The organism is Comamonas sp. 26 (assembly GCF_002754475.1).
Classification (GTDB): domain Bacteria; phylum Pseudomonadota; class Gammaproteobacteria; order Burkholderiales; family Burkholderiaceae_C; genus Comamonas.
This window is the reverse complement of the sequence record NZ_PEFL01000001.1, coordinates 1198297-1313639: the sequence shown is the minus strand read 5'-3', so window position 1 is coordinate 1313639 and position 115343 is coordinate 1198297. Positions and strand designations below refer to the sequence as shown.

The 115343-nt window shown below is 56.4% G+C and carries 94 protein-coding genes, 5 tRNA genes, 2 pseudogenes and 1 riboswitch (2 of these 102 only partly in view); of the genes and pseudogenes, 42 read left to right on the top strand and 59 right to left on the bottom strand.

From position 1 onward, the window contains the following. Positions 1-141 carry the start of an RlmE family RNA methyltransferase gene (locus CLU84_RS05995; protein WP_099736404.1) on the bottom strand. It extends 522 nt beyond the left edge of the window, so the window shows 141 of its 663 coding nt (coding positions 1-141); it begins with the start codon at positions 139-141; its stop codon lies off the left edge, out of view. A 32-nt stretch (positions 142-173) separates the two neighbouring features. Between CLU84_RS05995 and CLU84_RS05990 the strand changes: the two genes are divergently transcribed. Together CLU84_RS05990 and CLU84_RS05985 are read left to right on the top strand one after the other, a co-directional pair. After that, the gene (locus tag CLU84_RS05990; protein WP_099736403.1) at positions 174-638 is read left to right on the top strand and encodes a YhbY family RNA-binding protein; all 465 of its coding nucleotides are present in this window, start codon (positions 174-176) and stop codon (positions 636-638) included. A 65-nt stretch (positions 639-703) separates the two neighbouring features. Next, on the top strand, positions 704-1462 hold the full coding sequence (locus CLU84_RS05985; RefSeq protein ID WP_199173694.1) for a glycosyltransferase: 759 nt from the start codon (positions 704-706) through the stop codon (positions 1460-1462). 109 nt (positions 1463-1571) lie between these two features. Here CLU84_RS05985 and CLU84_RS05980 read toward each other — a convergent pair whose 3' ends face one another. The 21 genes from CLU84_RS05980 to rpsB form a co-directional block, all read right to left on the bottom strand. Next, positions 1572-2459 carry a Kdo hydroxylase family protein gene (locus CLU84_RS05980; protein ID WP_099736402.1) on the bottom strand — a complete coding sequence of 296 codons (888 nt, stop codon included), beginning with the start codon at positions 2457-2459 and terminating at the stop codon, positions 1572-1574. A gap of 46 nt (positions 2460-2505) precedes the next feature. Next, positions 2506-2925 (bottom strand): DUF4149 domain-containing protein, encoded by a 420-nt coding sequence (locus CLU84_RS05975; protein WP_099737890.1) that lies wholly within the window; start codon positions 2923-2925, stop codon positions 2506-2508. A gap of 125 nt (positions 2926-3050) precedes the next feature. After that, entirely contained in the window at positions 3051-3527 is a 477-nt protein-coding gene (gene greA, locus CLU84_RS05970) for a transcription elongation factor GreA (protein WP_099736401.1), read from the bottom strand. A gap of 219 nt (positions 3528-3746) precedes the next feature. Beyond that, positions 3747-6998 carry a carbamoyl-phosphate synthase large subunit gene (carB, locus tag CLU84_RS05965; RefSeq protein ID WP_099736400.1) on the bottom strand — a complete coding sequence of 1084 codons (3252 nt, stop codon included), beginning with the start codon at positions 6996-6998 and terminating at the stop codon, positions 3747-3749. Beyond that, a complete protein-coding gene (gene carA / locus CLU84_RS05960; protein WP_099736399.1) occupies positions 6998-8161 on the bottom strand; it encodes a glutamine-hydrolyzing carbamoyl-phosphate synthase small subunit in 1164 nt (387 codons plus the stop codon). The genes carB and carA overlap by 1 nt, the downstream gene beginning before the upstream one ends. Positions 8162-8332: 171 nt before the next feature. Next, on the bottom strand, positions 8333-9124 hold the full coding sequence (locus CLU84_RS05955; RefSeq protein WP_099736398.1) for an RNA methyltransferase: 792 nt from the start codon (positions 9122-9124) through the stop codon (positions 8333-8335). Between the two features lie 108 nt (positions 9125-9232). Further along, a complete protein-coding gene (rnhB, locus tag CLU84_RS05950) occupies positions 9233-9964 on the bottom strand; it encodes a ribonuclease HII (protein ID WP_099736397.1) in 732 nt (243 codons plus the stop codon). Further along, positions 9927-11069 (bottom strand): lipid-A-disaccharide synthase, encoded by a 1143-nt coding sequence (gene lpxB, locus CLU84_RS05945; protein WP_099737889.1) that lies wholly within the window; start codon positions 11067-11069, stop codon positions 9927-9929. Before lpxB ends, rnhB begins: the two co-directional genes overlap by 38 nt. A gap of 130 nt (positions 11070-11199) precedes the next feature. After that, complete coding sequence (lpxA, locus tag CLU84_RS05940) at positions 11200-11997, bottom strand: acyl-ACP--UDP-N-acetylglucosamine O-acyltransferase (protein WP_099736396.1); 798 nt, start codon at positions 11995-11997, stop codon at positions 11200-11202. A gap of 6 nt (positions 11998-12003) precedes the next feature. Further along, complete coding sequence (fabZ, locus tag CLU84_RS05935; RefSeq protein ID WP_099736395.1) at positions 12004-12444, bottom strand: 3-hydroxyacyl-ACP dehydratase FabZ; 441 nt, start codon at positions 12442-12444, stop codon at positions 12004-12006. Next, the gene (lpxD, locus tag CLU84_RS05930; RefSeq protein ID WP_099736394.1) at positions 12444-13445 is read right to left on the bottom strand and encodes a UDP-3-O-(3-hydroxymyristoyl)glucosamine N-acyltransferase; all 1002 of its coding nucleotides are present in this window, start codon (positions 13443-13445) and stop codon (positions 12444-12446) included. Before lpxD ends, fabZ begins: the two co-directional genes overlap by 1 nt. Before the next feature lie 16 nt (positions 13446-13461). Beyond that, on the bottom strand, positions 13462-13968 hold the full coding sequence (locus tag CLU84_RS05925; RefSeq protein WP_099736393.1) for an OmpH family outer membrane protein: 507 nt from the start codon (positions 13966-13968) through the stop codon (positions 13462-13464). Next, complete coding sequence (gene bamA, locus CLU84_RS05920; protein WP_099736392.1) at positions 13968-16283, bottom strand: outer membrane protein assembly factor BamA; 2316 nt, start codon at positions 16281-16283, stop codon at positions 13968-13970. Before bamA ends, CLU84_RS05925 begins: the two co-directional genes overlap by 1 nt. Positions 16284-16326: 43 nt before the next feature. Continuing rightward, positions 16327-17697: an RIP metalloprotease RseP gene (rseP, locus tag CLU84_RS05915; protein ID WP_099736391.1), complete on the bottom strand. Its 1371-nt coding sequence runs from the start codon at positions 17695-17697 to the stop codon at positions 16327-16329. 102 nt (positions 17698-17799) lie between these two features. Beyond that, positions 17800-18978, bottom strand: a complete 1179-nt coding sequence (gene ispC, locus CLU84_RS05910) for a 1-deoxy-D-xylulose-5-phosphate reductoisomerase (protein ID WP_099736390.1) — start codon at positions 18976-18978, stop codon at positions 17800-17802. Continuing rightward, positions 18975-19832 carry a phosphatidate cytidylyltransferase gene (locus CLU84_RS05905; RefSeq protein WP_099736389.1) on the bottom strand — a complete coding sequence of 286 codons (858 nt, stop codon included), beginning with the start codon at positions 19830-19832 and terminating at the stop codon, positions 18975-18977. Before CLU84_RS05905 ends, ispC begins: the two co-directional genes overlap by 4 nt. Positions 19833-19846: 14 nt before the next feature. After that, a complete protein-coding gene (gene uppS, locus CLU84_RS05900) occupies positions 19847-20584 on the bottom strand; it encodes a polyprenyl diphosphate synthase (protein ID WP_099736388.1) in 738 nt (245 codons plus the stop codon). A 24-nt stretch (positions 20585-20608) separates the two neighbouring features. Next, positions 20609-21169 carry a ribosome recycling factor gene (gene frr / locus CLU84_RS05895; protein ID WP_099736387.1) on the bottom strand — a complete coding sequence of 187 codons (561 nt, stop codon included), beginning with the start codon at positions 21167-21169 and terminating at the stop codon, positions 20609-20611. Between the two features lie 36 nt (positions 21170-21205). Next, positions 21206-21928 carry a UMP kinase gene (pyrH, locus tag CLU84_RS05890; RefSeq protein WP_099736386.1) on the bottom strand — a complete coding sequence of 241 codons (723 nt, stop codon included), beginning with the start codon at positions 21926-21928 and terminating at the stop codon, positions 21206-21208. Positions 21929-22021: 93 nt separating this feature from the next. Next, positions 22022-22912, bottom strand: a complete 891-nt coding sequence (gene tsf / locus CLU84_RS05885) for a translation elongation factor Ts (protein WP_099736385.1) — start codon at positions 22910-22912, stop codon at positions 22022-22024. Positions 22913-23020: 108 nt separating this feature from the next. Beyond that, complete coding sequence (gene rpsB / locus CLU84_RS05880) at positions 23021-23773, bottom strand: 30S ribosomal protein S2 (protein ID WP_099736384.1); 753 nt, start codon at positions 23771-23773, stop codon at positions 23021-23023. 227 nt (positions 23774-24000) lie between these two features. Between rpsB and CLU84_RS05875 the strand changes: the two genes are divergently transcribed. Then, positions 24001-25389, top strand: coding sequence for an amidase (locus CLU84_RS05875; RefSeq protein ID WP_099736383.1), 1389 nt, complete (start codon positions 24001-24003; stop codon positions 25387-25389). Between the two features lie 98 nt (positions 25390-25487). Further along, the gene (locus tag CLU84_RS05870) at positions 25488-27062 is read left to right on the top strand and encodes an NAD(P)H-hydrate dehydratase (protein WP_099736382.1); all 1575 of its coding nucleotides are present in this window, start codon (positions 25488-25490) and stop codon (positions 27060-27062) included. Positions 27063-27242: 180 nt separating this feature from the next. Here CLU84_RS05870 and rnr read toward each other — a convergent pair whose 3' ends face one another. Continuing rightward, complete coding sequence (rnr, locus tag CLU84_RS05865) at positions 27243-30128, bottom strand: ribonuclease R (RefSeq protein WP_369826809.1); 2886 nt, start codon at positions 30126-30128, stop codon at positions 27243-27245. Positions 30129-30189: 61 nt separating this feature from the next. Here rnr and CLU84_RS05860 point away from each other — a divergent pair. The 5 genes from CLU84_RS05860 to CLU84_RS05840 all read left to right on the top strand — a co-directional run bounded on the left by CLU84_RS05860 (position 30190) and on the right by CLU84_RS05840 (position 31183). Further along, positions 30190-30274: transfer RNA gene (locus tag CLU84_RS05860), tRNA-Leu, on the top strand. Between the two features lie 145 nt (positions 30275-30419). Beyond that, a tRNA-Leu gene (locus CLU84_RS05855) sits at positions 30420-30504 on the top strand. Between the two features lie 142 nt (positions 30505-30646). Then, a tRNA-Leu gene (locus CLU84_RS05850) sits at positions 30647-30731 on the top strand. Positions 30732-30871: 140 nt separating this feature from the next. Beyond that, a tRNA-Leu gene (locus tag CLU84_RS05845) sits at positions 30872-30956 on the top strand. Positions 30957-31098: 142 nt separating this feature from the next. Next, positions 31099-31183: transfer RNA gene (locus CLU84_RS05840), tRNA-Leu, on the top strand. A 166-nt stretch (positions 31184-31349) separates the two neighbouring features. On the opposite strand, the gene CLU84_RS05835 is transcribed toward CLU84_RS05840, so the two are convergent. Both CLU84_RS05835 and CLU84_RS05830 read right to left on the bottom strand, forming a co-directional pair. Continuing rightward, positions 31350-34010: a DUF349 domain-containing protein gene (locus CLU84_RS05835; protein ID WP_099736380.1), complete on the bottom strand. Its 2661-nt coding sequence runs from the start codon at positions 34008-34010 to the stop codon at positions 31350-31352. A 215-nt stretch (positions 34011-34225) separates the two neighbouring features. Beyond that, positions 34226-38107 carry a DUF748 domain-containing protein gene (locus CLU84_RS05830; protein ID WP_099736379.1) on the bottom strand — a complete coding sequence of 1294 codons (3882 nt, stop codon included), beginning with the start codon at positions 38105-38107 and terminating at the stop codon, positions 34226-34228. 880 nt (positions 38108-38987) lie between these two features. On the opposite strand from CLU84_RS05830, the gene CLU84_RS05825 reads away from it, so the two are divergent. From CLU84_RS05825 to nrdR, 3 genes are all read left to right on the top strand, one after another. Beyond that, entirely contained in the window at positions 38988-39848 is an 861-nt protein-coding gene (locus tag CLU84_RS05825; RefSeq protein ID WP_099736378.1) for a lytic transglycosylase domain-containing protein, read from the top strand. A 126-nt stretch (positions 39849-39974) separates the two neighbouring features. Beyond that, a riboswitch (ZMP/ZTP riboswitch) is annotated at positions 39975-40130 on the top strand. Positions 40131-40164: 34 nt separating this feature from the next. Next, complete coding sequence (gene glyA / locus CLU84_RS05820) at positions 40165-41412, top strand: serine hydroxymethyltransferase (protein WP_099736377.1); 1248 nt, start codon at positions 40165-40167, stop codon at positions 41410-41412. Between the two features lie 21 nt (positions 41413-41433). Beyond that, positions 41434-41919 (top strand): transcriptional regulator NrdR, encoded by a 486-nt coding sequence (gene nrdR, locus CLU84_RS05815; protein WP_099736376.1) that lies wholly within the window; start codon positions 41434-41436, stop codon positions 41917-41919. 134 nt (positions 41920-42053) lie between these two features. Here nrdR and CLU84_RS05810 read toward each other — a convergent pair whose 3' ends face one another. From CLU84_RS05810 to CLU84_RS05800, 3 genes are all read right to left on the bottom strand, one after another. Beyond that, the gene (locus CLU84_RS05810; protein WP_099736375.1) at positions 42054-43889 is read right to left on the bottom strand and encodes a bifunctional UDP-sugar hydrolase/5'-nucleotidase; all 1836 of its coding nucleotides are present in this window, start codon (positions 43887-43889) and stop codon (positions 42054-42056) included. A gap of 51 nt (positions 43890-43940) precedes the next feature. After that, entirely contained in the window at positions 43941-45038 is a 1098-nt protein-coding gene (gene aroC / locus CLU84_RS05805; protein ID WP_099736374.1) for a chorismate synthase, read from the bottom strand. Between the two features lie 143 nt (positions 45039-45181). Next, entirely contained in the window at positions 45182-45634 is a 453-nt protein-coding gene (locus tag CLU84_RS05800; RefSeq protein WP_099736373.1) for a CBS domain-containing protein, read from the bottom strand. A gap of 249 nt (positions 45635-45883) precedes the next feature. Here CLU84_RS05800 and CLU84_RS05795 point away from each other — a divergent pair, with 249 nt between their 5' ends. The 4 genes from CLU84_RS05795 to CLU84_RS05780 are packed head-to-tail and all read left to right on the top strand — an operon-like array spanning position 45884 to position 49329. Further along, complete coding sequence (locus CLU84_RS05795; protein WP_099736372.1) at positions 45884-47182, top strand: O-acetylhomoserine aminocarboxypropyltransferase; 1299 nt, start codon at positions 45884-45886, stop codon at positions 47180-47182. After that, positions 47182-47604, top strand: coding sequence for a GNAT family acetyltransferase (locus tag CLU84_RS05790; RefSeq protein ID WP_099736371.1), 423 nt, complete (start codon positions 47182-47184; stop codon positions 47602-47604). Before CLU84_RS05795 ends, CLU84_RS05790 begins: the two co-directional genes overlap by 1 nt. 16 nt (positions 47605-47620) lie before the next feature. Continuing rightward, positions 47621-48430 carry an alpha/beta fold hydrolase gene (locus CLU84_RS05785; protein WP_099736370.1) on the top strand — a complete coding sequence of 270 codons (810 nt, stop codon included), beginning with the start codon at positions 47621-47623 and terminating at the stop codon, positions 48428-48430. A 17-nt stretch (positions 48431-48447) separates the two neighbouring features. Then, complete coding sequence (locus CLU84_RS05780; protein ID WP_099736369.1) at positions 48448-49329, top strand: PoNe immunity protein domain-containing protein; 882 nt, start codon at positions 48448-48450, stop codon at positions 49327-49329. A 7-nt stretch (positions 49330-49336) separates the two neighbouring features. Here the strand turns inward: CLU84_RS05780 and CLU84_RS05775 are convergent, their stop codons facing one another. After that, positions 49337-50161: an alpha/beta fold hydrolase gene (locus tag CLU84_RS05775; RefSeq protein ID WP_099736368.1), complete on the bottom strand. Its 825-nt coding sequence runs from the start codon at positions 50159-50161 to the stop codon at positions 49337-49339. Between the two features lie 218 nt (positions 50162-50379). Here CLU84_RS05775 and CLU84_RS05770 point away from each other — a divergent pair, with 218 nt between their 5' ends. After that, a complete protein-coding gene (locus tag CLU84_RS05770; protein WP_099736367.1) occupies positions 50380-50748 on the top strand; it encodes a DUF962 domain-containing protein in 369 nt (122 codons plus the stop codon). A 59-nt stretch (positions 50749-50807) separates the two neighbouring features. On the opposite strand, the gene CLU84_RS22630 is transcribed toward CLU84_RS05770, so the two are convergent. The 3 genes from CLU84_RS22630 to CLU84_RS05760 all read right to left on the bottom strand — a co-directional run bounded on the left by CLU84_RS22630 (position 50808) and on the right by CLU84_RS05760 (position 54617). Further along, entirely contained in the window at positions 50808-51422 is a 615-nt protein-coding gene (locus CLU84_RS22630; RefSeq protein WP_369826807.1) for a hypothetical protein, read from the bottom strand. Then, a complete protein-coding gene (locus tag CLU84_RS05765; protein ID WP_369826806.1) occupies positions 51400-52662 on the bottom strand; it encodes an AMP-binding protein in 1263 nt (420 codons plus the stop codon). The genes CLU84_RS22630 and CLU84_RS05765 overlap by 23 nt, the downstream gene beginning before the upstream one ends. Positions 52663-52883: 221 nt before the next feature. Beyond that, positions 52884-54617, bottom strand: coding sequence for a YihY family inner membrane protein (locus tag CLU84_RS05760; RefSeq protein WP_199173693.1), 1734 nt, complete (start codon positions 54615-54617; stop codon positions 52884-52886). Positions 54618-54736: 119 nt separating this feature from the next. On the opposite strand from CLU84_RS05760, the gene CLU84_RS05755 reads away from it, so the two are divergent. Further along, entirely contained in the window at positions 54737-55192 is a 456-nt protein-coding gene (locus CLU84_RS05755; protein WP_099736366.1) for a DUF2069 domain-containing protein, read from the top strand. Here CLU84_RS05755 and CLU84_RS05750 read toward each other — a convergent pair. After that, positions 55168-56112, bottom strand: coding sequence for a LysR family transcriptional regulator (locus CLU84_RS05750; RefSeq protein ID WP_099736365.1), 945 nt, complete (start codon positions 56110-56112; stop codon positions 55168-55170). The genes CLU84_RS05755 and CLU84_RS05750 overlap by 25 nt on opposite strands. 143 nt (positions 56113-56255) lie before the next feature. On the opposite strand from CLU84_RS05750, the gene CLU84_RS05745 reads away from it, so the two are divergent. Next, positions 56256-57686, top strand: a complete 1431-nt coding sequence (locus CLU84_RS05745) for an FAD-binding oxidoreductase (RefSeq protein WP_099736364.1) — start codon at positions 56256-56258, stop codon at positions 57684-57686. A 61-nt stretch (positions 57687-57747) separates the two neighbouring features. Here CLU84_RS05745 and CLU84_RS05740 read toward each other — a convergent pair whose 3' ends face one another. After that, complete coding sequence (locus CLU84_RS05740; RefSeq protein WP_099736363.1) at positions 57748-58371, bottom strand: hypothetical protein; 624 nt, start codon at positions 58369-58371, stop codon at positions 57748-57750. A gap of 236 nt (positions 58372-58607) precedes the next feature. Here CLU84_RS05740 and CLU84_RS05735 point away from each other — a divergent pair, with 236 nt between their 5' ends. From CLU84_RS05735 to CLU84_RS05725, 3 genes are all read left to right on the top strand, one after another. Then, positions 58608-59423: a thymidylate synthase gene (locus CLU84_RS05735; RefSeq protein ID WP_199173760.1), complete on the top strand. Its 816-nt coding sequence runs from the start codon at positions 58608-58610 to the stop codon at positions 59421-59423. A gap of 121 nt (positions 59424-59544) precedes the next feature. Then, a complete protein-coding gene (locus CLU84_RS05730) occupies positions 59545-60042 on the top strand; it encodes a dihydrofolate reductase (RefSeq protein ID WP_099736361.1) in 498 nt (165 codons plus the stop codon). Between the two features lie 168 nt (positions 60043-60210). Then, positions 60211-61293: a metallophosphoesterase gene (locus CLU84_RS05725; protein ID WP_099736360.1), complete on the top strand. Its 1083-nt coding sequence runs from the start codon at positions 60211-60213 to the stop codon at positions 61291-61293. Positions 61294-61347: 54 nt separating this feature from the next. Here CLU84_RS05725 and CLU84_RS05720 read toward each other — a convergent pair whose 3' ends face one another. Beyond that, positions 61348-61896, bottom strand: coding sequence for a lipocalin family protein (locus CLU84_RS05720; RefSeq protein WP_099737887.1), 549 nt, complete (start codon positions 61894-61896; stop codon positions 61348-61350). Between the two features lie 476 nt (positions 61897-62372). On the opposite strand from CLU84_RS05720, the gene CLU84_RS05715 reads away from it, so the two are divergent. The 4 genes from CLU84_RS05715 to CLU84_RS05700 all read left to right on the top strand — a co-directional run bounded on the left by CLU84_RS05715 (position 62373) and on the right by CLU84_RS05700 (position 67399). Beyond that, the gene (locus CLU84_RS05715) at positions 62373-63638 is read left to right on the top strand and encodes a site-specific integrase (RefSeq protein WP_099736359.1); all 1266 of its coding nucleotides are present in this window, start codon (positions 62373-62375) and stop codon (positions 63636-63638) included. Between the two features lie 394 nt (positions 63639-64032). After that, the gene (locus CLU84_RS05710; RefSeq protein ID WP_369826804.1) at positions 64033-64329 is read left to right on the top strand and encodes a helix-turn-helix transcriptional regulator; all 297 of its coding nucleotides are present in this window, start codon (positions 64033-64035) and stop codon (positions 64327-64329) included. 147 nt (positions 64330-64476) lie between these two features. After that, complete coding sequence (locus CLU84_RS05705; RefSeq protein ID WP_099736358.1) at positions 64477-66174, top strand: DUF927 domain-containing protein; 1698 nt, start codon at positions 64477-64479, stop codon at positions 66172-66174. Between the two features lie 235 nt (positions 66175-66409). Next, complete coding sequence (locus CLU84_RS05700) at positions 66410-67399, top strand: phage/plasmid replication protein, II/X family (RefSeq protein ID WP_099736357.1); 990 nt, start codon at positions 66410-66412, stop codon at positions 67397-67399. 52 nt (positions 67400-67451) lie between these two features. On the opposite strand, the gene CLU84_RS05695 is transcribed toward CLU84_RS05700, so the two are convergent. Then, the gene (locus CLU84_RS05695; RefSeq protein WP_144445412.1) at positions 67452-68243 is read right to left on the bottom strand and encodes a transcriptional regulator domain-containing protein; all 792 of its coding nucleotides are present in this window, start codon (positions 68241-68243) and stop codon (positions 67452-67454) included. Positions 68244-68800: 557 nt separating this feature from the next. On the opposite strand from CLU84_RS05695, the gene CLU84_RS05690 reads away from it, so the two are divergent. The 6 genes from CLU84_RS05690 to CLU84_RS05665 all read left to right on the top strand — a co-directional run bounded on the left by CLU84_RS05690 (position 68801) and on the right by CLU84_RS05665 (position 81275). Beyond that, positions 68801-72043 carry a helicase-related protein gene (locus CLU84_RS05690; RefSeq protein WP_099736355.1) on the top strand — a complete coding sequence of 1081 codons (3243 nt, stop codon included), beginning with the start codon at positions 68801-68803 and terminating at the stop codon, positions 72041-72043. Further along, positions 72040-72861: a DUF4391 domain-containing protein gene (locus CLU84_RS05685; protein ID WP_099736354.1), complete on the top strand. Its 822-nt coding sequence runs from the start codon at positions 72040-72042 to the stop codon at positions 72859-72861. The genes CLU84_RS05690 and CLU84_RS05685 overlap by 4 nt, the downstream gene beginning before the upstream one ends. A gap of 7 nt (positions 72862-72868) precedes the next feature. Continuing rightward, positions 72869-75007 (top strand): DUF262 and DUF1524 domain-containing protein, encoded by a 2139-nt coding sequence (locus CLU84_RS05680; protein WP_099736353.1) that lies wholly within the window; start codon positions 72869-72871, stop codon positions 75005-75007. 207 nt (positions 75008-75214) lie between these two features. Then, entirely contained in the window at positions 75215-77140 is a 1926-nt protein-coding gene (locus tag CLU84_RS05675; protein ID WP_199173692.1) for a site-specific DNA-methyltransferase, read from the top strand. Beyond that, entirely contained in the window at positions 77140-78183 is a 1044-nt protein-coding gene (locus CLU84_RS05670) for a virulence RhuM family protein (RefSeq protein ID WP_099736352.1), read from the top strand. The genes CLU84_RS05675 and CLU84_RS05670 overlap by 1 nt, the downstream gene beginning before the upstream one ends. Further along, positions 78180-81275 (top strand): type III restriction-modification system endonuclease, encoded by a 3096-nt coding sequence (locus CLU84_RS05665; RefSeq protein WP_099736351.1) that lies wholly within the window; start codon positions 78180-78182, stop codon positions 81273-81275. The genes CLU84_RS05670 and CLU84_RS05665 overlap by 4 nt, the downstream gene beginning before the upstream one ends. On the opposite strand, the gene CLU84_RS05660 is transcribed toward CLU84_RS05665, so the two are convergent. Continuing rightward, the gene (locus tag CLU84_RS05660; RefSeq protein ID WP_099736350.1) at positions 81272-81598 is read right to left on the bottom strand and encodes a helix-turn-helix domain-containing protein; all 327 of its coding nucleotides are present in this window, start codon (positions 81596-81598) and stop codon (positions 81272-81274) included. The genes CLU84_RS05665 and CLU84_RS05660 overlap by 4 nt on opposite strands. A 535-nt stretch (positions 81599-82133) precedes the next feature. Between CLU84_RS05660 and CLU84_RS05655 the strand changes: the two genes are divergently transcribed. Beyond that, entirely contained in the window at positions 82134-83336 is a 1203-nt protein-coding gene (locus CLU84_RS05655) for a hypothetical protein (RefSeq protein WP_144445411.1), read from the top strand. Positions 83337-83429: 93 nt separating this feature from the next. On the opposite strand, the gene CLU84_RS05650 is transcribed toward CLU84_RS05655, so the two are convergent. The 3 genes from CLU84_RS05650 to CLU84_RS05640 are packed head-to-tail and all read right to left on the bottom strand — an operon-like array spanning position 83430 to position 86781. Further along, positions 83430-84311 (bottom strand): plasmid partitioning protein RepB C-terminal domain-containing protein, encoded by an 882-nt coding sequence (locus CLU84_RS05650; RefSeq protein WP_099736348.1) that lies wholly within the window; start codon positions 84309-84311, stop codon positions 83430-83432. Then, positions 84308-85225 carry a ParB/RepB/Spo0J family partition protein gene (locus CLU84_RS05645; protein ID WP_099736347.1) on the bottom strand — a complete coding sequence of 306 codons (918 nt, stop codon included), beginning with the start codon at positions 85223-85225 and terminating at the stop codon, positions 84308-84310. The genes CLU84_RS05650 and CLU84_RS05645 overlap by 4 nt, the downstream gene beginning before the upstream one ends. After that, the gene (locus CLU84_RS05640; protein WP_099736346.1) at positions 85222-86781 is read right to left on the bottom strand and encodes a recombinase family protein; all 1560 of its coding nucleotides are present in this window, start codon (positions 86779-86781) and stop codon (positions 85222-85224) included. The genes CLU84_RS05645 and CLU84_RS05640 overlap by 4 nt, the downstream gene beginning before the upstream one ends. Positions 86782-87426: 645 nt before the next feature. On the opposite strand from CLU84_RS05640, the pseudogene CLU84_RS22320 reads away from it, so the two are divergent. Further along, positions 87427-87597, top strand: a pseudogene (locus tag CLU84_RS22320) (IS3 family transposase); the annotation flags it as partial. A 333-nt stretch (positions 87598-87930) separates the two neighbouring features. Here CLU84_RS22320 and CLU84_RS05630 read toward each other — a convergent pair. The 4 genes from CLU84_RS05630 to CLU84_RS05615 all read right to left on the bottom strand — a co-directional run bounded on the left by CLU84_RS05630 (position 87931) and on the right by CLU84_RS05615 (position 91440). Continuing rightward, positions 87931-88677, bottom strand: coding sequence for a hypothetical protein (locus tag CLU84_RS05630; RefSeq protein WP_158235171.1), 747 nt, complete (start codon positions 88675-88677; stop codon positions 87931-87933). Positions 88678-88824: 147 nt separating this feature from the next. Then, complete coding sequence (locus CLU84_RS05625; protein WP_099736343.1) at positions 88825-89679, bottom strand: hypothetical protein; 855 nt, start codon at positions 89677-89679, stop codon at positions 88825-88827. 61 nt (positions 89680-89740) lie between these two features. Further along, positions 89741-90517: a hypothetical protein gene (locus tag CLU84_RS05620; protein WP_099736342.1), complete on the bottom strand. Its 777-nt coding sequence runs from the start codon at positions 90515-90517 to the stop codon at positions 89741-89743. Positions 90518-90525: 8 nt separating this feature from the next. Then, a complete protein-coding gene (locus CLU84_RS05615) occupies positions 90526-91440 on the bottom strand; it encodes a WYL domain-containing protein (protein ID WP_099736341.1) in 915 nt (304 codons plus the stop codon). A 100-nt stretch (positions 91441-91540) separates the two neighbouring features. Here CLU84_RS05615 and CLU84_RS05610 point away from each other — a divergent pair, with 100 nt between their 5' ends. The 8 genes from CLU84_RS05610 to xth all read left to right on the top strand — a co-directional run bounded on the left by CLU84_RS05610 (position 91541) and on the right by xth (position 99909). Then, complete coding sequence (locus CLU84_RS05610; RefSeq protein ID WP_099736340.1) at positions 91541-92734, top strand: metallohydrolase; 1194 nt, start codon at positions 91541-91543, stop codon at positions 92732-92734. Further along, on the top strand, positions 92725-94971 hold the full coding sequence (locus CLU84_RS05605) for a ThiF family adenylyltransferase (RefSeq protein WP_099736339.1): 2247 nt from the start codon (positions 92725-92727) through the stop codon (positions 94969-94971). The genes CLU84_RS05610 and CLU84_RS05605 overlap by 10 nt, the downstream gene beginning before the upstream one ends. Positions 94972-95320: 349 nt before the next feature. Further along, positions 95321-95668, top strand: coding sequence for a type I restriction endonuclease subunit M (locus CLU84_RS05600; protein ID WP_233209935.1), 348 nt, complete (start codon positions 95321-95323; stop codon positions 95666-95668). Next, entirely contained in the window at positions 95668-96291 is a 624-nt protein-coding gene (locus CLU84_RS05595; protein WP_099736338.1) for a hypothetical protein, read from the top strand. The genes CLU84_RS05600 and CLU84_RS05595 overlap by 1 nt, the downstream gene beginning before the upstream one ends. Before the next feature lie 118 nt (positions 96292-96409). Next, a complete protein-coding gene (locus tag CLU84_RS05590) occupies positions 96410-97693 on the top strand; it encodes a hypothetical protein (RefSeq protein ID WP_233209934.1) in 1284 nt (427 codons plus the stop codon). Positions 97694-97765: 72 nt separating this feature from the next. Continuing rightward, positions 97766-98011, top strand: a complete 246-nt coding sequence (locus tag CLU84_RS05585) for a hypothetical protein (RefSeq protein ID WP_233209933.1) — start codon at positions 97766-97768, stop codon at positions 98009-98011. After that, on the top strand, positions 98008-98742 hold the full coding sequence (locus CLU84_RS05580) for a zeta toxin family protein (protein WP_099736336.1): 735 nt from the start codon (positions 98008-98010) through the stop codon (positions 98740-98742). The genes CLU84_RS05585 and CLU84_RS05580 overlap by 4 nt, the downstream gene beginning before the upstream one ends. A 390-nt stretch (positions 98743-99132) precedes the next feature. Then, positions 99133-99909, top strand: a complete 777-nt coding sequence (xth, locus tag CLU84_RS05575; RefSeq protein ID WP_099736335.1) for an exodeoxyribonuclease III — start codon at positions 99133-99135, stop codon at positions 99907-99909. Positions 99910-100053: 144 nt separating this feature from the next. Here xth and ntrC read toward each other — a convergent pair whose 3' ends face one another. From ntrC to hflX, 15 genes and pseudogenes are all read right to left on the bottom strand, one after another. Continuing rightward, positions 100054-101571 (bottom strand): nitrogen regulation protein NR(I), encoded by a 1518-nt coding sequence (gene ntrC / locus CLU84_RS05570; protein ID WP_099736334.1) that lies wholly within the window; start codon positions 101569-101571, stop codon positions 100054-100056. A gap of 46 nt (positions 101572-101617) precedes the next feature. After that, positions 101618-102727 (bottom strand): nitrogen regulation protein NR(II), encoded by a 1110-nt coding sequence (gene glnL, locus CLU84_RS05565; protein ID WP_199173691.1) that lies wholly within the window; start codon positions 102725-102727, stop codon positions 101618-101620. A 36-nt stretch (positions 102728-102763) separates the two neighbouring features. Continuing rightward, a complete protein-coding gene (locus CLU84_RS05560) occupies positions 102764-103282 on the bottom strand; it encodes a hypothetical protein (protein WP_099736333.1) in 519 nt (172 codons plus the stop codon). Positions 103283-103460: 178 nt separating this feature from the next. Beyond that, a complete protein-coding gene (gene glnA, locus CLU84_RS05555; RefSeq protein WP_099736332.1) occupies positions 103461-104876 on the bottom strand; it encodes a type I glutamate--ammonia ligase in 1416 nt (471 codons plus the stop codon). A gap of 284 nt (positions 104877-105160) precedes the next feature. Then, a complete protein-coding gene (locus CLU84_RS05550) occupies positions 105161-106039 on the bottom strand; it encodes an EI24 domain-containing protein (protein WP_099736331.1) in 879 nt (292 codons plus the stop codon). 14 nt (positions 106040-106053) lie between these two features. Beyond that, entirely contained in the window at positions 106054-107034 is a 981-nt protein-coding gene (locus CLU84_RS05545) for a sterol desaturase family protein (protein ID WP_099736330.1), read from the bottom strand. Positions 107035-107055: 21 nt separating this feature from the next. Further along, positions 107056-107880, bottom strand: coding sequence for a polysaccharide deacetylase family protein (locus CLU84_RS05540; RefSeq protein ID WP_099736329.1), 825 nt, complete (start codon positions 107878-107880; stop codon positions 107056-107058). An 84-nt stretch (positions 107881-107964) separates the two neighbouring features. Continuing rightward, a complete protein-coding gene (locus CLU84_RS05535) occupies positions 107965-108909 on the bottom strand; it encodes a YncE family protein (protein ID WP_233210093.1) in 945 nt (314 codons plus the stop codon). 510 nt (positions 108910-109419) lie between these two features. Further along, positions 109420-109944 (bottom strand): phosphoribosyltransferase, encoded by a 525-nt coding sequence (locus tag CLU84_RS05530; protein WP_099736328.1) that lies wholly within the window; start codon positions 109942-109944, stop codon positions 109420-109422. Positions 109945-109985: 41 nt separating this feature from the next. Further along, positions 109986-111362, bottom strand: a complete 1377-nt coding sequence (locus CLU84_RS05525; protein ID WP_099736327.1) for an adenylosuccinate synthase — start codon at positions 111360-111362, stop codon at positions 109986-109988. Between the two features lie 37 nt (positions 111363-111399). After that, a complete protein-coding gene (locus CLU84_RS05520) occupies positions 111400-112548 on the bottom strand; it encodes an ATP phosphoribosyltransferase regulatory subunit (protein WP_099736326.1) in 1149 nt (382 codons plus the stop codon). A gap of 94 nt (positions 112549-112642) precedes the next feature. Then, the gene (locus tag CLU84_RS05515) at positions 112643-112831 is read right to left on the bottom strand and encodes a DUF2065 family protein (RefSeq protein WP_099736325.1); all 189 of its coding nucleotides are present in this window, start codon (positions 112829-112831) and stop codon (positions 112643-112645) included. Positions 112832-112892: 61 nt separating this feature from the next. Then, the gene (gene hflC / locus CLU84_RS05510) at positions 112893-113783 is read right to left on the bottom strand and encodes a protease modulator HflC (RefSeq protein ID WP_099736324.1); all 891 of its coding nucleotides are present in this window, start codon (positions 113781-113783) and stop codon (positions 112893-112895) included. A gap of 11 nt (positions 113784-113794) precedes the next feature. Continuing rightward, positions 113795-115182 (bottom strand): annotated as a pseudogene (hflK, locus tag CLU84_RS05505) (FtsH protease activity modulator HflK). A gap of 71 nt (positions 115183-115253) precedes the next feature. Continuing rightward, positions 115254-115343 carry the end of a GTPase HflX gene (gene hflX, locus CLU84_RS05500; RefSeq protein WP_099736323.1) on the bottom strand. Its footprint extends 1074 nt past the window's final position, so 90 of the gene's 1164 nt are visible here — the last part of the coding sequence; its start codon lies beyond the right edge, outside the window — the gene reads right to left on this strand; it ends in the stop codon at positions 115254-115256.

The following is a 115343-nucleotide window of genomic DNA, read 5'->3' as shown; positions in this document are numbered from 1 at the left end:
GAGCGACTCGTCAATTTCCTTGAGCTTGTAGGCCGCGCGGGCACGATAACCATCCTTCTGAGCCGCTTTTACATACGGATCATTGATGTGATCGTGCAGCCAATTCTTATTGACCTTCTTACTTTTGGTTTTCGTTTTCATGCCTGAATTCTCGCAGCCTTGATAATACGGGTATGCCCCAAATTGAATTAACTCCCGCACAGCGCCGGGAACACCGCGCTGAAGCCCACCATCTGGACCCCGTTGTCCTCATCGGTGGCGATGGTCTAACCCCCGCCGTACAGAAGGAAGTGGACGCTGCACTCAATGCCCATGGTCTGATCAAGGTCCGCGTTTTCGGTGATGACCGCGCCAGCCGCGAGCAAATTTACATGCAACTTTGCGACGAACTCGGCGCAGCTCCTATCCAGCACATCGGCAAATTGCTCGTGCTGTGGCGCCCCATTCCTGAGAAGGAACGTCAGCACGACGAAGACCGCATGCCCGGCCCTCGCGACATCAAGGTGCTCAAGTTCGGCCGCGCCGGCTCCAAGCCTGAAGTCAAGCAACTGCGCGTACTGGGCAACCAGCGCCTGACAGCTGGCGGCACGATCAAGCGCGCCAAGCCCAAGCAAAAGTCGGTCAAAAAAGGCCATTGATTCGGATCTTCAAGATCCGCCGCACATCGCTCGTTTGCCATTTTCTTCGCTGAGACCGCTTATCCATGGTTCAGACCACACAGCAGCAACGCCACATTCTTTGCATGAAATGGGGTACCAAGTACGGCCCGGAGTACGTCAATCGACTCTATGCCATGGTGCGCCGCCATCTCAGCGGGGATTTTCGCTTTGTCTGCCTGACCGACAGTATTGAAGGGATTCGTTCCGAAGTGGAATGCCTACCCATTCCCGACCTGAACATTCACCTGGCCCCTGGCCAGCGTGACGGAGCCTGGAAAAAACTCACGACCTTTGAGCGAGACCTGCATGGTCTCAAAGGCCAGGCTTTATTCCTTGATCTGGATGTAGTCATTGTGGGCAGCCTGGATGAGTTCTTTGCGCTGCCCGGCGACTTTCGCATCATTCACGACTACCCGCGCTTCTGGCGTTTTGGTAAGCGGATTGTCGGCAACTCCTCGGTCTACCGTTTTGAGTTGGGTGCGCATGCCGATGTTCTTGAGAACTTCCGCGCCAACACCGAAGAAATGCGTGCCAAGTACCGCAATGAGCAGGAGTATCTGTCTCACTTTCTGCACAAGCAAGGGAAGCTGGATTACTGGCCTGCCGCCTGGTGCCCCAGCTTCAAGTACTACTGCATTCCGACCTGGCCCACCAATTACTGGAAAGAGCCGGTGCCGCCTGCGGATGCTCGCATCGTGATTTTCCACGGCGAAGTGAACCCACCCGATGCGCTGGAAGGCCGCCGCAACAAACGCTTCCGTCATATCGAACCTGCAAAATGGATCGAAAAGGCTTGGGGCTGATCTCTCACCCCTGATGGCTGCATTGCTTGCAGCCAAAACAAAAGGCGTTGACCACAGGGTTCAACGCCTTTTTTGCTGCACGCCTCGAGCTCAAAATAGATAGCACAGCCTACTTGCGATGCTTCGCATCGACCAGCGAGTAGCCCTTCATGCGCGACAGAATGGACAGTGGGCTGGCTGCAGGGTTGTATTCGCTGCCCGGCGGCAGAAACAAAGTCTGCTCCAGCATGTACTGGCCCGACATCACCGCGTGCACAGCCTGATCGGAAAAGCACACCCAAGTTGAGCCCGCAGCAAACGGCACAGTCTCCTGTGGCGCATTTTGCTGGTAGTCCATATCGCCCTTCATGCCGTCGTGCAATTGCAGCATCAGGTGGTCATATTCGCTGCGATAAGACTTGGTCACATGCAGCAGCTCCAGCGCCTTGGCCTGCCAGGCGCTATAGGGCTTGGCACGTGGCACAAAGCGCTTGGCAACATCGGTGAAAGGCTCACCCACACGCCACACACGCGGCTGGCCTGCGGGGTTCACATTGGTGAACACGCGCAAGATACGCTCGCCGTAATTGGGCCGTGATGGAAAAGCATCCACATGCATGCGCTTGTCGTCCGCACGCCATGACTGGGCGCGCGTTTCAACCTGCGAGGGGCGATAGCTGGTGGGCGCCATGCGCACCACAGGCATGTAATCGGGGAACAAGCTGGCAATCAGCCCCGTGGCCTGATCGCGAAAGCGGCCCACCATGGCGGCAACCTGCTTTTGCGTGGCTTCATCGCCGGCAACGCCTTTGATCGAGCCATCTACATTGAGGCTAATATTGCGCGCTTTGGGGTCGCGCACGTCGGGGCGCAGCAGCGCTTTTTCCTGATCGGTCAGCTGAAAGGTCAGTTGCGGAAAGTACAGCAACTTGCCCGCCTCGACGGCAGCAATCCATTCATCGCGACGCTGGACATTGCTCCAGTCGGTCGCGTCGATTTTTACGATTTGAGATTCCATGGCCTTGGCAGTTTACTCCCAGCCGCTTTGCCGGACTTGGGCTGGATCAAGCCTGCTTGCGAACGCCTGCAACGCGCCACAGCACGATGGCGGCACACAGCCACTGCAAGGCATACATACCCGTGCCAACGCTGTGCCAGAGCTTTAGATTCTCACGCGCAACGATCTTGGGTGATACGCCGTACTGCACGACCAGGGCCAGCAGCATGCCTGCGATCACAAAACCGATAGCTGCTTGCGCCCAAGCCTCAATCTTTTCAGCATGTTTTCGCTTTGAAAAGACCAGCAGTAGACCGCAGCATGCTATCGAAATCCATGTCTGCGCTGCAAACAGCTTGGCCGCCATAAAGCCCGCCATCGCTGGCGCGGGCAAATTGACGAACAGCATGGGCACAGCCACAAAGCCAATAGAGCACAAACTGCCCCACCACAAAGCGGCCAGAAAAACAGGCAGACGCTCGTACATAGTCACTGATCCTTGAAAGCGGCGCAGCGCCCAGGCCAGAAACATCAAGCAAGGGCAGCCTCGCAGCGAAGATGTTGCCCCTTCCGCGAAGCAGAGAGGGAGAAGGCGCGCAGCGCCTCAGGAGGTTAGATGTACTTAACGCCCACGATTTCGTAACGACGCTCGCCACCGGGTGCCTGCACCACAGCGGTATCGCCCTCTTCCTTACCAATCAGGGCGCGGGCGATGGGGCTGGAGACGTTGATGAGGCCGTGTTTCAGATCGGCCTCGTCTTCGCCCACGATCTGATAAGTCACAGCAGTGCCGCTGTCTTCGTCTTCCAGATCAACCGTGGCGCCAAACACCACGCGGCCGCCAGCATCCAGACCTGTGGGGTCGATAATTTGCGCGGCGGACAGCTTGCCTTCCACTTCGATGATGCGACCTTCGATGAAGCCCTGCTGCTCCTTCGCGGATTCGTATTCGGCGTTTTCGCTCAAATCACCCTGAGCGCGTGCTTCGGCAATGGCTTGAATGACGGCGGGACGCTCCACAGTCTTCAGGCGCTGCAGTTCAGTCTTGAGCTTTTCTGCTCCGCGCTTGGTGATTGGGATGGTGGCCATGATCGAGTCTCCAAATTCAGCAGACGCCGCGCACTGCGCGGCACTTTTCGCACAGATCTGCCTGACAACGTCAAACAGGGGCCTGTGCCCCAAAAGCAAACCGCCGCACGTTGCCGCGCGGCGGTTCAAATACATTACCGATGATTATGCCCCGTTTGACAGGGCAGAAATCCGGTAAAAACCCGGCAGACCTTACGGGCTGAGCCGGGTTCAGGCTTCTCAGGCCTTGGTCAGCATAGCGTGCAGTTCCTGCACGGAATGCACATCCAGATTGCCACGCATGGCCTTCATGCCTTCCACAGCTGCTTCAGCGCCGAAGATGGTGGTGAAGGTCGTCACGCGAGCCAGCAAGGCGCTGGTACGGATCTGACGCGAATCAGCGATGGCATTGCGGCGTTCTTCCACGGTGTTGATGACCATGGCGATGTCGCCATTCTTGATCATGTCAACCACATGAGGACGACCCTCCGTCACCTTGTTCACGGCCTGCACCGACATGCCAGCAGCTTCCAATGCAGCCGCTGTTCCGCGGGTTGCGCTCAGGCTGTAGCCCATGGCAACCAATTCCTTGGCCACAGCCACGGCACGGGCCTTGTCGTTGTTCTTCACGGACAGGAAAACCTTGCCTTCGGCCGGCAGGTGCACACCGGCACCCAGCTGACTCTTTACAAAGGCTTCGCCGAAAGTCTTGCCCACACCCATGACTTCACCGGTGGACTTCATCTCGGGGCCGAGAATGGTGTCCACACCGGGGAACTTCACGAACGGGAACACGGCTTCCTTCACGCTGAAGTAAGGTGGTGTGACTTCCTTGGTCACGCCCTGCTCGGCCAGAGTCTGGCCAGCCATGCAACGTGCGGCAACCTTGGCCAGCTGCACGCCAGTCGCCTTGGAGACGAAAGGCACGGTACGCGAAGCGCGGGGGTTCACTTCCAGCACGTAGATCACGTCCTGGCCGTCCACTTCCTTGATGGCGAACTGCACGTTCATCAGACCCACCACGCTCAGGCCTTCGGCCATGGCAGCAGTCTGGCGCTTGATTTCAGCAACCGTATCAGCCTTCAGGTAGTAAGGAGGCAGCGAGCAAGCGGAGTCACCGGAGTGCACACCAGCCTGTTCGATGTGTTCCATCACGCCGCCGATATACACAGCACCGGTCTTGTCACGCACGCAGTCCACATCGCACTCGATGGCGTTGGAGAGGAAGTGGTCCAGCAGCACGGGAGAGTCGTTGGAGACCTTCACGGCTTCGCGCATGTAGCGCTCCAGATCACGCTGCTCGTGCACGATTTCCATCGCACGGCCGCCGAGCACGTAGGAGGGGCGCACCACCAGGGGGTAGCCCAGGCCAGCGGCCTTTTCCAGCGCTTCGGTTTCGGTACGTGCAGTCGCGTTCGGGGGCTGACGCAGTCCCAGTTCGTTGAGCAGCTTCTGGAAGCGCTCGCGGTCTTCGGCCGCGTCAATCATGTCGGGCGTAGTGCCGATGATCTTCACGCCTTCGGCTTCTAGGCCCAGCGCCAGCTTCAGAGGCGTTTGACCGCCGTACTGCACGATCACGCCTTCGGGCTGCTCGACGTCCACGATTTCCAGCACGTCTTCCAGCGTCAGCGGCTCGAAGTACAGGCGGTCGGACGTGTCGTAGTCGGTGGACACGGTTTCGGGATTGCAGTTGACCATGATGGTTTCGTAACCATCTTCGCGCATGGCCATTGCTGCGTGCACGCAGCAATAGTCAAACTCGATACCCTGGCCGATACGGTTGGGGCCACCGCCCAGCACCATGATCTTCTTCTTGTCCGTGGGAGCTGCTTCGCACTCTTCGTCATACGTGGAGTACATGTATGCGGTGTTGGAAGCGAACTCGGCAGCGCAGGTGTCCACGCGCTTGAACACAGGACGCACCTTCAGCGCCTTGCGCGCTTCGCGCACGGCCTTGTCGCTGGTGTGCAGCAGCTTGGCCAGGCGGCGGTCCGAGAAGCCCTTTTGCTTGAGGCTGCGCAGGGTCTGCGCATCCAGAGCCGCCAGAGCGCCTTCGCCCTTGGCTTCGTAGAGCTCGTCCAGCTCGAGTTCGATCTTGACGATCTCTTCGATTTGCACCAGGAACCACTTGTCGATCTTGGTGATGTTGTGGACTTCGTCCAGCGACCAGCCAGCCGCGAAAGCGTCACCCACATACCAGATGCGGTCGGGACCGGGTACGCCCAGTTCCTTTTCCAGAATCTCGCGGTCCTGGGTCTTTTCGTTCATGCCGTCCACGCCCACTTCCAGACCGCGCAAGGCCTTCTGGAAGGACTCCTGGAAGGTACGGCCAATGGCCATCACTTCGCCCACAGACTTCATCTGCGTGGTCAGGCGGTCGTCGGCAGCAGGGAACTTTTCGAACGCAAAACGTGGGATCTTGGTGACCACGTAGTCGATCGAAGGCTCGAACGACGCGGGGGTTGCACCACCGGTGATTTCGTTCTTGAGTTCATCCAGCGTGAAGCCCACAGCCAGCTTGGCCGCGATCTTGGCAATGGGGAAGCCCGTTGCCTTGGACGCCAGTGCCGACGAACGCGAGACGCGGGGGTTCATCTCAATGACGATCATGCGACCGTCCTTGGGGTTCACCGAGAACTGCACGTTGGAGCCGCCCGTGTCCACACCGATTTCGCGCAGAACCGCCAGAGATGCGTTACGCATGATCTGGTATTCCTTGTCGGTCAGTGTCTGGGCCGGCGCCACGGTGATGGAGTCACCGGTGTGCACGCCCATGGGGTCCAGGTTTTCGATGGAGCAAACGATGATGCAGTTGTCAGCGGTGTCGCGCACCACTTCCATCTCGTACTCTTTCCAGCCCAGCAGAGATTCTTCAATCAGCAGCTCGTTGGTAGGCGAAGCCTCCAGACCGCGCTTGCAGATGGTTTCGAATTCTTCAGGGTTGTAGGCAATGCCGCCGCCCGTGCCGCCCAGCGTGAAGCTGGGGCGAATCACGGTGGGGAAGCCCATTTCCTTTTGCACAGCCCAGGCTTCGTCCATCGAGTGGGCGATGCCGGAACGTGCGGAGCCCAGACCAATCTTGGTCATGGCGTCCTTGAACTTGGAGCGGTCTTCAGCCTTGTCGATGGCCTCAGGCTTGGCGCCAATCAGTTCGACCTTGTACTTGTCCAGCACGCCGTGCTTCCACAGGTCCAGCGCGCAGTTCAGCGCAGTCTGGCCACCCATGGTGGGCAAGATAGCATCGGGACGTTCCTTGGCGATGATCTTTTCGACCGTCTGCCAGGTGATGGGCTCGATGTAGGTGACGTCCGCAGTCGCGGGGTCGGTCATGATCGTGGCGGGGTTGCTGTTGATCAGAATGACCTTGTAACCCTCTTCGCGCAGGGCCTTGCAAGCCTGCACGCCAGAGTAGTCAAACTCGCAGGCCTGACCGATCACGATGGGACCGGCGCCAATGATCAAAATGCTTTTGAGGTCGTTGCGCTTAGGCATTAGTTCTTCTCCATCAGCGCGGTGAAGCGGTCAAACAGATAGCCGATATCGTTCGGGCCGGGCGATGCTTCGGGGTGACCCTGGAAGCAGAAGGCGGGCACATCGGTGCGCTCCAGACCTTGCAGCGTGCCGTCAAACAGGCTGATGTGCGTGGCGCGGGTGTTGACTGGCAACGACTCGACGTCCACCGCAAAGCCGTGGTTCTGGCTGGTGATGCTGACGCGACCGGAGTCCAGATCCTTCACAGGATGGTTGGCACCGTGGTGGCTGTTTTGCATCTTGAAGGTCTTGGCACCGGAGGCCAGGGCCATGATCTGGTGACCCAGGCAGATACCAAACAAAGGCATCTTGGCAGCCATGATCTCTTGTACAGCAGCAATAGCGTAGTCACAAGGTGCGGGATCGCCAGGGCCGTTGGAGAGGAACACGCCATCGGGGTTCATCGCCAGCACATCTTTGGCAGGGGTCTGGGCGGACACGACGGTCACGTCGCAACCACGCTCGGCCAGCATGCGCAGAATGTTCTTCTTCACGCCAAAGTCATAGGCCACGACCTTGAACTTGGGGGCTTCGAGCTTGCCGTAGCCTTGGCCCAGCTTCCACTCGGTTTCAGTCCAGGCGTAGGACTTATCGGTGGTCACGACCTTGGCCAGGTCCAGACCCTTCATGCTGGGGGCGGCCTTGGCAGCGGCAACAGCTTCGTCGATCTTGGCCTGCGTCACGGCTTCGCCGGCAGCCAGACCCACGATCGCACCGTTCTGTGCGCCTTGGTCTCGCAGCAGACGTGTGAGCTTGCGGGTATCGATGTTGGCAATAGCCACAGTGTTGCCAGCAATCAGGTATTCCGACAGCGTTTGCTCGCTGCGGAAGTTGCTGGCCAGCAATGGCAGGTTCTTGATGATCAGACCTGCGGCATGGATCTTGTCAGCCTCGACGTCCTCGGAGTTGACGCCATAGTTGCCGATATGCGGATACGTGAGTGTCACGATCTGCTGGCAGTAGCTGGGGTCAGTGAGGATTTCTTGATAGCCAGTCAGCGAAGTGTTGAAAACGACTTCACCAACGGTGGTGCCTTGCGCACCAATCGAGTTGCCAATAAAGACCGTGCCGTCTGCGAGCGCCAGAATGGCGGATGGGAAATTTCCCTTGAGAGACAAAAGCACAGGGTTCTCCGGTTTTTTAATTACGGTTACGCCCAACGAAGCCCCGGCATGTGTGCTGGGACATTTTGTCTGCAGGGAATGGCGAGGAAGCGTCGCTAGGCGTATGAAGGAATGCTTGAAAGCCGCCCATTATAGGGGTGGTCGGCTACAGCCCCTTGAAAGGCCTCGGGATTACCCTCTTCGCAGAAGCATGCTTACGCTGCTTGCATGCAGGCAAATTGCAGCTGCCGCCCCTACATTGAGTGACTCCTCACCTCCTGGCTGAGCAATGCTGATGCGGTGCTCCGCCATCTCCATCAAGGCATTGCCAACGCCCTGCCCTTCATGACCCATGGCCCATGCGCAAGGCCATGGAAGATTGGCTTCATGAATCAATGTCCCCTGATGAGAGCTGGTCACTATCAGCGGCAGGCCCAGCGACTGGACATCTTCAATCGAAGCTGCTTCCACCAGATGCAGACCAAAGTGAGCACCCATGCCTGCACGCAGCACCTTCTGGCTCCACAGCGCAGCCGTGCCCTTGAGCGCCACGATCTGCGTGAACCCAAAGGCCGCAGCACTGCGCAAGATGGATCCCACGTTGCCAGCATCCTGCACACGATCGAGCAGCACGGTGGCCACGCCGGGCTGCACCTGCACGCCTGCATCCCAGTCCATCACATAGCCCATGCGCGCGGGGGACTCCAGACTGCTGATTTCATCGAACAGCGCATCGGCCATCACTATGACTTTACTAGCTGCTTGCGTCCATTCCTCGGGAGCTTGAGGCCAAAAAGACTGTGCAAAGACGGCGGTTTTAGGCTTCAAACCACGCGCCAGCGCAGCGCGGCAAAGGTGGTCGCCTTCGAGCCAGACTTGGCCCTGCTTGCGATAAGCCGTGCTGTCCTGCGAGAGGCGGCGCAGCTCTTTGACGAAAGTGTTGTCGCGCGAATGAATTTCCGTGACTTGAGGGCGTGCAGCCATATCAACCTCTGGATAAAAAAAGAAAACCCGGCCTGCTCATGCCTGCCGAGCTTGAATGATCTGAAGATAAAGCGCTTGAGTCGGCCCTGTGCCGCACTCAGGTTTACGTTAGGCGTACAGCGACACCTGCGACATCTGTAATGTAGAAGTCACGCCGGAAAGGCCGGTCTCGCACAACACAGGCAACGCCATGACGCCTTCGCACACCTGACCGGCCAACAGCACCTGCGCCACCGGCGAGAAAGACTGGCGATGCTCTGCCGTAGCGCCATGGGCGCGCAGCGCCGCGAGGTGAGCCGCCGTGCCATAGCCCTTGTGGCCTGCAAAGCCGTATTGCGGATATTGGGCATCCAACCGCTCGCACCAGCGGTCACGCGTGACCTTGGCCAGAATGGAAGCTGCAGAAATCGCCTGCACCAGCGAGTCGCCCTTGACGATGGCCTCGGCCTGCACATCAATCTGCGGCAGCTGATTGCCATCGACCAGCACCAGCACGGGCTTGAGGCGTAAGCCCATCACCGCGCGGCGCATGGCCAGCAATGTGGCCTGAAGAATATTGATTTCGTCAATTTCCTGCACCGATGCCTGAGCTATACAAAAGCACAGCGCCTTGGCGCGGATTTCGTCATACAGCACCTCACGGCGGTTGGCCGTGAGCTTTTTGGAGTCGTTCAGGCCCACAATGGGCTTCATGTCATCCAAAATGACGGCCGCAGCCACCACCGGACCAGCCAGCGGGCCGCGCCCAGCTTCATCCACCCCTGCAACCAGCCCGGGCGGATGCCAGGGCAGGTTATCTTGCTCAAGCAGCAGGGGAGGCAATGATTTTTTCGATCGCATGGGCAGCCAGTTCGGCAGTATCTCGGCGCAGTTCGTGATGTAGCGCGGTGAAGCGCTCAACCAGCGCTTCAATGGTGACAGGAGAATCCTGGCTGGCTCGGAGCCAGCCCAGTGCAGCCTTCGCCAGCGCCTCGGGGGTTGCGGCGTCTTGCAGCAACTCGGGCACGACAAAATCGCCGCACAGAATATTGGGCAGCCCCACCCAGGGCTGGAGCTGCTTGCGCTTCATCAGGTGCCAGCTCCAGGGGTGCATGCTGTAGCTGATGACCATGGGGCGCTTGTAGAGCGCGGCCTCCAGCGTGGCGGTGCCGCTGGCAATCAGCGTACAGTCGCAAGCGGCCAGCACATCATGGGACTGGCCCTTGACGATGAGCACCTTGTCCGCCATGCCAGCCTCAGCAGCAATACGCTTGACTTCCTCAAACAAGGAAGGCACCGCAGGCACTACGATTTTCGTAGCTGGCAGCGCTTTCTGCACCAGCGCCGCAGCCTTGAAAAAGCCGGAAGCGATATAGCGCACTTCAGAGCGGCGGCTACCGGGCAGCAAAGCCAGGACCAGACCCTCTTCAGGCAAACCCAGTCGGGCGCGCGCCGCAGCGCGATCAGGGTGCAGCGGAATGACCTGAGCCAGCGGGTGGCCTACATAGGTCGCCTCAATGCCGTGCTGGGCCAGCAACTCTGGCTCGAACGGAAAAATGCACAGCACATGGTCGGCCGCGCGGCGGATCTTTTCGATGCGATCGGCACGCCAGGCCCAGATGGAGGGGCACACGAAGTGCACGGTTTTAACGCCGGCCTCGCGCAGCTTGGTTTCAAGACCCAGATTGAAGTCCGGCGCATCCACCCCCACAAAGACCGAGGGCGGGTGCGCAATCAGGCGCTGGCGCAGCTTTTTGCGAATGCCCAGCAGCTCAGCCACGCGGGCCAGTACTTCCCAGCTGTAACCGTGCACGGCCAGCCGCTCGGACTGCCACCACGCATCAAAGCCGAGTTCCTGCATCTTCTCGCCGCCAATGCCCATCGACGTTACATCAGGCCAGCGCTGACGCAGACCACCAAGCAGCAGGGAGGCGAGCAAATCGCCCGAAGCCTCACCCGCCACCATGGCAATGCTGGGCGCTACGGAGTCTGCAGCAGCTTGCGCTATCTGGTTAGTGGTTTCAGAGCTATTCACGTCTCAATCTTTGATGGAAGCAGCGCTAGCCGCTATCAGTTTTGCAGTGCGTGAGGTGCACTCAGCGCGCAATGCCGCGTGTCGACGCAGCCAGAAAGGCCTGCATGCGCTCTATATCTTGCACGGCCTCGGGCACATCAGCCTTCATGGCTTCAATCGCCTGCTTGGCCGCCTCCAGCGTCAAGCCCTGGCGGTACAGCAATTTGTGCATTTGCTTGACGGCGGCCAGTCGCTCCGGCGTAAAACCACGGCGACGCAGGCCTTCGGCATTGAAGCCGCGCACCGCCAGCGGGTTCCCGTCCACCATCATGAAGGGCGGCACATCTTGAGAGATATGGCTGGCAAAGCCGGCCATCACATGCGCACCAATGTGGGTGAACTGGTGCACGCCCGTCAGGCCGCCCAGGATGGCCCAGTCGTCCACATGTACATGGCCCGCCAGCGTGGCGTTGTTGGCCAAAATAGTGTTGTTGCCCACAATGCAATCGTGCGCAATATGCACATAGGCCATGATCCAGTTGTCGTCACCGATCGTGGTCTCGCCACGGTCCTGCGCCGTACCCAGATTGAAGGTACAGAACTCGCGCACCGTGTTGCGATCACCGATTACCAGTCGTGTGGGCTCGCCCGCGTACTTTTTGTCCTGGGGCTGAGCACCCAGCGACGCAAACTGGAAAATCTGGTTGTCGCAACCAATGGTGGTCGCGCCTTCAATGACGCAATGCGCCCCCACCGTGGTGTTGGCACCAATACGCACATCTGGCCCGATGACGGCATAAGGCCCCACCGATACCGAGGTATCAAGCAGTGCCGCAGGGTCGATAACTGCGGTGGGGTGAATCAAACTCGCTGACGCCATCAATACTTATCCCACGTGGCGCATGGTGCACATCAGTTGTGCTTCAGCCGCCACTTCGCCATCCACGCTGGCAACAGCGTTGAACTTCCAGATGCCGCCGCGCACGCGGTCGATGGTGATTTCCAGAGCCAGTTGATCTCCTGGCACCACGGGGCGCTTGAAGCGTGCGGAATCAATACCCACGAAGTAGTAGATATTGTTTTCATCGGGCACCTGACCCATGGCATCAAAGGCCAGCAGGCCTGCAGCCTGTGCCAGCGCTTCAAGAATCAGCACGCCAGGCATGACGGGACGACCAGGGAAGTGACCTGTGAAGAACGGCTCGTTGAACGTGACGTTCTTGATCGCCTTGATGCGAGTGTTGCTCTCAAGCTCCAGCACCCGGTCCACCAGGAGGAAAGGATAGCGGTGAGGCAGTTGCTTGAGAATTTCTTGAATATCCATCATCAATTTCCGTTGTTGCTTCGCTGACCCTCAGCCAGCGTTTGTTCAAGCTTTTTGATGCGCTCACGGAGCGTATACAGCTGCCTGAATGTTGCAGCGTTCTTTTCCCATTGCTCGTTTTCTTGCAACGGAAAGATGCCTGTGTAAAAACCTGCCTTGGGCAAGGAACGAGTGACCATGGAGGTCGGCGAGATCACCGTTCCATCCGCAATCGTCAGGTGCCCCAGAATATTTGCTGCGCCGCCAATCTGGCAACGCTTGCCAATGCGCGCACTGCCCGCAATACCGGTATTGCCAGCAATCACCGTATGCGCACCAATGTGCACGTTATGGGCAATTTGCACGAGATTATCGATCTTGACGCCATCTTCAATGATGGTGTCATCCAGTGCCCCGCGATCTATGCAGGTGTTGGCACCGATTTCGACATCATTGCCAATGCGAACGCAGCCCAGCTGCTCGATCTTTTCCCACTGACCGGCCGAGGGTGCAAAGCCAAAGCCGTCCGCACCAATCACCACGCCAGCATGCACAATGCAGCGCTCGCCCACTACACAGCCACTGCTGATGGTGACACGCGACTTGAGCACCGTATCTGCGCCAATCACAGCGCCTACTTCCACCACACACAGCGGCCCGACATAGGCCGTTGCATGCACTTGCGCAGACGCATCGACCACGGCGGTGGGATGAATGCCTTGCAGCTTTCCACCTTGCTGGTGCGCCTTCCACCACTGGGTGGCCCGTGCGAAATAAGCATAGGGATCAGCCGTGACGATGCAAGCACCGCGCTGCGCCGCTTCATCACGCAGAGCAGGAGCCACAATGACACAAGCCGCCTGAGAGGCGGCCAGTTGCTGGCGATAGCGGGGATTGCTTAAAAAGCTCAGATCACCATGGTCTGCGGAGTCCAGCGGGGCGATGCGAGAAATAGTCATCTCGCGATCGCCTCCCACCAGTTCTCCGCCGAGCGCATCGAGAATTTGTCCCAATAAAACGCTCACAAAAGTATCCTTGAGATTACTTTGCGCCGTTCAAAGTCTTGATCACCTTGTCTGTGATATCAAACTTGGGGTTGATATACACAGCTTCTTGCAGGATCACGTCGTACTTTTCAGCTTCGGCAACTTGCTTGACCACCTTGTTCGCACGATCCAGAACTGTTGCCAGTTCTTCGTTCTTGCGGGCGTTCAGATCTTCCTGGAATTCACGGCGCTTACGCTGGAATTCACGATCCTGATCCACCAGCTGACGCTGGCGCGAAGCGCGCTGGCTTTCAGCCATCGTCGGAGCTTCGCGCTCGAACTTGTCCGAAGCAGTCTTCAAGGTATTGCCTTGATCGACCAGTTCTTTTTCGCGCTTGGAAAACTCCTGCTCAAGCTTGGCTTGTGCAGCCTTGGCTGCAGATGCTTCACGGAAGATACGATCCGTATTCACAAAACCTGCCTTGAATTCCTGTGCATGCGCAGAGACGGCCATGGCGCCCAGCAGCACAGCCAGAGAAAGATGGCTAGAGAGAGATTTCATTAGAAAGATGTTCCGATTTGGAATTGCAGTTTCTGGATTCTATCGCCGGTTTCCTTGCGAATAGGCTGAGCATAAGCCAAACGCAGGGGCCCCAATGGCGAAATCCAGCTAATACCGATACCTGTGGAGGCACGCAGGGAGTTCAACTCCATGCTTTCACCTTCCGCCCATACATTACCCACGTCTACAAATGTAAACAAACGCAGGGTTCTGTCATTGCCAGCGCCGGGGAACGGCACCATGAATTCACCATTCAGAGTCAGCTTGCGTGTACCGCCAAGCGCCAGATTCGTATTCACGCTATCACGGCGACCCAGAGAGCCTTGCTCAAAGCCACGCACCGAACCCAGACCACCCGAATAGAAGTTCTTGAAAATAGGATAGGGGTTGCCGCCAATACCCTTGCCCCAGCCCAGCTCACCATTCAGCGCAATGGTGTACTTCTTGTTCAGGGGAATGTATTGCTGGACCTGGTAATTAGCCTTCATGTAGCGCATATCGCTCATGAATGAAGCTTCCAGATTCAGACGCTGATAACGACCGGCATTAGGTGCCAGCGCGCTATCTCGATTATCACGAGACCAGCCCAAAGTCAGAGGAATGCCCGTCTTGGAGCAACCCGTATTGGATACAGACGTGCCACCGCAATACTCGCTGTAGATACCCGGCATATACGTGCCAGGCCTGATTTCATTGCCTTCGACACCAGCGCCAAAGAAGATGGTGTCCACCTCACTGAACGGCACACCAAAGCGCACGCTTGCACCCTTGGTGATGATCTTGTAAGCAGCATCATCATAGTAAGGGCGCGTTGTACGGTAGTACAGATCGTAAGTGCGCGAGATGCCCGTATCCGTGAAATACGGATTGGTGGTCGAAACCACCATGGTGCGGTTGTACTTGCTGGTATTGACGTCCAGCCCCAGGTAATTACCGGATCCAAAAACGTTTTCCTGCTTGATACCAAAAGACAGCGAAACCTTTTCAGCGCTGGAGAAACCTGCACCCAGCTGAATCGATCCTGTGGGCTTTTCAACCACATTGATCATCAGATCAACCTGATCGGGAGAGCCCGGCACTTCCTGCGTTTCAATCTCCACTTGCGTGAAGAAGCCCAAACGGTCAACGCGGTCGCGCGACAGCTTGATTTTCTGGCCGTCATACCAGGACGCTTCGAACTGGCGGAATTCACGGCGAATCACTTCATCGCGAGTCTTGTTATTGCCGCTGACGCTGATACGGCGAATATAGGCGCGGCGCGAAGGCTGGGCCTGCAGGACGATGTTCACGCGATTATTAGCGCGATCAATTTCAGGCACCGCTTCAACCTTGGCAAAGGCAAAGCCAAAGTTGCTGTAATAGTCGGTAAAAGCCTTGATGGTTTCAGCAACCTGGTCAGCGTTATAGGGCTCACCGGGCTTGATCTTGACCAGAGACTTGAACTCATCGTCACGATCCAGGAAGTTGCCGTCCAGCTTCACGCCAGAGACCACGTATTGATCTCCTTCATGCACATTGACGGTCAAGCCAATGCTCTGCTTATCTGGCGAGATAGCAACCTGTGTGGATTCCACACGGAACTCCAGATAGCCGCGCTGCAGATAGTAGGAGCGCAAGGACTCCAGGTCGGCATTGAGCTTGTTGCGGGCGTAACGATCCGACTTGGTATACCAGCTCATCCAGTTGCCGGTGTCCTGATCAAACAGATCCTTAAGCGTGGATTCCTTGAATGCCTTGTTACCAACGATATGAATTTCGTTGATCTTGGCAGGATCACCTTCGGAGACTGTGAAAGTCAGGTTCACACGGTTACGCTCAATAGGCGTCACCGTGGTCACCACTTCCGCGCCGTACAGGCTTCGGTTGATGTATTGACGCTTGAGCTCTTGCTCCGCGCGGTCTGCCAGTGCCTTGTCGAATGGGCGGCCATCAGCCAGACCCACATCGCGCATGGCCTTGGTCAAGGTGTCCTTGTCGAACTCCTTGGTGCCGGCAAAGTTCACTTCGGCAATGGTGGGGCGCTCTTCAACGACCACAACCAGCACATTGCCATTGGCTTCCAGACGAATGTCTTTGAACAGACCCAGAGCAAACAACGAGCGAATAGCGGCTGCGCCTTTTTCGTCGTTGTAGTCATCTCCCACACGCAAGGGCATGGATGCGAAGACCGTACCGGCCTCTACACGCTGCAAGCCCTCGACGCGGATATCTTGAACCTTGAAGGGCTCCAGCGCCCATGCTGCCTGCGCAGCTAAAACCATAGCAGCCAAGGCAGTTGCAGAGCGCATGCCCAAGCGATTGAAATGTTTTTTCATGAGTGGAAATCGCCGCGAGTGCGGCCTACCGTAGCGGTAAAAGTTAGCCCCAGAGCCGATTGATATCGTTGAAAAAGGCGATTGACATCATCAACAGGATTACTGCCACGCCTGCGCGTTGCAGCCTTTCGGCCCAGACATCGGAGACGCTCCGCCCCGTCACGCCTTCCCAAAGATAATACATCAGGTGCCCACCGTCGAGAACGGGTAATGGTAGCAGGTTGAGAACGCCCAAACTGATGCTGATGAGCGCGAGAAACGACAAGTACTGAACCAGACCCATGCTGGCAGACTTTCCAGCGTAATCGGCAATCGTCAAAGGGCCGCTGATATTCTTGAGCGAGGCTTGACCAATCACCATGCGGCCCATCATGCGAAGTGTCATGGAAGACAGCTCCCAGGTCTTCTGCACGCCAGCACCCAAGCCATCCCAGAAGCCGCGGCGCACCTGAACCATCTCGGGCTGGCTGCCGATAAACGCATTCACACGCGCGCTTGCAGGCTGGCCTTCCTTACCAGCCACAATTTCTGGCTGAACTTGCAAAGTGATGCGCTGCCCAGCACGCTCAATCACCCAGGTCTGCACATCCACATGACCTGCCGTGCCAGAAGCACGAATGGCAGCACGCACTTGCGCACCATCCAGAGCTGGCTGGCCATTGATGCTGGTAATGACATCGCCTTTTTTCAGACCCGCCTTGTCGGCCGGGCCACCAGCAACCGCATCTTCAATCACCGGGCTGCTCCAGGCACCCTGCAAACCGACTTTTTCAAAGAAGGCGGCATCAGGCTCTTTTTGCTGCAAAGCGGCAAGATTCAACGGCACCACGCGTGCAGCGCCATTGGGTTGCTGCACGACTTCCAGCTGCAGCGACTCGCCTTCAATCGCCGCCGTAGTCACCAGCCAACGCAAATCACCCATGGCACGCACAGGCTGCCATTCCTGGCCACCGACAGACACTCTTTGCACCCATTCACCGCTCTGCACGCCCGCCGTTTGCAGCAACGACCCAGCAGGTGGAGCCGCCAGTCGTGCAGCGGGCTCGCTCATGCCCAGCCAGTTCACTGCTGCCAGCAAAACAATAGCCAAGAGTAGATTGGCAGCAGGCCCCGCAGCCACGATGAGAGCACGGGAGCGCAGGGGTTGGTTATTGAAAGCGAGGTGTTTTTCTTCGGGCTTAACGTCGCCTTCGCGCTCGTCGAGCATGCGCACATAACCACCTAGCGGCAGTGCAGCCAGCACATATTCGGTGCCAGATTTTTTACTGGTCCAGCTCAGCAAAGGCTTGCCGAAACCCACGGAGTAGCGCAATACCTTGACGCCACAGGCGACGGCCACGCGGTAGTGCCCCCACTCGTGCACCGCGATCAGAATTCCAAGAGCCACAACAAAAGCGACAACAGTCAGCAGCACCTGAACTCCTTTATTTGAATCTCTGCTTGGAGTGCGCAGTAGGCGGCAAGTTCAATCGCCGCCCACGTAATACCTTGCACTTACCCAGTACTTTGCAGTAGATCAGCAAGCCCACTGCTGGGCAATAACACCAGCGCGCTCTCGCGCACGTGCATCCAAATCCATCAAGTCTTCCAGAGTGGAGACTGCGCCAGGTTGCACAGACTCAAGCGTCTGCAGATTCACCGCATGAATGCGGTCAAACGACAAGCGGCGATCCAGGAATGCGGCCACAGCAACTTCATTGGCCGCATTCAGCACCGTGGTTGTACCTTCAGGTGCACGCAGCGCCTGCCAGGACAGATGCAGGCCAGGGAAACGCTGGGCATCAGCCTCTTCAAAGGTCAGCGCAGCCAGCTTGGCAAAGTCAAGCACGGGCGTGCCGCTGGCAATGCGCTCTGGCCAGGCCAGACCACAGGCAATGGGCACGCGCATATCGGGCGTACCCAGTTGCGCCAGCACGGAGGAATCCTTGAACTGCACCATGGAGTGCACGATCTGCTGCGGGTGGATGACGACCTTGATTTTCTCGGGTGTCATGTCGAACAGCCAGCGCGCCTCGATGACTTCCAGCGCCTTGTTCATCATGGTGGCAGAGTCCACCGAGATCTTGCGACCCATGGAGAAATTGGGATGAGCACAGGCCTGCTCGGGCGTAATCTGAGACAGGGTTGAGGGGTCACGCTGGCGGAATGGACCACCCGATGCAGTCAGCAACAAGGAATCAACGCGATCAGCCCAGGTGCTACTGTCTTCAGGCAAGCACTGGAAGATGGCCGAATGCTCGCTGTCAATCGGCAGCAATGTCGCGCCATGGCGCTTGACGGTGTCCATGAACAAAGCGCCGCCAACGACCAGAGCTTCCTTATTAGCCAGCATCAGGCGCTTGCCAGCCTTGGCCGCCGCCAAGCAGGGTGCCAGACCTGCAGCACCCACAATCGCGGCCATCACGGCATCGACATCGGGATGAGATGCTATTACTTCAAGAGCATCTTGCGCCTGCAGTACTTGCGTTACAAGCTCGTTTTGCTTGATTTTCTCAGCCAGCTGCTGCGCATGAGGTGCGCTAGCCATCACCGCAAAGCGCGGCTTGAACTGGGCACATTGCTTGAGCATCAGATCCACTTGCGTGGAAGCGCTCAAAGCAAAAATTTCGTATTGATCAGGGTGGCGCGCCACCACATCCAGGGTATTGGTTCCGATAGAACCGGTAGAGCCCAGAACCGTGATTTTCTGTTTCATGGATGCACAAAGGATGAGAGCATCATCGCCAACGGCAGCGTGGGCAGGAGCGCATCAATGCGATCCAGGACACCACCATGGCCGGGCAGCAAGCCGCTGCTGTCCTTGACACCAACGCTGCGCTTAATGAGGGATTCGACTAGGTCGCCCACCACACTCATCGCAGCCATAAACACTGCGGCCAGCAGCAGGAACCAAAGCCCGCGCGACTGCAGCACCGAATAGAAACTGGGAACGCTGGCACCATAGTGGCGATCAGCCCAGCTCCAGACCAAAGCCAGAACAATCACACCCAGCATGCCGCCCCACACACCTTCCCAGCTTTTACCAGGACTGATGGAGGGCGCCAATTTGTTCTTGGTGAATTTGAGTCCGAAGGTGCGGCCCGCGAAATAGGCGAACACGTCGGCCACCCAGACCAGCACCAGCACCGACATCAAGTAATTGATACCAATATTGCGCGCCTGCACTACCGCCATCCACGACAGCCACAGAGCCAGCACACCGCCCACCAGTCGCACTGCCGAGGGGATATGCGGCCAGCCGGCCACGCCTGCACGAAGCATCAGCACGCCACCGAGGACCCACAATGCACCAGCAGTCAGCCAGACCGTCGTCAAGGACTGGTCAAGCCAGCCCGCCCACCAGGAGCCTGCGCACATCGCGGTGCAGATGGCACCCAGCGCCAGAGAACCTGCCTGTCCAAAACCGTTGAGGCGCCCCCACTCCCAGGCACCAGCCGCCATGAACACCAGCATCAGCACGGCAAATGGCACGCTGCTGCCCGAATAAAACAATGCGGGCAACAGGATGGCCAGCAAAATCAAGGCGGTAATGACGCGCTGCTTGAGCATGGCACCTCTTGTAGTTAAGCCGTCTGAGTGACGGCGGACGATGGTTGAATTTGTTCTGAAGTCTGGCCAAAACGCCGCTCACGACCACTGAACACAGCAATAGCCTCATCCAGCGCAGCCTCGTCAAATTCGGGCCACAGGGCATTGCTGAAGAACAGCTCGGTGTAGGCAGCCTGCCAGAGCAGAAAGTTGCTGATGCGAGTTTCACCGCCGGTGCGAATCATCAGATCCGGGTCCGGCACATGTGCCAGAGCCATGGCTCGGTCCAGATTCTCGGGCGTCAGCTCCATCCCTTGCGCCACCAATTTTTGCGCGGCCTGGGCAATATCCCAGCGACCGCCATAGTTGAAGCACACATTGAGAATCAGGCGCGTGTTGTGCGCCGTGGTGCGCTCTGCCTCTTGCAGACCTGCGCGCACCTTGTCGCTCAAGCCCTGACGGTCGCCCACGAAGTACAGACGCACGCCATCACGACTGAGTTGCGCGACTTCCTTGGCCAGAGCCGATGCCAGCAGGCTCATGAGACCAGAGACCTCTTCCTGCGGACGATTCCAGTTCTCGGAAGAAAACGCAAACACCGTGAGAACCTGCACGCCGCGCTCCACGCAAGCGCGAGCACAGCGGCGCAGGGACTCCACACCTTGCTTGTGACCCGCAAGGCGCGGGAGCAGTCGGCGCTTAGCCCACCGCCCATTACCATCCATGATGACGGCGATATGGCGCGGAACCGCGCCGTTTTTTGAGGATGTCAAAAGTGCAAGTCCTGTGGCCAAGCCTCAGACCGCCATGATGTCCTGCTCTTTGGCAGTCACCAGCGCGTCGATCTCGGCAATATGCTTGTCGGTGATCTTCTGGATATCAGCCTCAGAACGCTTCTGATCATCTTCAGAGGCTTCCTTGTCCTTGACCAGCTTCTTCACGCTTTCGTTGGCATCACGACGCAGATTGCGAATCGCAATCTTGGAGTTTTCGCCCTCATTGCGAGCCAGCTTGGTCATTTCCTTGCGGCGCTCTTCGCTCATGGGTGGCATGGGCACGCGGATCAGATCGCCCAGCGATGCAGGGTTCAGACCCAGATCGCTTTCGCGAATGGCCTTTTCAACCTTGGCACCCATGGGCTTTTCCCAGACCTGCACGCTGATGGTGCGCGAATCCAGCAGGGACACATTAGCCACCTGAGACAGGGGCACCATGGAGCCGTAGTACTCCACGTGAATTGTGTCCAGCAGTGCGGGATTGGCACGACCTGTACGCACGCGCGAGAGGTTGTTCTTCAGAGCCTCGATGGATTGACCCATCTTGGTTTCAGTGTTCTTTTTGATTTCAGCAATCGTCATGTTCTTGTTCCTTTGCGGGCGGTAGGCGGCAAACGCTCAAGCGTACACCAGAGTGCCTTCGTCTTCACCCATGACCACGCGCAGGAGTGCGCCGGGCTTGATGATGGAGAACACGCGGATTGGCAGCTTCTGGTCACGGCACAGCGCAAAAGCGGTAGCGTCCATGATGCCCAGATTGCGGGAGATGGCTTCATCAAAAGCCAGTTTGTCGTAGCGAGTCGCTGTGGAATCCTTCATGGGATCGGCCGTGTACACGCCATCCACCTTGGTGGCCTTCAGAACCACTTCAGCGCCGATTTCGGCACCGCGCAGCGCAGCGGCTGTATCGGTGGTGAAGAAGGGGTTGCCTGTACCAGCGGCAAACACCACAACCTTGCCCTCTTCGAGGTACTGCAGCGCCTTGGGGCGCACGTAGGGCTCAACCACTTGCTCAATCGCAATCGCAGACATCACACGGGCTGTCATGCCCTGCTTGTCCATGGCATCAGCCAGAGCCAGCGCGTTCATCACGGTTGCCAGCATGCCCATATAGTCGGCCGTTGCGCGATCCATGCCGACCGAGCCACCTGCCACACCGCGGAAGATGTTGCCGCCACCGATCACTACGGCGACTTGCACACCCACCTTGGTCACTTCCCCGATTTCAGACACCATGCGCTCGATCGTGGCACGGTTGATGCCGAACTGGTCATCTCCCATTAACGCCTCCCCCGACAGCTTGAGCAAAATTCGCTTATGAGCTGGTTTGGCGTTGGACATGGTGTTTCTCCGATGGAAATTAAATAAGTATGAAAACGGGAGGGGAATAAATCAATCGCGGCTCAAGGCCGCGATTGTTGCTAAGGCTTAGATTTAAGCGCCAGCCTTGGCTGCAGCCACTTGGGCAGCCACTTCAGCAGCGAAGTCGTCAGTCTTCTTCTCAATGCCTTCGCCCACCACAAACATGGTGAATGCCTTCACGGTTGTGTTGGCAGCCTTGAGCATCTGAGCCACGGTTTGCTTGCCGTCAGCCGCCTTCACGAAGACCTGGTCAGCCAGGGAAACTTCCTTCAGGAACTTCTGCACGGAACCGTCAACCATCTTGGCGACGATGTCAGCAGGCTTGCCGGATTCAGCGGCCTTGGCTTCAGCCACAGCGCGTTCCTTGGCGATCAGATCGGCAGGCACGTCAGCGGAAGTCAGAGCCACGGGCTTCATGGCAGCCACGTGCATTGCCACGTCCTTGGCAGCAGCAGCGTCGCCTTCGAACTCGACAACCACGCCAATGCGTGTGCCGTGCACGTAAGCGGCCACAGTGCCGTTAAAGGCCTTGAAGCGGCGGAAAGACATGTTTTCGCCGATCTTGCCGATCAGGCCCTTGCGCACGTCTTCCAAAGTGGGGCCGAAACCGTCTTGCTCGTAGGCCATAGCGCCCAGAGCTTCCAGATCTGCGGGGTTGTTTTCAGCGACCAGCTTGGCAGCGGCGTTAGCCATGGCCAGGAAGCTGTCATTCTTCGACACGAAGTCGGTTTCGCTGTTCACTTCGATCAGGCCGCCCTTGCCGCCGTCGATGAAAGCAGTCACAACGCCTTCAGCGGTCACGCGGGAAGCAGCCTTACCAGCCTTGGTACCCAGCTTGACGCGCAGCAGCTCTTCAGCCTTGGCCATATCGCCATCAGCTTCGGTCAGAGCCTTCTTGCATTCCATCATAGGGGCGTCGGTCTTGGCGCGCAGTTCAGCGACCATGCTTGCAGTAATTGCCATCGTATTTCTCCAGTATCAGTTCGATTCGTTACAGGATTTCGGCTAAAAAAACGGGGCTACTTAGAGCCCCGCTTTTTTTCGCGATGCGGTCGCGCAGCCGGACTTCGCTTAGGCGGCGGACGCTTCCACTTCCACGAATTCGTCGCCGTTGTCACCAGCAGCAGCCTTCACCACGTCGTTCAGACGGGCTTCACGGCCCTCCAGGATAGCGTCAGCGATACCGCGGGCGTACAGCTCGACAGCCTTGGCGGAGTCGTCGTTACCGGGGATCACGTAGTCGATACCTTCGGGGTTGTGGTTGGTGTCAACCACGCCGACCAGAGGAATGCCCAGCTTCTTGGCTTCAGCGATAGCGATCTTGTGGAAGCCCACGTCAATCACGAAGATGGCGTCGGGCAGACCGTTCATGTCTTGAATGCCGCCGATGTCCTTCTCCAGCTTTTCCAGTTCGCGAACGAACATCAGCTGTTCCTTCTTGGACATAGCTTCCAGGCCAGTTTCTTGCTGAGCCTTCATGTCCTTCAGACGCTTGATAGAGGTCTTCACGGTCTTGAAGTTGGTCAGCATGCCGCCCAACCAGCGCTGGTCGACGAAAGGCACGCCAGCGCGCTTAGCCTCTTCAGCCACTGTTTCGCGGGCTTGACGCTTTGTACCGACCATCAGAACGGTGCCGCCGTTAGCTGTCAATTGCTTGACGAACTTTTGGGCGTCCTGGAACATCGGCAGCGACTTTTCCAGGTTGATGATGTGAATCTTGTTGCGGGCACCGAAGATGAACGGAGCCATCTTGGGATTCCAGAAACGAGTTTGGTGACCAAAGTGGACGCCGGCTTCCAGCATCTCGCGCATTGTTACTGCCATGTTAATTACCTCAAAGGTTGGGTCTAAAATCCGGCCCAACGATTGCAGCGCCCCATGAACGGGAAGCCGCAACACCTTGAATAGGCCGGTTTGCTATTTGCCTTGCTGACCTGAATGCGAGAGCTGTCGCAGGCAAAAGCGCCGCTGCATCAACCACCCTCAGAGCTTTTCAAGTTACCCCTCACGGACTAACCCTTAGCAAAGCCGCAAAATTTTAGCACACTGCCATGCAATTCGACCTCAGTCACGCAGCTCTTGAGATTCGCGAAGGCCGCAACAGCGCCTCAAACCTCATGCAAATGAGCATCGCAGCCGCGCAAAGCCCTCTGTGCGCCCATGTTTTCAGCCAGACTTTTTTTAACCAAGCGCGCTGGGCCGCCGCAGAAACACCAACAACAGCCCCTCTGGCGGGCTTGGCTATTTCCATCAAAGACTTGTTTGACACGCAAGACTCAACCAGCGCAGCCAGCTCACGCGTGCTGCAGGATGCCCCCGCTGCCCAGGCCGATGCCGCCGCCGTTGCCAGCCTGATTGCCGCAGGTGCCGCAATCATCGGCCGCACACACATGGTGGAATTCGCCTTCTCAGGTGTGGGCGTCAACCCGCACTTTGGCACACCCGCCGCACTCGATGCCCGCCACCCCGCCAACCCACAACTGGCACCCTCGCGCCCGGCGCGCATTCCCGGCGGCTCTTCGTCTGGCGCAGCAGTCTCCGTCGCCAGCGGGGCTGCATGGGCTGCCCTCGGCTCAGACACTGGTGGCTCCATTCGCATTCCTGCCGCGCTCAATGGCCTGGTAGGCTTCAAAAGCACGGCGCGCTTGGTGCCTACCGATGGTGCCGTGCCTCTGTCTCCCACGCTGGACACCGCCTGCGCCCTGACCCGTAGCGTGCGCGATGCCGTGCTGATTCATGAAATTCTGGCCGACCGTAAGGTCGCCAAAGATGATCGCAACCTGAGCCAATGGCACCTGGCCGTGCCCCGTGCCGTGTTTTTTGATGACATCGATCCCGCTGTTCGCACCGCCTTTGATCGCAGCATTGCGCAGTTGCAAGCCGCTGGCGCGCAAATTGAGTGGATTGATCTGCCAGAGTTGCATGAGCTGGACCGCGTCAACGTCATCGGCGGCTTCTCGCCCACCGAAAGCTATGCCTGGCACCGCCACTTTCTGCAAGACCCCGAAAAAGCGGCGCTGTACGACCCACGCGTGCGCTCCCGCATAGAGCGCGGTGCTCGCATGAGCGCGGCCGACTACCTAGATTTGCTGGCTGCCCGCAAACACTGGATCACCCAGATGCAAAGCGCCATCGCACCGTACGACGCCCTGCTCTCACCCACCACCCCCATCGTGGCACCCACCATTGCCTCGGTAGCTCCCGCCGATGGCAAAGATGCCGCCGCCGATGCCCAGCGTGATGAGGCGTTTGTGCGCGTCAACGGTCTGCTGCTGCGCAACACCAGCGTGGTCAACATGCTGGATGGATGCGCCCTGTCACTGCCCTGCCACAACGCCGACGAACTGCCCATGGGCCTGATGATCTGGCACGCAGCCCTGCACGACGATGACGTGTTGAACATCAGCGCAGCCATTGAAGCTGTTTTGAACCCCAATTAACTACTGTTTTGATAGCTTCAAGCGCTTATCAATCAAGCGCTAGCGGTATAAAACATATCAAATTTTAGAAATATGCAGCCTGGCGCTATGCTCAATTCATGCTGCGCATTTCCTCCCTCGACACTCCTTCTGCCTCCATCTCTGGCGATCAAGGCTGGCCGCTTTTCAGCACCGCAGCCACCCGCCAAATAGAGCGAGCCTGCGCAAGCCGCCTGCCACCCCACACCTTGATGGAGCGCGCAGGTCTTGCCATTGCACGACTGGCCATGGCCATCGCCCCATATGCCCAGCGCATCTGGATTGCCTGCGGCCCTGGCAACAACGGAGGCGATGGGTTTGAGGCTGCCGCTCAACTCCAAGCGCGGCTACCACACACCCGCATCATGGTCAGCGAGGTGCGTGAGCCAAGCCAACTGCCTGCCGATGCACAAATCTCATGGGACAAGGCCCAGCAAGCGGGCGTGCGATGGGTCAACAACTGCCCCTGTGACCTGGGCCCGCAAGACCTATGCATAGATGCACTACTGGGCATAGGCCTTACCCCTCGCACTGACCGCAAACCCTCAGACGCAAACCAGCGCCTGCAGAAATTACTCGAGCAAGTCACCCAATGCGCTTGCCCGGTGCTGTGCATCGACATTGCTTCAGGCCTTGATGCAGATACCGGCCAATATCTGCAGGAGTTTGCACCCCACACCATTGCCGACCCAAGTCCGCGCCACACGCTGGCTCTGCTGACATTGCAGCCCGGTCTGTTCACAGCACAAGGCCGAGATGCCTGCGGGCAAATCTGGTGGGATGACCTGGGTTGCGGCATTGCCGGCCATCAGGCGGACGCATCCGCCCCTCAACCCGTTGCGCATCTCAGCACCATTGCCAATTTGCAGACCCAACCCCGTCAGCACACCAGTCACAAAGGCAGTTTTGGCGATGTCGCCGTGCTAGGCGGCGAAGGCCTGAGCCAGCGCGGCCTTTCCATGGCTGGCGCTGCCTGGCTGGCGGCACTTGCAGCCCTGCACAGTGGCGCTGGTCGCGTCATGCTGGCTCTGCTGGATGAGTCACCCGCGCAAGGCATTGCGCCTTGGCCAGAAATCATGCTGCGCCAACCATCTGCACAAGACTGGAGTCAGCCTACGGTGGTTTGCGGCTGCGGAGGTGGCGAAGCCGTGCAAGCATCGCTGCCGCACATATTGGAGCAAGCCCCGCAACTGGTACTGGATGCCGACGCACTCAACGCCATTGCCGCCAGCCCGGCACTGGCCCAGCAATTGACTGCGCGCGCAGCGCGCCAGCAACCCACGATATTGACGCCTCACCCGCTTGAAGCCGCGCGCCTGCTACAAACCAGTACAGCAGCCATTCAGGCCAACCGCCTGCAAGCCTGTCTGCAGCTGGCGCAAAAATTTCAGTGCACAGCCTTGCTAAAGGGCTCGGGCACGGTGATTGCCAATGCACAACGGCAAATATGGATCAATTCCAGCGGCAACGCCCGCTTGGCCACGGGCGGCACAGGTGATGTGCTTGCCGGCCTGATCGGCGCACTATGGGCGCAAGGCTGTAATGCCGACGACGCTGCCATTCAGGGCGCCTTCAAACACGGCCACACTGCAGATCAATGGCCTGCAGATCGACCTTTCAGCGCCAGTGCACTGGCCATGCACCTCAAGCCGTAAGAGTGGCCAACACAACCCCGCAAACCCCAGGTTTGCAGTTGCAACAAGGCGCGAAGCCGCAGGCAGTACAAAAGGACGGCAAGGCAAAGCAGCGCTATAGCAAGAGTTGTGTTTGCAGCGCTCAATAAAAAAGCCTTGCCATTATCTGGCAAGGCCTTTTAGCTATCAATACAGGACTAATTAAGACTCAGTCTTGCGCTTGCTAGTCTTGGCTGCAGGCTTGGCCTTGGCCGATGCCGCTTTGACGGGAGCCGCCTTGGTTGAAGCTGCCTTAGTTGAAGCCGCCTTAGCCGCAGGCTTTGCAGGCGTTCTAGCAGGCGCTTTTTCAGCGGCTTTTTTAGTCTCGCTCGCAGAAGTCTTCGTCGCAGTTTTAGCGGTTGCCTTGGCTGTAGCCTTCACAGGTTTAGCAGCCTTGGCAGTTTCCGCAGATACAGCGGATGCCACAGGAGCAGAAGGCGCCAGCAAAGCTGCAACCTTCTTTTTAGGCGCAGTCTTGCCTGTTGCCTTAGCTTCTGCCTTAACTACCGTCTTATCTTCCTCTTTAGCTGTAACCTTCTCTGCCGCCTTCGCCGCAGTTTTGCGCGGCTTGCTGGCAGCTGGGGCGGGCACCGCTGCCGGAGCTGGAGGCTGCACCACCACAGGAGCAGTCTTCGCCGCCCGACGCTCGCGGTCATACTCAGCCTCCAGCGCTGCCAGATTCACGCTTTCATGCAAAGGCTTCTGGGCCTCTTTGCGATCTTTCCAGCTCTTGTTCTGCTCGGGTGCTCGCGCCGGGGCGGGCGACTGGGCTGCATTGCGCTGCGCACGATTGGACTTGGCATCCCGGCGACTCCATTTATCACCACTACCACGCTCATCGCGCGGCGCACGTGCCTCACGGCTATCCCGACCATCACGTCCGCCACGGTTTTCGCGGCGACCACGGCCATCATCCTTGGCTTGAGTACGAGCACCGCCACCATGACCAACGCTGCCGTTGCTCTTAGCAACCCCAGCTCCAGTATTACTGCGGGGCGATTGCACCGGTGCATCTTCCCCGTCACGCAACAGACGGAAGTCAATGCGGCGGCCATCCAGATCTACACGACTGACCTGCACGCGCACTCGCGCGCCAATGCCGTAACGCACTCCCGTGCGCTCGCCGCGCAGCTCCTGGCGCGCCTCGTCAAAGCGGAAGTAGTCGCCACCCAGCTCGGTGATGTGCACCAGCCCTTCCACATACATGGCGTCCAGCGTCACAAAGATGCCGAAAGTGGTGACCGAAGAAACCACGCCCGAGAATTCTTCACCCAGATGCTCGCGCATGTATTTGCACTTGAGCCAGGCTTCCACATCACGACTGGCTTCGTCAGCCCGGCGCTCATTGGCACTGCAGTGCAGACCCGCAGCTTCCCAAGCCTGAAAATCCTTGGCTGCAGAGCGCTTCTTGCGCGGTTTTTGATCGGGAGCAACCACACGTGACGCGAGGCGCTTTGCCATCTTGGCCTCAGCCTCACCCGGCGCTGGCAAGTTAGGTAATTTGTAGTGCGTGCCGTTCAGCTCAGCCTTGATGACACGGTGCACCAGCAAGTCGGGGTAACGACGAATCGGGCTGGTGAAGTGGGTATAGGCCTCAAACGCCAAGCCAAAGTGACCCGATCCCTCAGGCGTATAGAAGGCCTGCATCATGGAGCGCAGCAGCATGGTGTGAATCTGCTGCGAGTCAGGGCGATCCTTGGTCGCCGCAGCAATCTGCTGGAACTCCTTTGTAGTCGGGTTCTCGCTGATGCTCATGCTCACACCCATGGCTTTGAGATAGTTGCGCAGGATTTCCTGCTTCTCCATCGAAGGCTTGTCGTGCACACGAAACAGACCCAGCTGACCGCTCTGATCGATAAAGTCAGCACTGCAGACGTTGGCCGCTAGCATGGCTTCTTCAATCAGCTTGTGCGCATCATTGCGGGTGCGCGGAATAATTTTTTCGATGCGGCCATTGTCGTCGCAGACGATTTGCGTCTCTGTAGTTTCAAAGTCTACCGCGCCGCGCACTTCGCGTGCCTTGAGCAGCGACTGGAAGACGCCATACAGATTCAGCAGATCTTGCACGCGGTCTTTGCGCTTGGCAGCTTCCTGACCACGGGTATTGGCCAAAATAGCCGCCACCTCGGTATAGGTAAAGCGCGCATGACTGTGCATGACCGCCGGATAGAACTGATAGGCGTGAATTTCGCCCTGCGACGTGATCAACATGTCGCAGACCATGCACAGACGATCCACATCAGGGTTGAGCGAGCACAGCCCGTTGCTGAGCTTTTCCGGCAGCATAGGAATCACGCGGCGCGGGAAATAGACGCTGGTCGCGCGGTCGTAGGCATCTATATCAATGGCGCTGCCCGTGGTCACATAGTGACTCACATCCGCAATCGCCACGAGCAGACGCCAGCCCTTGCTGCTACCCACCTTGGCAGGTTCGCAATACACGGCATCGTCAAAGTCGCGCGCGTCTTCGCCGTCAATCGTGACCAGAGGAATATCGGTCAGGTAAATGCGCCCTGCGTGATCAGCGGGCAGCACCTTCTCGGGCAAGGCCTTGGCCTGCTCCAGACAAGCTTCTGAAAAGATATGCGGCACGCCGTATTTGCGCACCGCAATTTCAATTTCCATGCCGGGGTCATCAACCTCGCCCAGCACTTCAACAATGCGGCCCACGGGCTGACCAAACAGCGCAGGCGGTTCTGTCAGCTTCACGACCACGATCTGCCCGACCTTGGCCGAGCCTGTGGCCTTGGCAGGAATCAGAATGTCCTGACCGTAGCGCTTGTCTTCAGGGGCTACCAGCCACACACCGCTTTCCTGCAAAAAGCGACCAATGATGGGCTGATCGGGGCGCTCCACAATCTCCAGCACACGCCCTTCGGGACGGCCGCGGTGATCTTGACGCGCTATGCGCACCTGAACTTTGTCCTTGTGCAGCACCGCACGCATCTCGCTGGATGGAAGGTAAATGTCACGCTCGCCATCGTCACGCACGACAAAGCCATGGCCGTCGCGGTGGCCCTGCACAGTGCCCAAAACTTCTTCATTCATACCGGCAACTTTTTCGCGAGGGTTCATTTTCTTGATATACAATCTATGTCTTTCCTGAGATGCCCAGGTGGCGGAATTGGTAGACGCACTAGTTTCAGGTACTAGCGGGTAACTCCGTGGAGGTTCGAGTCCTCTCCTGGGCACCAAGTTTAACGACAACCTGCAAGGGTTGACACAAACTTGGAAACATTCCCTTCCGGCAGTGTTTAAAGCCTAACGGCATCTTAGAAAAAATAGAAGATTCGGTTTTAAGGCAAGAAATTGCTTGTACAATACGAAGCTTCCCTGAAAGCCCAGGTGGCGGAATTGGTAGACGCACTAGTTTCAGGTACTAGCGAGTAACATCGTGGAGGTTCGAGTCCTCTTCTGGGCACCAAATACAAAAAGCCGTTGCATGCAAATGCAACGGCTTTTTCGTTTCTTGCACCCTCTTCCTCACATCCTCATATTTCTTGAAAAAATCGCGCCGACCGGCCTGAGCACTGGTTTTCCCGCTATATAATTCGATTACTCTGAAAGCCCAGGTGGCGGAATTGGTAGACGCACTAGTTTCAGGTACTAGCGAGTAACATCGTGGAGGTTCGAGTCCTCTTCTGGGCACCAAATACAAAAAGCCGTTGCATGCAAATGCAACGGCTTTTTCGTTTGCAGCCCCCTCCTTCACCTACCGCACATTTTTGAAAAAAGTGCAGCAACTCACTTGAGCGCTGATTTTCCCGCTATATAATTCAATCACTCTGAAAGCCCAGGTGGCGGAATTGGTAGACGCACTAGTTTCAGGTACTAGCGAGTAACATCGTGGAGGTTCGAGTCCTCTTCTGGGCACCAAATACAAAAAGCCGTTGCATGCAAATGCAACGGCTTTTTCGTTTCTTGCACCCTCTTCCTTACATCCTCATATTTCTTGAAAAAATCGCGCCGACCGGCCTGAGTTCTGGTTTTCCAGCTATATAATTCGATCACTCTGAAAGCCCAGGTGGCGGAATTGGTAGACGCACTAGTTTCAGGTACTAGCGAGTAACATCGTGGAGGTTCGAGTCCTCTTCTGGGCACCAAATACAAAAAGCCGTTGCATGCAAATGCAACGGCTTTTTCGTTTACCCCAATCAACGCCTGAGCTTCAGCCTCCGCAATAAGCTGGGCCATAAAAAAAGGGAGCCCGATGGCTCCCTTTTACATTTGGCGTTTGCTGCCGCCACTGCGGGCAGCAGCAGCCATCGCTTACTTGCGCAGCAGCTGCTTCAGCGCAGTCTGCAAGCGGCGGGCAGAAGCCTCGTCGCTGGTGCTAGCCAGCACAGTTGCCACATCCTGACCCCATGTCTGCTGGGGCGACGCCTCATTGCGGCGCGTCAGCATCTGCAATTGCAGCGCACGACGTGCGTTCAGTTGATCGGCAGGGGTGTGCACATCGGCAGCCATTTCAAGGCGCAGCAGCGCTTCAGCAGCATTGCCCTTGGGAGCAGCAACCACAGCAGCAGACCATGAAGTGCGCACAGGAGCTGTCACCTTGCCACCCAGTTGCTGGGCCGAAGGCAGCTGCTCTGCATCACGCGCCTGCCAGGCACTCAGCAGCTGCGTCAGCGCTTCGCCATGGGCTTGAGCTGCCAGCTTGCGCAGGGCTTCCTGAGCATGTTCCACCGCATCGCGCTGGGCACGGAAGGCTGGATCAGCCAGACGTGGACCACGATCTTCACGGATGAATTCACGCGAACCACGACCCATGTCACGGCTATCACGACCGCCGCGATCACCACCACGGGCACCGTCACGACCACGACCGCCATCACGGCGATCTCCTGGGCGACCACCAACAGCAGGAGCCGCTTCCTTCTTCATGCCAGGGCGGTCATCACCGCGCACAGCCACCACAGGGCGGGCAGGCTTGGCAGCCACAGGAGCTTCAGCAACTGCTTCTGTTTCAGTAGCTTCAGGCGCTTGATCTGCCTTGGCTTGCGCCTGATTTTCTTCAGACTTGGCAGCAGCAGGCTGAGCCTTGATGGCAGCTTCCAGCTCGGCCAGAGCCGAGCGGATCTTCTGCGCATCACCGCTGGCGTTGGCAGCTTCCACAGACTTGGAAGCTTCCATCACGCGGCGGTCATGCTCAGACAATTCCACAGCGGGCGCACGCGAACCACGCTCCACGCTCTTGCGGTTGAACGCATCATCCAGAGGCTTGCGGAATGCATCCCACAGCTTTTGCTCGTGCTTGCGATCCAGCGGCACCACCTGTGCTTCGGCTTGCCAGCGTTGCTGCAGCGCCTTGACAGCATCAATGCGCAGGCTGGCAGCTTCACCCAGAGTCGTTGCCTCGCCAATCATGGCGTGGCGGCGATCCAGACTGGCCTTTTGTGCAGCTTGCAAAGGCGCTTCGGCAGCAGCCATCGCTTGCTTGAACAAGGGCTGCAGTTCAGCAAACAGCTTTTCGCCGATATGGCCGCTTTCGCGCCAGCGCTCACCAAACTGGCGCAGTGCGCGCAGCATGTTCTTCCAGTCCTGGCTGGCAGCGTTTTCAGCAGCCCATGCCTTGATTTCTTCCACCAGAGCCAGACGTTGAGTCTTGGCTTCGGTGCTGTCCTGACGAATCTTGTCGTGCCAGGACTCGACCACCTTGTAGGCAGCGTTGCAGGCCTCGTCAAACTTCTTCCACAGCGCATGGTTAGCCATGGCACCTTGGTCAGCCAGCTTCCATTGCTCACGCAGGTTACGCAGGGTTTCCTGAATCTTGCGGCCACCCAGCACCTGACCGTCTGGACGGTTGAGCATGGCTTCAGCCTTGGCCACCAGTTCTTCACGCAGCTTGTCTGCGTTCTGGCGCAGCCAGCCAGCAGCTTCACCGGCAGCGATCAGGGCTTCATGCACTTCGCTCACCAGAGCCTCGTCCACAAAGCGGCCATGGGCCTTAATGGCAGCGCGCATGGCTTGCACGGCTTCAGAGCCTGCCTTGCTGTTGCCAGCAGCCGTTTCAGCCTTCAGCGCTTGCAGCGCCTGGTTCAGGCCGACCTTGGCAGCTTCGACCTGCTCAGGCGCAGGCTTGCCACGACCACCAGCCGCAGGACGGGCTGCAGCGGGCTTGGCAGCTTCAGCAGCAGCCGCTTCAGGCGGCAGGCCACGGGCCACGCGGATTTCATCGGCCCAGACGGGCACGGAAGGCAAAGGTGCGGCTTCGTCAGCGGCAGAAGCCTCGGTTTGTGCCAGTGCAGACTGAAAAGCATCCCAAACCAGCGCCAGCTGTGCGGATGCTGCTTCCAATTGAGGGGGGAAACGGCTGTCCACGCTGGTCCAGCTGGCGTCGCCAGTCAGTTCCTTGGCCTGGTCTTGCCAGCGGGCCACATCGGCGCCCAGTGCCTCAAGCACGGACTTGGCGTCTTTCCAGGACTTGGTAGACAGCACTTCGATGCGCTGAGCCAGCAGCAAAGCCACTTCGCGCTGCACCTGCGTGCGGTGCTGCAGGTCTTCCACAGCCTTCACACGCTCGGCCAGCTGGGCCTTGAACTGCGACAGGGGCTCGCGCGACAGCGCGGCGCCAGCCTTGGCGGCATCACGCTGCCAGGCTGCGGCAGCTGCTGCATCAAATGGCGTTGCAGCCAGCAGAGCCTGAGCCTTTTCGGCCCATTCCACAGAAATTTTTTCCTGATTGGCGGTGCGACGGATTTCATCCAGACGCTCACGCACTGCGCGGGCGGCGCTCTTGTCGCCCTTGCTCAGTTCTTTGTGAACGTCCTGGAGTTGCTCAACCGTGGGTTGAGTGGCCAGCCAATCGCGGATGCGCGCAGCGCGATCACCCGAGGTTTCGGCGGAGAAAGCACCACCTGTCAATGCATCCAGCGGATGTTGCTCAGAATTCTTGGCAGAGGCCGGGTTCACTTCAGATGCATCAGACATGGTGCTGCTAGGAGAGATAGATGTCATGTAGGGGTCAGAAAATGCTTGGAGGCCCTCGCAGTCAACGCTGCAACAGACCCATGCCAACCCACATGAGGGCAGGCTTTCCAAGCTCAAGCCCAAGCATCTTCATGCTCGGGCAAAGCGGTATTTTCGCCTTTATTTAAAGGCAAGCCAAAAAATGCGAAATCACAAAGGATTTCGCATTGCTTTTTTCATTGTGCAGACAGACTCAGCTGAGCGCGCGGCGTCCAGTCCTTATCCTTCACATCGAGCTTGGGAGCGCCCAGAAACAGACGCTCCAGAGGCAGCTGTTGAGTGGAAAGATAGTCACGTACCGCCACCCCACGCGCCAGCGCCAGCTCGCGCATGGCGTCATCTGGCACAGTGATGCTAGCCACCAGCAAATCCCTCATCTGGTCAGCGGGCAGCTCTTTGGCCATTCCGACCATGTTGCGGGGCTTTTTGATGTCAGCGCGGCCGTAGATCGCTTTGAGCAACGCGGGACGCTCGGCATTGCTGATTTCAAGCACCTCGTCACCACTCTTGCCTTCACGAATCGCTGCACGGCGCTTCTGGGCCAGCAGCAGTCTATCGAGCTCAACCGATTTCCAGGCTTCCTTGTCCTCCGCCTCACGCGCCTCTCCCACCACCGTCATCTTGAGCGCCGGACGGTCATTAAGCGATTTGACGATTTTGGCCAGTTGATCCTTGGCCTTGGCATCAAGCAGCGCACTGCCCGGTGCAAAACTCACCCCGCCGGTCTCATCACCGCCCGAGAACGCGCCCGACAGCAATGCAAACGGCGCAGTCACGGCTTTCATGATGATGTTGCCCAGCACCTTGAAGACGATGGGCGCCAGACGGAACTGAGGATCGTTGAGCGAGCCGCTCAGCGGAACATCCAGATCAATCACGCCATTGCGGTCAGACAGCAAAGCCACGGCCAGCTTGACTGGCAGCGATGCGGGCGCGCCTTCGACCTTGTCGCCAAAGGTCAGCTGGCGTAGCACCAGTTTGTTGGATGCGGTGAGCTGCCCATCGGGCTGCACTTTGTAGTTCACATCCATATACAGCTTGCCGCGCTCAATGCCGTAGCCCGCGTACTTGATGGAGTAAGGCGACAGCGGCGACAGCTCCAGGTCATTCATCTGGGTACGGATATCCAGCGCCAGCGGTTTAGCCAGCGGGTTGATCTTGCCGCCAATATCCAGCGTCGCTGTGCCTTGCGCCTTGCCCTTGATCTCCAGATCGGCCATTTGCGGCTCAGCCTGGCCCACAGGCGCTTCAGACGAGAAGGCGCTCAGGCGGCCTTTCAGCTCGCTCAGATCAGCCGAGTAATTGGGCTGAATGAAATAGTCAGAGAACTGCACCTTGCCACCGGTCAGCACGATGGGGCCGACCTTGATGACAGGCGCAGGGCCACTGTCTGCAGGCTTGGCGGGTTCAGCCACAACCACAGCCTTATCCGCCTCAGGCTTTCCACCTGCAGCCACTTTCGCGTTGCTCTGCTCGTTCTGCTCCACTGATTGCTCGGACTTTTCGGTCTTCACAATGTCCTGCAAGTTGATACGACCGTTGCGCTGCACGATAACGCGGGCAAAAAAATCGCTCAGTGCCGTCTCGCGCACGCTCACGCGCAGCGGCTGAGCGGGTTGCATATTCAGGTCCAGACCGCGCAGGGCCAGTGTCTTCCAGGCCAGCAAATCGTCGCCCAGCCCCAGACCGGTCTTGGCCGCCATGGCCTTGGCGCGGTCAGCAGTGGAATCGTTGAGCACTGCCGTCAGCGCGCCCTTGGCCGTGGTGGGTTTAACTGCCTCTTCCTGCACGGGCGCAGCCAGTGTGGATCGCATGCGCAGGTCGTTCAGCTCTACATCGCCCTGCACAGCAACTTGCGGGCCCTTGGCATGGGCCAGATAGTTGACCTTGCCCCTAAAATTGCCGTCCGCACGAACTAGGTCCACATTGAGTTTGTGGCCGAAGTAAGGCTCGAACGCATGCAAAGGCACAGCCCGGGCCTGTAACTGCCCTTGTGCAGACACAGGCGTCAGGCCAAACTGGCCCTTAAACTGAAGGTTGCCCGCCTGTACGCGGCGATTGGCGGCCAGCTGTGCCGATACTTCCAGCGACGTAGGCGCGGCCTTGGTCGCCAGCGGCTCTAAAGCACCCAATCGCACACGCAGCGCGCTCACATCCAGCTGCACAGGCTGAGCAGCCTGCCCTTGCACAGGCGCGGCATCGCGGAGCTGCACCACACCGCCATCCACCGCTATCGCAGCCAGCTTGACGGACCAAGGCTTGCCCAGCTCCGCTTTATCAGCCTTGGTACCCGGCTTTGCCGCCTTGGCTCCAGAAGCTGGCAACCAACGCTCATACATCCAGTGGCCTTGCGCATCGCGCAGCGCGGCCAGCTGGGGTTTTTGCACGGCGATCGATTCCACCTGCACCTGCTGCGCAGCCAGATCGACTTGCACACCCGTCACCTTGATCTGCTCAACCGCGACGGGGGCTTGCTTGTCTTGCAACTGCAGCTTGTCTGCTGTCAGCTCTGCCACCCGCGCCACCACACCGCCCTCGCCCCAGGAGACTTCAGCATCGGTATTGAGCATGGCGCTCAGCTGCGGCTTGAAGTGCGCCTCAATATAGGGCTGCACCCACTGCAGCGGCAGTTGCTCCAGCTTCAGCTTCAGCTTGCCGTCTTTCACCGTGGCTTGGCCATCTACCGCCAGTCGGGCTGCGCCATCGGCATTGACTTGCTCGCCAGAATGCAGGCCAGTCGTTGCGGTCAAATTCAGCGGCTCGCTCATGGGCCAGGCAATGTTCTTGACCTGCACGGCCAGCGGTGCCAGGGTCAGGGCCGCAGGCTGAGCGCCAGTGGCAAGGTCTTGCCAATGCACGGTACCGCTATCAATATCGAACTGCTGCACGCTGACTGTCAAAGGTTTGGCAGGCTTTTCAGCTTTTTTTTCCGCCTTGCCAGGAGTCTCTGGCGTTGCTTGCGCCTCTGCCGCGGCAGGAGCCGCGGCTGTGTTCAAGCCCAGCCAGTTGATCACCCCTTGCGCATTACGGCTGGCGTGTACCTCAGGCTTGACCCAGCGCACAGCCTCCAGCGCAACCTGGTTTTGCAGCGGCTGCACGTTCTTGAGTTGAACTTCTAGCGCCTCAAAGCTCAGCAGCGGCGCATTCTGGCGATCCTGCAACTCCACGCCCGACAAGGTCAGCTTGCCGCTGACACTCACCACCGGCTGCTCTTTTTCTTCAAAGTGAATCTGCAAGTCCGTATCCAGCACACCCGAACGCGGCAGAACCGGCACGCTGGCGGGTACATAGCCCAGATAAGGCGTGAGGTCGATCTTGTCCCACTTCAGCGTCATTGCCGTCTGGCGACTATCGGTAAACGGCGTGCTCTCGCCCGAGGTATCGAACTGGCTGCCATTGAGGTCAAACGCCAGATGCGGCAAGACCTTGATCTCACGCTTGGACTTCAGATTGCTGATGAAAGGAATGCTCAGCTGCAAGCCCTTGAGTTCATGCTTGCGCTGCACAGACTCATCATTGAGCTCAACACGGCCATCGCGCAGCGCAATGTTGTAGAGCGCAAAGTTCACCGGCTTGGACGGCTCTTCGTCCTTGGACTCGGAGAGCTTGGCGATCACATCATCAATATCAAGCTTGCCCAGCGAATACTGAGTCAGGCGCACCACCGGCGCATCGACCTCGATGGCATCCAGCACAGGGGCCAGCCTGAACAGAGACTGCGCACTGGCATTGACAAAGATGCGCTTGATTTCCAGCTGGGGCTGGGCTGCAGATTCAAGGTCTTTTTGGCCTTCAGCGCTTTGTGAATCAGTACTTTCAGCTACTTTTTTAATCGCTTTATCAATCACCAGATCATGCAAGGTGATGGACAGTGACCATGGTGAAAACTCAATCTTGCCCACATGCACGCCGCGACCGAGCTTGTCTGAGGCCTGTTTTTCCAGCTGGCTCTTGGCCACTACGGGCACCACGGCCCACAAAAGCAGCCATAGCAGCAAGAGGACAAGAACAGACCCGAGCAGCCGGCGCAACCAGCGATTCGATGTGAGCAATGACATGGGTATTTTTTAATTCAAGCAAAGGCTGAAAGCCCCTCCGGCTTTCAGAAACAGGGCGCATCAAACGCCAGAGGACAACTGTACCTTGTGCGACCTGTGGCCTTGAAAAACAGCGCTCTATATATAAATAGAGAACAAGACGATTTCCAAGGAGAAGTTTGCGCCACAGGCCATGCCTTGCACTTCTTGAAATCACAGAAAAATGCAAACAATGCGCGGCATATGACGACAGGCAGCCGCCACCCAGAAACGACAAAGCCCGGAAGCGGTCAAAACCGTCTTTCCGGGCTTCACGGCCGGTACAAGACCGGGGCCGTATTTCGCGGTCAAGGAGGGTGTGGTCCCTGCCGCTGGAAGCAAAGATTGCTCCCTTTGGTGCCTCAAGCGAAGATAAAGAGCAAGTGCCACTAGCCTGTGGAATCAAAGGCCATGACGGAGTTTGCTTTCCCTTTCCTTTGGCAAGCACCTGCGATGTGCAGGCAGATTCACTATATCTGTGCTCGTGAAGGGTTACCCGCTTTTTTGCACTTTTTTTCGCCTTGATGACAGATGTCACGAAATCAGCATGAACCTCTCTTGCGCACACTGAGGTTTTCTGTGAATTTTTTACAAGCTGTATGCATATACAGTTTTTATATTCCTTTAAAGTCTAACAAGTCGCACTGTTAGTGTTGACTATGCATTAAGAGGACTTTTAGAATCCGCCAGCGCTCGAAATGAGCGTTTTTTGTTTCCGCTGCCTCACGACTGAGCAGACCGATCAGCGCCCCGCCGGGGCGCTTTTAATCGGCCCGCAGCAAACCTCATCGGCGTGCTGCCCTGGTCGCACCGTGTCACAGACCCGGTTCCACCTCGGGTGATAGCCAAGAAAGGACAAGCTATGCCAGCGTCAGGAAAATTAGTCGCCTCTGCGCGAACGTTGGGCCACAAAACGGCCAACGGTTTTCTTGCTCTTACCCACAACGGTTTCGCCCTCCTGGGCTTGGCCGTGGCCATTTCGGCCTTGATTTTCATCTCTCGCCCAGACCTGCGTCTGGCTGGCGAATCTCAGCTGCGTCAGTGGCTGGATGCCCGCCTACCCGTGGTTGCTGAAGCCAGCATCGAAGAAGCCCCCACTTCCGAGATCATTGTCGCCAGCGACCGCGCCACCGCAGTCAACCCCAAAAGCCTGCCCAAGGAGCAAGCTGCTGTCGCCTACTGGCTCAGCACTAAGTACCGCGTTGCACCCGAGCCCATTGCCGCTCTGGTCAGCGAAGCCTATGCACAGGGCAAAGCCAACAAGCTGGACCCCACACTGATTCTGGCCATCATGGCCATTGAATCGAGCTTCAACCCGTTTGCCCAAAGCCCTGTCGGTGCCCAAGGCCTGATGCAGGTGATGACCAAGATTCACACCGACAAGTACGAGAGCTTTGGCGGCCAGCATGCCGCGTTTGATCCCGTGACCAATCTGAAGGTTGGTGTCAAGGTTCTCAAGGAATGCATTGCCCGCGCCGGCTCCATCGAAGGTGGCTTGCGCTACTACGTAGGTGCCGCCAATCTGCCAAGCGATGGTGGCTATGCCGCCAAGGTGCTGGCCGAGCATCAGCGTATGCGCCTGGGTGCAGGCCTGCGTGCCGCCAATCCTTTGGTCGCCGCCAACACGGCGCCCCCAGTAGCCAAGTCTGCCGTGCCCAAGGTAGCAGAAGCCACCACGGTGTCTCACGCTCAGCAAGTCATTGTGGCTAATTCCAGCCTGTAAATTTTCAAACCATAAACTGTCGAATTTTTTCAAGCTGGCCTTTGCGCCAGCTTTTTTTATGCCCGAACACAAGCCTGCGGGAAAAGCGGGCATACGACTCCGAGATATGTCAGCTCAGCTACACTAGCAGGTGTACGCAACTGGCGATAGGCGCAGAGTTTTTCTGCCGCTGACGTGGAAACCAGCAGACTGCAAGGTCTGTGAACCACCGGGGAGCGTACCGCCCAAGGTCGCAGCGATTGCAACCCGCAAGCGTTTCAGCCGTTCGCCTGGGCAGCCCTTGTCCTCAAGGGAATTTCAAGTTCACAGGACTGCCATGTTTCAACGCACCGATACCGTCGCTAAAGTCGACCCCGAACTGTTTGCCGCCATCCAGGCTGAAGACCATCGCCAGCAAGAGCATATCGAGCTGATCGCCAGCGAGAACTACTGCTCGCCCGCCGTGATGGAAGCCCAGGGCTCCCAACTGACCAACAAGTACGCCGAAGGCTATCCCGGCAAGCGTTACTACGGTGGTTGCGAGCACGTGGACGTGGTTGAACAACTGGCCATCGACCGCATCAAGCAAATCTTTGGCGCTGAAGCCGCCAACGTGCAACCCAATTCCGGCTCGCAAGCCAACCAAGCTGTGCTGATGGCATTTGCCAAGCCCGGCGACACCATTCTGGGCATGAGCCTGGCCGAAGGCGGTCACCTGACCCACGGCATGGCACTGAACATGTCCGGCAAGTGGTTCAATGCCGTTTCTTACGGTCTGGACGCCAACGAAGCTATCGACTACGACAAGATGGAAGCGCTGGCACGTGAGCACAAGCCCCGCATCATCGTCGCCGGAGCCTCTGCCTACGCGCTGCACATTGACTTTGAGCGCTTCGCCAAGATCGCCAAGGAAGTCGGTGCCATTTTCTGGGTGGACATGGCTCACTACGCTGGCCTGATCGCTGCTGGCGTGTACCCCAACCCCGTGCCCCACGCTGACGTAGTCACCACCACCACCCACAAGAGCCTGCGCGGCCCCCGTGGCGGCGTGATCCTGATGAAGGCCGAGCACGAGAAGGCACTGAACAGCGCCATCTTCCCTGGCCTGCAAGGCGGCCCGCTGATGCACGTGATCGCCGGCAAGGCCGTCGCGTTCAAGGAAGCCCTGACTCCCGAGTTCAAGGCTTACCAGGAACAAGTTGTGAAGAACGCCAAGGTAATGGCCGACACGCTGACCGCACGCGGCCTGCGCATCGTCTCCGGTCGCACCGAAAGCCACGTGATGCTGGTGGACCTGCGCGCCAAGGGCATTACCGGCAAGGCTGCTGAAGCGGCTCTGGGTCTGGCTCACATCACTGTGAACAAGAACGCCATCCCCAATGACCCCGAAAAGCCATTCGTGACCAGCGGCATCCGTATCGGCACTCCCGCCATGACCACCCGTGGTTTCGGCGAAGAAGAAACCCGCATCACCGCCAACCTGGTGGCCGACGTGCTGGAGAACCCCACAGACGAAGCCACTCTGGCTGCCGTGCGTGAAAAGGTTGCCGCACTGACCGCCAAGCTGCCCGTCTACAGCAAGTAAATTCTGCTGCGCTGACACACCATGAAGTGCCCCTTCTGCAGCAACCCGGACACGCAAGTTGTCGAAACGCGCGAGTCCGAGGATGGGGGCTTCATTCGCCGCCGCCGCCGCTGCGGTGGCTGCGACAAGCGTTTCACAACGTATGAACGGCCCGAGGTCAGCTTTCCGACCGTAGTCAAGAAAGATGGCCGCCGCATCGAGTACGAGCGCGCCAAGCTGCAAGGCTCTTTCAAGATCGCGCTACGCAAGCGCCCGGTGAGCACCGCGCTCATCGATGCCGCCATAGAGCGCATCGAAGACAAGCTACTCAATCTGGGTCAGCGCGAGATCGATTCCAGCCGCCTTGGCGAGCTGGTTATGGATGAGCTCAAGGGCCTGGACAAAGTGGGCTATATCCGCTTTGCCAGCGTCTATCGCAGCTTTGAGGATGTGGACGACTTCACCAACATCATGGATGAAGTCCGCAGCCCCAAGGTCAAAGCGCCCAAGAAGCCAGCTGCCAGCTGATACATCGATCAGACACAACAAAGCCACCCTCGGGTGGCTTTGTTTTTGGGCGATTCAAACTGATAACGCTATTAATTCAAGAGCATTAAGCGATTGTCAATAAATGTTTTCAAGACACTTTTCATTCATTTTTATTAATAGACGCGCGCAATACGCTCATGTAACGGTAGCGCCATGGGTGCTACCCAGCTCTGCGCGCGCACATGCTCAACCAGCGCATCCACATCCAGCATGCCGCCCACGACATCAGTGCCTTGCATAAAAATGCTGAAGTTGTCGCCGCCCGTGCCCAGATAGCTTTGCAGGCCCACGCGATAGGTTTGAGCCATGTCCAGCGGGCGGCCGTTGAGGCGAATCTCGCTCACCCGCTGCCCTGCGGTCTGGCTGCGGTCAAAGCGGTAGCCAAAGCCTTGCGACACCTGCAGGATGCGCGGCGCATCCACGGTGTTGGTGCCGCTGTTGAACTGCTGCTCCAGCACCTGGCGAATCTGCTCGCCCGTCAGGCTCATCACCATCAGCGTATTGCCAAAAGGCTGCACGCTGAAAAGTTGGCCGTAAGTGACCTGCCCGCTCGCATCCGGCAACAGATCGGCGCGCACGCCGCCAGAATTCATAAAGGCCACCTGCGCCCCGCCCGCCGCCGCATCTTGCGTGGCGGCCAGAATGCTGTCAGCCACCATGCGGCCCACCACGCTTTCGCCATTGCTGTGCGGCATGCGCAAGGCTGCAGCTGCCAGCCGCCCCACGGGCATCGCTGCCAGGGGCTGCGCAGCGGCCTTGTAGCGGGCCACCAGCTGCGCCACGCCCGGATCCGCAGCAAAGACCGGGAAGTCGGGCTGCAGCGCCACCACGCCTGCGCTGCCGGTATAGGCCTCGCCTTGCACGATATTCTGGCGTGCCGACTTTTGACTCACGCGGCGCGTGCGCGCATCGACGGTGAGCTTTACCTCGGTCAGCAGCGTGCCGTACAGGCCACCGCTGGTCAGTAAAAACGGTTTATTCGGGTTGACCTTGGCGTAGTCACACAGATAAGCCCGATGCGTATGGCCGGAGATGACCACATCCACCTCGGCAGAGAGCTGCTCCAGAATCGGCACGATATCGCCAGACAGTCCTTGGCAACTATTGTCCTGCAGGCTACTTGTGGTGCTACCGCCTTCATGCACCAGCACCACGATCACATCAGCCCCTTGTGCGCGCAGCTGCGGAATCAGCGCATTGGCCGTCAGCGCCTCTGCCGTAAAGCGCAGCCCTTTCACGCCGCTGGGGCGCACCATGTGCGGCGTGTTCTGGAGCGTCATGCCGATAAAGCCCACGCCGATGCGCAAGCCGTCTTGCTCAAAAAATTTCACGCCTGTGGAGGGGAACAGCGGTTTTCCATCATCGCGGATGGTGTTGGCCGCCAGATACTGAAACGCCGCGCCCTTAAAGGGTTTGCTGAGCTGGCAAGGCTCTTTGCTGGTGAACTTCTCGCAGCCACCGTTTTGCATGCGCAGCAGCTCGTCAGCGCCTTGGTCGTATTCGTGGTTGCCGGTGGCGGCAAAGTCCACCTTCATCAGGTTCAGCGCCTCAATCGTAGGCTCATCCAGAAACAGCGATGACACGATGGGCGATGCCCCAATCATGTCCCCCGCCGTCACCACCGCCACATGGCGACTGGCAGCACGCCGCTCGGCAACCGCCTGCGCCAGATAGGCCGCGCCCCCTGCGGGCACCGCTACGCTCCGTCCTTGCGCGTTTTTCGCCACTACGGCCTGCCTGGGCGGCTCCAGATTGCCGTGAAAGTCATTGAAGCCCAGCAAGGTGATATCCATGCTGGCGGGCTTGATCGCGCCACCGCCACAGGCCGACAGACCTATCGACAACAATGCCGCAGCAGCACCTGCTACAATGCTTCGAAATGCACAACGCCAGCCCGGCGACAAAGCGCGGGGCTGGCGTTGCTTGGATTTTTTGTTTGCTACAACCATCACGACGCTCCTGAGCCTCTGGTTGTAGCGCACAAAACGGTTTTTTTGATGTCAGGCGGCTGAAGCAGGAATGGGCGCCAAGCCCGAATCGACATCTGCGTTCTGCGCACGGTGGCGCAGCGCGTGGTCCATCACCACCAGGGCCAGCAACGCTTCGGCAATGGGTGCCGCGCGAATGCCCACGCACGGGTCGTGGCGGCCCTTGGTAATCACTTCGGCGGTATTGCCATGCACATCAATCGATTCACGCGGCGTGATGATGGAGCTGGTGGGCTTGATGCCAATGCGCACTTCCAGGTCTTGCCCGGTGCTGATACCGCCCACGATGCCGCCAGCGTTGTTGCTGCGAAAGCCCTCAGGGCTCAGCGAATCACCGTGCGTGGTGCCGCGCTGGGCCACACTGTCAAAGCCTGCGCCAATTTCTACGGCCTTGACGGCGTTCAAGCCCATCATGGCGTAGGCAATGTCGGCGTCCAGCCGGTCATACAGAGGCTGACCCAGACCCACAGGCATATTGCTGGCGTTCACGCGCAGCGCAGCACCACAGGAGTCACCGCTCTTGCGCAGCTGCTCCATGTATTCCTCGTACTGCGTCACATCGGCCACGGGGGCGAAGAAGGGGTTGTGCGGCACATGCTCCCAGCCCTCAAAGCCTATGGGCAGCTCGCCAATCTGCGTCATGCAGGCGCGAAACTCGGTGCCAAACTTTTCTTTGAGCCACTTTTTAGCCACTGCGCCAGCCGCCACCGTGGGCGCTGTCAGGCGGGCAGATGATCGGCCACCGCCACGCGGGTCGCGGATGCCGTACTTTTGAAAGTAAGCGTAGTCAGCGTGCCCGGGGCGAAAGCTCTGCGCAATGTTGGAGTAATCCTTGCTGCGCTGGTCGGTATTGCGGATGAGCAGCGCAATCGGCGTGCCCGTGGTCTTACCCTCGTACACGCCCGAGAGAATCTCGACCGCATCGGGCTCGTTGCGCTGGGTGACAAACTTGCTGGTGCCGGGGCGGCGGCGGTCCAGATCGAACTGGATATCTGCCTCACTCAAGGCCATGCCCGGGGGGCAGCCGTCAATCACGCAGCCAATGGCTGGACCGTGGGATTCACCAAAGTTGGTGACCGTGAAAATTGTGCCGAAGGTATTGCCGCTCATAGGCTTCCAATTATGCCTGCGGGCTTGCCAGCGCTCTGCGTTTCATGGGTTGACACTGCGCTGCGCCAGCCATCGCCAGTAACGCTGCCCGCAAAAAATAAACCCCGCATCAAGCGGGGCTGGAGTCTGGAGCGACGGATGGATTAATCAGCGCCCTGGCGCTCGCCTTCAGGCCAATCGCGGATATAGGCCTTGAGCATGCGGTTCTCAAAGTTCTGGCTATCCACCACGGCCTTGGCCACGTCATACAGGCTGATCACGCCCATCAACATGCGCTTGTCCATCACGGGCATATAGCGCGCGTGGCGGTCCAGCATCATGCGGCGCACCTCGTCCATATCGGTTTCCATGGTGCAGGTCATTGGCGCATCGTCCATGGCGCCGCGCACGGAGGCACGCTCCACGCCGCCGGTTTTCACAAAGCCCTGAATCACTTCGCGGAAGGTGAGCATGCCCACCACATCGCCGTGTTCCATGACCACCAGCGAGCCGATGTCCTTTTCCGACATCACCTGCACCGCAGCAGCCAGGCTTTCATCGGGCGACACCGTATACAGGGTGTTGCCTTTGACGCGCAGGATGTCACTTACTTTCATTGCTGTTCTCCGAATCTGGTTTGCACTCTGGCCGTATTTGTCCTGCACGTGTCAGCACGTGCGGCATCACTGTGCGCAAAATCCGAGTGCGTGCACCAATATAGCCCACAATGGGACGAAGTCAGAAAATCGAAAACACTGACGAAACAGTTAATTTTCCACAAAATCAATAGTCAATTCGTCAAAACCAAATAATTGTTGCGGGCGCAATGTCGCCTTCAATGATCAAAATCATCACGGAGACAAGACATGCCCGGCTACTCAGACCCCGGTTTTGACACCCTGAGCCTGCACGCAGGTGCACAGCCCGACCCCGCCACCGGCGCACGCGCCACGCCCATTCACCTGACAACCTCGTTTGTCTTTGAATCGAGCGACCACGCGGCCAGCCTGTTCAACCTGGAGCGGCCCGGCCATGTCTACAGCCGCATCAGCAACCCCACCAACGCGGTGCTGGAGCAGCGTGTCTCCGCACTTGAAGGCGGTGTAGGCGCAATTGCCGTGGCCAGCGGGCAAGCAGCACTGCACCTCTCCATTGCCACGCTGATGGGCGCAGGCAGCCATATCGTGGCCAGTACCGCCCTCTATGGAGGATCGCAGAACCTGCTGCACTACACGTTGCGCCGCTTTGGCATAGAAACCACCTTCGTCAAGCCCGGCGACATTGACGGCTGGCGCGCAGCCGTGCGCCCCAACACCAAGCTGTTCTTTGGCGAAACCGTGGGCAACCCCGGGCTGGATGTGCTGGACATTCCCACCATCAGCGCTATCGCTCATGGGGCTGGCGTGCCGCTGCTGGTGGACTCAACCCTCACCTCTCCGTGGCTGATGCAGCCGCTTAAACATGGCGCGGACATCGTCTATCACTCTGCAACCAAGTTTCTCTCGGGACACGGCACGGTGATTGGCGGCATCGTGGTGGACGGCGGCAGTTTTGACTGGGAAAAATCGGGCAAATTCCCCGAACTGACCGAGCCCTACGACGGCTTTCACAACATGGTGTTCAGCGAGGAAAGCACGGTGGGTGCCTTCTTGCTGCGTGCCCGCCGCGAAGGCCTGCGCGACTTTGGCGCCTGCCTGAGCCCGCACAGCGCATGGCTGATTTTGCAAGGCATTGAAACCCTGCCGCTGCGCATGGAACGCCACATGAAGAACACCGAAAAGGTGGTGCAGTTCCTGGCCAGCCATCCCCTGGTCAGCCGCGTGGGCCACCCCATGCTGGAGAGCCATTCCTCCTACGCTCTGGCCAAGAAACTGCTGCCGCGCGGCGCGGGCTCGGTGTTCAGCTTTGATATTGCCGGCAACCGCAACCAGGGCAAGAAGTTCATCGAAACACTGAAGGTCTTCAGCCACCTGGCCAATGTGGGCGATTGCCGCTCTCTGGTGATTCACCCCGCCAGCACCACGCATTTCCGCATGAGCGATGAAGCGCTTTCGCAAGCGGGCATCAGTCAAGGCACGATTCGTCTGTCGATTGGCCTGGAAGATGCCGATGATCTGATTGACGACCTGAAACGTGCGTTGAAGGCCGCAGAAAAAGCCGCGTGATGGAGATCCGTGTATTTGCACAGGCAGACATCGAAGCGGTTGTGCAGTTGTGGAACGACTGCGGCCTGACCCGCCCCTGGAACGATCCGCACAAAGACATTGCGCGCAAGCTGAGTGTGTCGCCCGAGCTGTTTTTAGTTGGCACCGATGACCAAGGCCTGTTGATGGCAACCGTTATGGTCGGCTACGACGGGCACCGTGGCTGGATCAACTACCTTGCCGTGCACCCATCGCACCAGCGCCAAGGCCACGCAAGCCAGCTGATGCAGCAAGCCGAGCAATTGCTGACCGCGCGCGGCTGCCCCAAGCTGAACCTGCAAGTGCGCGCAGGCAACGAGGTGGTCATCGCCTTGTACGAAAGCCTGGGTTACACGGACGACAAAACGGTATCGATGGGCAAGCGACTGATTGCGGACATCTAAAAAATCGGAGACAACGATGCGTATCCAAGTTCAAGGCGCAGATATTTACGCCTATACCGGCGGTAAGGCGTTCGATGCAGCCAAGCCCACCGCCATCTTCATTCACGGCGTGCTGTGCGACCACAGCGTGTGGGCCCTGCAAAGCCGCTACATAGCCAACCACGGCTGGAATGTGCTGGCGCTGGATCTGCCAGGCCATTGCAAAAGCGGTGGCGCAGCGCCAAAAACGGTTGAAGATGTTGCCACTTTCATCGGCCAGCTGATGGACGCCGCTGGATTGCAAAAAGCCGCGTTGATCGGCCACAGCTGGGGCAGCCTAATCGCCATGGAAACCGCTGCCACGCTCAAAGAGCGCATCAGCCATCTGGTGCTGGTGGGCACGGCCTTCCCCATGAAGGTCTCGCCCGCGCTGCTGGAATCGGCCCTGAACACACCCGAAAAAGCCATTGCCATGGTCAACACCTTCTCGCGCGCCACGCTGTCACCGCCCAATGGCGCAGGCAGCTGGGTGTTTGGCGCAGGCATGGCGCTGGGCCGCCGCGTGCTGGCCAGCAATGCCGACACCAACTTGCTGCACGCAGGCTTTACCGCCTGCGACCGCTATGCCGGCGGTGAGGCCGCCATGGCCCAGATCACCTGCCCGGTTTTGTTTGTGCTGAGCGAGCAAGACCAGATGACGCCGCCCAAAGCTGCCAAGGGCCTGATCAAGGCTGCCAAGGCCGCGGGCAAACAAGTCAAGGAGCAGCTGATTCCCAACGGCCATAACCAGATGACGGAGTCACCCGACGCGACGCTGTTTGCGATTCGGGATTTTCTGGCTGGCTAAGCCTCTAAGCTTGCGCCATGACCGACATTTTTATGCCCCATGGCGATCTTGCCAACGCTTGCGCCCAATGGAAATCCATAGCGCTGACCGGGCTGACACCTAGGCGCAAGCTCAATCTCACGGATAAAAAAGCTGACTGGAATGCCGCACTGGCCACGTTGCAGCGCTTTGCAGCCAGCCCCGGCTACCAAGCTCCACTGAATCTGCAAGCCCATTCGGCACTGGAGAACTACTGGGGCTGGCAGGCTGCTGGGCAAGAGGCCTGCCATTTGCTGATCTACGGCGTTGATCTGGGCCTGCCCGGTGATGTGCTGCGCCCCATTTACCTGGAGACTGTGGCGCTTTGGAAAGACGCAGCCGCTGTGGCCAGCCACGCACGTACCAGCATGAGTGAGGCCATGGATGAGGACTACGGCGTGCCCGCCCCCATCAACGCCCGCAGCGCAGAGTACAAATACGCCGTCATCCTGATGGCGCTGGCCGTGCTGCTGGATGCGCCCGAGGAAATCCCCGCCATCGTCGAACAAGTGCTGGCCTTTGACACCGACCGCCTGCTCGACTACCTGAGCGCTGCGGCCATTGAGCTGGAAGAAGTCAACGAAACACTATTCCACCCACGCCCCTATGGCGCGCTGCTGCCGTTTTTTGAGCTGCTGGGTGAGCCGTCACCCGAACCACTGGTGGCCTATGTGCAAACCCAGTACGCCGATTTTTTGCGCCTCTCACCCTCGCAGCAAAAGAAAGGTAAGCCTTGGCTGGGCACATTTTTCTGGGCGCTGGAGGTGGGCGCCTTGTCGGTGCTTTACGGCTGGGGCGATGCTGCGCTGCGCGCCCTGCCTCACTACCCGGCTGATCTGGTGGACTTTGCCCACGCGCACAGCCAGAGCGCTGAGCACTGAGCACGAATCAGGCAATTCTTGACAAAAACTGCGCAATACGCCCGGTAATGCGATCAGGTAGTTCGCGGTGCGGCACATGGCCGCCGCCCGCAATGATCTCGGCCTCGCACGGGCCTTGCGCCCAGGTGCAGATGTTTTCGGGGTGGATGAGAGAACCAAACTCGTCCAGCTCGCCATGAATGGCCAGCACCGGACAGTGCACCTGCCTCAAGGCCGCATCCAGCCGGTAATGGGCAAAGGGCTCGCTCAGCCAGGTGTCCACCCAGGCTGACAACACCCAGGCCGCCTTGTCACCGTGATAGCGCGAGAGCCGCTCCAGCTGGCCCGGCTGGGCAAAGCTGTCGCGCGCAGCGCGAATGCCCTCAAGCGTGCGCTCTTCCACAAAACTCTGGGCGGACTCGGTCATCAGCGCCTTGCACTGCAGCGGATACGCCGCCGCCACCATGGCCGCCATGCCACCACCCACGCTGTGGCCCAGCATGACAAAAGCATCCAGCCCCAGCGCCTGATGAATGGGGGCAAAGCCTGTCGTCACCTCGCCCTCGACAAAGCGGGGGCCTAGCTGATGCGGGTTGACATCGGACTGCCCAAAGCCCAGCCTGTCATAGGCAATGACTTCACGGCTTGTTGCGACAGCCAGTTGCTCAGGAAAATCGCGCCACAGGGCCACGCTGCCCAGCGAGTCGTGCATGAGCACAATCGGCGCTTTTCCTGGCGCATTGCCCGCCCCTGTCTGCGGCTGCCAGCGTTTGACGAACAAATGCCCGTCCGGCGTAGAAACACGGATTTCACTCATAGCGATCTCAACAGGCGGCATGGTGTTGTCAAACATGGGCAGTTTCGGTTTTGAGAGCAGGAGGCGGAGCTGATGCCTTCGCAAGAGCGCACCTGGGGCAGCTGCGGTAGTGGACTCGGCAGATTTTGCGCAGTCTTGCCTCAACCGACCTGTCTTTCAGGTGACGGATCAACGCTAGCAGCCACGCACTTACCCGCTAACCGTTCCACACGCTCGGCGGTATAAGAAAAATTCACATCCAACCGAGGTTTGCCATGTCTCAGTCCACGACCACCGAACGGGAAGGCGACGCAGCTGGAGCCGCAAAAACTGCCGTTGACCCTCGCCAGTTCAAGAGCTTTTCCGAGTTCTACCCTTTCTATCTGGGCGAGCACAGCAACACCACCTGCAGACGGCTGCACTTCATCGGCACCAGCCTGTCTCTGGGCTTTTTGCTGGTGCTATTTTTGACGGGTGACTGGTGGTATCTGCTGGCCGCGCTGGTCTGCGGCTACGCCTTTGCCTGGGTGGGACATTTCGGTTTTGAGAAAAACCGGCCTGCCAGTTTCAAGCGCCCGCTCTACAGCTTTCGCGGCGACTGGATGATGTGGCGCGATATCTTGCTGGGCCGCATCAAGATGTGATCCACGCTCATCAACAAAAAACGGGCCACACGGCCCGTTTTTGATGGATCAATTGGTACTTAGCCCACGCGGCGATTGCCGTAAATGCTCTCAATTTCATCAGCATAACGCGCCAGAATGGGGGCGCGTTTGACTTTCATCGTGGGGGTGAGCAACTGGTTTTCCACACTCCACGGCTCCAGCGTCAGCAGCAATGCACGCGGCTGGGCGTAGCTGGGAAAGTCCGCACTCAAGGCCTGCAGGCGCTTGAGCACCGCCTGCACCACCACGGGCTGGCGCAGGGTTTCGGGGTTATCTGCATCCCAGCCGTTTTCGCGGGCAAACATGGCCCAGTTTTCTTCATTGAGCACCGCAATCGCGCTCACATAGGGACGGTGGTCGCCCAGCACCATGATTTGCTCGATCAGCGGGTCGGCCAGCAGCGACAGCTCCAGATCCGCAGGCGAAATTTTCTCGCCGGTCGAGGTGACGATGATTTCCTTGAGCCGCCCCAGCAGGCGAATACGGCCCTTGACCAGCTCCGCCTGATCGCCGGTGCGCAGCCAGCCGTCTTCGGTAAACGCGGCAGCCGTTTCTTCGGGTCGCTTCCAGTAGCCCTTCATCACAATCGCGCCGCGTACTTGCAGCTCATGCTGCTCGCCAATGCGAACCTCAACGCTGGGCAGCAGGCTCACCCACCGTGGCAGGGTCGTTGCTGTCCAGCGTGACGACGGAGATCACGGGCGTGGTTTCCGTCATGCCATAGCCTTGTAGCAGCGGCACATCCAGCGCCAAAAAGATGCGGGCCGTGCTTTGCGGAATGGCGGCGCCACCCGTAATCGCCATGCGCACGCAGCCGCCAAACATCTGGGCAATCTGCTGGCTGAGCTGCGCATGTGCAGCGGGTGCTGGCGTGCCAATCAGCGCCGCATCATGCTTGTGCAGATCGGTAATGTCTTGACGCGCGCAGAAGTTGGCCCAGCCCCACTCCACTGCTGCTTCAAAGGCCTGACGCTCTTCCTCGGGGCCCGCCAGAATTTTCTCCAGCATCTTGGCGTGCACGCGCTCATAAATGCGGGGCACGCAGACGAGGATGGTGGGCTTTTCGGTCTGCATGTCCTGCATCAGCAAGGCGGCAGAGCGCACATAGGCCGTGCAGGCGCCGCTGGCAATGGCCAGGTAATAGCCCACGGTGCGCTCAAAGGTGTGTGAGAGCGGCAGAAAAGACAAAAAGCGGTCGTCCTGACGCGGGTGCACGCGCTCGGCAAAGTCAGAGACATCGGCCATCACATTGGCGTGAGTCAGCATCACACCCTTGGGCTTGCCCGTGGTGCCCGAGGTGTAGACGATGGCCGCCACATCGCCGGGCTCTGGCAGAGCCGGTGCGGGCTGGCTCGCCATGGCTGCGCCTTCTTGCAGCCAGTCTGCCAGCGCCACCACGCGGGGCTGGCCGGGGCTGACTTGCGGGGCTGGCAAACCATCCGCCACCACCACCGTCTGCAGGCTGGATATTGCGTAGTCTGTGGCGCGCAGGCGCTCCCATTGGCTCAGGCTGCTCAGCACAAGCAGGCTGATTTCGGCATTATCAAAAATATAGGCAATGCTGGCCGGGTTGTCCGTGGTGTGCACAGGCACCGGGATGACCCCCATCTGTAAGGCGGCCTGATCTGCGCACATGGCGTTGACGCTATTGGGCAGCCAGATGCCGATGCGGTCCCCATGCTGCAGCGCGCTTTGCTGCAAGGCAACACGAAACTGTATGACGGCGGCACCAGTCTGCGCCCAGCTCAGCTGAGTCCAGGGCTGATCTTTGCCCGCAAATTCTCGATAGGCTGGCAGCTCAGGCGTGGCCGCCACGCGTGCTTGCAGCATGTGGGCCAGGCTGCACTGCTGCCAGGGTTGGGTGACCGGTTGGCCCAAAACAGATTGGCTCATAAATATCAAAAAATAAAATGCAACAAAGCGCAGGCTAAAGCCACGCTCTGACCATGTTTGTAGGCTGGAATGAATTTCGCCCGAAGGCTGGGCCTGCGCAAGAGCGTACTTGCAACATCAGGCCTCAATCCGCCGGGCAGATGAATGGCTCCGCTGATTGTGCAGTGCCCAACAGGAAACGCACAATTGCTATCAAATATCTAGCTGATCTCGCTATCTATTCATAGAGTTTTGTGAATTTCATCAACTCTATGAATATCTGCCATGGGGGCCGCAATCAGCTCGGCCAGAGTCATCACATCCAGCTGGGCGCGCTGCCACAGCGGCTGCACCGCTTCAGATGGCTGCAGCAGCAGGCGCTGCACCAGTGGCTCGACCAGCGTGGTGCGCGGGTCCACCAGCAGCACATAGCGGGGCTCCGTGCTCTCCAGCGACACATAGGCATCTGGCGGCTGCACGGCACCCACCCAGTCCAGCTGGGCCAGCGCCTGCAGCACAGGCTGAATCTGCGAAGCTTCTATGCGCAGGCGGCGCGAGAGCTGGTGCACAAACAGGCCTTTGTGGGGCAGCTCTCGCTCTTTGGCCAGGCATTGCAGTACTTCGACGGCCAGCTCAAACTGCCAGCCCCTATGGCCCGTCATCCGCTCAACGCCGCTGAGTATGGTGGGCAAATAGGCGGTGACAAGAGCCCCCGTCAGCACAATGCTCCAGGCCACATACATCCAGATCAGCAAGATAGGCAGCGTGGCAAATGCGCCGTAAATCACCGAGTAGGTGGGTACAGACGACAGGTAAATACCCAGCGCCTTCTTGGCCACTTCCATGAAGACGGCCACAAACACGCCGCCCACCATGGCATGGCGCCAGCGCACCGGAGTGTTCGGCACGTAGTGATAAAGCCCGGCCATGCCTGCGGCCAGCACCACAAATTCGATGGAATCAAACACAAAGCGCAGACTGCCCGGCAACGCGTTGACAAGCCCTTTGGATGCCGACATCACATACGAGGACAGCACCAGACTCAGGCCCAGCAGCAGCGGCCCCAGCGTGATGGCGGCCCAGTAAATCAGCACGCGCTGGCCCAGCGGGCGCAACTGGCGTACGCGCCAGATGTTGTTGAGCGTGCGGTCAATGGTCAGGATCAGCGCAAGCGCCGTGACCATCAAAATGGAAAAGCCCACCAGACCCAGCTGACTGGCCTTGGACGCAAACTGCGTGAGATAGCCCAGCACCTGCCGCGCAATGGTCTCGGGGATCAGGCTGTCCATCAGCCAGCGCTCCAGCACCAGTTGCGCCTTGCCAAAGATGGGGAAGGCCGTGAACAAAGCCAGCGCCACGGTAAAGAACGGAACCAGCGCCAGCAGCGATGTGAAGGTGAGGCTGCTGGCCGTCACACCCAGCCGGTCTTCCTTGAAGCGGGCCAGCAGCACCTGCGCGGTGTTTTGCCACGGAAAGGTACGCAGCCGCAACTGCACGCGGCGGCTTTTGCGGTGAAATTCATCCTTCAGCTCTTGCTTGCTGGGCACGCGTGGTTTGGGAATGCGCCCGGCCAGGTCTTTGCAGCCGGCCAGCAGCACTTTGGCCTTACCAAACTTGTCGGCAGGCGCTGTGCTCGCTCCTGAAACAGAAGCAGCTCCCGCCTGATGTGACTGGGCTGGCGGCATGTTTTGTGCTGAATGGGCAGCGTAGCCTGACCAGCTCTGAGCAGCCTGACTGAAGGATGCGGCCTGTGGTCCAACGGGTGGAGCGGCTTGCTGTGAAGGCTGCTCCGCCAAGGGCGAATTCGATGGCGGCGCAAACTGAGGTTCTTGTGCATCAAACTGCGGCTCGTGCAAGCTGGGCTCTTGTCGCAGATGCGGCTCCGGCGAAGGCGTCACACCAGCGGTTGACGGCTGCTGCGCCTGCGGATTTCCCTCCAGCGCAGCCCAGAAACCAGTGCGGTCATTTTTCTTCATGACGGCACTCCTTTCACGCGAAAAAAGGAGTCGCGGGCCTGCGCAAAATCAAACGCAAGATTGAAAAGAAAAAATCCGGATTCAAAGGGGGCTGCCATGGTCGATATGATGCCACTGCTATGACCGACGCCCTCTCGCCCCAAGCCCCCGAAAACACTTGCTCACCAATCAATCAGCCCGGCACTGACGTGGCCGCCACCCGCTGGCTGGCCGTTGGCAGTCTGCTTGCGCTGATGGTGCTGTGCGTGGCCTGGGAGCTGTGGCTTGCGCCCTTGCGTCCCGGCGGCACGCTGCTCTTTCTCAAGGCGCTGCCGCTGGCCTTTGCCGTGATTGGTCTGCTCAAGCGCCGCATGTACACCTATCGCTGGATGAGCCTGCTGGTGTGGCTGTACTTCACCGAAGGCGTGGTGCGCGGCTGGAGCGATCCTGCCCCCAGCCGCTGGCTGGCGCTGATTGAAGTGGCGTTGTGCGTGCTGCTCTTCATCGCCTGTGCGGCCCATGTGCGCCTGCGCCAGAAGGCGGCCAAGGCCGCCTTGGCTGCTGCCACAGCTCAATCCGGCGCAATGCCCTCATAACGCGCCAGCTGCTGCACCTGCCCGGCCAGCGCTTCAAACAGCAGCTGCGCAGCGGGTGACAGAGCCCGGCGTGGCCGCTGAATCAGCAAGGTGCGGCGCAGAATGCGCGGTTCATCAAGCAGCCTAAAGCCCAAGTCCCCCTGCAAGCCCAGCGACGGATGCCGCGCCGTCAGCGCCGGGACAATGCTCACGCCAAGCCCCAGACTCACGGCCTCAAACAGCAACTGCGGGTTAGAAAGGCGCAACGACGGTTGCAGCACATTCGCCGGCATGCCAGGCGCAGCGGCCAGCAACTGGCTGATGGCGGTATCGGTGGTCAGCCCCACAAACGGCAGATGGGCCAGATCAGCCGCCACCAGCCGCTGGGCCTGCAGCAAGGGCTCATCCACGCGGGCGACCAGCACCATCGCATCACTCACCAGCGGCTGGGTCAGCAAATCACCGCCTGCGGGGTGGGCAGCACCCACGCCAAAATCGACCAGCCCGGCCTGCACACGCTGGGCAATGCCTTCGGCACTGTCTTCAATCAAGTCCACCTCAATACCCGGGTACTGCGCACGCAGCGCGGGCAACACCGGCAGCAGCAACACCGCCAGCACCGATGGTGCAGCCGCAATGCGCACCTTGCCCCGGCGCAGCGCCGCCAGATCGCCCAGGTTCTGAAAGCCCTGCTCCAGAGTGTCAAACGCATGGCGCACATCGACCAGAAAGGCCTGGCCCGCGCTGGTCAGCCCCACGGTGCGTGTGGTGCGGTCAAACAGGCGCATGCCAAGCGCTTCTTCCAGTTGGCGAATGGATTCGGACAGGGCCGACTGCGTCAGACACAGCTCCCGCGCGGCCGGGGCAAACGCGCCCTGCCGCGCCACCTCATCAAAGGCGCGCAGCTGGCGCAGGCTGACATTGTTCGGAAAAACTGGCATAACCCATCAATTTATTTCGATTGCCCCGAAGTCTGCCATGTTCTACGCTTGCGGCTTCGTGGTTTTCCTCGGCCAGCACAGGTATCTGGCTTAGGATTTCCTCTGTTTTCCCTCTCTGCCGCCCCTGCTGCGGCCCGCTTGCCATGACTTCCACTGCTCTGCTTGATTCCCTGCGCCAGATCGTTACTGCCAACCATGTGCTGACCGACGGCGATTTGAGCGCCTATGAACAGGACTGGCGCAAGCGCGTGCACGGCAAGTCGCTGGCCGTGGTGCGCCCCGGCAACACCGCCGAAGTAGCGGCCGTAGTCAAGGCCTGCGCGGCAGCGGGCGTGCAGTTGGTACCCCAGGGCGGCAACACCGGTCTGTCGGTGGGTTCCACCCCTGACCAAAGCGGCCAGCAAATCGTGCTGAACTTGACGCGCCTGAATGCCGTGCGCCATATCGACAAGGACAACCTGACCTTCACCGTCGAAGCGGGCTGCATTCTGCAAAACCTGCAGGAGCTGGCAGACAAGCAAGGCCTGCTGTTCCCTCTGTCGCTGGCCGCCGAAGGCAGTTGCACGATTGGTGGCAATCTGGGCACCAACGCAGGCGGCACACAGGTGGTGCGCTATGGAAATACGCGTGATCTGTGCCTGGGTCTGGAAGTGGTCACGCCGCAGGGCGAGGTCTGGGATGGCCTCAAGGGGCTGCGCAAGGACAACACCGGCTACGACCTGCGCGACCTGTTCATCGGCAGCGAAGGGACGCTGGGCATCATCACTGCCGCGACCATGAAGCTGTTCCCCCAGCCCGCCGCACAACTGACAGCCTTTGCCGCCGTGCCCAGCATGGAAGCCGCCGTGCGCCTGCTGGGTCTGGCGCACCAGCATCTGGGTGCGGGCCTCACGGGCTTTGAAGTCATGGGCCAGTTTGCGCTGTCTCTGGTCGTCAAACACATGCCGCAGCTGCGCGTACCGTTCGCCGATATGGGTGACGAAGCCCCTTACTGCGTGCTGCTGGAAAACAGCGACAGCGAATCCGAGCAACATGCCCGCCTGCGCTTCGAGCACCTGCTCGAACTCGCTTTTGAAGACGGCTGCGTAGTCAATGCCGTGGTAGCAGAGAGCCTGAGCCAGGCCCATGACCTGTGGCATATCCGCGAGAGCATTCCGCTGGCGCAGGCCGAGGAAGGTCTGAACATCAAGCACGACATCTCGGTCGCCGCATCGCGCATTCCGGCCTTTGTGGAGCACGCTGATGAGGTGCTCAAGCGCGAGATTCCCGGCGTGCGCCTGGTCAACTTCGGCCATCTGGGCGACGGCAATCTCCACTACAACGTACAAGTGCCGGAAGGCGAAGACGGCAAGCAGTTTCTGCGCGAGAAAGAAGCGCTGGTCAACCACCTCGTCTATGAAGCCGTGGCGAAGTTTGACGGCTCCTTCTCGGCCGAGCATGGCGTGGGCGCACTCAAGACAGACAAGCTGGAAAAATACCAGTCTCCCGTTGCTCTGCAAATGATGCGCGCTATCAAAAATGCACTGGACCCGCAGGGCATCATGAACCCCGGCGTGGTGCTGACACAGGCCTGATTACCAAGCGCCCACAAAAAAGCCCTGCAAGAAATTGCAGGGCTTTCTGCATGTTCACGACTCAGGAAGCGGGCTGCTGATTGGCAATCAAGGTCTGCATATCCTTGGGCCATGGAATGTCTGCGCCATCCACATCGGTAAACACGATCTGCTTGCCCTCCGTCAGCAGCCAGATGCGCAGGCCATTGCGGGCGGGGTCAATCACCACGCCAGCAGACTCTTCACCGCCCATGCGCTGGCGGTTGCCAAACACGGTCAGCATATTTTCTTGCGTCTCAAGCGGGCCCACGGTCTCCAGATTCTTGAGCACGGTTTCATAGTACTTGCCCGTCAGCGCCTTAAGGCGCTCGGCCAGCACACCGGTTTTCAGATAGTCCACGCCATCCCAGCGGTACTTGCCTTCCATGCTTTTCAGACTGGCCAGCCCCTCTTCGCCATCCTTGGCCACATGCAGCACGCGCACTTGCTCAATGACGGGGCCAGGCACGACCTGCGCGGTCGCCGCAGGAACTGGCTCAGGCACTGTGGCTGCAGGCACGGCTGCTGGCTCAGGAGCCGGTGCAGGTGCTTGCACAGGTGCATCAACGGGCGCTGATGCTGCCGGGGCCTTGGTCTGGTCACAGCCCGCCAGCAAAGCCGCGCAGGCCAGTGCACTGGCGGCAGCAGTCATCAAAATTCGCGACATCCAACAACTCCTTATGTAATGGCTCAATTGTGCAGTTGCAAAAATGCATCAGCCCACTTAACGCCCTAGTACATAGGCTCTTTGATCTGGGCCGCAGGGCCAATCAACCTACACGTGGCAAACTCAAACCATTGCGCCCGCCAGAGTTCTGATCTGGGTGCCAGCCCCATTCAAGAGTCGGCCCGCGTCCTGTACGCTGAGTCGTCCCGTCCATCAATAGCACCATGAACGCCAACATCCCCCTGCGCCCCGTGCGCAACCAGTACGAATCCTTTATGCGCCATGTCTTTGAGCAAGGCGTGGCAAAAGGCGACCGCACCGGCACGGGCACGCGCAGCGTGTTCGGCCACCAGATGCGCTTTGACCTGAGCGAAGGCTTCCCGCTGGTGACGACCAAGAAGGTTCACCTCAAGTCCATCATTCTGGAATTGCTGTGGTTTCTCCGTGGCGACAGCAACGTGAAGTGGCTGCAAGAGCGCGGCTGCACCATCTGGGACGAATGGGCCGACAAGTCCACGGGTGACCTGGGTCCCGTGTACGGCGTGCAGTGGCGCAGCTGGCCCAAGGCCGATGGCACGCATATCGACCAGATTGCAGAAGTCGTCAAACAGCTCAAAAGCAGCCCCGACAGCCGTCGCATCATCGTCAGCGCCTGGAATGTGGCCGAGCTCGACAAGATGGCGCTCATGCCCTGCCACTCGTTTTTCCAGTTCTATGTGGCCGAAGGCAAGCTCAGTTGCCAGCTGTACCAGCGCAGCGCCGATATCTTTTTAGGCGTGCCCTTCAACATCGCCAGCTATGCGCTGCTGACCCATATGCTGGCCCAGCAATGCGACCTGGCAGTGGGTGACTTCATCTGGACCGGCGGCGACTGCCATATCTACAACAACCACTTCGAGCAGGTGCAGACCCAGCTGGCGCGCCAGCCCTTTGCCTACCCGACACTGAACATCAAGCGCAAGCCAGACTCCATCTTCGACTACGAGTTCGACGACTTTGAAGTGCTGGACTATCAGCACCACGCAGGCATCAAGGCGCCTGTCGCGGTTTAAGCCGCACACTATTCACTATAAAAATCAAAGCTGCTTGCGCATGATTTCAATAGGCTTCAAGAGCTTTCATCTCTGAAATCTATGAACAACAAGCGCAAGCAGCTTCTTTATTGATAGCTATATGGCCATCCAACTCATTTACGCCCGCGCAGCCAACGGTGTCATCGGCAAGGACAACACCATGCCCTGGCATCTGCCAGAAGACATGGCTCACTTCAAGGATCTGACCCGGGGCAGCGCCGTCATCATGGGCCGCAAGACTTGGGACTCCCTGCCCGCGCGCTTTCGCCCCCTGCCCGGCCGCACCAATATCGTCGTCACCCGTCAAGGCAACTGGCAGCCCGAACCCGCATCCGACAAAGTGGTTCGCGCAGCCAGCCTTGAAGAGGCGCTGGAGCTGGCCCAGAAACTGTCGCAAGATGTCTGGGTCATAGGCGGCGCGCAAATCTACGTTCAGACCCTGCCCCTGGCCGATGCCGTAGAAGTCACAGAAATCGGCCGCGACTACGAAGGTGATGCCTACGCGCCCGAACTGGGAACCGATTGGAAGGAAGTGCGCCGCAGCAGCCACATTGCCGCCAACGGCCTGCCCTACAACTTTGTGCGCTTTGAACGATAGGTTTCATCACGTCGCCGACTGACACGCAGATAGTCCAGCAAGAGACAGCTTCCCTCTTGCCGCATCACTGCTGCATTGCAACAATCGTCAGGTTCACGCTGGCTTGCCGTATGACAATGGCAAGTCCGTCATCGCCCCTCCAATCGCGCAAGCCCACAGCCCTTAACCATGAGCCTAGTCCAGCCCCTTCCCCCTGGTGCCCTCGACATCGTTGGCGATATCCACGGCGAATACTCCGCGCTGGTGCAGCTTCTGGCCAACCTTGGCTATGACCTGCAAGGCAATCACCCAGACGGCCGACGCCTGGTCTTTGTGGGCGATTTTTGCGACCGCGGGCCAGACAGCCCTTCTGTGCTCGCGCTGGTAGGGGGCATGCTGGCCTCAGGCAAAGCCCATGCAGTGCTGGGCAACCATGAGATCAATCTGCTGCGTGAAGATGCCAAAGACGGCTCCGGCTGGTTCTTTGACAGCCGCGTTGATGCTGATCAGCCCAAATACGCCCCCTTTGCACGCATGCCTGCGGCCGAGGCACCGGCCATGCTCAGGCTACTGAACCAACTGCCCATTGCGCTGGAGCGCGAAGACCTGCGCATCGTGCACGCTGCATGGCGGCCCGAGCAAATTGCCATGATTCGCAAGCTGCCCAGCGGCAGCGCCCGCGCCTCTTACGATCACTTTGAAAAGCTTGCCGATGCACAGTCCACCGCCCAGCGCGTGGCTGAGCGCATGCGCCAGGAAGAGCTCAGCTGGTCGCACAGCCTTGAAGACTACCGCTACGAGCCGCCCTTTCTGCCCGCGCACAGCGAAAACGAGCTGAACAAAGCCATGGTCAACCCCCTCAAGGTGCTGACCGCCGGCGTGGAGCGTGAGTGCCGCAACCCGTTTTACGCAGGCGGCAAATGGCGCTTTGTGGAGCGCGTGGCTTGGTGGAATGAATACAACGAAACGCCAGCCGTCATCGTCGGCCACTACTGGCGCCGCATGCGCGCAGCCGACGCGCCAGCGCACGGCGCGCAGTTTGAAAACCTGTTTGGTGGCACTTCGCCCCTTTCATGGCATGGCCTGCGCAGCAATGTGTTTTGCGTGGACTATTCCGTCGGCGCACGCTGGCTAGATCGCCTGCGCGGCGACAACCCCATTCAACGCAGCAAACTAGCCGCTATGCGCTGGCCCGAGCGCGTGCTGGTCTTTGATGACGGCATGCAAGCCGCAACAGAAAATTTTGGGGTCGAGGTAGTGTTGCGGGACTAAGCCGAACTTGTTACGCACTTAGCCCCGACGTATCAATGGCTGCGCTATCGAGTCTTATTGCGCAACCAGCAGCACACGACTCAGATCCACACCCAGGCTCTGAGCCTTTTCAAGCAGCTGCTTGAACTTCTGCTCAGGGATGGACTTGCTGCGCGAGAGCAGCCAGAAGTAGTCAAGGCTATCGCCAATCACCAGTGAGGTCTGGTAATCATCATCCAGACTCACCACGTTGTAGCCGCCATAAAACGGGCCAAAAAACGAGACCTTGAGAGCAGCCACATCGGGCTTACCCAAAAAACGTGCCTTGCCATTGGCCTGACGCCATTCTTTCTTTGCCGCGTCATAACCCCGGTTGACCACCAGCACCGAGCCATCGTCATTGAGGCTGTAGTTGGCCGACACCTCGGTCAAACCCTTTTCAAACCGGTGGTCGATACGGGCCAGTTCATACCAGGTACCCATATAACGCTTGGCATCAAAACCAGTGACCGGCTTGACGCCTCTTGGCACCGAGACGGCGCAACCCGAAACCACCGCAGCAACGCCAGCCACCGCCACGGTCAAAGCAGCCGTGCGAATCAAAGAGCTTCTCGATAAATGCATTGTTGTGTCCTCAGGTTCAAAGCCCCATTCAACCATCGCTCAGCAGGCCTCGCATCCAAAGCGGGCTTTGCATTCAGTAGATCTGTTGTACAGACAACACCGCCACGAATCCCTTGAAAATCACCTAAACGTCAAGCCGATTCAGAATGCTGGGTAGCTGCTACTGCAAGGCCTTGAACTACTGGTAGATAGACTGGTGGTCAGAGGCCTTTTCAGAGAATCAAGTCCTGTGAAGCCCGCATGAAATAAGGAAAGTTTTAAAAAATGAAAATTGCCACCTGCAATTTTCTGCACGATCTCACAGCGGTTTTCAAAGCCTCACAAAAACCCAAATAACCCTTTGATTTAAAAAGAAAATTGACTTTTTAGAGATCAATTCAAATCGCCACAGCGCACCTCCTGTGGGTAGCTAGCTGGGTAGCCGGTTGGGTAGCTAGAGAGGTGGTCAAATCGCGTGAGTTTCGCAGCGGGGGAACATGCCCAAACTCACCAACTTATTGACAGATAGGCAGCTCAAAAACTGGATATCAAAGGGGGAGGAAATCGCCAAATCTGATGGTGATGGCCTAACCTTCACACTCTCCAAAGCAGGTACCGCATCTTGGGTCTTGCGCTACCGCCTTCACGGTCGGCGCAAAGAAGTCACCCTGGGCAACTACCCCGACATCAGCCTCAGCAACGCACGTGAAAAAGCCCGTGCCTTACGTGCTGCAGTTGATGGCAATGAAGATGTTGCGGCTCAAAAGCAAGTCACCCGCAGCCGTGCTATCGCTGCGTGGACAGTACGCGACCTCGTCAATGACTATCGCGAAAAGCGCTTACGCCTCGACAGCTTTGCCAAAGTGACGGTTCAGTATCGCAACTACGACTTTGACCAAGTCATTCTGCCGCGCCTGGGCTCATGGCAAGTCGAAAAAGTCACCCCTATCGACATCGTTTCCATGTTGAAGGACTGCCAGCGCACATGGACAATCACCAAACGGATTTTGACCACGGCTTCCCAGCTGTTTGACCATGCGTGTGGGCTGACGTTGATTCCCACAAACCCATGTTTCGGCATTAAATTGGCCGCACTCATGGGGCCGCGCCCACCAGTACGCCGTCGCATCATGCTGGATGAAGCGGAGCTGCGCACCTTGTTGCCCACCGTGGACTTGATCGGTCGTCAAAACGGCTTGGCCTTCCGAATTCTGTTGGCCACATGTGTGCGTGGGGTTGAACTGGTCAAGGCCAAGAAGGAGCACCTTTACCTTGACCGTGGTGTGTGGTGGATTCCTGATGATGCGGTCAAAACTCGCAATGGCTTTCTCGTCCCGCTGGTGCCAGCCGTGATTGAGTGGTTTCGTGAGCTTCTGCTCTTTGCCGATGGCTCAGAGTACCTGCTGCCAGCACGTCGCCAGGACCGTCTTCTCGCGCTTGGCGACACCCATGTAGGCACAACAACACTTTGGGCTGCTATCACTCGCGCCTTTGAGCGCGGTGACATCGATATTCGACGCTTCACGCCACATGACACGCGCAGCACAGCCAAGGGACACATGCGCAATATGGGCGTTTCTCGCGAAATTTCCGAAATTGCGCTGAACCACACACTCAAGGGCATGGAAGCCATCTATGACGTGCGTGAGGAAATCCCCGAACGCCGTGAGGCCCTGAAAAAATGGGCTGACTTTTTGATTGCCTGTGAAGCAGGTTCAGCGGCCCCACACCAGATCGTGATTCAGTTTCGGCGCACAGCGTAATCAAGTTGCCCTCAGATGTTCTGAACGGACATCCCTGCCCAAGCGCTTCGGCTAGGTGGCTTGCCCAAGGAATTGGAGCAAGCGACCATACAAACACTTCTGTCGAGCTCTGTAGTTAGTCAATGGCGCTTCCAAGCGAGCGAACGCCTTGAAAAAGAGTGACTACTCGCATTCTTAAAAGCCATCTCGAGCTTTCAACAGCATCTGGCCAAGCCTCAATCTTGTATTAGTTTTTATATATTGATATTTAAAATAAATAGAAAATTTAACATAGGTAAAAAGCAAAATTAAAACTCACCTAGTAGGTAAGTTTTCACAGAAATATGCCACTTGGATTACCCATAAATCTCGGCAAAATTGCATTCATCGATCAGCTAATTGTTTATTTACCTCCATGCAAAAACCTACTCATACACAACCGACCATGTTTAAGCCCCACGTTCAACCGACAAGCACCGAAAAAATGCACTCATCCAAAGTAGACCCCGTTCTGGCCCAATTCGACCGCCTCCCAGATTCAGCGCATATCAGGCTTCATACAGTGACTAAGCTTTTTGGTGTTTCAAAACCTACTATTTATCGTTGGGTTCGTGATCAGAAATTTCCAGCCCCAAAGCACTTTAGCAATCGTGTTTCCTCATGGAATGTCGGGGAGCTGCGCATTGCATTGGGTATGCCCTCTTCCCACTAAAGAAAATAGAAACCTCATCATAAGTGCCTCTTTTTTATTGATGCACAGATCTCTTTGCTACTGCATAACGCGGTAGAGAATTCTCACCCCACACTGACCAGCATCACGACTATATGTGAGCCGCCGGTGTGGAGGAAAGGAAAATTTATGAATCATTCAATCTCCTCAATACAACATAAAGAATTTGAAACCACAAACAATATTCTTTTCCATAGCTTCAAACCTTTAGGTGTCTATAAAAATCAGGCAGGCAATCAGTTTCTTGTCATTCAACGCCTTCACTCTATCCACGAAGAAGCCATCAACATTTCAACGGCTTTACTGGCACACGGACGAGATAGCATCTTAAGCGAGTATCTCATCAAGAATGGCGTTATCGAAATTCTTGGTCACTCAATCAAAGAAGTTAAAAAATCATTAATTCATTTTTTAAAAATCAGCAACAATCTAAACACCATCCTTCTTGACCAAGAAGGATTTCACGAAATAGAAACTACCGAAGGCATCTACTCATGCTTTATTAAAAACTCAAATATTCATTTACCCAAACAACTCCCCGACGGTCATCAAATCATATTAATCGAGAATGCGTTGAGAAAAATTCAGGCCAAAAATAATATTGATTTATTCAATGAAAAATTTCATCGTATCCTAAGTCTTTCTCCACGCTTGCTTGTAACTCTACTTTTTTCTCTAACATCATATTTCTATAAAAGCTTTGGCATATCACCACTATCGTTGATGTTGGTGGGCCCCACTTCAATTGGAAAGTCAATTATTCAATATTTTGTTGGAAATATAGTTAAAGGCAATGCGGATGTACAAACAGTCAATGCAACGACGATTGGATTACACGATTACTGCAGCGAGCAAGGAACCTATTCTGTAAACCTCGAAGATGCACACGGGAAGAAATCAGCGGACCCAATAATTTCACTAATTATGGATGTGGGCAATGAAGCAAGACGTCTTCGCAGTCACCTTGCCTCATCTAACACCAAACCGACAAAGAACATGAGGTGCACGCTGATCATTTCAGCGGAGAAGGACTTAAAAGAAACGGCTATTGAAGGAAATGCAACTCTGCATGGCGGGGTCTCATCTCGAATTTTCTCTATTCACCCTGGTGAATATGGGATGTTTGATGAGCTATGCGGTTTTACTCAAAGTTCAGATCTTGCTGACTTCATTAAAGAAAATAGCACCATGTTTTCAGGTGTTCTTGGCGATTTGGTTGTCTCATCCGTGGCTGCTAATCTTGAAGAACATAAAGATCGCTTTAAGAAAGATGAAAAAATAATTAAGAGGAAGATTCTTAAATCTGCAGGAATTGACGAAGATTTGAGTGGCCCCAATCATCGCATCCTAAATGGACTGACATTTTGCGCCTTTGTTGGTCGTCTGACTATCAAGTACTGCCATTTAAACATTAATAGAAATGATATTGACAATGCTATTGGAATTCTTTTTAAAGAGCTCCTAACACGAAGCAAGAACCATAATAAAAAATCTCAAAACGACGATACATCAATCATAAAAATAATTCGTAACACCATAAAAAACAACATGCAGAAATTTCGCCCCTTCGAGCAATATATCCTCCTTAAGAAGCCAAGCGTCATTGGCTTGCATTTTCAAGATGAATTAGAAGACCTTTATCTTATAAAACCACAAAAATTCAAAGATCTAATAGGAGATCGATGGGACAACAAAGCATTCAAGCAACTGGCAGAGAGTGGCCTCATCAAAACCAGTAAAGGTCGTGGTCATCAGTACCAGAAACGTTTCCCCAACAAGCAACGCATCAATTTTATTGCCATTTCAGGCAGCATCATGGATGAATGATTAGGCGCCAAAGCCTTACTTTATGCGGTGTCACAACAAAAAATTGTGACATTAGCAGACCCTCAATCAACACGATTGATAAGTCAACTGTAATACCCTGCATTTTTACCGTTTTAAGTAAATGGATAGGTATAAGTTGAAAAACCAGTTGACAAGCTTTCTTGTAAATATCAATCGAAGTATTCAGCAACCATCCTTTATGGATTACGTCTGACACGTATCACACAAAAACATCATGAAATACTCTCTGATCGACACAGTCAAATTTTCAGTTGAAATCGACCATGCAAACTGGATTAACAAACAAGCCAAGCTATACACCGAAGATGTTATCAATCCCATAACAAAAGCATGCAGCAGCCCCTATCACAATAAAAAACTAAAAGTCCCAGGGGCATATGGATCAGCAGCAACTGTATGGTCTAAGCGCCAAGGCAGCATTCTACTAATCGAATGTAGCGCAGCAAAATTTTTGAGTGGGCAGAATGTCTTTGGTGATGATGATTTATCAAGCTTAATCACAAATATTGTGAAGAATGTTTGTCTCTATCTAGGCATAACGCCCAAACCATCTGAAAAATTAGACATTAAAAATGGTTATATACGCTTATTTAGAGTGGACCTCGTCAGTCATATAAAACTTCCAGCGCACATTGCCACTTCTGACTTTATTCACGCCTTAAAATCACAGTTGGTCTTTACTCAGCGCTCATTTAGCACATATGGTGATGAAACTATTTACATTGACCAAAGCAGTGATATGAAGACTTTAAAATTTTACGACAAATGGAAAGAGCTGAAAATTCATAAGCTTCCGACTTCTCTTCCGGACAAAGAGCTTATCAAACAGAATGTCAAACACCTGCTGCGTATTGAGATGACTTTTCGCAATCGTTTTTTAAAAAATCACGAAATGTCAATGGTCAGTGAATTCAATATAAAGCATGCTCGAAGACTTATGAAAGATGCAATATCAAACCTAAATCTTACAAATCAATCTTTACGACAAGGAAATTTTGATTCCAACTTTGGTGGACTTAAAAATTGTCTTTTAGCCCTAAATGCAGTTGGAGTCAATTTGAACACGATCATTAATAATAGGCAGCTCAAAGAGCACTCCAAGGAAATTTTAAAAAAAACTGGCATCAACATATTAGTACCAATGTCAGCACTCGAATTGCCAGAAATACCAGTAAAGCGTCACCTGGAAACTATGCGGTTTTGATCCATAGAGTAAATTTTTACCGTGCCAAAAATCTCTATAAATTTTTAGCATTTTAATTTTTAAAGAATTTTTTCATTTTCATATGTTTTTCTATCTTTCCAGAAAAACTTGATTCTTTATCACTCAATAAGATTGATCTGTATTCTTTTGGCTTTTCAAGAGAAGCCTTCATCATCTTATGATATTTACTAACAATCTCAAAGTCTTCTAATTTTCCACCATCTTTATCATAAATTCCATCAGGGAAAATCTGCCTCGCAATATTCGCCCAAGTGGTTTTTTTATCTTTAAGTCTTTCATCATTGATTTTTAAGTGTCTAATATAATTTTTAGTCCAAGTTTTCTTTTTTCTATCATTTTTTCTTTCCACACTCAAATCGGAGTCTTCTTTATTTTTCGCTAGCAGCAATTCTTCTCTATACTGCTTCAGTTCTTTCTTTGCTTTATTTATTTGCGCATCAAACTCAAAATCACCATCCAGAGTCTTATGAACATTGAAAACAATAACAAATTGTCCAGGCTGAATAGATAACTCGATATTATTATCCTCTTCGGCATCAAATGGCCAACATTTAATAGTACCAATGAGAAATATATTACCTGGTTTAACTTTATTATCGTATGACAGAAATTTTTTCAGACCATATTTTTCAGCGATAATTCTCTCAAAAACTATTCTCCTTGACTGATCCATCTTATTTAATTCATCACACTCTTTTCTAAATTCTTGATTTCTTTTCAAGAACTCCCAGGCCCAGCGTTGATTTCCCCATAGGTGATATCCAGGATATTCTTTTTCCCATTGAAGGATCATTTCTTTATTTTTCTCAATTGGATTTTCCATTTTATATTTATTTAAATATCGAATTTTATTTAAAACCAACTATTGCACATCAACCTGGATGATTAATTAGTTGAATTAAACTCCATAAAGAATTTTATGCGATAACGGCCTATAACGAGCAACAGTGATAATCAAATGGCTTTGCTGCTTTCTTGAATTGCATAAGATCACAAGAATCATCATTTTCACTCAAAATCTACTTGGCAAGTGCTCATCGTAATATAGCAATCCAAAGCCTCTTTTTCTGCAGTTACACCATGTCGCGAAATCAAGCTAACGTAGCCTCGTGACCATAAATGCGGCCGATTTGGGCATGTCACTTGTAGAAGGTCACATCGCAGAAGCTACTCAGGTGGCACAGATCCTTGCCCTCATGACGCAATCACTACGCTTGACAACCCAGATGACTTGCAGCTCTTTTTAATACCCGTTCCTTCTTTAAAAATGAACTCAACGAACCTTCAGTTGGTGCCGTCCATGGGAACTGGTCAAGTGACCGCCATCCACTAATTGATAATCTGGTAAGAACAAATGCAGCATCGGAGGGATAGAGAGCAATGAAGTTCATCAGCAATGCCGGCTCTGACCGGGTTCTGGACCTGATTCGTCCTGCGTTAGGACGTGGGCACAAGCTGGACATAGTCTCAGACACGTTCTCCCTGTTTGCTTTTGCTGAACTGCTCACTGAGTTATCCGAGCTGGAGAAAGCGCGCATCGTCGTCCCGCCCCCCAAGCAAAGCAGCACTCTTCTTCCATACTTCCAGACAGACCACCTTGGCTTGCTTGGTTCCACTGGTGACCGCCCTTCACGTAACAAGCTTCAGGTGCATTGGTTGGCCCGCAAGCTAATGCACTGGCTGGAGGTCAAAGCAGATGTTCGACATGCCAAAGGGGCTGTGCCTCAAGGCACGTTCGTCTTGCGTGACGACAGCAACTTGGCGCAGCAAGCCGCCCTGGGTTCCTTTGGCTTTGGCTCTGAAGGTTTGGGTATCACTTCTGGCAATCCATTGAGTCTAATTCAGGCATCTGAAAACGCAGCGGAAGCCCAAATGCTCAGCCAATGGTTTGATCAGCAATGGACGCAGCTTGCAGAGCATCCTGAAGCAAAAACCTCGCTGCTTTCTGCTGTCAAAGAGCTGGCCAACCATCGTGATGCGGCCAGTGTCTACGCCTTGGTGCTTCACCAGCTGTTTGCCAAAGAAGAGCTGGATGAGGAAAAAATCGTCAAATCAGCCACGGGCATACGCAACACTGTCGTCTGGAAAAAGCTCTATAAATTTCAAAGAGATGGCGTCGTAGGCGCCATCGAGAAGCTGCAACGCTTTGGTGGCTGCATCATTGCAGACAGCGTTGGCCTCGGCAAAACCTTTGAAGCCCTCGCCGTCATCAAATACCACGAACTACGCAACGATCGCGTGCTAGTGCTGTGCCCCAAACGCTTGCGCGACAACTGGACACTCTACAAGGCGAATGATCAACGCAACGTCCTTGCACCTGATCGATTCAACTACGACGTTCTCAATCACACAGACCTCACCCGAGACAAAGGCAGCTCCGGCGACATCGACTTGGCGCACGTAAACTGGGGCAACTATGACCTGATCGTCATCGATGAATCTCATAACTTTCGCAACAAAGCTGCGAACAAGGGACGCGAGACACGCTATGACAAGCTGATGCGCAAGATCATCCGCGAAGGGGTCAAAACACGGGTACTGATGCTGTCAGCCACGCCTGTGAACAATCGCCTGGCAGACCTACGCAATCAGATTGCTTTCGTGACCGAGGGCAATGACACAGCACTTTTTGAGCATGGCATCGCCAGCATCGATAGCACCACACGCCGTGCCCAGAAAGCCTTTAACCGCTGGCTAGATCTACCTCCTGAAGAAAAATCACCAGCGTTACTGGTGGAAATGCTGGGCTTTGACTACTTTGCCTTGCTGGACCACCTGACCATCGCACGCTCGCGCCGCCATATTGAAAAATATTACGGTACGGCAGAGACTGGCCGCTTCCCTGAGCGCTTGCCTCCCATCAACATCAAAGCCGATGTGGACCGTGCGGGCGAATTCCGCTCCATCCGCGACATCAATCTGGAAATCCGACGGCTCAACCTTTCTGCGTATGCGCCCCTGCGCTATGTGCTGCCGCACAAGCAAGAAGCCTATGACCAGAAGTACAGCACCCAAATTCGTGGCGGCGAGAGCTTCTTCCGCCAAGCAGACCGTGAAGAAAGCCTGATTCACCTGCTGCGTGTCAACGTGCTTAAACGCATGGAAAGTGCTGTGTCTTCGTTTGCCTTGACCGTGCAGCGACAGCTGCGCGATGTGGAAAGCATGCTGGCGCGCATCGAAGCTCACCAGGAAGAAATTGAAGAGCTCGACATTGCCGATGTGGACATTGACGACCCCGCCTTTGAATCCCTCTTGGTAGGCCGCAAAGTCAAAGTTTTGTTGACCGACGTTGACCTGCTGCGCTGGCAGCAAGACTTGATTGAAGATCGCAACCGCCTAGCCACCTTGTACGCTGCGGCTGAACAAGTCAGCTTTGTCCGCGATGACAAGCTCCAGAAATTGCGTGAACTGATCGCTCATAAATGCCAGCAGCCGATCAACTCCGGTAACCGCAAAGTGATCGTATTCACAGCCTTTGCCGATACGGCAAACTACCTTTATCAACACCTTGCTACCTGGGCCAAGTCAGAGCTGGGCATTGAGTCGGCATTGGTGACAGGCGCAGGGCGTAACCAAACCACATTGCCAGAACTGCGCCGTGACCTGAGCAGTATCTTGGCTGCCTTTTCCCCACGCTCCAAAGAGCGGCCCGAGGCACTGGCGCATGAAGGCGAGTTGGACTTGCTCATTGCCACCGACTGCATCAGCGAAGGCCAAAACCTGCAAGACTGTGACTGGCTGATCAACTACGACATTCACTGGAACCCAGTGCGAATCATCCAGCGATTTGGACGAATTGACCGCATTGGCTCCACCAACAGCAGTATTCAGCTGGTGAACTTCTGGCCCAACATGGAGCTGGAGGAATACATCAACCTGGAGCAACGGGTCAGCGGTCGCATGGTGCTGCTGGACATTTCCGCCACAGGTGAAGAAAACATCATTGAAGAGCAATCCGGCAACCAGATGAATGATCTGGAATACCGCCGCAACCAACTGCTCAAGCTGCAAGAAACTGTCATTGACCTGGAAGACCTCTCCAGCGGCGTTGCCATCACCGACCTGACGCTGACCGACTTCCGCATCAACCTAGCCGAATACACACGCGAACACCCCGACAAACTGGAAGGCATGCCCTTGGGCTGCTTTGCCGTTACCACCAGCATTGATGCCGATATTCCACCGGGCATTCTGTTTTGCCTACGTGCCGAAGGTGCAGCTGCTCAAAAAATGGTGGATGCCAGCTACCCCCTGGCCCCTCATTACTTGGTGCACGTCGGCAACGATGGTGCAGTGCTGCTGCCTTACACCCAGGCCAAACGCTTGTTAGATCGGCTCAAACGCTTGAGCATAGGCCGTGACCTACCCGATGCCACAGCATGCGCTCGTTTTGACAGCGCTACTCGCCATGGCCAAGACATGCACCATGCGCAAAAACTGCTCGCTGCTGCAGTGGGATCGATTGTTGGCAAATCCGAAGAGCGTGCCGTGGCCAGCTTGTTTTCACCGGGTGGCACCCACGCCATGCAGGGCGAATTCGCAGGGGCCAATGACTTTGAAGTGGTTGCCTACCTGATCATCTTGCCCAACGAGCAAGAGGCGCAGGAAGCCCAGGCCACATGAGTACACCCAGCCTCCACGCCCAGCAATTGCTGGCGGCACTTGCTGTGCCCACCGCCGCACTGGTGCAAAAGCGCATTCCCAAAAAAATGCTGGCCGAAAGCGGGGCTGCCACCGCCGCTGACCGCAAGCTGGTGCAAGATCACATTGAAGAACTCACCTGGTATGCGGCCCTCAAGCCCGGCAATGTCGGTGTTGCGGTGTATGAAGATGAACAGCGCAGCTACCTAGAGGTGGCCGTGGTCATTGCCCAGCTTCGCGCTGAAAAAGCTTCCCAGGCTACGGCCACTGCCCAGTTAGCAGCTCGCCCTGTCAGCATTAGCGCCAACATCAAGCGAGTGGCGGAGCTGGTTCACCGCGCCATCCCTTACCCCACCTTGCTAATGCTGGATAGCGGTGGGCAACTGCTCGTTTCCATGGCACACATTCGCAAGGCACAGCGCGAGTTAGAGAAAACCGTGCTGGATGAAGCCCCTACCATCACAGCCCTTGGGGCTGGTGCTACGGCAGAGGCATTTTTGCAAGCTGTGGCCTTGAACAAGCAGCCCACCCAACATCTGCAAGCCCTGTACCAAGGCTGGTTTGACACCTTGTCAGCTTGGCAGGCCGTGGAATTGACTGGGCAATTCAGCCCCAGTCACAGTCCACAGCAAGCCGTCCAGCGCCGAGCGGCCCTGCACGCCTGCAGAGAGCTAGACGCACGCATTGCCGCAGCACGCGCCGCTGCAGCCAAAGAAAAACAACTGGCCCGGCAAGTGGCCGCCAATTTAGAAATCAAAGCCCTGTTGGTCCAGCGTCAACAAGCAGCTCAAAACCTTTGAGGGAAAAATGAAAGCGACCGAAGCCAATTTGCTCAAGTTCTTGCGCAAGTCACCACAATTTGTGATTCCCATTTACCAGCGCAATTACTCTTGGACAGAAGAGCAATGCCGTCAGCTATGGGCAGACTTGATGCGGGCTGGACGTGATAACAAAGTGAATGCCCATTTCATTGGCTCCATCGTCTATGTAGAACGCGGCTTGTCCACAGTAACGACCGAAGAGGCTTTGTTGGTGATCGATGGTCAACAACGTTTGACCACCAGCACCTTGTTGATTGCAGCGCTGGCCCAACACTTCAAAACCCACAATGTGGCTGAGTTGCTGGATGCTTTTTCCTTCAAAAAACTGCGCAACTACTACCTACTGAACCCTGATGAGGATGGCGATCGCCATTACAAGCTCATCCTGTCAGAAACAGACAAAGACACCTTGCTGGCCCTGCTGCAGGACACTCCCATGCCCGCGCAAACCAGCACACGCATCACTGAAAACTATGCGCTGTTCCAAAGCCTGATTGAAGAGCACCAGCACGAGCTGGAAGCCATCTGCCAAGGGCTGGCCAAATTGGTCATCGTGGATGTGGCCTTGGACCGCTCACAAGACAACCCCCAGTTGATTTTTGAGAGCATGAACTCCACGGGGCTGGAGCTCAGCCAGGCCGACCTCATTCGCAACTATATCCTGATGGGGCTGGAGCCCAAACTTCAGACTGAGCTCTACAACACCTACTGGCGGCCCATGGAAAAGGCATTTGGCCAGGCCGCCTATGTGGTGCACTTTGACGCTTTCATGCGCCACTACCTCACCACCAAGACGGGCGAAATTCCCAACATGCGTGAGGTGTACCTTGCGTTCAAAGCCTTTGCCCAAAAACAACCCGACACCAACACACGCACACGCGACCTGGTAGCCGACATCCACGCCTACGCCTTGTACTACTGCGCCATGGCTTTGGGCACAGAGACAGATGCAGGCTTGAAGCAAGCCTTCCATGACCTGCGGGAATTGAAAGTGGATGTGGCCTACCCTTTCTTGCTGGACGTGTACCACGACTACAAACAAGGCCGTTTGAGCAGCGATGAAGCCTTGCAGATCGTGCGCCTGGTGGAAAGCTATGTCTTTCGCCGCGCCATCTGCTCCATTCCCACTAATTCGCTGAACAAAACCTTTGCCGGCCTGAGCCGCACGCTCAAAAAAGACCGTTACCTGGAAAGCGTGAAAGCTGCGCTGCTGCTACTGCCCTCATACCGCCGCTTTCCCAGAGATGAAGAGTTTCAACGCGAAATCAAGGTGCGCGACCTCTACAACTTCCGCAGTCGCAGCTACTGGCTACGCCGTTTGGAAAATCACGGCCGCAAAGAGCGTGTGGTGGTAGAGGACTACACCATCGAGCACATCCTGCCGCAAAACACAGACCTTTCCACCGAATGGCAGCAAGAGTTAGGGCCTGAGTGGCCGCGCATTCAAGAGGAATGGCTGCACACCCTGGGCAACCTCACGCTCACCGGCTACAACAGCGAATATAGTGACCGCCCCTTTGCCTACAAACGCGATCAAGTCACAGACAAAGGCGACCACCCCATTGGCTTTGCCAGCAGCCCGCTTAAGTTGAACCTGGGCTTGGGCGCAGTCGCGCAGTGGGACGAATCGGCCATCAAAGCCCGTGCCGAACGTTTGGCCACTGACGCCGCCAAAGTATGGAAATTGCCTGCGTTGGACAATAGCGTGCTTGACGCCTACCGATCCACACCAGCCAAAACTGGACAAACCTACAGCATTGCTGATCACCCTTACCTGGACACGGGTGCCATGCAGCCCGTGTTTGAGGCCCTGCGCAAAGCAGTTCAGGCACTCAACCCCAACGTCACCGAAGAGTTTTTGAAGCTTTACGTGGCCTTCAAGGCTGAGACCAACTTTGTCGATGTGGTGCCGCAGGCCAGGCGCCTGCGACTGGTGCTGAACATAGACATCGCTGAGCTTGATGACCCACGCGGCCTATGCCGCGACATTTCCAATATTGAGAGCTGGGGCAATGGCAACGTGGATGTGGGCCTGAGCAGCTTGGACGAATTGCCGTATGTGCTGGGGTTGATTCGCCAAGCATTGGACCGTCAGATGGGCGACCCACAAGACGATGGATACTGACCCAGTTGCTGTCCACCTCTGCAGCACCTTATGAAAACCTAAAAAGATAGCTGTTTGCGTAAAACTACATTTGCTTTAAAAGAAAAAAGCAGTCAAAACACAAGCCAAACAAGCGCTTCCAGCTATCTTTTTTGCTGATTAAAACTTGCTGACTTCGCACCAAGATATGACGCAGCCAACAAGCTCCCCAAAATTTGAGCAATTCCTATGACGATACAAAAAATCGAAGCCCACTCCCCCGAGGCACAAAGCGCCAACCTGGTGGCCAACAACATTGAAAAGCTCAAAGCCCTGTTTCCCGAGCTGCTGACCGAAAGCGTGGTCAATGGCCAAACCACCGCAGCTTTGAACATGGATGTGCTCAAGGCATTGGTGGGAGACGCTGCCGTCACCGACAGCGACGAAAAATACGGCCTGAATTGGCATGGCAAGCGCCGTGCGCGCCAGATTGCCCTGACGCCCAGCACCGGCACGCTACGCCCCGCCAAAGAAGAAAGCGTGGATTGGGACACCACCCAAAACCTGATGATTGAGGGCGACAACCTCGAAGTGCTCAAGCTGCTGCAAAAGAGCTATGGCCGCGACGGTGGGCAAGCCAAACTGATCTACATTGATCCCCCCTACAACACGGGCAAGGACTTTGTGTATCCCGACAATTTTCAGGACAACATCAAAAACTACCTGGAGTTGACGGGTCAAACCGAAGGCGGCGCCAAGATCAGCAGCAACACCGACGCCAGCGGACGCTTCCATACCGACTGGCTGAACATGATCTACCCACGCTTGAAGCTTGCCCGCAACCTTCTTAAGTCAGATGGCGTGGTCTTTGTCAGTATTGCTGACCATGAAATTCACAACCTTCGTGCAGTGATGAACGAAGTGTTTGGGGAGGAGAACTTTATCGCTGCCGTCATTTGGCAGAAGGTTTTTTCGCCTAAGAACTCCGCTCGGCACTTCTCTGAAGATCACGACTACATCGTGGTTTATGCAAAAAATGCTGAAACGTGGGGGCCACGCCTTCTCCCCAGAACAGAAGAGATGGAAGCGCGTTATGCCAACCCTGATGACGATAAACGCGGCCCGTGGACCTCTGGTGACCTATCAGCTCGTAACTTTTATGGAGAAGGCACATACTCGGTAACCTGTCCTTCTGGACGAGTTATTGAGGGACCACCTCCTGGTACTTATTGGCGAGTTTCCAAGAAAAAGTTTAATGAATTGGATGCTGATGGACGAATCTGGTGGGGCGCAGATGGCGGCAACATGCCACGTCTTAAAAGATTTTTGTCTGAAGTCAAGTCTGGGCGTGTGCCTCAAACCCTTTGGACGTATAGCGAAGTTGGGCATACACAAGAGGCCAAAAAGGAACTGATTGCCACAGTTGACTTCCCCAACTCTGACGTGGTGTTTGATACGCCCAAGCCCACACGGCTTCTTCGACGCATCCTGCAAATCGCGACAGCGCCTGAGTCTCAAGATCTAGTGATCGATTTTTTTGCGGGCACAGGCAGCACGATGGACGCGGTCTTTCAGCAAAATGCTGAAGATGGCGGCAACCGCCGCTGTGTTTTGGTGCAGCTACCTGAGCCACTGACAGGTGGTGAATCAGCTGGATGGACATCGATTGCCGATATCACAAAAGCTCGACTGGTTGGCGCAGGCAAGCGCCTGCGTGCTGCAGATGCGGCTAAAGCAGGTGACGTGGGTTTTCGCGTTTTCAAACTGGATACCTCCAACATTCGCGCTTGGAAGCCCAACGCCAACGATTTAAAAGAATCGCTGTTTGACAATCTGGAGCATATTGAGCCCGGTCGCAGCAACGATGACCTACTGTACGAAGTGCTACTTAAGCTCGGATTGGATCTTTGTGTACCCATGGAAAGCCAGCAGATTGCAGGCAAAACCGTACACAGCATTGGCGGTGGCGCGCTCATGACCTGCTTGGATGCACACATTGGCGTGACTGATGCCGAAGGCTTGGCCCTGGGCATGACCCAGTGGCGTGAAGCACAAGGCACGGCAACTGAGACCACGGCCGTCTTCCCCGATAGCGCGTTTGAAAATGACGTGGCCAAGAGCAATCTGGCGGCCATCTTGGAGCAGCACGGTATCAAGCACGTGCGGAGCCTGTGATGAGCGAGTTCTTGATTTACCAAGCTGAAGACGGCAAAGCCCAGCTTTCCGTGCTGCTGGACAATGAAGATCTGTGGCTAAGCCAAAAGCAGCTGACTGAGCTGTTTGGCAAAGCTAAAGGTACGATCAGCGAGCACATCAAGCACATTTTTGAAGATGGTGAATTGCACGAAGCTTCAGTTGTTCGGTTTTACCGAACAACTGCCGCAGATGGCAAAAGCTACGAGGTAGCGCACTACAACCTAGAGATGGTGCTGGCCCTGGGCTTCCGAGTGCGCAGCCAGGCTGGCGTGCGCTTTCGGCAGTGGGCCAATGCCCAGTTGAAGGAGTTCATCGTCAAGGGCTTTGTGCTGGATGATGAACGGCTAAAGAACCCGCCTGTGGCTGGGTCAGTGGTGCCCGACTACTTTGCCCAACTGCTGGAGCGGGTGCGAGACATTCGCGCCAGCGAGCGGCGCATGTATTTGCGGGTGCGCGAAATTTTCGCCATGGCCGCAGATTACGAGCCCTCCTTGCCCGAAACCACTACGTTTTTCCGCATCATCCAAAACAAGCTGCACTTTGCAGTGACTGGCAAAACAGCCGCTGAAATCATTCGTGACCGTGTGGATGCCGCGCAGCCCAATATGGGCTTGGCCACTTGGAAAGGCCAATGGCTGACCAAGGCCGATGTGACCGTGGCCAAGAACTATCTGACAGAAACAGAAATCAGCGAACTTAACCGCATTGTGGTGATGTGGCTTGACTTTGCAGAAGACCAAGCCTTGCGCCGCAAGCAAGTGTTTTTGTCCGACTGGACTGCCAAGCTGGACGCATTCCTGCAATTCAACGACCGGCAAGTGTTGTCGGATGCCGGCAAAGTGACCAAAAAGCAGGCCGATGCCAAAGCATTGGCCGAGTATGAAAAATTTGCTGAGCAGCGCCGTGCCATGCTTGAGCAGCAGGGAGAGGCTGATGCAATGAACGCCTTGATCAACGTCAGCAAAGCGCTCCTGTCAAACGATATGCCACCCAGCACCACACAACGCAAAAAAAATCCATGAAACTGCATTTTGAATCTGACCTTCCCTACCAAAAAGCAGCGATGGATGCCGTATGCGATCTATTTCGTGGGCAGGAGGTTTTTCATTCGGTTTTTTCGGTGGCTGCCCCTGTAGCCACAGACGACCAGCAGCGCAGCTTTGAAGGCAAGCAGTTCTCAGACAGCGGTGGCGTGGGCAACGCCTTGAAGCTGCTGCCGGACATTGAAATTTCTGAAAACCTGCAAAAAGTGCAGTTGCGCAATGGCGTGCCGCCATCTGCCAAGCTAAACCCTAAGCAGGCACTGGACTTCACCGTAGAAATGGAAACCGGCACGGGCAAAACCTATGTGTACCTGCGCACGGTATTTGAGCTGAACGAGCGCTACGGCTTTACCAAGTTTGTGGTGGTTGTGCCGTCGGTGGCCATCAAGGAAGGGGTGAACAAAACCCTGCAGATCACCCGCGAGCACTTTGAAGGCTTGTACCCCGGAGCCAAAGGCTATGAGTTCTTTCAGTACAACTCAGACCGCTTAGGTGAGGTGCGCAATTTTGCAACCAGCCCCAATATTCAAATCATGGTCATCACCGTGGGTGCCATCAACAAGTTTGGGGATGAAGCAGCCGCTGCCGCAGAAGAATCTGATGAAGCCAAGCGCCGCGAAAAGTCAAAGAACAAGATGTACCGCGCCAGCGAGAAAACGGGCGGTGAGCGCCCGATTGACCTGATCCGCAGCACGCGCCCCATCTTGATCGTGGATGAGCCGCAAAGTGTGGATGGCGGCATGGACGGCAAGGGCAAAAAAGCCTTGGCACACATGGACCCGTTGTGCACGCTGCGTTATTCAGCCACCCATGTGGACAAGCACAACATGGTGTACCGGCTGGATGCGGTGGATGCGTATGAGCAAAAGCTGGTCAAGCAAATTGAGGTAGCTGCAGCCACCGTGCAAGGTGGAAGCAACAAACCTTATGTGAAGCTGCTGACCGTGGCCAACAAAAAAGGCGTCATTACTGCCAGCATTGAAGTGGACCGCGAGAACGCCGCAGGCGCTGTGCGGCGCGAAACGATCACGGTGCAAGATGGCTTCGACCTAGAACAAGAGACAGGCCGCCCGCTTTACGCCAATGTGCGCATTGGCGAAATTCGTGCAGCCAAGGCGGATCAGTTCGTTGAGCTGAAAGTGCCTGGTGGTGAAGAGTTCTTGCGTGTGGGCGAGGCTTGGGGCGATGTAGACCCCAGGGCCGTGCAGCGCGCCATGATTGCCCGCACTATCAAAGAGCACCTGGACAAAGAGAAACGCCTGCGTCCCTTGGGCGTGAAGGTGCTGAGCCTGTTCTTTATCGATGAAGTGGCCAAGTATCGCCAGTACGACGAACAGGGCAACGCTGTCAAAGGCGAGTACGCCTTGATGTTTGAGGAAGAGTACAAACGCCTGGCCAAGCACCCGGACTACCAAAGCCTGTTTGCAGAAGTGGACCTGTCGGCAGCGGCCAGCGAGGTGCACAACGGCTACTTCTCCATCGACAAGAAAAAAATTGGTGGCAAAACGGTGGAGGTGGTGAAGGACACCAGCGGCAGCACCGCCGCGGATGACGACACCTACAGCCTGATCATGCGTGACAAGGAAAAGCTGCTGAGCTTTTCATCGCCACTGAAATTCATCTTTTCGCACTCGGCACTGAAAGAAGGCTGGGACAACCCGAACGTCTTTCAAATCTGCAATTTCTCCACCCGCGATACGGAGCGCTGGCGCCGTCAGACCATTGGCCGTGGCCTGCGCCTGTGCGTGAACCAAAAGGGCGAGCGCTTGCGTGGCTTTGAGGTCAACACCTTGACGGTGATTGCGACCGAGAGCTACGAGCAGTTTGCCGAAAACCTGCAGCGCGACATTGAAAAAGACACGGGGATTCAGTTTGGCATTGTCAAAGACCATGAGTTCGCAGGCATTGGCGTAGGCCAGGAAAACGGCAATGTGGCTCCCTTGGGGTTTGATGCATCCAAGGCGCTGTGGGCGCATTTGAAGTCACAAGGCTACATCGACAGCAAAGGCAAGGTGCAGGACACCCTGCGCACCGCCCTAAAGGAAGGTACCTTGGTACTGCCCGAAGAGTTCACTGCACAAAAAGATCAAATTGCCGCTGTGCTGAAAAAGATCACCGGCAAGCTGGAGATCAAAGATGCAGATGAGCGCAAGACTGTTCCCGTGCGCAAGTCGGTCCTTGTGAGCCCAGAATTCAAGGCGCTGTGGGATCGCATCAAGCACAAGACCACCTACCGTGTGCAATTTGACAATGCCCTGTTGATCAAAAAATGCATTGATGCTTTGAATGACATGCCCCCTGTGGCCAAGACGCGCCTGCTCTGGAAAAAGGCTGAAATGTCCATCACCAAAGCGGGGGTGGATGCATCGGAGGTGGCAGTTTCCAGCCCTGTCGCAATTGATGAAAACGACATCGAATTGCCTGATGTGCTGACCGAGTTGCAGGATCGTACCCAGCTGACACGTAAAACGATTGCATACATCCTCACCGAAAGCACTCGCCTGCAGGAGTTCAAGCGCAATCCGCAGCAATTCATTGAATTGACGGCCGATGCCATCAACCGCTGCAAACGTTTGGCCTTGGTGGATGGCATCAAGTACCAGCGGCTGGGCGACGACGACTACTACGCCCAGGAGCTGTTTGAAACCGAAGAGCTAACGGGCTACCTGAAGAACTTGGTGCAGGACACACAAAAGTCCGTTTATCAGCACGTGGTCTATGACTCTGCCGTTGAACGTGACTTTGCTGAAACCTTAGAGAAAAACGAGGCCGTGAAAGTCTATGCCAAGCTACCCGGCTGGTTCAAGGTGCCCACACCCTTGGGAACTTACAACCCTGACTGGGCCGTGCTGATTGAACGCGATGGCCAAGAGCGTTTGTACTTCGTTGTTGAAACGAAAAGCAGCCTGTTTGAGGATGACCTGCGCGACCGTGAGGGTGGCAAGATCAAGTGCGGGGCCGCGCACTTTGAAGCTTTAGCTGTCGACGAAAACCCGGCAATTTACGGCAAGTTCAAAGACGTGGATGGTCTTATTGAGCGCGCCCATCTTGTCGAAGGTACTTCGGCTTAAGTACTCTGCGAAGGCTGGTTAGCAAGAAGCGTTTGAATCTTCAGACGGACTTCGTCACCAGCCTTGCTGTACTTGAACAACAGTTCAGCAATTTCATCGTCCGTGTCGGCGTAGAAAAACGCCATCGGCACCTTCAGCACCTCAGCCAACTTCCGCACCGTCAGCAAGTCTGGCTTGTGGATGCCAAGTTCATAGCGATTGATGCGCGTGCTGGCTACGAACGCATCGATTCCCGCCTCAATCCCCAGCATCTTTTGCGACAGCCCCGCAGCCAAGCGGGCCTGTTTGAGCCTCGCGCCCCATTGTTCATCCGCGTCGGACATCTCGCACCTTCAAAAGGCTACGAGATTCGTAGTTATGCTTTATTCTCGATACTACGAGTTACGTAGTTATGCTGTGGCGCGATGCGGTTGCTCAGCTCAATAAGAAGGACAAAGCATGGTAGTGAGAGAGGGAATGCGCTGGTGCACAGCAGTGGGAGTGTTGGGGCTTGCTCTGGGCGCTTGGGCACAGCCTGTAGGCGTTCGCAGCGGCACCCAGCTGGAGTCAAACGTCTATAACTACTACGCCGAGTGCCAAAACCCGGACACTGAACTGTGTAGCGTCAGTAGCCCCCATCCGTCGCTCTACATGTACACGGTGCTGACACCCGACATTCCCTTTGATGATCTAGGCGAGCATTGGGTCGTTGATTTGCGCAAGTTTCCACCTGCCAGGGGGGCCGTGAAGGTGCTGCGTGTTGCGACCAGCACAGGGGATGTGCACGCAATCCGCTTGAAGTTGCTCTATGACAAGGCTGCATTGGCAGGTGCCACGCGCAAGCCAGCGCCAGTAGCTGCTTCAGCGCAGCCTGCTGCAATGCCTCAGTCCACGGTGCCCATTTCGACTACCAAGGTTGTGAACACTGCTTCAAAACCAGCTGTGGGTGTTGAGCAGGTGACCATAGAACCCGGCGGAAAGCCAGCTGCACGTAACAACGTGGTGCGAGCGGGGCAAGCGGTGCCTCCTAATGCATCACCTTCGTTGTCAGCTGCAACACCCCCCGTCAGCGTCGATGGGAGAACTGTTGCACAAGCTGGCGCGCAAAGAGCCGCCATCACCACGGGAGCAGCTTCTACTTCTGAAGCTGCTGCTGCTTTGCCGCCGCTTTGCATTGATGGAATTTGCCTGGGAGCATCCATTCAGACCTTGAACGCACCTTTTGAGCCTGTGTTGACTTTGGGTGAACAATTGCGCTCTGGCCTCACTCTGCACGGCACTTTGCCTCCAAATGCTGAGGAAAGTTTCAAGCGCATGGAAGCCTTGTACCGTAAGGGCGACAAGGAGGGCCTTGAGAAGGAAGCAATGACGTGGCCCACATCCTATAACTCAGGGCGTGATCAACTGCTCAAAAACCTATTCCATCTGGTTCAGGCATACGAATTGGCAGAGCAGGCACTCGGAGGTAAACGCAATGCCGATACCGTGGCGCTAGCCATGTACTTTGTGCCCCAGCCGGTGAATCGAAAGGAAGGGTTTCGAGGTACCGTGAACATCAAAGCGAACCCCATGGGATTCGCGACGGGGTCAAGCCTGAACTTTGACCAGGGCTTGCCCAAGCTGATGGCCAAAACCAAGCCGAGGTTTTGCGGTGCGTTCCGCCTCGAAGGCTATTACGAAAGCAAGTCAGGCTATGCGACTACTGTGGCAGTGCAGACCGATAGCGACGGCGACTTCAAAGTCATCACCATGCAGCGCTTGTTCACGAACGCCTCCCGAGACAGCGTGCAGCAATTGCATGAGGAACTGGCGCAGCGCTATGCTTCGGCAATCAAAGCCAACATCGCTAAGCTGAAAACGGAAGGATCAAGAGTACAGCTGAGTTTCATGCACCCGATCATGATCCAAGGGGTGGGCGCGGGTGCCGACGAGGCCAGCAAGCTTTTTCAAGCCCTTTGGCAGCAAGGCTGGATGGACTTCAAAGGCAAGAACGCGGGCTTGCTGGGAGCCATGAATACCATAGCCAGCCACAATAAAAGCAGCATGGCCGCCTGCAAGCCGAAGGCGCTGCCATTGGATTGATGGAGGACACTCCCTCCACGCATCTCAGGCAAGGCGCAATGGACGGTAATGCTCCGGCGATGTTCAGGCACTGATCACCTGAAGAAGGGCCGGTCACTTGTCCAGATTCTTCATGCGCACGATGCGATCGAATTCGTTGAACATGTCGTTGTGGTGTTTGGTCAAATACCGCAGGACGGCCTCATTCGCCATGAGCTTCGCTAGGTAGCCTTTGGCCAGTACCAGATTGAGCACGTCCTGGCTATATGACTGCTCAGCGAGCTTGAATTGTTCTTGAAGGTTGCCCATTTCCCACTCCATCTTCGACATTTGCTCAGAACTGACTCCGGTCACCTTTCTTGTCTTGATTTCGCCGACGAGCATATTGCTAGGTGTGGCTGCCACCAGGGCCTGAGCGTAGGCGACAGTGATGTTGTTGGCGCTGATCATCAATTCCACACATTCGATCTGCCGTGTGGGTTTGAGCTTTCGGAGAACCGCTCCCAGATTGGGTGAGAAATTCTGGTCGCGCAGCAACTCGACCGCTTCGGGGCAGATGCCATCCAGCAAGTTCAGCTTCTTGATGATGTGACTGATGTCCACATCTAAAGCTATGGCTAGTTTTTCTGGGGACACGCCGCGTTCAACGGCGCGTCGGATCATGACGTGCTCCTGAATCGAGGAGAGTCGATTGAGCTGGTTGTTGTAGGTGTAGCTTTCGTCATCAATGGCCACCAAGCATGGAGCTTTGTCGAAGCCCAGTTGCATCAGCGCCACCAGGCGAGTATGTCCGTCTAGCAGGATGTACTGTCCTGCCCGGTTGGGTTTACCGACAGACAGTGGCTCAATCAGGCCCACGGCCTCAATGGAGGCGATGATCTGCTTGAATTTTCGAGACGTCTGCAGCCCTGCTGGGTTTTTGCGCAATGGCAGGATGGCAGACAGCGGTAGAAGGAGTGGCTCGGGAATGAAGCCTAAAGGGGGCTTCTTGCTCATACTCCTTTGCCTTTCTTCCAGACGCGATCGGCCAGGTACTGCGGTAAGGTGCCTAACCCTTCGGCGCGCAGTAGGTTCACGAAATTTTCGTCTCCTAGCAACTGTCGCAAGCCGCCGGCGATGAACAACAGGCTGTGCTGGGCGACTTCCGCTTTTCTGACCATTTGTTTCTGGCGTTCGACTTCACGTTGGTAGTTGCGCACCAGACTCGATGTGGTAACGCCTTCAATAGGTTTGCGCGGCGCAGAGCCGGTACCGGGGCCGACGGCTGCTTTCCCTTGAACCCGGCGGCGCTCGTTCACGCGCCGCGCCTGGATCAGGTGGTTGCCACGTAGCTGCCCCGACTCATAGGCTTCCTGCAGGGCTTCCTGAACTGCTTTGTCATCGCCCGCGCCGGCAATGGCCATGGCCGCATTTAGAGGAATTCGCCCGCTGCCTACGGCCATGAGAAGCCGCTCTTCACCGTGCTGGAGCAGATACAAAATGTCTTTGACGTATTCCGCACTCAGACCAGTTTTCTTGGCGATGGTTTGCCTGTCGTAGCCTTGCTCCCGCAACTGCCCAATCCCCGCCATTAGTTCTAGCGGGCTGAATTTGCGGCGAGCAATGTTTTCCGTCAAGCTCATGATGAAGGCTGATTCATCGTCGACCTGCATTACCATGGCTGGTATTTCCTGTTGGCCCAGGGTCTTGAAGGCTTTGAACCGCCCCTCACCACAGATGAGCAAGTAGTGCTCTCCATGGCTGCCGGGACGGGGCGTCACGATGATGGGCTTCTTCAAACCTATGCTCTGAATGTTGCCGACGATCTGATCAAAAACGCGGCTGTTGCGCTCGCGGGGATTGAGCACTTCGATGCGATCCAGCGGAATCATCCGAAGCTCCGCCTTACGGTATTCTTTGCTTGGGTTCATGCAACTCTCCTGATGCGCATGCGCCGGGTCATCCCATACAGATAGTCCAAGTTGTCAAAGCGATAGCACTCGAATTCAGTGCTGTTGTGCTCTGCCAGATGGATTCGCGGTTGGCCAAAATCCAGCCGCGGCAGCAGGTAGTAGTCCAGCGCAGTCTGGTTGCTATCGTTCAGGCGCACAGCTACAGTGATGTCCGGCGCGAGGGTAGTGTCAAAACGCACCTTCCACCGCCGTCGTCCGCTGTCAAGTTGCTGGCACCGGGTGAGCACCAGTGAGACAGTGAATTCACGATTGACCGTCAACAGGTCGGAGGCAGGGTCGCGTTCGACCGAGCCTCCGATTTCGGTAATCATCCGTTCGGTCTCGCCAACGACTTCCGGGTGCAGCCGACGCAGAAACTGATTGACCTCAAGGTATTGGTAGTCCCGATCCGGCGTGAAACCGACTGTTTGGTAAGCACGAATCAGACTACCGAAGCGGTGCGCGTAGGACGCTGCTGATGGCACGCCTTCGGCTTCGTCAATGATCAGCCCCGAGAGATAGCCGTGCCGCTCATACAGTCCGCGCAGCTTGTCGATCAACTCTTCGTTGGTATATCGGTGCGCCCGCTCACGCAGAATACCTTGCGCGGTATAGAACAGAGGCTGTGACACGATGCCCTCGAATGCGCCGTCTTTTCGCACCCACTGCTCCGGTAAGTTGACGATACGAAGCTGCTTGAGCTTGAAAGAGCGGCGATTGAAGATGTTATTGCCGATGTACTTCTCGTTGGACAGCACCTCACGCACCGTGGCCCGCGTCCAACTGCGCTGCAGGTCAGTGAGAGTTCCTTGGGTATTGAGCCGTTCTGCAATCTCTGATTCAGACAGGTTGTCATCGACAAACCAGTGGTAGATCTGGTTGACGGTGGCAACTTCAGCACCCGGCCCTGGTTGGAGGATGACGCGATCTGTTTGCAGGCTTTTATGCTCTCCGCGCACCAGTTCACCCTTGAGGGCTCCTGTCTGATCGATCAACGCGCGGCGCAACCCGTAACCTGCAGGGCCACCTTGGCGGAAGCCCAACTCAATCAGGCGGCACTGGCCCGCGAATACCTTGGTCGACAATTCCCGGCTATATTCACCGGCCATACTGCGCTTGACCGTCTTGAAAAGGCTGGAAACGGATGATCCATCGTTCTCGAACTGCTCTGCGCAGTAAGCGACCGCAATACCGGCATTGCGGCAGATGTACTCGTAATAAGCACCCTCATCAGGATCTTGGAAGCGACCCCAGCGGCTCACGTCATAGACCAGAATGATCTGGAAATTAGTCTTGCCGGACTGAACATCCTTGATCAACTCTTGCAGCGCCTTGCGCCCATCGATGCGCAGACCGCTCTTGCCCTCGTCGGCGTAGGTGCTAACGATTTCGATATTGCGCCTGGCGGCGTATTCTCGAATCTTGTCAGCCTGGTTTTCTGTCGAATACTGCTGGTGATCCGTAGACATGCGCACGTACTGCGCCGCGCGCAGTGGTGATGAGTCTGGATCGGCTGAAACAATGGTCGTTGCCATGGTGCGCTGTCGCCTTCGTCAATACAACTGGACTTCTCGGCGCAGCCCTGTTTTTTCTGGCGAGGCTTAGCCTCCAGAATGCCGTGCGCATCACAGCATTCATTGCCATGCGAGCTGGCCGAGAAAACATTTAGAGATAACGATAGGGAGCAAATACAAGGCCGTCGATCAAGTCTTCTCTTTGCAGGCATCCTTTTTGCAAGGACAGTCGAGGCAGACTGGCATGAGTTCAACCAGCCATCCACCAGGTGCTACTGATGGAGAAACTGCGATTTGCCGCAATCGGTACAACCCGGTAGGCAGTGGTGACACGTCCAATTTTGCGGAGCCGCGGGATGTGTCCTTCACAACTGTATTTCGGCTTAATTTTTGCGCTTGGGAGTTGCGTGCGCGGTAGTTGGCCCAATAACCGGGGTTTCGGTCAAGCCAAGCCCGCTGGGCATCGCGCTGGCTCGCTCGGTAGTCTGGGTCGTTGCGCAGCTTGTCTTGCTGCCAGCGCAGTTTGCGAGCCCGCTGGCATTCAGGGGTCGAGCAATAGGCTTGATTGGGGACTTGTGGTTGAGATTGGAAAGGTAGCCCGCAGTTGGCGCAGATTCGGGTCATTAGCTTCTCCATGCAAAACCCGCATGAGAAACCCAAATTGCACCACGGTGTCACTCACATTCAGAAGGTCAATCGTCTCTGTATGACTACATGAGCCGCATGGACCTGCACGATGTGCCGACCGTACTGGGGTAATTGCCGAGAGCGTTCGAGCACTTCAATGAAATCCATCCGCATTCGAGTTTAAAGATGATGTCGCCGGGGGAGGTCTGACGACGGCAGAGTCACCCCGCCCATCAGGGCTAACCTCAGCGACTGGACGGTGTCCGTGAGATAGCCTCCTGAATCCCCGGAAACGGTCCATCGCTTATCTTTCACATAGGCATAGGACTGTGTATATGACTAGGCATACAGACACGAGTGAAATCATCACCCTAGACCAGCGCCTGCAGGCACTAGCCTATCGACGAGAGTGCTGCTCTGGTCGATGCACGTCTCACTTTGCCGCTCGCCAAGAAGGTGTCTCGGCCAGTTTGCTGTTCGCCTGGCACAGGCTTGAGCGAGAATGAGCACTTGTTGCCGTGGGTGCATCGCTTGATAAAATATCTAGCCTCCGAGGCGTGGCGAATGCATAAGCCATTCATAGGCCAATCCATGAATGCACGCGCCACTCAGCGCATAGAAGAAAATGCCGAACATTAGGCTTGGCCAACCGGCAGTGCGATTAGTAGCCCAAGCAACGCCTCGCCAAAGCGAGGCCCATCGTCCGCTACCGCGCTGGTTGGACAGCGCAACATAATGAGTCAACCTAGCAGCCGCCCAAAGTGTCGCTAAAGCGCCAACTAGAACACCTATCGCCTGTGTGAAGAGCCAGTGACGCTGCGGAGGACTTAAGACATTCAGATAGAAATTCACGAAGCCGTGCTTCGTCGCCGCCTCGACCGCTCCGGGAAGAATTTGAACCTTCGCACTAGCGGCTAACCAGAGACTCACAAACAGACTTGCTAAAGGGAAAACAATATACGCAAACCAAGTCCCCAGAAATTCCCCTCGAATCGCCGCAGCGATTCCTGCAGCTGCGTTGAAAGAAATAAATGTCAACGTAAATGTGGCCCACCATGCAACTCCTACCTCCGCATACCTAGCATAGCCCCACGTCAGCAAAAGTACGGCAGCAATGCCTATAGGAAAGACCCAACTTCCGTCATCCTGTGTGCCGCGTTGAACTTCAATTCGGTGAACGAAGATGATTCGCGTTTCATTTACGGTCTTGGGTGGCGAGGATCTTTCATCCGCAGGTTGAACCATTACAGTTAATGCCAAACCCATCACAGCACCGATCAGCGGCGACAAGAGCAGCCCCTGAACGGAGGGATCGCGGAACCATTGTATGAACAGATCTATCATTCGACGAAATAACGTTTGACATAAAAATCAAAGCCCGCTTACCAGCGGAAGTTGACTCATTGAACCAGTAAAATCTGAAGAAAGCTCTCAGCCTTAAGACGTCCTCCTATCTGAATCAACCAGCATTTTGTTGTTCTTTACGGCACTCATCGCCTCCTTGAAGCAGGAATACACGTGCTCGAACAGGACTCCACGGGTGCGTAGGATGAATAGTGCATCGACCACATTCTTGAGCACGAACGAAGTCGAAGCTATGTCTGCGATGGCGCAGCGTGTAGGGAGCATGGTCTCCCATTCATTGCTAGGTTCTACTGGGTAAAGACGGTGCCTGCCATTCAAATCCTCACAGCGCACCCAAGCTGAACCATCCTTGAGTATCAGTGCAAGAGCCGATTTTTTGGGGTTGACCCAATTACTAGCCGGAAGCGGTGCAAATGTTATCTTTTTTGCGGCAATGAGTGCCAGCTCTGCAGTTCTCTTGGCTACCTTTTCATTGAATTCTTCCCAGCGTCTTATGGCTTCTTGCTTTGAAATCTGATCCGTCCTTAAGCGCTGTTCTCGAAGTTCATGCCCTGCGTTAATACACTGCTGCTCAAGCTCTTGCTTGTAGCGTTCAGCATCTTCAAGATGAATTTTTTCTACTGCAATGTGCGCCTCATATTCAGCACTAAGCTTTTCAACTAATTGTTCCGTATTATTTATTAGTTGTGCTAGTTCTTCTGGATTAAGCTTGCGACCCGTCTCGCCAAAGCGCTCAGTGAATTTTGCCTTGGACTTCAAATCAGGATATCCTTCTTTGAAGCATGTGGAACCGATAACCTTTAGCGTAGCATCATCCAGTACGACGTGAATCGCGCTATAGACTGGATGGTTGCATTCGTTGTGCTGACATCGAATTCGGTTTTCCTTGTCAGTAGAGACAATGGCCAAAAGTCTGCGCTTGGTCATTCTTGTCGCTTTCCTTCAATTTCAAATTCAGCCCAAAAATCAATAAGGTGATCTATTTTGTTTAAGTTTTCGGGGTTTTAGGTGTCCTTTTACGCGCTGCAGGAAGTGATGAAAGGGATTCAAAGAGACGCTCAGCATACGTGGCACCAGCTCGGCGCACGCTCTCTTCATTGAAATAGAAAACCCAGGAAGCAAGCAACGCTAACGAAATTAGCAGCGTCAGAGAAGCCGCCAAACCAGGATCAGATAAGCGTTCAAGAGAAATAGTCAATGGTGATAATTGAACTACTCTCGCAATGATTAGCCCATACCCCAGTCCCAAAATAGCGGTCAGTATCCCGATTGGTTTCATCGCGACCATATTCCGGTGATATCCATAAGTAATGTTTTCCTTGAGCAAAAGCGTCTTCTGGCCTCGAGTCAATTCCCGGATCCGTCGCACCGCGCCGATGTAAATATCGTCAGCATTTTCAGGGTCAGCTGCCTCCTCGTCGGGAGAAGGCATGAGCATCCCCAACTTGGTCGCGATCTCATTGTGGTAGCGCACTCTACTGACCCGATCAAGCCAGCCTCTCTCCCTATGGCGAAGTGCAATAGTGGTCGGCATTCCCCCCCACTTTTTAACTAGCCTCTCCTCTAGCTTCTTACCTTGACCTCTGGCGACATTAGCCAATGCCCACAAGGAACCACACCCACTGAGTAGCGCCACCACGCCAGTCAGCACTGGATGACGCGCTCCATAAACGCATACAAGAGGCACTAGCAAAGGAAGGGATACCATGAGCCCAGGAAAGAGGCGTGCCTGTCGCACATAAGGATCTTTGATTAAATCAATCATAGGATGATCTAAGTGGATTGGACTTCCAAAATGTACTTTTGCAGAGCTTCGCGATTCTTTAAGACAACCTGCAGTTCAATAGAACTCATCCTTAGCTCATCTTGCTCGCGAAGATTGAGCCGTCGAAGTGTGTAAAAGAGCAGTGCTTGGCGGCACTCGAACCTCGCCTCGCCATTCTTCATCGAATAGTCAAGTTCTACCACGCGCTTTTGCGCAGCGGTGAGTTGCGGGTGGGGCTCCAAAATCAGCGTCAACTTTGTATGCCATCCACTGTCCAACTCGAAATCAACTTCTGTAAAACCAAGCTCCTCTGTATTGAGCAAACGCGCCAAAACAAAATCGCCAAATCGTTCTCGCTTGTGACAAAAGGCCCGCACATGCCATCGAAATCCATCATAGCCAAGCGCATGAGGCGACAAAGTGCGCCAGCTCGGCTCCGGTGAACTCATGGACTGGTAATTCACACGCAAAGACAGCTTTTTGCGGATCGCTCGTACAACAGAATCAACCGTCTGATCGTCAAACGTTCGCCAAGGTGAAGGGACCGCATCCAAGGGGGGTGGAGTACCAATAAAGCTGGCATCTCGCCCAAGTAGCCCTGCCTCAACGGCCAAGTTTTCGGCGAGAAAACGTTTCGCTGAATTGAGCGAGTAAAAAGCACGAAAAGCTGATGTCGCAAGATATGTCTTGGAGCTTGCGTCGTAGTCAAGATTTCCAGGTGCGAGAAGCTTGTACTTACTAATGTCCAAAGACGCCTGTGGCGTCGACACCCCGAACTGCTCTGTTAAGTCAGTGCGGTTGAGCTTTCCCTCCCACCGCAAACGGAAGTCGATGAAATGAAGCCGACGCTCTTGCCCTCCGCCCATCTTGGGCTCTAGGGAGCTGGAGTTGCGCGTTTCTGATAGGTCATGATCAGGAGTCATGGGACGAGTCTACTTTATTGATGAATAAAAAAAATATACGTATACTAAATATACGCATCTGAAGTGGATGCATATTTTTCGCTTCTAAGGAATACTTGCTATGCCAACCACAGTGACGTTCTTCCCGGTCGACAACGGTGACATGACGCTGATCCGCTTTGGCGATGTAGCCTCCACTACTTTGCTCATTGATGCGCGTATTCGCCAAGCTGCAGACGATCCAAAAGACAGCACCAGAGATGTTGCTAAGGACCTGCGTGGACAGCTCAAGAAGGATGACAAAGGGCGTCCTTACGTTGACGCCTTTCTCATCAGCCACCCTGACGAAGATCATTGCCTAGGAGTGACCCGACACTTCTACTTGGGGCCATTGAGTGAATACCCTGACGACGAAAAGGACTACAAGGACAAGAAGATCGTGATCCGCGAACTCTGGTCCTCCGCTATCGTTTTCCGGCGTGCAAGCACCCAACATACGCTTTGTGAAGATGCGAAAGCAATTTGTGCCGAGGCCCGTCGCCGCGTAAAGCTCTACCGCGAGAGCAAGGTGATCGGCGAGGCTGGTGATCGCATCCAGATCATGGGTGAAGATGTCAACGGGAAAACCGATGACCTCGGCGGAATCGTCCGAAAGGTCGATCAGAGTTTCAGCACCATCAACGGCTCCGCATCTAAATGGTTTAGTGCACATCTGCTCGCCCCCCTCGATGCTAGTGATGAAGAGGCCGTGGAAGAGTGTCTAGCCAAGAACCAGTCCAGCGTGATCATCAACTTTACTTTGGCGGCCAACGAGATCACCCCCAATGGTGTCAAGTTCCTAACAGGTGGAGATGCCGAGGTATTTATCTGGAAACGCCAGTGGGAGCGTCACAAGCACAACCTGGAGGTGCTGGAGTACGACTTGCTGGAAACGCCGCACCATTGCTCTTGGCACTCGCTTTCCGAAGATAGTATTTCGGAGAAAAAAGATAAGGCCAAAGTTGCCCCAGACGCACTAAATGCGCTGTCCCAGGCTCGCGCCGGTGCAGTCATCGTGGCCAGCTGCAAAGCGATCAAAGATGACGAGTGCGATCCGCCGAGCTTCCGCGCAAAGGAAGAGTACGAAAGCATTGCCAGTGGCGTAGGCGGAAGTTTCCTGTGCACAGGGGAATACCCCTCCGAAAATGCTGTGGAACCAATGATCTTTACCGTCACTTCGCAGGGGCTGTCTAAACCCGGCAAGAAGGAGGCAGGATACAAAGCCGCCGGTCTGATGTCTGCGGCAGTCACACCTCTTCCGCACGGATGCGCATGATTAAAGACGCGCTTGACCAACTCAGACAACATCGTGGCATCGCGCGGGTTGGAGCCCCTTCTGAGTCAGATGGCCTAGTGCAAGTTGAAGTAGATATTCCCGTTGAGCTTCCGAGTCGGGCCATCGCGCTTGGAGTTTCTGCAACTGGGGTTCGTGCTGTCGAGACCTGCACTCTGGTGTTCCGCAATTGGCCCATGCAGTCACCTCGGGTTCTTTTGAGACCCGACTTTCCGCGAAATCTGCCGCATATCAACCCAGGCGCTGCAGGCACTCCAGTCAATCCTTGTATCTTTGAGGGATCCATCGACGAGTTGCTACACCGGCTCGGACTCGATGCCGTAATCGACCAAATAATTGATTGGCTGACCAAAGCGGCAGGTGGGTACCTTATTGATCCAGCCCAAGGTTGGGAACCCACGCGCCGCGACAGCTGCCCCTCAATCATTGTTGCCAGCGCGGATAAGCTGATCGCCGTAACACCGTTAACCGGAGAGATCTACGAGTCAGGGGCAGGCTATGTCTGCATTGAAGATGGAATCTACGCTTACTTGGATGAGGGCATTCTATCTGCACCAGGTTTGAAGTTCAGCCAGGAAACCAAGACTGTTGGCAAACAACAAACTCAAGCGGGGATATGTCCCGTTTTGGCAGTACGTGCGCCTGTCAGAGTTGATGGGGCACACGTCGTGTCCACTTATCACCCGGAGTCAGTTGTTGATCTTCCGTCTTTGCTTGAGCGGGCGCGACTTGCCGGTGTAGATAGCGAAGCGTTAAACCAAAAGTTGGCGCAGGTTTATCAAGATAGCGTGTGGGCGTCAGACGCAAATCCGAGAACGTGGTCTGCGGGTCTCTATGTAATCGTCATACTGCTCGTGGAGAGGCCAACCCACCTAATTGGTGCTCCAGAACGCCGCATTGAAGTCCTGCCGTATGTAGTTCGATTCAACGTAAATCCAAGTGATCTTTTCCAGAGAGAGGCGACAGCTCATCCAGCCTTTCATAGCCACTCGCTAACCTCTCAGTTGTTGGCACAAGCGTCCGGAAAAAGTGCAAAAGATCTGTCAAAAAAGATAGTGTTCTTAGGAGCTGGCAGCCTGGGCTCAAAGTTGGCACTCCACCTTGGACGAGCTGGGTTTGGAAGCCTTGCTCTTGTTGACAACGACCGTATGTCGCCGCACAACTTGGCGCGCCACGCACTACTCAGATACAGCCCAGCAATCGATGGCAACAAGGCTGAAATGATGCGGGAGGCGTTGGCTGCACTCTCCCATTATGAAGTCAAATCTTCTTCCGACAATGCCGTCATGCTGCTAAAGAGCGAAGCTCGATTTAGCGAGGTGGTTGAAGGAGATGTGGCATTCCTCATTGACTCGACAGCATCCTTGCAAGTACTGGCAGCCCTGGCGACAAGTGAACCGTTGGATCAACATGGAGTAAGGGTAGTGCGCGCCCAGCTGTATTCCTTTGGTCGCTGTGCGGTACTTACTCGTGAGGGCAAGGGAAGGACAACTCGTGCAGACGATCTAAACGCATTGGCATTCGAGATTGCGAGAGGGACCCCATCGGTTAGATCGGCCATCACAGGTGGAGAAAGCAATCTAGCCCGACTTTTTGTAGGGGACAACTGCAGCTCTCTGACCATGCCGATGCCCGACTCGGTGATTTCCAGGGCTGCCTCATCGATGAGCATTCAGATAGAACATTGGCTGTCTGAAGGTTGTAGTGATGATGGTGAACTGTGCATCGGTATCGAGGATGCGTCTGGCTTGGGCTTGCTGTGGAGTAAGTGCACCGTTTCGCCAACAACAGTAATACCGCGAAAGGATAGAACAGGCTGGGAGGTTCGAGTGCTTCATCACGTCGCCAGTGCAATCGATGCAGACGCGCGGAAATGGGGGGCACTCGAAACCGGCGGAGCTCTTGTCGGCCGAGTGAACAATGAGACCCGTACCGTAACGGTGACTGGGCTAATTGCGCCTCCCCCCGATAGTACGCGCTCCCCAGTCGAGTTCACTTTGGGTACAGAGGGGCTGGCTCAAGCGCTACGACAGGCACACAGTGATAGTGCAGGGCACCTCATGTTTGTTGGGACTTGGCATAGCCACCCGATGGGTGGGGGTCATTCCGGCATTGATCGACAAACTCTTAGAAAAATTGCAGAAATAGGAAATGGCTTACCGATGCTTTCTTTGGTGTGGACACCTCATGGATTCATTTGTGAGGTTGAAAAGGTTTGATTTAATTCATCACAAATTCAACTTGTAATCCCTTCCCACTTCTTTTAAATACCCATTTAAATATATCAAATATGTTTTATATTTGATTTTTAAATATTACTTATAATAGCCATGCGTTGTGCTACGAGCACAACCAGCCGACCCTGCCCTAATCGGCTACTGCTCTCGCATCGGGTCTTGAGCTTCCCCCCTGTTTTATCCCACCTGAATTGATCAGGTCAATTGCTCGCGCAAGCCTTTGAAGGCTTGTGCGGCACAGCTGTGCCTGCTGATTTGAGTTGGTACTGGAGGGGGAAGCCTCGAGCTGTGCTGGGCACTTCTTTCCCACTTTTCCCTTCTGGAGTTTTCTATGACTGATACAGGTCAGGCCGCTGCATACCCGAATGATTCTTCTCCTGTTTCTCATAACAAGGCCGCTGCTGGTGCACCTTTGTTCGCCTTGGGTCAGGTGTTAGCTACACCTGGGGCCTTAGATCTGCTGGAAACCCATCAACTGACAGCACTACCGTTTGTACTGCGTCATGTGTCGGGTGATTGGGGTGATATCAGTGCCGAAGACCGCCAAGCTAACGTTGATGCTTTGCAGTATGGCTATCGGCTGATGTCGGTATATGTGCTTTCCAAGTCAGAGCGTTTGTGGATCATCACAGAAGCTGACCGCAGCAGCACGACGCTGTTATTGCCCGAGGAGTACTGATGCTGGGGCGGCACTTTGTGGTGCACTCGCAGCTGAGTGCTGGCCGCTCAGGTGCAGTGGCCTATCAAAACAAGCTGCTGCTGCGCCAGGGCGAGAACGACATGGCTTGCGGGCACCATTGCGTGCTGATGGCTTTGATGCTGCTGGGCTTGGTATCACGGGATGCCTTGTATGAAGGTGACCTTGATGAGCGCTTGGTCGAAGTCTGTGCCATTGGGCAGTCCCGATATTTCACGGGCTGTTCGGCGGCGCAGCTCAAGGAGCAGTTTGCCCCGTTTGCAGAGCAGGTGCATTGCCGCCCATTGCGGCGTGATGTGGAAGCCCGAACAGTGGCAGCCCTGGAGTCCGATCAGGTGTGCCTGGTGCGCTTCACATCGCCAAGCTACAGCCATTGGGTCTTGGCTGTGGGCGTTATGTATGCCGAAGGTAAGCCGCATTCACTGTTGGTGCTTGACCCTTTGATGGACAGTGTGCCGCTGACCCCATGGAATGCCTTGCTGGAGCATTGGGGTAGCAAAAAGCTGCGCAACACCAATGTCCGCTGGTCAGAAAAAGCCACTGTGGAAAAGGTGGTGCAAGTGGGCCTGCGTACCCGCCGTGGCGCGGCCATTGCGCTGGCTTGAGTTTCAGTTTCTCGTTCTCTTTTACCTGATTTCCCTTGTGCACGTTGTGCGCCTGATGCTTTGTTTTTGAAGCTGCACTCAGGTGCCGTTGCGGCGTGCCTGTTTTGAAAGTTCAACCATGCACCCTTATCACTTGAGGTGGCACCGCTACCGGCGTTTGCTGGCGGCAGTGATGACCTTGCCCAACCTCGATGTAGAAACCCCTGTTTTGCATGAATTCAGCGGCCAGTGGCCGTGCTGCTTCACTGGCTGTGCCGAAGCTGGGCGCTATGTGCATACTGCAAGGCCATGCATGGAGCTGCAGTCGGCCATGGTGCTGGAATTGGTCGATGCGGCGCTGCAGGTGATTGAGCCGCTTAGCCAGCGCACTGCTGCATGGCAGGTGTTTGCACGGTGTGCTGTGCCGCAACTGGGTTTAGGCAGCTTGGCACGGCTGGTGGTACTGTTGCAGCAATACGGGCCTGATGACGATGCTGAATTGGCCGTGTTGCTGTGGCAAGGCGAAATCACCCAGCCGGCGTCCACTATCAAGGCCGTGCAGCGTTTGCGTAGCCTGGTCACATTCTTGCAAGGGCAGGGCGTCACGGATGCCGCCAGTTGGCTGCAGTGGCGGGATACGGCAGATGCACAAGCTGTCCTGCAAGGTGCACAACACCAGCCGCCAGACACGATCAACGCTTTGCTATGGCACTTGGACAGCGGGCGCTGTGATGTACCTTGGGTGTTGATGTTTGCAAGGAGGGGGCTGAGCCAGGCACCCGCGCATGGGCACATCATGCTGGCTGTCCAGGAAATGGCCGAGGCCATGGATCTGAGTGCCAAGGCTTTGGCCAGGCGCATTGCGTGGCATGAGCGGCTGTTCCAAGCCTTGGACGATATGCCCGAATTTCGGCTGGCATGGTGGCGATGCGTGAAGCGTACTTTGCAGGCTCAACTGACGAATGCCACATGGGTCAAACTGCAGGTGCAGGGTGTGACGGAGCCTTTGCCGCTGTCATTGGCCGTGCACCTGCGCCAAGGGCAACCCATGCTGACGATTCAGCTGCCGCGAGCGTTTGGTGCTGCACCTGCTTGGCGCAACTTGACCATCGTTCAGCTGAGGCAAGAAGACTGGGGAGCTGGACTGGGGCTGCGCTTGCTGCTGCAAGGTGAAGGTGTACTGCCCGCTCAGTTGCAGCTGGAAATCGCCAAACGCTGGAAAGTAGCGCAACTGCAGCCACCAGTGTTTGAGCGACTTAGTGCTAAACAGTGGGAGATAAGTAGCTGCTGGTGTGATGGGCTGTGGAAGCCTTCCAGCATGAACCCGGATGATGTGACCGTCTGGGCGACCGACACGGCGCTGCAAGTGATGGAATATGTGCAGCTGCTCAAGGGAATGCTGCGTGGCGAAGGTGCTGGGTGAGAAATTGCCTGCTACAGCGCTGTGAGGTTTTGACTGGTATAAGTAGCGGTGAACCATGGAGGATCATGAATGATGAACCACTCTCGAATGAGCGAAGAGTCCATGCAGCGCATGGAAGCCCGCATTCCCGAGTTGGCGGGTAGTGCGTTCAAGCTGGCCTACTTGCAAGCGCTGACTACCAACGGCAAGGTGATAGAAGCGCGTCACGGTCAGTTGGTTGAAACCACTGCCGAAGGTGCTGTGCGTGTCATTCGCAGCATCGCAAAGCCAACACCAGTGCGTGTGGGCGAGAAGCGTGTACGGGCACGTAAAGCATGACGATTCCTGTTCCTCGCCTGCGAATGTTTGCAGGCCCGAATGGTTCGGGAAAAAGTACGATCAAGGACGTGCTACCGCCGCAGTGGCTTGGTATCTACGTCAACGCAGACGAAATTGAAAAAATCATCCGTGCCGACGGCTGCTTGAGTTTGGCTGCGTTTGAAGTCGATGCGGATACGCAAGAGTTGCAAGCGTTCTTGCTGGCATCAACACTGCTGAAAAAGGCTGGGCTTTTAGCCCAAGCCTCGCAGTTGGCCTTGGTTGATGGGCGTGTGGTGTTTGGGCCTGTGGCGGTCAATTCATACTGGGCATCTGTGCTGGCGGACTTTATTCGGCACAAGCTGTTGGTATCGAAGGTATCTTTCACATTTGAGACCGTGATGTCATCGCCTGACAAAGTGGCGTTTTTGCAGAAGGCGCAGCAGGCGGGCTACCGCACCTACTTGTACTTTGTGGCGACGGAGGATGCCGACATCAATGTGTCACGGGTCAAGTACCGTGTGCAAGTTGGCGGGCATCCTGTGGCGGAAGACAAGATTCGTAGCCGCTATGTGCGCTCGCTGGAATTGTTGCCGCAGGCCGTGACGTACGCTGACCGAGCTTACATATTCGACAACTCAGGGGCTGAGCGGGTGTGGGTGGCCGAAGTGACCGATGGCCTGGAAATCGAAATGAAAACCGATGAAATGCCGGCCTGGTTCAAGGCGGCGTTGTGGGATCAGTTTGAATAAGGTATTCCATCAATCAACATTGTGGCGTAGTGCTGAAACGCAAGCGCACCAATGCCGCTAAGAGGGAAATCAGCAACTGCTGGTGTGATGGCCTGTGGATGAGCTCAAGCATGAGCCCACCGGCTAGGCCACCAGTCCTTGTGCAGTTGTACAACTGCACAAGGGCATGCTCAATGCTCATGGGCCGTGGGCGCGACGTAGCCGCCCTACTCCTAAAGTTAAAGCCTAAAGCGCGCTCGCGCAGCGGGAACGATGTGGCTGATACGATAGAAGGAGCTAAAAGAACGACCTTTTTTGAACAATTTTTTTGGGTAGCTAGCTGGGTAGCTAGAGCTAGAAACCTAAAAATCAAATACGCAACCCATTGAAATTAAATGGGTTTATATAACAATGAAAATTGCTACCTGGAATGTGAACTCTCTGACGGTGCGTCTGCCCCAAGTACTGGACTGGCTGGCGGCGAACCCTGTTGATGCGCTGGGCCTGCAGGAGCTCAAGCTCACTGACGACAAATTCCCTCACATGGCTTTTGAAGAAGCCGGATACAAGGCCATCAGCCACGGACAAAAAACCTATAACGGCGTGGCCTGGATCACACGAGAAACGGGCCGCGATGTGGTGCGCAATATTCCCGGCTTTGAGGATGAGCAAGCCCGCATCCTTGCAACGACGATTGATTCACCATCAGGCGAAATTCGCCTGATCAATGGCTACTTCGTCAACGGCCAAGAGCCGGGCTCTGAAAAATTTGCCTACAAAATGCGCTGGCTGCAGGCGCTTCATGACTGGGTCAAAGAGCAACTGGCTTTGCATCCGCGTCTGGTTCTGGTGGGCGACTTCAACGTAACCCCCGAAGATCGCGACTCCTATGATCCTGTCGGACTCAAGGACACGATTCACCACACAGTAGAAGAGCGTGGGCATTTTCAGGACTTGCTGAAACTCGGCCTGAGCGATTCATTTCGCATGTTTGAGCAGCCTGAAAAAAGCTTCTCATGGTGGGATTACCGCATGCTGGGCTTCCAGAAGAACCGTGGTCTGCGCATTGACCATATTCTGGTCAGCGACGCACTGAAAAGCAGTGTGACTGCCTGCATTGTGGATCGCACGCCTCGCAAGAACAAACAACCCAGCGATCACACCCCTGTGGTAGTTACGCTGGGCTGAAGTGAGCGAGTGGCTGCGAATTGCGTTGAATATGTCTCAGTCTGGGCCGTGGCTCAGCCACTGCAAAGCCTCACACTGAACACAACAAATACAAGCCAGAGAACTGAAGATTTGCCTTCGAGATAGAGCACTTAGTCAAGGCATTCAATCAAAGTTTTCGTTCTCCAGCCCCAGCTCCTGCAGCTTGCGGGTAATGGTATTGCGACCAATGCCCAAGCGGCTCGCAGCCTCAACGCGCCGGCCATGGGTAGCGGCCAGTGCGGTACGCAGTAGCTGCGCTTCGAACTTGTGGGAGAGTTGATCCCACACATCGTTATGCCCCTCTGAGAGCAGCTCTTGCGCTTGTTTGCCAAGCCCCTCCAGCCAGCCTTCAGCCTCAGCAGGCAATTGAATGAAGGACTGGGTAGCCTCGGCACTGAGCACAGGCTCTACTTTCTCAGCAGGCTGTGCAGCAACTGACGGTGCAGGTGCCTCAGCCACTGCGCCGCTGTTAAGCACTTCAGGCGGCAAGTCCTTGAGTGCAATCTGCTGCGCAGGAGCCATGACGGTAAGCCAGTGACAGATGTTTTCCAGTTGGCGTACGTTGCCCGGAAAGCCAAAAGTCTGCAGCCGGTTCATGGCAACACCGCTCATGCGCTTGGGCTCCACCCCTAGCTGACGTGCACTTTGCTGCAGAAAATGCTGGGTCAGCATAGGCACGTCTTCCTTGCGCTCACGCAGGGCTGGCAAACGCAGGCGAATGACATTCAAGCGATGGAACAAGTCCTCGCGGAAAGCACCATCCTTGACGCGAAGCTCCAAGTCCTGATGGGTGGCCGCAATCACGCGCACATGAGCCTTGACGGCTTGATGACCACCCACCCGGTAAAAATGCCCATCAGAAAGCACGCGCAGCAGGCGTGTCTGCAACTCGAAGGGCATGTCGCCGATTTCATCGAGAAACAGAGTGCCGCCTTCGGCTTGTTCAAAACGGCCACGGCGCTGGGTTTGCGCTCCGGTAAATGCACCGCGCTCGTGCCCGAACAGTTCGGACTCCAGCAAATCTTTGGGAATTGCTGCGGTATTGATAGCTACAAATGGTCCTCCAGCAACGGGAGAATGCTTGTGTAAGGCTCTAGCTACCAACTCCTTACCCGAACCGGATTCTCCAGTAATCAAGACCGTGACCTGGCTCTGACTCAATCGGCCAATGGCGCGGAACACGTCCTGCATGGCCGGGGCTTGGCCCAGCATCTCGGCCTGTACCGGGGCCTGCACATCGGCCACTTCTTCACGCTGGCTTTCTTCAACCGCGCGGCGGATCAACTCCACCGCCTTGGGCACGTCAAAAGGCTTGGGCAGATATTCGAATGCACCGCGCTGGAATGCGGAAACAGCACTATCAAGATCGGAGTAAGCCGTCATGATGATCATGGGCAGGCTGGGTTGCTGCGCCCTCACCTGTTCCAGCAGCTCAAGTCCTGAGCCACCGGGCATGCGGATATCACTGACCAGCACTTGCGGGGCCTGGCGCTCTGGGTCGCTGCTGTCCACATCTGCCAGGGCCTTGAGAACATCACGCGCTTGGGTAAAGCTGCGAATGGGCCAGCCTTCGCGCCCCAATGCCTTTTCAAGCACAAAGCGGATGGAAGGGTCGTCGTCCACAATCCAGATCGGCTTCATTCGTGCAACACCCTTTCCCTGTTCGGAATATTAGTAATGTCAGGCTTTATGGCAGCGGGATCAGAATTCGGAAATCCGTCCTCCCGGGCTGGCTATCGCATTCGATCAAGCCATGATGGCGCTGAACAAAGGTCTGAGCGAGCGTCAGACCAAGGCCTGAGCCACCATCTCTGCCAGATACCAAGGGATAGAAAATTCGCTCCTTGATGGCATCGGGTACACCTGAACCGTTATCAATGACATGCAATTCCAGTGCCAGTCTGTGGCGCTCACGCCCTAAAGTGGCTTGCCTGGCCACACGGGTCTTGAGAATGATCTCTGCATCGCCCTCGGCAATACGCCTGCCCAGTGCCTGCGCAGCGTTCTGGACAATGTTCAGCAGGGCCTGAATCAGCTGCGCGCTGTCGCCGCGGAACTCGGGGATGGAGATGTCGTAGTCACGCAGGATCTTGAGCCCTTGCGGATGCTCGATCAGCACCAGCGAACGAACGCGCTCGCACACCTCGTGAATGTTGACGTCACCCACATCATGCGGCTGGCGATGCGGTGCCAGCAGACGATCGACCAGAGCCTGCAGGCGATCTGCCTCATGGATGATGACGGTGGTGTATTCCAGCAGCTCCGGCATGACCAGATCCATCTGCAGCAACTGCGCTGCACCGCGAATACCGCCCAGCGGGTTCTTGATCTCATGCGCGAGATTGCGAATCAGCTCCTTGTTGGCCTGAGCCTGCTCGCGAATGCGCTCTTCGCGGTCCTGGCGGGCCTGCTGCTCAAGCGGCCACATCTCGACCATCACATGCCCAGCCTTCTCCGCCAAAGAGACTGCTGCGTGAATCGGCAATGGCTCCAGCCCCAGACGCAGCAAGTTGGCCTCAAAACGCAGCGCGGCGAAATCATTGGAGCGCGCACCGCTCAAGGCCTTGTCCAGCAAGGCGGGCTCGGCCACACAGGTGGCAAATTCGCTGCCCACCATGATTCGGCGCGACTGGCCCAGCGCATTCTCCAGCGCCGCATTGACAAAACGCACCATGCCGCGCTCATCCAGCACGGCAATCAAGGTGCAGAGCCAGTCTAAAGACTGGTAGTTTTTTTGGTCGGTTTCATCCAACTCCAGGTTGGATGCATCGGGGGGCAAGTCAGCGGTTGAACTCATGCAATAGATCAGATGTAACCAGCCCCGTGGGCCGGGTTAATTGCCTGCGGGCAAGCGATCCAGTTCTCGCTTGATGCCCGCAACATCACTCTCCTGGCGGGCGAGATCGGCTTTTAGCTTGGCCACCCGCTCTGGGTAGCCCTGAGGGTTGCGCAGCTCCAGCGCAGTGCGCACAGGGTTGCCATCGTTGTATTCAGCCTTCAACTCACTTAAACGAGCTTGCGCCTTGCTCAGCTCGCTTTGCAAGATGGCGCGGGCATCAGAGTCACGTGCTTTTTGGGCGGCGTTATCGCTGCGCACAGGTGCAGGTGCTGCGCTGCTGGAGCTTGCCGCTTTGGGCTTGGCCGGTGCAGCAGTTGTGCCAGCGCTGCCGCTGCCAGATGAACGCGTGCCATGAATGACGGTGACGCCGCCGCCATCAACAGGCTTGCAGCCTTTGGCCTTGGCCTGCGCCACGTTGTTGGTGTATTCATTGCCACAGCGGTAAATCGCATCCTGCGCAAAGACAGCGCCAGACGCAGCAAGCAGCAACGACAACACATAAAGCTTCTTCATTCGTTCCCTCTCAGGCAGACAGCGATAGCAAGTCCGCGATACCTTGAGTATCGCTCCAAGCTTGCAGGTTTATTCACTACTTGATTGCTGTCGTCCTGTTTGGTTCCTTATGGGCCACGCTACCTAAATGACTGTGCAATAAAAAAGGCGGCTTGCGCCGCCTCTTTTGCACCTCGCCTTACAGCGAGAAGTACATGTCGTATTCGACAGGATGGACCGACTGACGGTAGCGAGTCACTTCGCCCATCTTCAACTCGATGTAGGCATCCAGCATGCTGTCGGAGAACACGCCACCCTTGGTCAGGAAAGCGCGATCTTCGTTCAGAGCGTCCAGGGCCTGGTCCAGGCTGTGGCACACGGTAGGCACCAGCTTGTCTTCCTCGGGAGGCAGATGGTACAGATCCTTGGTTGCTGCTTCGCCGGGATGGATCTTGTTTTCGACGCCGTCCAGACCCGCCATCAGCAGAGCCGCAAAGCCCAGGTAGGGGTTCATCAATGGATCAGGGAAGCGGGCTTCCACGCGGCGACCCTTGGGGTTGCTCACGTAAGGAATACGGATGGAAGCTGAGCGGTTCTTAGCCGAGTAAGCCAGCTTCACAGGCGCTTCAAAACCAGGGACCAGACGCTTGTAGCTGTTGGTACCAGGGTTGGTGATTGCATTCAGAGCACGGGCGTGCTTGATGATGCCGCCGATGTAGTACAACGCGAAGTCAGACAGACCGGCATAGCCGTCGCCAGCAAACAAGTTCTTGCCATCTTTCCACACGGACTGGTGCACGTGCATGCCAGAGCCGTTGTCGCCAGCGTAGGGCTTGGGCATGAAAGTAGCTGTCTTGCCGTAGGTGTTGGCTACGTTCCAGATGATGTACTTTTGCAGCTGTGTCCAGTCAGCGCGTTCAACCAGCGTGGAGAAGCGTGTGCCGATTTCGTTTTGACCAGCGCCGGCCACTTCATGGTGGAACACTTCGACAGGAATACCGACCGCTTCCAGCAACAGCGACATTTCTGCGCGCATGTCTTGCGTGCTGTCAACGGGAGGCACTGGGAAGTAGCCGCCCTTGTTACGGGGACGGTGACCACGGTTGCCGGTTTCAAACTTGGTGCCGGTGTTCCATGGAGCTTCGTATTCTTCGATTTCGAAGAAGGGGTTGTGAGGCTCGGTACCCCAGCGCACGCCGTCGAAGATGAAGAATTCTGGCTCGGGTCCGAAGTAGGCGGTGTCGCCCAGACCGGAGGCCTTCAGATAGGCTTCAGCACGCTTGGCGATCGAGCGGGGGTCACGGTCATAGGCCTTGCCATCACCGGGTTCGATCACGTCACACTGCAAAATCAGTGTGGTTTCTTCAAAGAAGGGGTCGATGTTGGCGGTGCTGGGATCGGGCACCAGTTGCATGTCCGAAGCTTCAATACCTTTCCAGCCCGCGACGGAAGAGCCGTCAAAAGCGTGGCCGGAGACAAACTTGTCTTCGTCAAAGTGCGACACGGGCACGGTCACGTGCTGTTCCTTGCCACGGGTATCGGTAAAGCGCAGGTCTACGAACTTGACCTCGTTATCCTGCACCATCTGCATCACATCTGCTACGGTCTTCGCCATTAGATCTCTCCTGCCAACGTGGCTGATCAAATAAAGAATAAATATTATTAAGCAGTTTACGTGCCAACTTCCGTTGCACCACGGTGAACCAGCATATTGTCACTTACAGATACGCTGAGCAACCTGTGTTCGCACACTGCACCAAACAGGCCCATATTGTCGCACTGCCTGAGCCTCACTCTTAATTGCACCAATCTGGTGATCTATATGCACCAAATTAGTGCAAACTTGAAAAATGACTGGTTTTGGTGCGCGGAGTGCAACGCACATGCCTCCAAGCAAACTCAGCGTGTGATCTGAGCTGCATCGCTGACATCGTGGGCAAATGGCACCTCGGGGTCTGCGGCCTGAGGTGTGGGCTGCGCCCTCATCTGCTCCAGCGCGCCCAGACAGAAATGCGCAAACCACAGCGCCGAGAAAGCAAACACAAGCGCATAAATCCAGATGGCGATGGGAATCAAAATCCAGAACGCAGCCAGAAACACCAGACCTGAAACCCAGACGATTCCCGGCGCAGCGCCCAGATAGCCGCAGATGATGCCCATCAAAATCAGCGACATGCGGTAACGCACAAACAGGTTACGGCGCTCGTCTTTGCTGGCATGTTCAGCCAAGGCATCAAAAGCCATGACCCGGTAAGTCAGCCAGCCCCAGATCAGCGGAGCAACCACCAGCATCAAGGGTGGAAAGACCCACAGCGGCAGCGTGACCAACAAAGCCAGCAAGGCAATCAAGGTGGAGCCGCCTGACCAGAGCACGCTGGCAACGGTAGATGCGCCGTGTTTTTTCTCAAGCTGAGCAAAGCGCTTTTCAGCGACCAGCTTGGTCAGCACCGGCGCCATGAAGAGGCCAGCAAACAGCAGGGTGAGAACCACCAACACAGGCGTGGCCCCCAGTACTACAAAAATAGAAGCGACCACCTCAGAGGCGTAGCTCATTCCGTGCTCTTGCAGCCACACCCAGATCGAATGCAGCCAGCCTACGCCGTCGAGCAGGTTTTGCACCCGCTGAACGGCATCCGCCCAGAAAAAGTAGCCCAGCGCCCAGGTTAGCAAGGCCATAGCCAGCAAAGGCAGCAGTGACCAGGCAATAACCCGCTTATGCAGGCAATACGCCAATGCACGCCAAAAAGAGTCGAGTAGCAAGCCCATGTCAGCAAGCATACCGAAGGAAGGCCTTAAGCGCGACCTATCAATCGTAGGACGCCCCGCCATTGTTGCGCCCAGAAGCCACGGCCATAGTCACGCAGCTTGCCTTGCGCATCTGGATGCACCTGATCGCGTACCCCCGTCGGGTCATAGCGCAGGTCAAAATTGACCGTGCCAAACAGCATGTCCCACCAGGGCAGCAGCACGCCGAAGTTGTTGCCGTGCACCTTTTTGTTGCGCACCGGCGCCATGGGTTCATGACCAATGCCGACGGCATGGTGGCGGCGATGAAAGCGCGGGCTGACCCACAGGCGCTCTCCCAGCTGACCAAACCAGATACGTACATTGGCATGCTGAAAGCTCTCGCTGAGCTGGGTCAGTGCCACAATCGCCACAAACTGGCCGGGGGCTACGCCGATGAGCTGAGCCACCAGCACGATGATGGCGTCGTGAATGACATCGTCGAGTAAATGATTGCGGGTATCGCTCCACACCGTCATCTGGCGCTGCGAGTGGTGCAGCGCATGCAGCTTCCACCACCAGCGCAGGCCGTGCTGGCCACGGTGAATCCAGTACTCAACCAGATCAAACACCACTAGGTACAGCAGCAGGCTGACCCAGGCGTTGTCCGTCACGCCCGGCCAGAGATCATCCAGATGAAAAGCGGGAAAGCCCCAGACATGGACCGTGCCCATGATGGCGTCCCACATCGGGTCAATGCTGAAGAACAGCGCCAGACGGAACAGACCCAGCCGGTGAATCAGCGTGTAGATGATGTCCACGCGAATAGCCTGATGGTCCACCACGGGCTCTACCGGCCTCCAGCGCTGCAGCGGCACGATGACGGCAATCATGATGGCGATCTGCAGCAGGCCGACCAGAAGCCAGCCGGTGGCGGCGTAACCATCTTCCAGCAGGTTGGCCATGCCAAAGTGAAACAGAAAAGGCTGCACCACACCCTCAAACAGGCGTTGCTGCGCATCTCCAAAAATCTGAATCAACCAGTCCACAAATCACTCCTGGCGCGGCACTCAGCGGTGCTGCGCAATCCAGCCTTGATACGCAGGATGCTCGGCCAGCGTACGGAAGCAAAAGCCTCTTTCCAGCAGGCCAACGATCAGCGGCTCCAGCACTGCGGGTGCCCATGGGTCTTGACGTGACCAGATGCCAAGATGAGCCAGCAAGATATCGCCGCTGCCTATGTTTTTGAGCGCCTGCGACAGCAAACGTTCATTGGGGTATTTATCGCTGGGCAGCTCATCGCCCAGAAAGCCCGCAGGCGCCCAGCCAATGTGCTGATAACCACCCTGCTGCGCCGCAGCAATCAATGCGGGCGATGTCTTGCCGCCCGGCGCGCGGTACAGCGGCAAGGGTTTGCGCCCGGTCATCTGCGTGAGCCGCTGAGCGGCTCGGGCAATTTCTTGCTGGTATTCGGCAACCGAGACCACAAAGCTCTGCCCCGCTCTGGGCCCTGCCGACGGCTTGACCTTGAAGTGCGTGACCTGCCCTGTGGCCTTGTCGCGAATATCAGCCAGCCAGTACATGTGGTCAAAGGTGTGCGATGCGAGCTGGTGGCCCTCATCCGCGCGCGCCTTCCACCAGGGTGCCCAGAAGTCGCTAAGACTGCTGCCACCCTCTTTCGCCGGCTCACTGGCGGCGAAGAAGGTGACGGCCACCTTGTGCTTTTGCAGCACCTGGGCAACCAGATTGGCGATGCCCATGTGCCCTGTATCAAAAGTCAGGTAAACCGGCTTGTTGCATGCACTAGCAGCTATCTTTTTTGAATATTCTTCAGCCACAGACAACCCGGGCAGGCCAGCCGCCGCGGATGCGAACATGAATTGACGTCTTTGCATCCACCCTCCTTCAGGTGAACTGGTCGGCGCTCAACACGCACTGAAGTGCTCCCCACCGTTTAATTGCAGCAAGGAGAGCTTCGCTTAGCGTGCGGCGTGGGACAGTGTCCAGACACCGTGGGGCGACTTGCCCACATTGACCTGATTAACCACCTTCTTCTCTACCGTGTCGATCACAGAGAGCTTGCGCGCCCAGCGCGAGGCTACATAGATGTAGCGGCCGTCAGCCGACACATCCATACAGTCCGGGCCACCCGGCGCCGGGTAATTGGCGACGACCTGGCTGGTGACCATATCGATCTTGCTGATGGTGTTGGCCACACGGTTGCTCACGAACAGGTGACGATCATCGCCCGCAGCACGGAAGGCATGTGCGCCCGCTGCCGTCTTAATCTGTCCCACGCTGCGTGGCTCAGCACCTGTGAGGTCAAACACCTCCACGCCATCACCGCCGGTCAGGCCCACAAACAGCTTTTTGCCATCAGGGCTGCCATAGACATCGGCAGGCATAGGACCGGTGGGCACGCGAGACTTGATGGTCTGCGTGGCGATGTCGATGGCCACCAGCGCATCGCTGTCCTGCATGGTCGAGTAAAGCGTCTTGCTTTGCGCATCGACAAACAGATGGCTAGGCGTCTTGCCCGTGGACACACGCTTGACCAGCGTGGGGGTCTGCGTCGCCGCATCCCAGCGGTAGAAATCGATGTGGTTGAGACGGTTAGCCGCCGTGATGAACCACTTCATATCGGGCGAAAAGCGCAGGTGGTAAGGGTCCACGATGTCGCGAATCACGCGCTGCACAGCGCCTGTGCGCGGGTCAATCAGCGACAGCGAATCCCCCAGCGCATTGGCCACAACCAGCGACTTTTCGTCAGGCGTCAGATACAGGTGATGCGGCTCTTTGCCCGTAGGAATGCGCGATTGCTCCTTCCAAGTCAAAGGATCCACCACGCTGATGGAGGCATCCAGAGAGTTCAGCACAAAAATAGGCGTCGGGCCTTGTACCGTACGAGATGCCTGCGCCGGCATGACGGCTGCCGGACGAGGCAACGCGTCAGAAGCTGCAGCGGTTGTCGCAGCCGTCGCTGCAGGCTTTGCCGCTGGCGATGCCTGCGCCGAAGCAGCCGTCGTAGATTTGAATCCAGGCATTGCCGAAGCACCCAGCCAGGCCACCGCACCCACACCAATCACCAGTGCCACAGCAGCGCCAGTGCGCCCAATAGAAAGACGTCCCACAACCACCACCTTCTCAGAATTCCTGCAGTGTATCCGCGCCAGAGCAGCCACTGCCAACACAAGCCAACTGTTTGCAGAACTTGCTGCTGTACAAACCAGGTGAAGCCTTAACGGCGCTGGCTCATACTATGGAAAAACATCAAAAACAGGAGCAGCTAGCGCCTGCCTTGCATATTATTCAGTACTAAAAATACTTGAAACTGTTGGAATAAAGGCACGTATTGCTCACTCAATGATGAGCATCATGCTTCTATAAAAAAAGGAGCCCTAAGGGCTCCTTTTTTGCAAGGCTGAGCAAGGTGCTCAGACCTTCCATTTCTCTGCCAATTTTTCAGGGCTCTGAGAATCGTAGCCCTCGAATGGCTGGTGAATCCAGGGGTTGGTACCCAGATAGTCCACCGAGTAGTCAGGCTCGAAAGTCGACACACCCTTGGTCCAGATCACAGCGCTGCGCAGCTCAGTGATTGGAGCATAGTTGGTCTTGAGCATGGCGATCACGGCCTTGAGCGTCGCACCCGAGTCCGCCAGATCGTCCACCAGCAGCACACGGCCGGATATGTCGCCCTTGGGCGTGGCGATGAAGCGACCGATGTCCAGATGACCCTGCACCGTACCGGCTTCGGCGCGGTAGGAACTGGTGGACATGATGGCCAGGGGTTTGTCGAAAATGCGACTCAGGATGTCGCCTGGACGCAGACCACCACGTGCCAGGCACAGGATGGTGTCGAATTCCCAGCCAGACTGGTGAATCTTGACCGCGAGCTTTTCGATGAGACCGTGGTACTCGTCGTAGCTCACATACAGGTGCTTACCGTCTTCAGTCAACATGGGCACAGTTCCTTTGAAATTTCAGTGAAACCCCAGCACGCTTACGCGGCGCTGTAGGGGTTATGCATCAGGATGGTGTGATCGCGGTCAGGGCTTGTGGAAACCATGGCAATCGGCACACCCGTTACTTCCTGGATGCGGTCCAGGTAACGACGCGCATTCACAGGCAGCTTGTCGTACTCGGTCACGCCCACGGTGGAGTCAGTCCAGCCGGGGATGGATTCATAAATGGGCTTGCAACGCTCGATATCGTCGGCACCCAAGGGCAGCAAGTCGATGGTTTCACCATCCAGCTCGTAGCCCACGCACAGCTTCAGCTCTTCAATGCCGTCCAGCACGTCAAGCTTGGTGATGCACAGGCCGGACAGACCGTTGATCTGAGCCGAGCGCTTGAGCAGCGCAGCGTCAAACCAGCCGCAGCGGCGCGAACGACCCGTAGTTACGCCCTTTTCGGCGCCCACAGTGCTCATCACATAGCCAGGAGTGCCTTCCTTTTCCCACTCCAGTTCGGTAGGGAAAGGACCGCCACCCACGCGAGTGCAGTACGCTTTGGTGATACCCAAGATGTAGTGCAGCATGCCAGGGCCCACGCCAGCGCCAGCAGCGGCATTGCCAGCCACGCAGTTGGACGAAGTCACATAGGGGTAGGTGCCGTGGTCCACGTCCAGCAGCGTGCCTTGGGCGCCTTCAAACAGCAGGTTGCCGCCTTCAGCGTGCGCAGCATTCAGTTCGCGCGACACGTCGGCGATCATGGGCTTGAGCAGCTCTGCATGGCGCATGGCTTCTTCGTACACAGCTTCGAATTGAATCTCGCCGTCCTTCATGTAAGGAGCCAGGCCAGTGCCGAAGTCGAAGTTCTTGGAACCCAGCACGTTGACCAGAATGTGGTTGTGTAGGTTCAGCAGCTCACGCAGCTTGGTTGCGAAGCGCTCGGGGTGCTTCAAATCTTGTACGCGCAGAGCACGGCGGGCGATCTTGTCTTCGTAGGAGGGGCCAATGCCCTTGCCAGTAGTACCGATCTTCTGCACGCCGCCCTTTTCACGGGCTGCTTCGCGACCAATGTCCAGTGCCACGTGGAAAGGCAGGATCAGCGGGCAGGCTTCGGACACGCGCAGACGGTCACGCACTTGCACGCCGGCCTTTTCCAGACCTTCGATTTCTTCAAACAGCTTGCCCACGGACAGCACAACACCGTTGCCGATGTAGCACTTCACGCCAGGACGCATGATGCCGCTGGGAATCAGGTGCAGAGCCGTCTTCACGCCATTGATGACCAGAGTGTGACCCGCATTGTGGCCGCCCTGGAAACGCACGACGCCGTTGGCGCTTTCAGTCAGCCAGTCAACCAGCTTGCCCTTGCCCTCGTCACCCCACTGGGTTCCGACTACGACGACGTTGCGACCTTTGGATGTATTCATATCTCAATCCGATAAATCGAAGAATTAGTCAAAAGCCTTAAACGGCTTGCACGACCCATTGCCCGCCAACATTGGCAAGCTCACGGTCGCAGTGAAACTCGTCCACTTCGCTTTCATGCCCAGGCAGTACGCAGACCACCGTCTCGCCCTGCTGGCGCAATGCGGAAATGGCAGCAGCCACTTGCACGTCATCACCCCAGGGAGCGCGAATGGCAGCCTTGAGCGGACGCTCGGGCACGACAGCCACCAGTTGTTTGATATCGAGACTGAAGCCGGCAGCGGGACGATTGCGCCCGAACACTGCACCGACTTCGTCGTAACGGCCACCGCGCACCAGGGCATCGCTGCCGCCGGGCACATAGATCGCAAAGCGAGTACCGCTGTAGTAGGAGTAGCCACGCAGATCGGCCAGGTCGAAGCTGACCTTGACGCCATCCAGATGCTGCACGAGCCAGCGCAAATGTGACAGCACATCGCGCACGCCGGCAGTGCGCTCGAGCAGCTTTTCCGCCTGATCGAGCACTTCCATGCCGCCGTAAAGCTGCAGCAGCGCCATCAGGCCTTCGCGCGAAGCTTCAGGGAAGTCGACGGTCAGTGCCGCCAGCTCCGTCGCATCCTTGGAGGCCAGCGCTGCATGCACACCAAGCAGCATCTGCTCGTCCACCATCAATCCAGCCAGCAGGCTGCGCACGATGCGCACATCGGCCAGATCCACGATGACGTCCTTAACGCCTGCGCCCTTGAGGCAGTCGAGCGCCAGAAGCAGTGCTTCCAGATCGGCCTCAAGACCTTCGTGACCATAGATTTCAGCACCAAACTGGAAGGGCTCACGTGTGGCACGCGGGCGATCGGGGCGCGCATGCACCACGGGGCCGCAGTAGCACAGGCGAGTCACGCCTTTGCGATTGAGCAGATGAGCATCAATGCGCGCCACTTGCTGCGTCATATCGGCACGCAAGCCCATGGTGCGACCAGAGAGCTGGTCAATCAGTTTGGAGGTTTGAAGGGCAAGAGCTTCGCCTGTACCCGTCAGCAAGGATTCCAGATACTCGAGCATGGGTGGCATGACGAGTTCATAGCCATAGCTGCGCGCAGTATCGAGCAATCCTCGACGCAATTCTTCGATGTGCCGTGCCTCGGAAGGCAAAACATCGGCAATGTGATCCGGCAGGACCCAAGCAGACATGGAGAAATGGGGAGGCTGTTAAAAACGTGATTCTACCGGCTTTGCCAGCCCTCCCCAATTTGACCCGCAACGCCTAGCCAGTATCGACTGGTATTTATAGCAAGGCCAGCGAAATTGCGCCCGCTGCGATACACAGCAATCCACAAAAGCGTAGCTGCCCGTCCTTGAGCTGCAACAGCTGCGTAAACATCTGTCGCCATTGCCTTGGAGCGAGCAACGGCAGCAGCCCTTCAAGCACCAGCACCATGGCCATCGCCATGCCCAACGATTCCCACCAATCCATTTCTGTCTCCTGAAATAAACAATGGCCCTCAAAGGGCCATTGTTTCAATCTAAGTCAAAGCTTATTTGCTGCCTGAGCCACCATTGCGGTAGGCCTTGAAGAACTCGCTTTGCGATGGATCCAGCACCAGCACATCGCTCTTCTTGGAAAAGCTTTCCTTGTACGCATCCAGGCTGCGGTAGAACTGAGCGAACTGCGGATCCTTGCCAAAGGCTTCGGCATAGACACGAGCGGCTTCAGCATCGCCCTCACCCTTGATCTTCTGGGCATCGCGGTAAGCGTTGGCGATGGTGATATCACGCTGGCGATCTGCCTCAGCACGAATTTTTTCACCTTCAGCGGCACCGGTAGAGCGCAGCTCGTTCGCTACGCGCTTGCGTTCCGCTTCCATGCGTCGGTATACGGACTCGGTAATGGTCTCGGCGTAATCCACGCGGGTAATACGCACGTCCACGATGTCCACACCCCAGGGCTTGGCACCACGCACAGTTTCCAGCACTTCACGCTTGACGTCAGCCATCAGCGTTTCGCGCTTGGAAGATAGCAGCTCGCGCACGGTGCGGCGGTTGATCTCTTCCTGGAAAGCATTGCGCACCACACGGTTGAGCTGCATGGCACCTGCGGACTCATCCAAGCCCACGTTACGGATGTATTCCGAAGGCTCGGAGATGCGCCAGCGCACATACCAGTCAATGACCACGCGCTGCTTTTCAGCCGTCAGCATGGGCTCGGTATCCGTGCTGTCCAGCGTCAGCAGACGCTTATCGATGTAGCGCACGTTCTGAAACGGAGGAGGCATCTTCCAGTTCAGACCGGGTTCGGTGATCACTTCCTTGATCTGACCCAGCGCATAGACCACGCCAAACTGGCGCTGATCCACCACAAACAGGGTGGAGCTCAACAAAGCCAGCACCACGAGAATGCTGGTGACAAAAAATCCGATTCGATTCACTGCATTCTCTCCTAGCGTGCGTCACGATCGCGGCTACGGGCATCGCGGCTGCGAGCGTCACCGGCGGGATTGGGTACTACACGTGCGGCAGCAGGAGTCGTCGAAGCCACCCCGCAGCAGCATCACCCGAAGCGGCAGGTGCGGCAGCACCATTCACACCCTGCATGATCTTGTCCAGCGGCAAGTACAGCAGGTTGGAACCCTGACGCGACTCGACCAACACCTTGGTCACGTTGCTGTAGACCTGCTGCATGGCATCAAGGTACAGACGGTCACGCGTGACTTGAGGCGCCTTCTGGTATTCGGTGTACAGCGAGCTGAAACGACCGGCATCACCCTGAGCCTGCGCCACGATCTTGGCCTTGTAGGCCTGAGACTCTTCACTCAGACGTGCAGCCGTACCCGTGGCACGAGGCACCACGTCGTTGGCATAGGCCTGTGCTTCGTTCTTGGCGCGCTCACGCTCTTGCCCAGCCTTGAGCACATCGTCAAACGAGGCCTGCACCTGCTCGGGCGGACGCACGCCGCCTTGCTGCATATTGATGCCCACCACTTCCACACCCACCTTGTAGCGATCCAGAATGGACTGCATCAGGTCACGCACGCGGGGGGCAATCTGGTCACGCTCTTCAGCCAGAGCCGTGTCCATCTTCATCTTGCCAACCACATCGCGCACAGCAGATTCAGCGACCTGAATCACGGCTTCGGAAGGGCTGCGGCTTTCAAACAGCCAAGCACGTGCATCGCTGAGGCGATACTGCACAGCAAACTTGATTTCGACGATGTTCTCGTCTTCCGTGAGCATGGCCGACTCGCGCAAACCGGTGCTGCGCACGATGTTATCGCTACCCACATCGGCAGAGCGAATCTGCGAGACATAGACCAGCTCATGCTTTTGCACCGGGTAAGGCAGGCGCCAGTTGAAACCTGCACCCACCGTGCTCTTGTACTTGCCAAACTGCGTGATGACGGCCTGCTGGCCTTCCTGCACGATGAAAAAGCCTGTACCGAGCCAGATCAGTACCGCAACGCCAGCAATAAGGAATACACCCTTGCCTGGGTTGAAGGGTTCTGTGGGCTGACCACCGTTACGCGCAGGAGGCGCGCCACGGCCATTGCCGGAGCCTCCGCCAAACAGACCCGAGAGCTTGCGATTGAGATCGCGCCAGACCTCTTCCAGATCAGGCGGCTGCCCGCCTTGCTGAGAAGAAGGTCGAGGACGCTGCTCAGGAGCAGGGGGCGGCGAAGGACGCTCCCCCTCTGGTGCCGAGTTATCGGGCTTGGAGCTATCTTCGTTATTATTGTCGCCACGACCCCAGCGCGGATCGTTCAAATTGAACATCCCGCGAATGCGTTGCGGCAACACCGCCAGGCGATGGACGCGTTGTGAAAAATTCATGCGAGACGTCTCTGTATTTTCAAAAAGACATGGACCATGGCAAGCATTGTGCCCAATAGGAACGTAAGCCCCTAGTGTTGTGCGTCGTCGTCAGGGGACATCCAGGACGTATCGCCCCGAGCCTCAACTTCTTCGCTTGCTGCCTCTTCACGTACCTGCAA

Coding starts and splice junctions, on each gene's coding strand:
- CLU84_RS05560 (WP_099736333.1), bottom strand. CDS start 103,282: ATGAAGAAGCTTTATGTGTTGTCGTTGCTGCTTGCTGCGTCTGGCGCT.
- CLU84_RS05585 (WP_233209933.1), top strand. CDS start 97,766: ATGAACCACTCTCGAATGAGCGAAGAGTCCATGCAGCGCATGGAAGCC.
- CLU84_RS05600 (WP_233209935.1), top strand. CDS start 95,321: ATGACTGATACAGGTCAGGCCGCTGCATACCCGAATGATTCTTCTCCT.
- CLU84_RS05755 (WP_099736366.1), top strand. CDS start 54,737: ATGACCGACGCCCTCTCGCCCCAAGCCCCCGAAAACACTTGCTCACCA.
- rnr (WP_369826809.1), bottom strand. CDS start 30,128: ATGAATGAAGAAGTTTTGGGCACTGTGCAGGGCCACCGCGACGGCCAT.
- CLU84_RS05515 (WP_099736325.1), bottom strand. CDS start 112,831: ATGGATTGGTGGGAATCGTTGGGCATGGCGATGGCCATGGTGCTGGTG.
- aroC (WP_099736374.1), bottom strand. CDS start 45,038: ATGAGCGGCAATACCTTCGGCACAATTTTCACGGTCACCAACTTTGGT.
- CLU84_RS05530 (WP_099736328.1), bottom strand. CDS start 109,944: ATGTTGACTGAAGACGGTAAGCACCTGTATGTGAGCTACGACGAGTAC.
- CLU84_RS05785 (WP_099736370.1), top strand. CDS start 47,621: ATGCGTATCCAAGTTCAAGGCGCAGATATTTACGCCTATACCGGCGGT.
- CLU84_RS05790 (WP_099736371.1), top strand. CDS start 47,182: ATGGAGATCCGTGTATTTGCACAGGCAGACATCGAAGCGGTTGTGCAG.
- CLU84_RS05780 (WP_099736369.1), top strand. CDS start 48,448: ATGACCGACATTTTTATGCCCCATGGCGATCTTGCCAACGCTTGCGCC.
- CLU84_RS05525 (WP_099736327.1), bottom strand. CDS start 111,362: ATGAATACATCCAAAGGTCGCAACGTCGTCGTAGTCGGAACCCAGTGG.
- CLU84_RS05625 (WP_099736343.1), bottom strand. CDS start 89,679: ATGACCAAGCGCAGACTTTTGGCCATTGTCTCTACTGACAAGGAAAAC.
- CLU84_RS05905 (WP_099736389.1), bottom strand. CDS start 19,832: ATGCTCAAGCAGCGCGTCATTACCGCCTTGATTTTGCTGGCCATCCTG.
- CLU84_RS05725 (WP_099736360.1), top strand. CDS start 60,211: ATGAGCCTAGTCCAGCCCCTTCCCCCTGGTGCCCTCGACATCGTTGGC.
- CLU84_RS05760 (WP_199173693.1), bottom strand. CDS start 54,617: ATGAAGAAAAATGACCGCACTGGTTTCTGGGCTGCGCTGGAGGGAAAT.
- CLU84_RS05925 (WP_099736393.1), bottom strand. CDS start 13,968: ATGAAATCTCTCTCTAGCCATCTTTCTCTGGCTGTGCTGCTGGGCGCC.
- CLU84_RS05745 (WP_099736364.1), top strand. CDS start 56,256: ATGACTTCCACTGCTCTGCTTGATTCCCTGCGCCAGATCGTTACTGCC.
- pyrH (WP_099736386.1), bottom strand. CDS start 21,928: ATGTCCAACGCCAAACCAGCTCATAAGCGAATTTTGCTCAAGCTGTCG.
- CLU84_RS05670 (WP_099736352.1), top strand. CDS start 77,140: ATGAGCGAGTTCTTGATTTACCAAGCTGAAGACGGCAAAGCCCAGCTT.
- CLU84_RS05535 (WP_233210093.1), bottom strand. CDS start 108,909: ATGCCGGCGCAGGCATCTCGTACGGTACAAGGCCCGACGCCTATTTTT.
- rpsB (WP_099736384.1), bottom strand. CDS start 23,773: ATGGCAGTAACAATGCGCGAGATGCTGGAAGCCGGCGTCCACTTTGGT.
- CLU84_RS05750 (WP_099736365.1), bottom strand. CDS start 56,112: ATGCCAGTTTTTCCGAACAATGTCAGCCTGCGCCAGCTGCGCGCCTTT.
- CLU84_RS05985 (WP_199173694.1), top strand. CDS start 704: ATGGTTCAGACCACACAGCAGCAACGCCACATTCTTTGCATGAAATGG.
- CLU84_RS05720 (WP_099737887.1), bottom strand. CDS start 61,896: ATGCATTTATCGAGAAGCTCTTTGATTCGCACGGCTGCTTTGACCGTG.
- CLU84_RS05640 (WP_099736346.1), bottom strand. CDS start 86,781: ATGGCAACGACCATTGTTTCAGCCGATCCAGACTCATCACCACTGCGC.
- CLU84_RS05690 (WP_099736355.1), top strand. CDS start 68,801: ATGAAGTTCATCAGCAATGCCGGCTCTGACCGGGTTCTGGACCTGATT.
- CLU84_RS05955 (WP_099736398.1), bottom strand. CDS start 9,124: ATGGCTGCACGCCCTCAAGTCACGGAAATTCATTCGCGCGACAACACT.
- CLU84_RS05550 (WP_099736331.1), bottom strand. CDS start 106,039: ATGCTTGCTGACATGGGCTTGCTACTCGACTCTTTTTGGCGTGCATTG.
- ntrC (WP_099736334.1), bottom strand. CDS start 101,571: ATGAAGCCGATCTGGATTGTGGACGACGACCCTTCCATCCGCTTTGTG.
- CLU84_RS05710 (WP_369826804.1), top strand. CDS start 64,033: ATGCAAAAACCTACTCATACACAACCGACCATGTTTAAGCCCCACGTT.
- CLU84_RS05695 (WP_144445412.1), bottom strand. CDS start 68,243: ATGGAAAATCCAATTGAGAAAAATAAAGAAATGATCCTTCAATGGGAA.
- glnL (WP_199173691.1), bottom strand. CDS start 102,727: ATGAGTTCAACCGCTGACTTGCCCCCCGATGCATCCAACCTGGAGTTG.
- CLU84_RS05730 (WP_099736361.1), top strand. CDS start 59,545: ATGGCCATCCAACTCATTTACGCCCGCGCAGCCAACGGTGTCATCGGC.
- CLU84_RS05795 (WP_099736372.1), top strand. CDS start 45,884: ATGCCCGGCTACTCAGACCCCGGTTTTGACACCCTGAGCCTGCACGCA.
- CLU84_RS05580 (WP_099736336.1), top strand. CDS start 98,008: ATGACGATTCCTGTTCCTCGCCTGCGAATGTTTGCAGGCCCGAATGGT.
- CLU84_RS05540 (WP_099736329.1), bottom strand. CDS start 107,880: ATGCAAAGACGTCAATTCATGTTCGCATCCGCGGCGGCTGGCCTGCCC.
- carB (WP_099736400.1), bottom strand. CDS start 6,998: ATGCCTAAGCGCAACGACCTCAAAAGCATTTTGATCATTGGCGCCGGT.
- CLU84_RS05870 (WP_099736382.1), top strand. CDS start 25,488: ATGCTGCGCATTTCCTCCCTCGACACTCCTTCTGCCTCCATCTCTGGC.
- glyA (WP_099736377.1), top strand. CDS start 40,165: ATGTTTCAACGCACCGATACCGTCGCTAAAGTCGACCCCGAACTGTTT.
- CLU84_RS05875 (WP_099736383.1), top strand. CDS start 24,001: ATGCAATTCGACCTCAGTCACGCAGCTCTTGAGATTCGCGAAGGCCGC.
- CLU84_RS05990 (WP_099736403.1), top strand. CDS start 174: ATGCCCCAAATTGAATTAACTCCCGCACAGCGCCGGGAACACCGCGCT.
- ispC (WP_099736390.1), bottom strand. CDS start 18,978: ATGAAACAGAAAATCACGGTTCTGGGCTCTACCGGTTCTATCGGAACC.
- CLU84_RS05705 (WP_099736358.1), top strand. CDS start 64,477: ATGAATCATTCAATCTCCTCAATACAACATAAAGAATTTGAAACCACA.
- lpxB (WP_099737889.1), bottom strand. CDS start 11,069: ATGGTGGCGGGTGAGGCTTCGGGCGATTTGCTCGCCTCCCTGCTGCTT.
- CLU84_RS05680 (WP_099736353.1), top strand. CDS start 72,869: ATGAAAGCGACCGAAGCCAATTTGCTCAAGTTCTTGCGCAAGTCACCA.
- CLU84_RS05715 (WP_099736359.1), top strand. CDS start 62,373: ATGCCCAAACTCACCAACTTATTGACAGATAGGCAGCTCAAAAACTGG.
- CLU84_RS05655 (WP_144445411.1), top strand. CDS start 82,134: ATGCCTCAGTCCACGGTGCCCATTTCGACTACCAAGGTTGTGAACACT.
- CLU84_RS05740 (WP_099736363.1), bottom strand. CDS start 58,371: ATGTCGCGAATTTTGATGACTGCTGCCGCCAGTGCACTGGCCTGCGCG.
- greA (WP_099736401.1), bottom strand. CDS start 3,527: ATGGCCACCATCCCAATCACCAAGCGCGGAGCAGAAAAGCTCAAGACT.
- CLU84_RS05800 (WP_099736373.1), bottom strand. CDS start 45,634: ATGAAAGTAAGTGACATCCTGCGCGTCAAAGGCAACACCCTGTATACG.
- lpxA (WP_099736396.1), bottom strand. CDS start 11,997: ATGGCGTCAGCGAGTTTGATTCACCCCACCGCAGTTATCGACCCTGCG.
- CLU84_RS05610 (WP_099736340.1), top strand. CDS start 91,541: ATGCCAACCACAGTGACGTTCTTCCCGGTCGACAACGGTGACATGACG.
- CLU84_RS05700 (WP_099736357.1), top strand. CDS start 66,410: ATGAAATACTCTCTGATCGACACAGTCAAATTTTCAGTTGAAATCGAC.
- tsf (WP_099736385.1), bottom strand. CDS start 22,912: ATGGCAATTACTGCAAGCATGGTCGCTGAACTGCGCGCCAAGACCGAC.
- CLU84_RS05830 (WP_099736379.1), bottom strand. CDS start 38,107: ATGTCATTGCTCACATCGAATCGCTGGTTGCGCCGGCTGCTCGGGTCT.
- CLU84_RS05645 (WP_099736347.1), bottom strand. CDS start 85,225: ATGAACCCAAGCAAAGAATACCGTAAGGCGGAGCTTCGGATGATTCCG.
- CLU84_RS05675 (WP_199173692.1), top strand. CDS start 75,215: ATGACGATACAAAAAATCGAAGCCCACTCCCCCGAGGCACAAAGCGCC.
- bamA (WP_099736392.1), bottom strand. CDS start 16,283: ATGAAAAAACATTTCAATCGCTTGGGCATGCGCTCTGCAACTGCCTTG.
- CLU84_RS05825 (WP_099736378.1), top strand. CDS start 38,988: ATGCCAGCGTCAGGAAAATTAGTCGCCTCTGCGCGAACGTTGGGCCAC.
- rnhB (WP_099736397.1), bottom strand. CDS start 9,964: ATGCGATCGAAAAAATCATTGCCTCCCCTGCTGCTTGAGCAAGATAAC.
- glnA (WP_099736332.1), bottom strand. CDS start 104,876: ATGGCGAAGACCGTAGCAGATGTGATGCAGATGGTGCAGGATAACGAG.
- CLU84_RS05605 (WP_099736339.1), top strand. CDS start 92,725: ATGCGCATGATTAAAGACGCGCTTGACCAACTCAGACAACATCGTGGC.
- CLU84_RS05665 (WP_099736351.1), top strand. CDS start 78,180: ATGAAACTGCATTTTGAATCTGACCTTCCCTACCAAAAAGCAGCGATG.
- CLU84_RS05685 (WP_099736354.1), top strand. CDS start 72,040: ATGAGTACACCCAGCCTCCACGCCCAGCAATTGCTGGCGGCACTTGCT.
- CLU84_RS05770 (WP_099736367.1), top strand. CDS start 50,380: ATGTCTCAGTCCACGACCACCGAACGGGAAGGCGACGCAGCTGGAGCC.
- CLU84_RS05775 (WP_099736368.1), bottom strand. CDS start 50,161: ATGTTTGACAACACCATGCCGCCTGTTGAGATCGCTATGAGTGAAATC.
- CLU84_RS05650 (WP_099736348.1), bottom strand. CDS start 84,311: ATGAGCAAGAAGCCCCCTTTAGGCTTCATTCCCGAGCCACTCCTTCTA.
- CLU84_RS05615 (WP_099736341.1), bottom strand. CDS start 91,440: ATGACTCCTGATCATGACCTATCAGAAACGCGCAACTCCAGCTCCCTA.
- nrdR (WP_099736376.1), top strand. CDS start 41,434: ATGAAGTGCCCCTTCTGCAGCAACCCGGACACGCAAGTTGTCGAAACG.
- CLU84_RS05980 (WP_099736402.1), bottom strand. CDS start 2,459: ATGGAATCTCAAATCGTAAAAATCGACGCGACCGACTGGAGCAATGTC.
- xth (WP_099736335.1), top strand. CDS start 99,133: ATGAAAATTGCTACCTGGAATGTGAACTCTCTGACGGTGCGTCTGCCC.
- fabZ (WP_099736395.1), bottom strand. CDS start 12,444: ATGATGGATATTCAAGAAATTCTCAAGCAACTGCCTCACCGCTATCCT.
- CLU84_RS05620 (WP_099736342.1), bottom strand. CDS start 90,517: ATGATTGATTTAATCAAAGATCCTTATGTGCGACAGGCACGCCTCTTT.
- CLU84_RS05520 (WP_099736326.1), bottom strand. CDS start 112,548: ATGTCTGCTTGGGTCCTGCCGGATCACATTGCCGATGTTTTGCCTTCC.
- CLU84_RS05765 (WP_369826806.1), bottom strand. CDS start 52,662: ATGAGCCAATCTGTTTTGGGCCAACCGGTCACCCAACCCTGGCAGCAG.
- CLU84_RS05590 (WP_233209934.1), top strand. CDS start 96,410: ATGCACCCTTATCACTTGAGGTGGCACCGCTACCGGCGTTTGCTGGCG.
- frr (WP_099736387.1), bottom strand. CDS start 21,169: ATGACGATTGCTGAAATCAAAAAGAACACTGAAACCAAGATGGGTCAA.
- CLU84_RS05810 (WP_099736375.1), bottom strand. CDS start 43,889: ATGGTTGTAGCAAACAAAAAATCCAAGCAACGCCAGCCCCGCGCTTTG.
- CLU84_RS05595 (WP_099736338.1), top strand. CDS start 95,668: ATGCTGGGGCGGCACTTTGTGGTGCACTCGCAGCTGAGTGCTGGCCGC.
- CLU84_RS05975 (WP_099737890.1), bottom strand. CDS start 2,925: ATGTACGAGCGTCTGCCTGTTTTTCTGGCCGCTTTGTGGTGGGGCAGT.
- CLU84_RS05660 (WP_099736350.1), bottom strand. CDS start 81,598: ATGTCCGACGCGGATGAACAATGGGGCGCGAGGCTCAAACAGGCCCGC.
- CLU84_RS05835 (WP_099736380.1), bottom strand. CDS start 34,010: ATGTCTGATGCATCTGAAGTGAACCCGGCCTCTGCCAAGAATTCTGAG.